Origin of the sequence: Vreelandella zhaodongensis, from assembly GCF_013415115.1 — a bacterium.
In the GTDB taxonomy this organism is placed as follows: domain Bacteria; phylum Pseudomonadota; class Gammaproteobacteria; order Pseudomonadales; family Halomonadaceae; genus Vreelandella; species Vreelandella zhaodongensis.
Genome location: NZ_JACCDD010000002.1, coordinates 575225 through 673724, shown reverse-complemented (window position 1 = coordinate 673724; position 98500 = coordinate 575225). Strand labels below are relative to the sequence as shown.

General features: G+C 51.8%; 97 protein-coding genes and 1 other RNA gene (1 of these 98 only partly in view). 56 read left to right on the top strand and 42 right to left on the bottom strand.

Going from position 1 to position 98500, the window contains the following annotated elements:
* The first annotated feature begins 338 nt into the window (after positions 1-338).
* Positions 339-1364, top strand: coding sequence for an aspartate carbamoyltransferase (gene pyrB / locus HZS79_RS06470; protein WP_162219911.1), 1026 nt, complete (start codon positions 339-341; stop codon positions 1362-1364).
* An 82-nt stretch (positions 1365-1446) separates the two neighbouring features.
* Here the strand turns inward: pyrB and ruvX are convergent, their stop codons facing one another.
* The 7 genes from ruvX to HZS79_RS06435 all read right to left on the bottom strand — a co-directional run bounded on the left by ruvX (position 1447) and on the right by HZS79_RS06435 (position 6317).
* Positions 1447-1902, bottom strand: coding sequence for a Holliday junction resolvase RuvX (ruvX, locus tag HZS79_RS06465; protein WP_162219912.1), 456 nt, complete (start codon positions 1900-1902; stop codon positions 1447-1449).
* 12 nt (positions 1903-1914) lie between these two features.
* Positions 1915-2472 (bottom strand): YqgE/AlgH family protein, encoded by a 558-nt coding sequence (locus HZS79_RS06460; RefSeq protein WP_162219913.1) that lies wholly within the window; start codon positions 2470-2472, stop codon positions 1915-1917.
* A 73-nt stretch (positions 2473-2545) separates the two neighbouring features.
* Positions 2546-3502: a glutathione synthase gene (gshB, locus tag HZS79_RS06455; RefSeq protein ID WP_162219914.1), complete on the bottom strand. Its 957-nt coding sequence runs from the start codon at positions 3500-3502 to the stop codon at positions 2546-2548.
* Positions 3503-3578: 76 nt separating this feature from the next.
* Positions 3579-4283, bottom strand: a complete 705-nt coding sequence (locus HZS79_RS06450; protein ID WP_009723382.1) for a CvfB family protein — start codon at positions 4281-4283, stop codon at positions 3579-3581.
* A 256-nt stretch (positions 4284-4539) separates the two neighbouring features.
* Positions 4540-5307 carry a 16S rRNA (uracil(1498)-N(3))-methyltransferase gene (locus HZS79_RS06445; protein WP_179927354.1) on the bottom strand — a complete coding sequence of 256 codons (768 nt, stop codon included), beginning with the start codon at positions 5305-5307 and terminating at the stop codon, positions 4540-4542.
* A 3-nt stretch (positions 5308-5310) separates the two neighbouring features.
* Positions 5311-5820, bottom strand: coding sequence for a protein-export chaperone SecB (gene secB, locus HZS79_RS06440; protein ID WP_162219916.1), 510 nt, complete (start codon positions 5818-5820; stop codon positions 5311-5313).
* Between the two features lie 74 nt (positions 5821-5894).
* The gene (locus tag HZS79_RS06435) at positions 5895-6317 is read right to left on the bottom strand and encodes a rhodanese-like domain-containing protein (protein ID WP_162219917.1); all 423 of its coding nucleotides are present in this window, start codon (positions 6315-6317) and stop codon (positions 5895-5897) included.
* 253 nt (positions 6318-6570) lie between these two features.
* Between HZS79_RS06435 and gpmI the strand changes: the two genes are divergently transcribed.
* The 3 genes from gpmI (at position 6571) to HZS79_RS06420 (ending at position 10666) form a co-directional block, all read left to right on the top strand.
* Positions 6571-8133: a 2,3-bisphosphoglycerate-independent phosphoglycerate mutase gene (gpmI, locus tag HZS79_RS06430; RefSeq protein ID WP_162219918.1), complete on the top strand. Its 1563-nt coding sequence runs from the start codon at positions 6571-6573 to the stop codon at positions 8131-8133.
* Entirely contained in the window at positions 8133-9275 is a 1143-nt protein-coding gene (locus tag HZS79_RS06425; protein WP_179927353.1) for a murein hydrolase activator EnvC family protein, read from the top strand. Before gpmI ends, HZS79_RS06425 begins: the two co-directional genes overlap by 1 nt.
* An 89-nt stretch (positions 9276-9364) precedes the next feature.
* A complete protein-coding gene (locus HZS79_RS06420) occupies positions 9365-10666 on the top strand; it encodes a S41 family peptidase (protein WP_162219920.1) in 1302 nt (433 codons plus the stop codon).
* Here HZS79_RS06420 and HZS79_RS06415 read toward each other — a convergent pair.
* The 4 genes from HZS79_RS06415 to HZS79_RS06400 all read right to left on the bottom strand — a co-directional run bounded on the left by HZS79_RS06415 (position 10663) and on the right by HZS79_RS06400 (position 15230).
* Positions 10663-11919 carry a UbiH/UbiF/VisC/COQ6 family ubiquinone biosynthesis hydroxylase gene (locus HZS79_RS06415; protein ID WP_179927352.1) on the bottom strand — a complete coding sequence of 419 codons (1257 nt, stop codon included), beginning with the start codon at positions 11917-11919 and terminating at the stop codon, positions 10663-10665. The genes HZS79_RS06420 and HZS79_RS06415 overlap by 4 nt on opposite strands.
* A 45-nt stretch (positions 11920-11964) precedes the next feature.
* Positions 11965-13206: a 2-octaprenyl-6-methoxyphenyl hydroxylase gene (gene ubiH, locus HZS79_RS06410; protein WP_162219922.1), complete on the bottom strand. Its 1242-nt coding sequence runs from the start codon at positions 13204-13206 to the stop codon at positions 11965-11967.
* Positions 13207-13295: 89 nt separating this feature from the next.
* Positions 13296-14636: a Xaa-Pro aminopeptidase gene (pepP, locus tag HZS79_RS06405; RefSeq protein WP_179927351.1), complete on the bottom strand. Its 1341-nt coding sequence runs from the start codon at positions 14634-14636 to the stop codon at positions 13296-13298.
* A gap of 15 nt (positions 14637-14651) precedes the next feature.
* A complete protein-coding gene (locus tag HZS79_RS06400) occupies positions 14652-15230 on the bottom strand; it encodes a UPF0149 family protein (protein ID WP_179927350.1) in 579 nt (192 codons plus the stop codon).
* Positions 15231-15438: 208 nt separating this feature from the next.
* Between HZS79_RS06400 and HZS79_RS06395 the strand changes: the two genes are divergently transcribed.
* From HZS79_RS06395 to HZS79_RS06385, 3 genes are all read left to right on the top strand, one after another.
* Positions 15439-15747, top strand: a complete 309-nt coding sequence (locus HZS79_RS06395; RefSeq protein WP_162219925.1) for a cell division protein ZapA — start codon at positions 15439-15441, stop codon at positions 15745-15747.
* Positions 15748-15798: 51 nt separating this feature from the next.
* Positions 15799-15981: non-coding RNA, 6S RNA (ssrS, locus tag HZS79_RS06390), on the top strand.
* 34 nt (positions 15982-16015) lie between these two features.
* Complete coding sequence (locus tag HZS79_RS06385; RefSeq protein ID WP_162219926.1) at positions 16016-16648, top strand: 5-formyltetrahydrofolate cyclo-ligase; 633 nt, start codon at positions 16016-16018, stop codon at positions 16646-16648.
* Between the two features lie 412 nt (positions 16649-17060).
* On the opposite strand, the gene ilvA is transcribed toward HZS79_RS06385, so the two are convergent.
* Positions 17061-18575 (bottom strand): threonine ammonia-lyase, biosynthetic, encoded by a 1515-nt coding sequence (ilvA, locus tag HZS79_RS06380; protein ID WP_162219927.1) that lies wholly within the window; start codon positions 18573-18575, stop codon positions 17061-17063.
* A gap of 161 nt (positions 18576-18736) precedes the next feature.
* Here ilvA and rpiA point away from each other — a divergent pair, with 161 nt between their 5' ends.
* A complete protein-coding gene (gene rpiA / locus HZS79_RS06375; protein WP_179927349.1) occupies positions 18737-19411 on the top strand; it encodes a ribose-5-phosphate isomerase RpiA in 675 nt (224 codons plus the stop codon).
* On the opposite strand, the gene waaA is transcribed toward rpiA, so the two are convergent.
* The 3 genes from waaA to HZS79_RS06360 are packed head-to-tail and all read right to left on the bottom strand — an operon-like array spanning position 19403 to position 23209.
* Positions 19403-20692 carry a lipid IV(A) 3-deoxy-D-manno-octulosonic acid transferase gene (gene waaA / locus HZS79_RS06370; RefSeq protein ID WP_179927348.1) on the bottom strand — a complete coding sequence of 430 codons (1290 nt, stop codon included), beginning with the start codon at positions 20690-20692 and terminating at the stop codon, positions 19403-19405. The two genes, rpiA and waaA, sit on opposite strands and share 9 nt — an antisense overlap.
* Positions 20692-22122 (bottom strand): bifunctional D-glycero-beta-D-manno-heptose-7-phosphate kinase/D-glycero-beta-D-manno-heptose 1-phosphate adenylyltransferase HldE, encoded by a 1431-nt coding sequence (hldE, locus tag HZS79_RS06365; protein WP_162219930.1) that lies wholly within the window; start codon positions 22120-22122, stop codon positions 20692-20694. Before hldE ends, waaA begins: the two co-directional genes overlap by 1 nt.
* Entirely contained in the window at positions 22112-23209 is a 1098-nt protein-coding gene (locus HZS79_RS06360; protein WP_179927347.1) for a glycosyltransferase family 9 protein, read from the bottom strand. The genes hldE and HZS79_RS06360 overlap by 11 nt, the downstream gene beginning before the upstream one ends.
* Here HZS79_RS06360 and HZS79_RS06355 point away from each other — a divergent pair.
* The 6 genes from HZS79_RS06355 to HZS79_RS06330 all read left to right on the top strand — a co-directional run bounded on the left by HZS79_RS06355 (position 23208) and on the right by HZS79_RS06330 (position 29261).
* Entirely contained in the window at positions 23208-23936 is a 729-nt protein-coding gene (locus HZS79_RS06355) for a 3-deoxy-D-manno-octulosonic acid kinase (RefSeq protein WP_179927346.1), read from the top strand. The genes HZS79_RS06360 and HZS79_RS06355 overlap by 2 nt on opposite strands.
* A 7-nt stretch (positions 23937-23943) precedes the next feature.
* Entirely contained in the window at positions 23944-24702 is a 759-nt protein-coding gene (locus HZS79_RS06350; protein ID WP_179927345.1) for a glycosyltransferase family 2 protein, read from the top strand.
* On the top strand, positions 24699-25529 hold the full coding sequence (locus HZS79_RS06345; protein WP_162219890.1) for a glycosyltransferase family 2 protein: 831 nt from the start codon (positions 24699-24701) through the stop codon (positions 25527-25529). Before HZS79_RS06350 ends, HZS79_RS06345 begins: the two co-directional genes overlap by 4 nt.
* Positions 25516-26517 carry a glycosyl transferase family 90 gene (locus tag HZS79_RS06340; protein ID WP_218927941.1) on the top strand — a complete coding sequence of 334 codons (1002 nt, stop codon included), beginning with the start codon at positions 25516-25518 and terminating at the stop codon, positions 26515-26517. The genes HZS79_RS06345 and HZS79_RS06340 overlap by 14 nt, the downstream gene beginning before the upstream one ends.
* Positions 26518-26522: 5 nt before the next feature.
* Positions 26523-27500 carry a glycosyltransferase family 4 protein gene (locus tag HZS79_RS06335; protein ID WP_179927344.1) on the top strand — a complete coding sequence of 326 codons (978 nt, stop codon included), beginning with the start codon at positions 26523-26525 and terminating at the stop codon, positions 27498-27500.
* Between the two features lie 96 nt (positions 27501-27596).
* Positions 27597-29261 carry a sulfatase-like hydrolase/transferase gene (locus tag HZS79_RS06330; RefSeq protein WP_179927343.1) on the top strand — a complete coding sequence of 555 codons (1665 nt, stop codon included), beginning with the start codon at positions 27597-27599 and terminating at the stop codon, positions 29259-29261.
* Positions 29262-29327: 66 nt separating this feature from the next.
* Here the strand turns inward: HZS79_RS06330 and waaF are convergent, their stop codons facing one another.
* On the bottom strand, positions 29328-30347 hold the full coding sequence (gene waaF, locus HZS79_RS06325) for a lipopolysaccharide heptosyltransferase II (RefSeq protein WP_162219887.1): 1020 nt from the start codon (positions 30345-30347) through the stop codon (positions 29328-29330).
* On the bottom strand, positions 30340-31296 hold the full coding sequence (rfaD, locus tag HZS79_RS06320; protein WP_162219886.1) for an ADP-glyceromanno-heptose 6-epimerase: 957 nt from the start codon (positions 31294-31296) through the stop codon (positions 30340-30342). The genes waaF and rfaD overlap by 8 nt, the downstream gene beginning before the upstream one ends.
* 110 nt (positions 31297-31406) lie before the next feature.
* On the opposite strand from rfaD, the gene glyQ reads away from it, so the two are divergent.
* The 4 genes from glyQ (at position 31407) to gmhB (ending at position 36030) form a co-directional block, all read left to right on the top strand.
* A complete protein-coding gene (gene glyQ / locus HZS79_RS06315) occupies positions 31407-32366 on the top strand; it encodes a glycine--tRNA ligase subunit alpha (protein WP_179927376.1) in 960 nt (319 codons plus the stop codon).
* A complete protein-coding gene (glyS, locus tag HZS79_RS06310) occupies positions 32366-34432 on the top strand; it encodes a glycine--tRNA ligase subunit beta (RefSeq protein ID WP_179927342.1) in 2067 nt (688 codons plus the stop codon). Before glyQ ends, glyS begins: the two co-directional genes overlap by 1 nt.
* A 212-nt stretch (positions 34433-34644) precedes the next feature.
* Positions 34645-35442, top strand: coding sequence for a BUD32 family EKC/KEOPS complex subunit (locus HZS79_RS06305; protein ID WP_179927341.1), 798 nt, complete (start codon positions 34645-34647; stop codon positions 35440-35442).
* Between the two features lie 9 nt (positions 35443-35451).
* Positions 35452-36030, top strand: coding sequence for a D-glycero-beta-D-manno-heptose 1,7-bisphosphate 7-phosphatase (gmhB, locus tag HZS79_RS06300; RefSeq protein ID WP_179927340.1), 579 nt, complete (start codon positions 35452-35454; stop codon positions 36028-36030).
* Between the two features lie 213 nt (positions 36031-36243).
* Here gmhB and gyrB read toward each other — a convergent pair whose 3' ends face one another.
* From gyrB to dnaA, 4 genes are all read right to left on the bottom strand, one after another.
* Positions 36244-38664: a DNA topoisomerase (ATP-hydrolyzing) subunit B gene (gyrB, locus tag HZS79_RS06295; protein WP_162219882.1), complete on the bottom strand. Its 2421-nt coding sequence runs from the start codon at positions 38662-38664 to the stop codon at positions 36244-36246.
* Positions 38665-38703: 39 nt separating this feature from the next.
* A complete protein-coding gene (recF, locus tag HZS79_RS06290) occupies positions 38704-39807 on the bottom strand; it encodes a DNA replication/repair protein RecF (protein ID WP_179927339.1) in 1104 nt (367 codons plus the stop codon).
* 105 nt (positions 39808-39912) lie between these two features.
* A complete protein-coding gene (gene dnaN, locus HZS79_RS06285; RefSeq protein ID WP_162219880.1) occupies positions 39913-41016 on the bottom strand; it encodes a DNA polymerase III subunit beta in 1104 nt (367 codons plus the stop codon).
* 56 nt (positions 41017-41072) lie between these two features.
* Entirely contained in the window at positions 41073-42542 is a 1470-nt protein-coding gene (gene dnaA, locus HZS79_RS06280; protein ID WP_162219879.1) for a chromosomal replication initiator protein DnaA, read from the bottom strand.
* Between the two features lie 534 nt (positions 42543-43076).
* Between dnaA and rpmH the strand changes: the two genes are divergently transcribed.
* The 4 genes from rpmH to mnmE all read left to right on the top strand — a co-directional run bounded on the left by rpmH (position 43077) and on the right by mnmE (position 46898).
* Positions 43077-43211 (top strand): 50S ribosomal protein L34, encoded by a 135-nt coding sequence (gene rpmH, locus HZS79_RS06275; RefSeq protein ID WP_009723348.1) that lies wholly within the window; start codon positions 43077-43079, stop codon positions 43209-43211.
* Between the two features lie 13 nt (positions 43212-43224).
* Entirely contained in the window at positions 43225-43623 is a 399-nt protein-coding gene (gene rnpA, locus HZS79_RS06270; protein ID WP_162219878.1) for a ribonuclease P protein component, read from the top strand.
* A 115-nt stretch (positions 43624-43738) separates the two neighbouring features.
* Positions 43739-45427 carry a membrane protein insertase YidC gene (gene yidC, locus HZS79_RS06265; RefSeq protein ID WP_179927338.1) on the top strand — a complete coding sequence of 563 codons (1689 nt, stop codon included), beginning with the start codon at positions 43739-43741 and terminating at the stop codon, positions 45425-45427.
* Positions 45428-45527: 100 nt separating this feature from the next.
* Positions 45528-46898 (top strand): tRNA uridine-5-carboxymethylaminomethyl(34) synthesis GTPase MnmE, encoded by a 1371-nt coding sequence (gene mnmE / locus HZS79_RS06260; protein WP_162219876.1) that lies wholly within the window; start codon positions 45528-45530, stop codon positions 46896-46898.
* A 19-nt stretch (positions 46899-46917) separates the two neighbouring features.
* Here mnmE and HZS79_RS06255 read toward each other — a convergent pair whose 3' ends face one another.
* From HZS79_RS06255 to rdgB, 4 genes are all read right to left on the bottom strand, one after another.
* Positions 46918-47763 (bottom strand): 23S rRNA (adenine(2030)-N(6))-methyltransferase RlmJ, encoded by an 846-nt coding sequence (locus HZS79_RS06255; protein WP_179927337.1) that lies wholly within the window; start codon positions 47761-47763, stop codon positions 46918-46920.
* 88 nt (positions 47764-47851) lie between these two features.
* Positions 47852-48526 (bottom strand): YiaD family glycine zipper/OmpA-like lipoprotein, encoded by a 675-nt coding sequence (locus tag HZS79_RS06250; RefSeq protein ID WP_162219874.1) that lies wholly within the window; start codon positions 48524-48526, stop codon positions 47852-47854.
* Positions 48527-48565: 39 nt separating this feature from the next.
* On the bottom strand, positions 48566-49738 hold the full coding sequence (hemW, locus tag HZS79_RS06245) for a radical SAM family heme chaperone HemW (protein ID WP_162219873.1): 1173 nt from the start codon (positions 49736-49738) through the stop codon (positions 48566-48568).
* A complete protein-coding gene (gene rdgB / locus HZS79_RS06240) occupies positions 49731-50339 on the bottom strand; it encodes an RdgB/HAM1 family non-canonical purine NTP pyrophosphatase (RefSeq protein ID WP_162219872.1) in 609 nt (202 codons plus the stop codon). Before rdgB ends, hemW begins: the two co-directional genes overlap by 8 nt.
* A 284-nt stretch (positions 50340-50623) precedes the next feature.
* Between rdgB and HZS79_RS06235 the strand changes: the two genes are divergently transcribed.
* From HZS79_RS06235 to HZS79_RS06210, 6 genes are all read left to right on the top strand, one after another.
* Entirely contained in the window at positions 50624-51316 is a 693-nt protein-coding gene (locus HZS79_RS06235; RefSeq protein WP_179927336.1) for a response regulator transcription factor, read from the top strand.
* Positions 51317-51338: 22 nt separating this feature from the next.
* Positions 51339-51845: a CsgE family curli-type amyloid fiber assembly protein gene (locus tag HZS79_RS06230; RefSeq protein WP_179927335.1), complete on the top strand. Its 507-nt coding sequence runs from the start codon at positions 51339-51341 to the stop codon at positions 51843-51845.
* Positions 51845-52261: a curli assembly protein CsgF gene (locus HZS79_RS06225; RefSeq protein WP_179927334.1), complete on the top strand. Its 417-nt coding sequence runs from the start codon at positions 51845-51847 to the stop codon at positions 52259-52261. Before HZS79_RS06230 ends, HZS79_RS06225 begins: the two co-directional genes overlap by 1 nt.
* 71 nt (positions 52262-52332) lie before the next feature.
* The gene (locus tag HZS79_RS06220) at positions 52333-53163 is read left to right on the top strand and encodes a CsgG/HfaB family protein (RefSeq protein WP_179927333.1); all 831 of its coding nucleotides are present in this window, start codon (positions 52333-52335) and stop codon (positions 53161-53163) included.
* 320 nt (positions 53164-53483) lie between these two features.
* Positions 53484-54032: a hypothetical protein gene (locus HZS79_RS06215; RefSeq protein ID WP_179927332.1), complete on the top strand. Its 549-nt coding sequence runs from the start codon at positions 53484-53486 to the stop codon at positions 54030-54032.
* A gap of 60 nt (positions 54033-54092) precedes the next feature.
* Entirely contained in the window at positions 54093-54845 is a 753-nt protein-coding gene (locus HZS79_RS06210) for a hypothetical protein (protein WP_179927331.1), read from the top strand.
* Between the two features lie 86 nt (positions 54846-54931).
* On the opposite strand, the gene HZS79_RS06205 is transcribed toward HZS79_RS06210, so the two are convergent.
* The 5 genes from HZS79_RS06205 to HZS79_RS06185 form a co-directional block, all read right to left on the bottom strand.
* Positions 54932-55309, bottom strand: coding sequence for a hypothetical protein (locus HZS79_RS06205; protein WP_179927330.1), 378 nt, complete (start codon positions 55307-55309; stop codon positions 54932-54934).
* Between the two features lie 76 nt (positions 55310-55385).
* Positions 55386-56666, bottom strand: coding sequence for a glutamate-1-semialdehyde 2,1-aminomutase (gene hemL / locus HZS79_RS06200; protein WP_162218107.1), 1281 nt, complete (start codon positions 56664-56666; stop codon positions 55386-55388).
* A gap of 36 nt (positions 56667-56702) precedes the next feature.
* The gene (thiD, locus tag HZS79_RS06195; protein WP_162218106.1) at positions 56703-57515 is read right to left on the bottom strand and encodes a bifunctional hydroxymethylpyrimidine kinase/phosphomethylpyrimidine kinase; all 813 of its coding nucleotides are present in this window, start codon (positions 57513-57515) and stop codon (positions 56703-56705) included.
* Positions 57515-57946 (bottom strand): protoporphyrinogen oxidase HemJ, encoded by a 432-nt coding sequence (hemJ, locus tag HZS79_RS06190; RefSeq protein WP_162218105.1) that lies wholly within the window; start codon positions 57944-57946, stop codon positions 57515-57517. The genes thiD and hemJ overlap by 1 nt, the downstream gene beginning before the upstream one ends.
* Before the next feature lie 22 nt (positions 57947-57968).
* Entirely contained in the window at positions 57969-59759 is a 1791-nt protein-coding gene (locus tag HZS79_RS06185) for a chloride channel protein (protein WP_162218104.1), read from the bottom strand.
* A gap of 212 nt (positions 59760-59971) precedes the next feature.
* On the opposite strand from HZS79_RS06185, the gene argC reads away from it, so the two are divergent.
* From argC to mgtE, 19 genes are all read left to right on the top strand, one after another.
* Entirely contained in the window at positions 59972-61006 is a 1035-nt protein-coding gene (gene argC / locus HZS79_RS06180; RefSeq protein ID WP_162218103.1) for an N-acetyl-gamma-glutamyl-phosphate reductase, read from the top strand.
* Positions 61007-61185: 179 nt separating this feature from the next.
* On the top strand, positions 61186-61539 hold the full coding sequence (erpA, locus tag HZS79_RS06175; protein ID WP_162218102.1) for an iron-sulfur cluster insertion protein ErpA: 354 nt from the start codon (positions 61186-61188) through the stop codon (positions 61537-61539).
* A gap of 147 nt (positions 61540-61686) precedes the next feature.
* Complete coding sequence (locus HZS79_RS06170) at positions 61687-62460, top strand: transporter substrate-binding domain-containing protein (protein ID WP_162218101.1); 774 nt, start codon at positions 61687-61689, stop codon at positions 62458-62460.
* 110 nt (positions 62461-62570) lie between these two features.
* Positions 62571-63242 (top strand): ABC transporter permease subunit, encoded by a 672-nt coding sequence (locus tag HZS79_RS06165; protein WP_162218100.1) that lies wholly within the window; start codon positions 62571-62573, stop codon positions 63240-63242.
* A gap of 11 nt (positions 63243-63253) precedes the next feature.
* Positions 63254-64012, top strand: coding sequence for an amino acid ABC transporter ATP-binding protein (locus HZS79_RS06160; protein ID WP_162218099.1), 759 nt, complete (start codon positions 63254-63256; stop codon positions 64010-64012).
* 564 nt (positions 64013-64576) lie between these two features.
* Positions 64577-66481 (top strand): tRNA uridine-5-carboxymethylaminomethyl(34) synthesis enzyme MnmG, encoded by a 1905-nt coding sequence (mnmG, locus tag HZS79_RS06155; protein ID WP_179927329.1) that lies wholly within the window; start codon positions 64577-64579, stop codon positions 66479-66481.
* Positions 66478-67143, top strand: coding sequence for a 16S rRNA (guanine(527)-N(7))-methyltransferase RsmG (gene rsmG, locus HZS79_RS06150; RefSeq protein ID WP_179927328.1), 666 nt, complete (start codon positions 66478-66480; stop codon positions 67141-67143). The genes mnmG and rsmG overlap by 4 nt, the downstream gene beginning before the upstream one ends.
* Complete coding sequence (locus HZS79_RS06145) at positions 67143-67910, top strand: AAA family ATPase (RefSeq protein WP_162218096.1); 768 nt, start codon at positions 67143-67145, stop codon at positions 67908-67910. The genes rsmG and HZS79_RS06145 overlap by 1 nt, the downstream gene beginning before the upstream one ends.
* A gap of 22 nt (positions 67911-67932) precedes the next feature.
* Complete coding sequence (locus HZS79_RS06140; protein WP_162218095.1) at positions 67933-68862, top strand: ParB/RepB/Spo0J family partition protein; 930 nt, start codon at positions 67933-67935, stop codon at positions 68860-68862.
* A gap of 203 nt (positions 68863-69065) precedes the next feature.
* Positions 69066-69461 (top strand): ATP synthase subunit I, encoded by a 396-nt coding sequence (locus HZS79_RS06135; protein ID WP_179927327.1) that lies wholly within the window; start codon positions 69066-69068, stop codon positions 69459-69461.
* 15 nt (positions 69462-69476) lie between these two features.
* A complete protein-coding gene (atpB, locus tag HZS79_RS06130; RefSeq protein ID WP_162218093.1) occupies positions 69477-70304 on the top strand; it encodes a F0F1 ATP synthase subunit A in 828 nt (275 codons plus the stop codon).
* 65 nt (positions 70305-70369) lie between these two features.
* On the top strand, positions 70370-70597 hold the full coding sequence (gene atpE, locus HZS79_RS06125; RefSeq protein ID WP_016915582.1) for a F0F1 ATP synthase subunit C: 228 nt from the start codon (positions 70370-70372) through the stop codon (positions 70595-70597).
* Positions 70598-70673: 76 nt separating this feature from the next.
* A complete protein-coding gene (locus HZS79_RS06120) occupies positions 70674-71144 on the top strand; it encodes a F0F1 ATP synthase subunit B (protein ID WP_162218092.1) in 471 nt (156 codons plus the stop codon).
* Positions 71145-71155: 11 nt separating this feature from the next.
* Positions 71156-71692, top strand: a complete 537-nt coding sequence (locus HZS79_RS06115) for a F0F1 ATP synthase subunit delta (RefSeq protein ID WP_162218091.1) — start codon at positions 71156-71158, stop codon at positions 71690-71692.
* Positions 71693-71708: 16 nt separating this feature from the next.
* Positions 71709-73253, top strand: a complete 1545-nt coding sequence (gene atpA, locus HZS79_RS06110; RefSeq protein ID WP_162218090.1) for a F0F1 ATP synthase subunit alpha — start codon at positions 71709-71711, stop codon at positions 73251-73253.
* 65 nt (positions 73254-73318) lie between these two features.
* On the top strand, positions 73319-74209 hold the full coding sequence (atpG, locus tag HZS79_RS06105; RefSeq protein WP_162218089.1) for a F0F1 ATP synthase subunit gamma: 891 nt from the start codon (positions 73319-73321) through the stop codon (positions 74207-74209).
* Positions 74210-74285: 76 nt separating this feature from the next.
* The gene (atpD, locus tag HZS79_RS06100; protein ID WP_162218088.1) at positions 74286-75665 is read left to right on the top strand and encodes a F0F1 ATP synthase subunit beta; all 1380 of its coding nucleotides are present in this window, start codon (positions 74286-74288) and stop codon (positions 75663-75665) included.
* 24 nt (positions 75666-75689) lie between these two features.
* Positions 75690-76118: a F0F1 ATP synthase subunit epsilon gene (locus HZS79_RS06095; protein WP_162218087.1), complete on the top strand. Its 429-nt coding sequence runs from the start codon at positions 75690-75692 to the stop codon at positions 76116-76118.
* A gap of 169 nt (positions 76119-76287) precedes the next feature.
* Positions 76288-77676, top strand: coding sequence for a magnesium transporter (gene mgtE / locus HZS79_RS06090; RefSeq protein WP_162218086.1), 1389 nt, complete (start codon positions 76288-76290; stop codon positions 77674-77676).
* 19 nt (positions 77677-77695) lie between these two features.
* Here mgtE and HZS79_RS06085 read toward each other — a convergent pair whose 3' ends face one another.
* The 7 genes from HZS79_RS06085 to HZS79_RS06055 are packed head-to-tail and all read right to left on the bottom strand — an operon-like array spanning position 77696 to position 84063.
* The gene (locus HZS79_RS06085) at positions 77696-80539 is read right to left on the bottom strand and encodes a proton-conducting transporter transmembrane domain-containing protein (protein WP_246311407.1); all 2844 of its coding nucleotides are present in this window, start codon (positions 80537-80539) and stop codon (positions 77696-77698) included.
* Complete coding sequence (locus HZS79_RS06080; protein WP_162218085.1) at positions 80533-80838, bottom strand: NADH-quinone oxidoreductase subunit K; 306 nt, start codon at positions 80836-80838, stop codon at positions 80533-80535. The genes HZS79_RS06085 and HZS79_RS06080 overlap by 7 nt, the downstream gene beginning before the upstream one ends.
* Positions 80839-80852: 14 nt before the next feature.
* Positions 80853-81782: a hydrogenase subunit MbhD domain-containing protein gene (locus tag HZS79_RS06075; protein ID WP_238401396.1), complete on the bottom strand. Its 930-nt coding sequence runs from the start codon at positions 81780-81782 to the stop codon at positions 80853-80855.
* Positions 81754-82077, bottom strand: coding sequence for a monovalent cation/H(+) antiporter subunit G (mnhG, locus tag HZS79_RS06070; protein WP_162218084.1), 324 nt, complete (start codon positions 82075-82077; stop codon positions 81754-81756). Before mnhG ends, HZS79_RS06075 begins: the two co-directional genes overlap by 29 nt.
* Complete coding sequence (locus HZS79_RS06065) at positions 82067-82366, bottom strand: MrpF/PhaF family protein (protein WP_218927940.1); 300 nt, start codon at positions 82364-82366, stop codon at positions 82067-82069. Before HZS79_RS06065 ends, mnhG begins: the two co-directional genes overlap by 11 nt.
* Positions 82356-82883, bottom strand: a complete 528-nt coding sequence (locus HZS79_RS06060; protein WP_179927326.1) for a Na+/H+ antiporter subunit E — start codon at positions 82881-82883, stop codon at positions 82356-82358. The genes HZS79_RS06065 and HZS79_RS06060 overlap by 11 nt, the downstream gene beginning before the upstream one ends.
* Positions 82873-84063 carry a cation diffusion facilitator family transporter gene (locus HZS79_RS06055; protein ID WP_179927325.1) on the bottom strand — a complete coding sequence of 397 codons (1191 nt, stop codon included), beginning with the start codon at positions 84061-84063 and terminating at the stop codon, positions 82873-82875. The genes HZS79_RS06060 and HZS79_RS06055 overlap by 11 nt, the downstream gene beginning before the upstream one ends.
* Positions 84064-84250: 187 nt before the next feature.
* Between HZS79_RS06055 and HZS79_RS06050 the strand changes: the two genes are divergently transcribed.
* The 5 genes from HZS79_RS06050 (at position 84251) to HZS79_RS06030 (ending at position 90520) form a co-directional block, all read left to right on the top strand.
* Entirely contained in the window at positions 84251-85051 is an 801-nt protein-coding gene (locus HZS79_RS06050; protein ID WP_179927324.1) for an undecaprenyl-diphosphate phosphatase, read from the top strand.
* Between the two features lie 30 nt (positions 85052-85081).
* Complete coding sequence (locus HZS79_RS06045; protein ID WP_179927323.1) at positions 85082-86182, top strand: FAD:protein FMN transferase; 1101 nt, start codon at positions 85082-85084, stop codon at positions 86180-86182.
* Positions 86183-86201: 19 nt separating this feature from the next.
* Entirely contained in the window at positions 86202-87569 is a 1368-nt protein-coding gene (gene glmU / locus HZS79_RS06040; protein ID WP_179927322.1) for a bifunctional UDP-N-acetylglucosamine diphosphorylase/glucosamine-1-phosphate N-acetyltransferase GlmU, read from the top strand.
* Positions 87570-87646: 77 nt separating this feature from the next.
* Positions 87647-89473, top strand: a complete 1827-nt coding sequence (gene glmS, locus HZS79_RS06035) for a glutamine--fructose-6-phosphate transaminase (isomerizing) (protein WP_162218077.1) — start codon at positions 87647-87649, stop codon at positions 89471-89473.
* 180 nt (positions 89474-89653) lie between these two features.
* A complete protein-coding gene (locus HZS79_RS06030; protein ID WP_162218073.1) occupies positions 89654-90520 on the top strand; it encodes a c-type cytochrome in 867 nt (288 codons plus the stop codon).
* Positions 90521-90629: 109 nt separating this feature from the next.
* Here the strand turns inward: HZS79_RS06030 and rep are convergent, their stop codons facing one another.
* Positions 90630-92699, bottom strand: coding sequence for a DNA helicase Rep (gene rep, locus HZS79_RS06025; RefSeq protein ID WP_179927321.1), 2070 nt, complete (start codon positions 92697-92699; stop codon positions 90630-90632).
* A 96-nt stretch (positions 92700-92795) separates the two neighbouring features.
* Here rep and HZS79_RS06020 point away from each other — a divergent pair, with 96 nt between their 5' ends.
* Complete coding sequence (locus HZS79_RS06020) at positions 92796-93269, top strand: tRNA (cytidine(34)-2'-O)-methyltransferase (RefSeq protein ID WP_162218071.1); 474 nt, start codon at positions 92796-92798, stop codon at positions 93267-93269.
* Between the two features lie 9 nt (positions 93270-93278).
* On the opposite strand, the gene pyrE is transcribed toward HZS79_RS06020, so the two are convergent.
* Positions 93279-93944, bottom strand: coding sequence for an orotate phosphoribosyltransferase (gene pyrE, locus HZS79_RS06015; RefSeq protein WP_179927320.1), 666 nt, complete (start codon positions 93942-93944; stop codon positions 93279-93281).
* A 138-nt stretch (positions 93945-94082) separates the two neighbouring features.
* Here pyrE and HZS79_RS06010 point away from each other — a divergent pair, with 138 nt between their 5' ends.
* Positions 94083-94850 carry an exodeoxyribonuclease III gene (locus HZS79_RS06010; protein WP_009098157.1) on the top strand — a complete coding sequence of 256 codons (768 nt, stop codon included), beginning with the start codon at positions 94083-94085 and terminating at the stop codon, positions 94848-94850.
* A gap of 99 nt (positions 94851-94949) precedes the next feature.
* Here the strand turns inward: HZS79_RS06010 and rph are convergent, their stop codons facing one another.
* Positions 94950-95687, bottom strand: a complete 738-nt coding sequence (gene rph, locus HZS79_RS06005) for a ribonuclease PH (RefSeq protein WP_162218069.1) — start codon at positions 95685-95687, stop codon at positions 94950-94952.
* Positions 95688-95829: 142 nt separating this feature from the next.
* Here rph and HZS79_RS06000 point away from each other — a divergent pair, with 142 nt between their 5' ends.
* Entirely contained in the window at positions 95830-96708 is an 879-nt protein-coding gene (locus HZS79_RS06000; protein ID WP_179927319.1) for a YicC/YloC family endoribonuclease, read from the top strand.
* Positions 96709-96737: 29 nt separating this feature from the next.
* Here the strand turns inward: HZS79_RS06000 and HZS79_RS05995 are convergent, their stop codons facing one another.
* Both HZS79_RS05995 and HZS79_RS05990 read right to left on the bottom strand, forming a co-directional pair.
* Positions 96738-97376 (bottom strand): TetR/AcrR family transcriptional regulator, encoded by a 639-nt coding sequence (locus HZS79_RS05995; protein ID WP_179927372.1) that lies wholly within the window; start codon positions 97374-97376, stop codon positions 96738-96740.
* Positions 97373-98248, bottom strand: a complete 876-nt coding sequence (locus HZS79_RS05990) for a dimethylarginine dimethylaminohydrolase family protein (protein WP_179927318.1) — start codon at positions 98246-98248, stop codon at positions 97373-97375. The genes HZS79_RS05995 and HZS79_RS05990 overlap by 4 nt, the downstream gene beginning before the upstream one ends.
* A gap of 146 nt (positions 98249-98394) precedes the next feature.
* Here HZS79_RS05990 and HZS79_RS05985 point away from each other — a divergent pair, with 146 nt between their 5' ends.
* Positions 98395-98500: the start of an ATP-binding cassette domain-containing protein gene (locus HZS79_RS05985; RefSeq protein WP_246311405.1), read on the top strand. 710 nt of this gene lie beyond the right edge of the window; the window shows 106 of its 816 coding nt (coding positions 1-106); it begins with the start codon at positions 98395-98397; its stop codon lies beyond the right edge, outside the window.

Here is a 98500-nt window from a genome sequence, read left to right as displayed (position 1 = left end):
CTACGCATTTCCTGGTGTTTGTCAATCACTGTTTTGAGTGAGTGAAGCGAGTGCGTTAAGAAAGCGAGATAACGTTGCTTTCTTTTAAACTCTCTTAACTTCCTGACAAACCGAAGGTTTTCACCTTCAATCACCACTGGTAACGCTGTGCGTCCCCGGCAGCGGATGCGTACTTTACGGATTCGCTGCCGTCTTGGCAAGGGCTATTTATAGATAAATGCAAAAAAGTTTTAAGGCAAACCGTTTTGCGTTTGAAAGCGCTTCGACGGCACTCCATTGACGGTTACACTTACTCAAGCTTTATAGCACCCAACGCCCACTTCATTTTGAGGTCCGTGATGAGCCAGCATCTATTAACTGTCGATTCATTACAGCGCGAAAGCGTTGACCACCTTCTACGCGTTGCGGCGCGTATGGAACCTATTGCCAGTCGCCGCCAAGTTACCCGGGTGCTGGAAGGTGCTGTGCTTGGTAATTTGTTCTTTGAAGCAAGTACACGCACACGCGTGAGCTTCAATGCCGCGTTTTGCCGCTTAGGAGGAAGCGTGTGTGACACCACCGGTTTTACCTTCTCTTCTATGGCCAAAGGTGAGTCGCTGTACGATACCAGCCGAGTGATGAGTGGTTATTGCGATGCGATTGTCATGCGCCATCCCGATCAAGGATCGGTAGCGGAGTTCGCGGCCGCCACCAATGTGCCGGTAATTAACGGTGGGGATGGCCCAGGTGAACACCCAAGCCAGGCACTGCTTGATCTTTATACGATTGATAAAGAGTTTCAGCGGCTGGGCAAATCACTCAACGGCGCGCATATCCTACTCACCGGCGATTTGAAGTATGGCCGTACGGTACATTCGCTAATCAAGTTACTGTCTCTCTATGATCCACTGCGCATCACCCTGGTATCACCGCCGGGCCTGGAAATGCCAACCGCGCTGATTGACCTAGTGACATCGCGTGGGCACCGCGTCGAGCAACGCGACTCACTCGCCAGCGACTTCTCAGATCTAGACGTGGTGTACACCACGCGTATCCAGAAAGAGCGTTTTACCGATGAAATGAACGAGAGTTTTCAGGGGCTTTCTGATGACTTTATGGTTAATCGTGACTTTCTTGATCAGCGCTGCAGCCAGAGCACCATTGTCATGCACCCACTACCCCGTGATAGCCGCCCAGGCGCTAATGACCTAAACGTGAACCTTAACGGTGACCCACGTTTGGCGATTTTCCGCCAAACCGATAACGGGATACCGATGCGTATGGCTATTTTTGCCACACTATTAAAGGTAGATGAACTGATCGAGAAAGACCTGCGACCAGTGCGCTGGTTTGTGCCTGGGCAAGTCGGAACATTAGACCACTAATGCACATGACGTTTTAGTAGCGCCCAGCTCTTAGTTGAATCTAGCGCTTTAGTTAAGCGTAGCGGCTAGTAGAACGAGCGTCTTAGTGAGCTATCCGCCCGCCGGGAAGCCCTTCCTGGTGGGCAAACCACCCTTCTAGAATCAGCACGGCAGCAATGCCATCGACGCTTTCTTCTCGGTAGTTGCCACGGTGGCCCGCGGCATGGGCGATCTGCTTCGCTTCGCGAGTAGAACCACGCTCGTCAACCATTTCACAGGGCTTGCCATAACGCCCGTGCAGGCGGTTACCGAACTTTCGTGCCCGCGTGCTCATCGCTGATTCAGTACCATCCATATTCAGCGGCAGGCCGACCACAAACAGGTCAGGCTGCCACTCCTCGACTAACCGTGTAACAACGTTCCAGTCAGGAATGCCGTCGCGAGCGGTTAGCGGCGTTAGCTCGCGTGCACTATTCAGCAACTCGTTACCTACCGCGACGCCAATACGCCGAGTACCAAAATCAAACGCGAGTATTAGCCGTTGCCCACTATCAGCCATGCCATTTAACCATCACGCATGCCCCGCGTTGCGAGTCATCAGGTTTAGATCAACGCCAAGTATGCCAGCGGCAGCGGCTAAACGCTCCGCGGGCGGGGTACTGAACAAGACGCTGCCCTGGCCTTCGACGGTCAACCAGGTGTTCTCTTTTAGCTCATCTTCCAGCTGTCCAACATCCCAGCCAGCGCAGCCTAGGCACACCAGAAAATCCTCGGGGCCGGTATCGTCGGCAAGCGCCTGAAGAATATCCATGGAAGTGGTGAGCGCAATACCGTCCTCCACCTGAACACTGGAGTCCCACTCCTGGCTATCACCGATATGCAGAATGAAGCCACGATCCTTATGCATAGGGCCGCCATAATAGACCGGCGCGTTGCGATGCGGGCTGTCATCTCCCCCTAGTGAGAGCTGCTCAAACAACGCGTCCAGCGTGATTTCAAGCGGGCGATTGGCAATGACCCCCATGCAACCATTGTGATCATGGTCGCAAAGATAGATCAAGCTACCCGCGAAGTTGGGGTCTTCCAAGTGCGGCATGGCCATCAAAAAGTGATGCTTAAAACTTTGCATGCGTCTCCTACGGCTCGCTGAACACTCAGCGAGCCTCGCGTTATTTGGCGAATAGAACGTTCAACGGCATCGGTTAGTGAAGGCGACGCTCAATGGCATCCAGCAGCATTCCAGCAATGTTCGTGCCGCGCTGATCATCAATTTCACGTACACAGGTGGGGCTGGTGACGTTAATTTCAGTGATGTAGTCACCAATCACATCTAAACCAACGAACATTAGTCCTTTTTCACGAATCATGGGCTGCACCTGCTGAATCAACCAGTGATCGCGCTCGGTGAGCTCGCGACTAACGCCACGACCGCCCGCTGCGAGGTTACCTCGGGTTTCACCCGCCGAGGGAATCCGCGCCAACCCATAGGGCACGGGTTCACCGTCAACCAGTAAGATGCGCGTATCGCCATCCTTGATCTCGGATAGGTAACGTTGCGCCATGATTTGTCGCTGGCCGCGCAGCGTCAACTGCTCAATCACCGCACCAATATTGCGGCCATCGGGGCCAATATGAAAAATACCGGTGCCACCCATACCATCAAGCGGCTTGAAAATCACATCACCGTGCTCCGCGTGGAAAGCACGCAGAACATCATCACGACTGGCAACAACGGTGGGCGCGCAGCACTGGGGAAACTGTTGGGCAAACAATTTTTCATTACACTGGAGCAAAGCAGCCGTTGGGTTGACCACCAACACGCCTTCGCGTTCAGCAAACCCCAAGAGATGAACCGCATTAGTAAAGTCAGCATCTACCGGCGGATCTTTACGCATTAACACAACATCTAGTTCCACCAGCGGGCGCTGAGCCGCTTCACCAAGGTCGTACCAATGATTTGGGTCGCGATGCACCGTTAGCGGGCGCATACGCGCATACGCCTGCCCCGCGTTCAAGAAAAGATCTTCTTGTTCCATGTAGTGCAGCGTGTAGCCGCGCTCCTGCGCCGCCCACAGCATCGCCATGGTGGTATCTTTCTTGTAAGCGATGTCGCTGATGGGATCCATCACCACACCGAGATGCAACGTTGATTGGCTCATCGGGGTAACATCCATACATAAACAATAGGTAAGCAGTATGCCGCACTGCCTGCACAGCTCCAACCGCCGCTAGTGGCTACTCGCCTTGCCCATCTGTTAACGCACCAGGCACAAGCCGGATAGCGCCAGGTTCCAGCGTGATTAACTGCTGTTTATAAAGCCGCCCTATGGCCTGCTTATAAGCGCTTTTGCTAACACCTAGTCGCGTCTTAATATCATGTGCAGAGCTTTTATCACCCAACGCGAGATACCCCCCACTTTCACGCAACGCCTGCAGCACTTTATCGCCCACTACATCTAGACGTGCCACCCCCGGAGGTAGTAAACAGATATCAACTCGGCCGTCTTCGCGACGCTGCTTTACATAGCCTTTCAGCGACTGCCCGCGGCGCAGCGGTTGGGTAATATCATCTTGATAGATCAACCCCCAATAGCGGTGATTAACCACGACTTTCATCCCAAGGTCGGTGCGGTCGGCCACCACCACGGCCACTTCATCACCTTTTTCCAGCGCCCAGGCGTCGTCTGTTAAAAAACGATCCAGGCGCATGGTAGCCACTGGCCGCCCCTGGTCATCGCTGTACAGCATGACCAGTACTCGCTTACCGGGGTCGGGGCGAAAGCGCTGCTCGCTATAAGGCAGCAGTACATCTTTGGGCTGCCCCCATTGCAGAAACGCCCCCGTGCTATTAACCGCCGTCACGGTTAAATAGGCCACGTCACCCAGTTGGGCAGCGGCGTCGCTAGCTGAGCGGGGAGAAGAGTGTGACTCACGGACCATGGGTACCGTCCTTACAGAAAGTAGATCTTCATTATGGTGCCTTGCGAACGCAAGGCAAAGCGCAGCCATTATCAGTCAATTCGACAGCGCATAAATAGCGGTTGCTGCCGCTTAACAGGGCAGCAACCAGTCAGTAAGCACTTACTTTCGAAAGCCCCTAAAAATAAGTTCTTAAAAAGAAAGTCTTAAATAATGAGCTCTTAAAAGCGAGCACCTACCAGCGAGCACTTAAAAATGAGTGTTTAAAAGTGAGTACTTACACATCACCGAAGTGGTGCTGCAGCAGTGTTAGTGCAACAACAGGCGCCGTTTCGGTGCGCAATACTCTTGGCCCGAGCGTCAGCGGTGTAAAGCCGCCCGCAACGGCAGCATTAATATCCACATCGCTTAAGCCACCCTCTGGGCCAATAAGCAAGGCGACAGAAGCAGGGTTGTCTTGCCGATCAAACGCATTACCGGTAGCCAAATGCAGCATCAAACGTAGCGGTTCGTGTCGCTCGGCTAACCAATTATCAAGCGTTTTTGGAGGATAGACAGGCGGGACAACCGCGCGCCCACTCTGCTCACAAGCGCTAGCCGCAACAGCCTGCCAGTGAGCCAGCTTTTTCTCTTCGCGATCCCCTTTAAGGCGCACATCGCCCCGCTCGGTATAGAGCGGGGTAATCGCTGCAACGCCCAGTTCCACGGCTTTTTGAATGGCGTAATCCATTCGGTCGCCTTTCGAGATCGCTTGGCCAAGGTGCACGGCTAGCGGTGACTCACCGCTGCCTTGCCAGATAGCCTCAATAGCCACGGTGGTGTGCTTGCGCCCCACCTCAGCTAGGCATACTCCTGCCTCTTGGCCATGGCCATCAAACAGCACCAGAGGCGCACCCACCCCCATCCGCAGCACCCGAGTCACGTGTCGCGCAGGGCCTTCGGGCAGCGTTAATATTGCGCCCACTGAAAACTCAGCGGGCACATAAAGGCGGGGCATCTTGCCGTGTAGCGCAAACCAGTCAGCGGCGTGCAACGTTTCCGACATAGCTTAGTGCGTATTCTCAGCGGCTTGCTGAGCTTCTTGCGCTTCACGCTGCTTGCGCTGGGCGTACATGGCTTCAAAGTTCACCGGCGCCAGCATTAACGGCGGGAAACCGCCACGATTGACGAGATTATCAATGCACTCACGGGCATAGGGGAACAGCAAGTTGGGGCAGAACGCACCCAGGGTTTGTTCCAGCTGTGCACCTTCGATACCAGAAATACGGAACAGGCCCGCTTGCTCTACTTCAGCAAGGAACGACGTCGTGCCGGTTTCACTATCGTTGACCTGAGCCGTCACCTTAACAACCACTTCGTACTGATCGTCAGCCACTTTCTGGCTAGTCGTATTCAGGTCCAGGTTTACCTTCGGCTTAAACGCCTGCTTGAATACGGAAGGAGAGTTCGGCGCTTCAAACGAAATGTCTTTTACGTAGATGCGCTGTAAAGAGAATTTCAGCTGAGGTTTTTCGCCTTCTGCGGCAGCTGCCTGCGGGGTGTTGTTATCTTCCGCCATCGGGATACTCCTAATTGTTTATCCAATAAAAAAGATGCGCGCCTGCGCATACAGCTTAATTAATTTCTGCGTAATTACTTTTTCACCACCGGAAGGCCATCCGCCTGCCACTGCACCATACCGCCTTTAAGCTTGTTGGCACGCTCAAAACCTGCTTTAGCAAGCTTTGACTGGGCAGCGCCAGAGCTCTGGCCATGCTTACATACCACGATGATCGGCTGGCTTTTTACTTTCTCCAGTTCACTCATGCGGCTGTCGAGGCTGCTTTGGGGAATATTGCGTGCCCCTGCAATATGCCCGGCTTTGAAGTCTTTGCTTTCACGGATATCCAGTACCACCGCGTCTTCACGGTTGATAAGCTGAGTAGCCTGGGTTGAAGTCACGGCATTAGTGGCGGCACTGCGCGCTTCGTACGCCACCCATGCTATTAATACCAGCAAAAACGCCCCGACAAGTAGGGGGTGGTTCATTACGAATTCGAACAGCTGATCGATCATCGCGAACACAATCTCTTGGTCTATGCAGAAAAAAGCGGCCTAGCCGCCTCCAGAAACGCGACAAGTATACACGTCACACGGCATACCGCGCAGGCCATGACGACCAACGGCTGCCTGCGTTATGATGCCCCATGCGCGCGCGCGTCGCGACCCCGATTATAAGGTGTTGTCTGAAAACGGCTTGAGCAGCCTTCACCCGCGTTTCAAACAGCACCTCACGTCGCTTTAGCTGACCAACATAACGAGGTTTTTCATGGCTACAACTGCACCGCGCCCTGTGGCGCTGATCATTCTAGATGGCTACGGCCACAACCCCGATAGCGCTCACAACGCGGTGGCCGCTGCCAATACGCCCAACATGGACAAGCTGTGGGCCAACCGCCCTCATGCCTTTGTGCACACCGATGGCCGCCATGTGGGCCTCCCTGACGGGCAGATGGGTAATTCCGAAGTAGGCCATATGAACATTGGTGCCGGACGCATTGTGTACCAGGACTTCACCCGCATCACCAAGGCGATCGAAGACGGCGATTTGGATACCAATGAGGTACTGACCAAGCCCATCGACGAAGCCGTTGCCAATGGCCGCGCCGTTCACTTGCTTGGTTTGCTTTCTCCTGGCGGCGTACACAGCCACGAAGATCACTTTATTGCCATGGCTGAACTGGCCGCCCGCCGCGGCGCACAGCGTATTTTTGTACATGCGTTTTTGGATGGCCGCGATATGCCGCCGCAAAGTGCGCTACGTTCGATCGAGCGAGCCAACGCCCGTCTGGCGGAGTTGGTTGGCGCTGATAACGGCTTTGTTGCCTCAGTGATTGGCCGCTTTTATGCAATGGACCGCGATAACCGCTGGGAGCGCGTAGAGAAAGCCTACCGCCTGCTGACCGACGGCCACGCAGATTTTATCGCCTCCAGCGCGGAAACCGCACTACGCGATGCTTACCAGCGCGGCGAAACTGACGAATTCGTGGCCGCCAGCAATGTGCCAGTCAACGACAAAGCGATGACCTTGCAAGATGGCGATGCGGCTATTTTCCTTAACTTCCGCTCTGACCGTGCCCGTGAGCTAACCCGTGCCTTCGCTGAGCCTAACTTCAACGGTTTTGAGCGCCGGGTGTGCCCAACACTGGCTGGCGATGGCTTAGTCATGATGACTCAGTACGCTGCTGACATCCCAGCACCTGCCGCCTTTCCACCATCTGACCTCAACGACACCCTAGGTGAAGTCGTCGCTCAGCGCGGCTTAACGCAGCTGCGCATTGCCGAAACTGAGAAGTACCCACACGTCACCTTTTTCTTTTCGGGAGGTAATGAGTCCGAGTACGAGGGCGAAAAGCGCATTTTAGTGCCCTCACCCCGTGATGTTAAAACTTACGACGAAAAACCTGAGATGAGTGCCTTTGAGATCACCGATCATCTAGTCGAGGCCATCGACAGCGGTCATTTTGATTTGATGGTATGCAACTATGCCAACGGCGACATGGTTGGCCACACTGGTGATTTCAACGCTGCGGTAAAAGCGATTGAGACTGTCGATACCTGCGTGGGTCGCGTGGTGGACGCCATTGAGAGAGTCGGTGGCGCTTGCCTAATTACTGCCGACCACGGTAATGCCGAGCAGATGGTGCACCCAGAAACCGGCGCCCCGCAAACAGCCCACACCACCTTTATGGTGCCGCTGATTTACGTAGGCGAGCGAGCAGGCAGCTTGGAGGACGGACGCTTGTGCGATTTAGCACCGACGCTGTTAACCATGATGAGCCAATCCATTCCCGATGCGATGACGGGGAAACCACTGATTAATTTCGATTAATGCTTATTCGGCGAACGTTAGCTACCGCACTCATGCTGGCACTTGGTTATGCGCCAGCAAGTGTTGCCCAGCAAGATGAACAGGCAGCGCGCCAGCAGCTAGATACGATTGGCCAGGAAATTGACTCCATGGCTCAGCGCCTCCGTGAGACGGAGCAAGCGCGTGACAGCGCCGAACGCGAGCTGCGTAAAGTGGAAACGGAGCTTGCTCAGACTCACCAGCGCCTAGACCAACTGCAATCTGAACGCCGCCAACTGGCCGATGAGATGGATCAACTCCAACAGCACCGCGAGCGTCTACAAGGCGAGCGTGACGCCCAGTATGCTGCGCTAGGCCAACAGTTGGCAGCCCTTTATCGGCTGGGGCCAACGCCTCAGCTTAAATTATTGCTGAACCAAAGCGACCCCGCCGAACTAGACCGCATGCAGGCATACCTGAATAGGCTCGCCCAGGCACGTCAACGGCGCCTTGACGATATTGGCCGTCTGGATACAGCCCTAGCTGACACCGAGCAGGCACTTGGTGAGCGTCAAACACGGCTGGATGCACTAGGTGATGAACTAGATGCGCAGAGTAGACTGTTGGCGCGCCGTACTGAAGAGCGTCGTGGCGTTGTGGATACGCTGGATGACCGCTACGGTAGCGAAGCTGACCGCCTAGCCGATCTTAACCAGAGCCGCGAGCAAGCTGAGCAGCAGCTACGCGCCATTCAGGCGGAGCTAGCACGTTTAGCTGAGCCCACGCCCAGCACGCACATCACCCGCACCCAGGGCGACCTACCCTGGCCAGTACAAGGCTCCATCACGGCAACATTCCAACGTCGAGACGGCGTCCACTATAATGGCATTGTGATTCAAGCAGACTCCGGCAGCTCAGTGACGGCTGTGCATAGTGGTCGCGTGGTATTTGCTGACTGGATACGCGGCTTTGGCAATCTGCTGATCATTGACCACGGCGACCAAATTATGACCCTTTATGCCCACTTACAGCAGTTTAGCGCTCGGCCTGGTCAACAGGTAAATCGTGGTGCTGAAATCGGCCGCGTTGGCAACAGCGGCGGCCAGTCACGCTCTGCTCTTTACTTCGAAGTGAGGCGTGGTGGTCAGCCAATTAACCCGCAACGTTGGATTGCACGCCGCTGACGGGATAAGCTGGCTCATATGAATTTACAATTCAACGTATCAATTAGCGCAGCGCCACCACACGCTGCCCCTCGCATAGCGGAGTCTGCATGACGCTTTCTGTTACCAAGGTATCGGCCCCTGCCAAGCGGTTATTGGCTACCCTGCTTCCGTTTGCGCTACTGTCGGCTCCACTTCCCCTATTGGCTCAGCCAACGAATAGCGTTGCCGATGACCTTCCGCTCGAAGAGATCCAGACGTTTGCCGAGGTGTTTGAGCGTATCAAGCGCGGCTATGTTGAAGAGGTCGACGACCGTACACTACTACGCAACGCCATGCGCGGCATGCTGAGCGAACTAGACCCACACTCTGCCTACTTAGATGAAGAGGAGTATAAGAGCCTAAGAGAGTCCACGCAGGGTGAGTTTGGCGGCATCGGTATCGAAGTTGGCAAAGAAAATGGTCAGTTGATGGTGGTGACGCCTATCGACGACACACCCGCTGCAAGGGCAGGCTTACTGTCGAGGGACATCATTGTTGCCATTGATGGCACGCCTACCGATAGTATGTCGTTACAAGAAGCGGTCAACCTGATGCGCGGAGAGCCCGGCAGCCAAATGCGCCTTTCTATCCTGCGTGCTGGGGAGGACTCGCCACGAGAGTTTACGCTGACCCGAGAGGTGATTCGTAGCGAAAGTGTCCGACACGAATTATTAGAGCCTGGCTACGGCTACCTGCGTGTTAGCCAGTTCCAGTCTCGCACCCCTGAGCAAGCACGCCAGGCATTAAATAGAATGGCGCGTGAGCAGCCGCTTGAAGGGCTGATCCTCGACTTGCGTAATAACCCTGGTGGCGTGTTGCAAGCGGCAGTTGGCATTGCCGACTTATTTTTAGATGAGGGGCTCATCGTCTACACCGAAGGGCGGATTGCCGATACAGAGATGTCGTTTTCAGCATCACCCGATACCGCCGCCGGCGATGTGCCGCTCGTTGTATTGATTAACAGTGGCAGCGCCTCAGCGGCAGAGATCGTCGCCGGTGCCCTGCAGGATCAACGCCGCGGCGTCATCATGGGTACTGAAAGTTTTGGTAAAGGCTCGGTGCAACAGATCATGCCGCTTGGCAACGGTGAAGGCCTAAAGCTAACGACCGCTCTGTACTACACGCCTAACGGTCGCTCTATCCAGGCCCAGGGCATTGAGCCCGATGTAGAAGTCGTGCGTGGCCGCCTGGAGGTTGCCGAGGATCGCCGGGAAGTCCGCGAATCAGATCTCGACGGCCACTTGGGTAATCAAGGCGCAACACCACGAGAGCGAGCTGCCATGTCGCAGCGGCTACGAGACGATTACCAGCTCAGCGAAGCGCTTAATCTCCTCAAGGCTCTCAACGTGGTTGACCGCCGCCGCCGTTAACGACATGTCTGCGGCAGGCGCCCTCGCTCTCCGATCGCCTGCCGCATGACTATTCGCTTTAGCGGCACCAACTGATTCATCCCGCTCATCCCCATATTACGCGCTAGCGTCAGTGCGGGCACTTGGCTACCAAATAACACTTTAAACCCTTTCATCAGCCCCAGCATGGCGCTGTTATCAAAACGCCTACGCCTCTCATAGCGAGTCAGCGTCGTGAGCGCTCCCCAGGGTGCACCTCGCTGCCATGCGTTAATCACCTCCTCAGCTAACACCGCTGCATCCATAAAGCCCAGGTTAACCCCCTGCCCCGCGAGCGGGTGAATGCTATGGGCAGCATCACCCACCAGTGCAAAGTTGGGCTGCACGTAGTGGGCGGCATGGCGCTGTACCAGTGGAAAGCGATAGGCCGAGTCCACCGCGTTCACTTGACCCAGGCGGTGGCCAAGGGCATCACTGAGAGTGTGACCCAACGCATCAGAAGAAAGCGTGGTGAGTTCATTTGCGTGTTCAGGCGTGGTCGACCAGACAACCGAGCAGTAACGGTCATCGCCATTCACCGTTAGCGGTAAAAAAGCCAGTGGGCGCCCGTCGATAAAAGCCTGACGAGCCGTACTTCCATGGGATTTTTCACACCTCACGGTGGTCACGACAGCTTCCTGCTCCATCGATTCTTCAGCCACCGAAATCCCGGCAAGCTCTCGCAAGGTGGAGTGTGCACCATCTGCAGCAATTAATAACGGTGTGTGCAGCTGACGCCCATCCTTCAGCACCAGCCAACGTCCGTTATCCGAGGTTTGCAAGGCATCTACGCCAACACCAAAGTACGTACTAACACTAGGCAGCCCGAGCACCCGCTCATTGAGCGCCGCCAACGTTACATCGTTTTCCACAATATGGCCGAGCACTGGCGCGCCCGCCTCATCAGCGGAAAAATGAATACTACCGCTCCCCTCCGCATCCCATACGTGCATATAGCGGTAGGCGGTTACTCGCACAGCTGCCATCTCGGACCAAGCACCCAGATGAGTAAGCAGTCGCTGTGAAACCGGTGTCAGGGCACTTACCCTGGGAGCAGGCGGGTGGTCACCAAGGGTGTCTAACTTGAGCGGCTCTGATTTGGCTTCTACCAGCGCCACTTCCAGGCCTGCGTTGGCAAGCAACCCTGCCAGCGCAACCCCTACCATGCCCGCTCCAACAATCACTGCGTCGAAACGTTCAACCGGCGCATTTTTCGCCGCTGTTTGCGTTTTCATCACGTTCCCTTAGTTGCTTTGCTGAGTCAGCAGCTACTTTTTTTATCAGCGCTCCAGCCCCATTGCCCGACGCGCCAAACCTCGGCGCAGTGGTCCAACCAGGTTGAGCCCAATTAACCCAGCGGCTCGAGCATGGGGTAATAAAGGCAGCGAATAACCAAATAACCGTACCAGACCATCACTAAACCGAATCACATTGGAGCGGTCTTGGGCACGACGTCGCTCAAAAGCAAGCAGCGTTTCCATATCGCCCAGGGTGTGTTGGTTCTGGGCACCCTGCGCTAACTCCTCGACCAGATCCATCACTGAGCGTAGCGCGAGGTTGAATCCCTGACCCGCTACTGGGTGCAGCGCATGGGCAGCATTACCCAGCACCGCCAACCCTGGCCGAACCGGCTCCTCAGCAGTCACCAGGGAAAGCGGGTAGCTGAAACGCTGACCCACGCGGGTAAAGCGCCCGACTCGATCGCCAAAGGCAGTTTGCAGCTGGCGCAAGAACGCCTGGTCGGAAAGCGCCAAGCGCGCTTGCTCGGTACCGCTGGCATGGGTCCAGACCAGCTCCATGGCTTGCCCTGGCAGCGGCAGCAATGCAATCGGCCCTTCTGCCGTAAAGCGTTCATAGGCAACTCCCTGATGGGGCTGGCTGACCCCCACGTGAGCGATCACCGCAGTTTGCTCATAAGAGCGGCGACGGCTGTTAATCCCTAGCTGCTCTTTCAGTCCGGAGCGTCCACCATCTGCCAGTATGGTGAGCGATGCCATAAGCTCGCTATCATCTGACAGCAAGAGGTGATGGCCACCCTCCTGCGGCGTCATTTTTGCCACCGTCGCAGGGCAGTACCACTCAATAGGCAACTGCTGTAAATGCTGATGCAACACACGGCCCATCCAGGCATTCGGAATCACATGACCCAATGCGGCAACACCTAGCTCTTGGGCACTGAGGCGCGCGGCACCCAAACGCCCACGCTCACTAATATGAATACGCTCAATAGGCGTCGCTTCATGGCGCATCGCATCCCACACACCCAACTGGCGAAAACGTTGAGCAGACCCTTCGGCAATGGCGCTGGCCCGCGCATCAAAGCTTGGTTGCCACGACACATCCTCTGCGTTTTCAGGCAAAGCGGTAGACTCAATAATCGCCACACGCCAGCCGTGCCGCTCAATAAGCGGGGCCAACGCACACCCCAAGCTGGCACCCACCAGGCCGCCACCTACGATCACGATATCGTAGGTAAGTGCCTGTTTCTGTTGGCTCTTTATTGCCTGCTGAGCCCCGTGCATTGGCATCTCCTACTGATTAAGCACAAACCACACAGATCGTAATTTCGTAATGTAAATTACATAATTAATAATCTGGATAATTTTACTGGTTATTTATTAGCCATTAATTGCTCTATATCAGCAATCTGCTTTGGTACTGCCGAGGTAAGCACCTCATGACCATCACAGGTCACAACAACATCGTCCTCAATACGAATACCTATACCGCGATAGGCCTCAGGGATATCATCGTCATTAGGGATATAGAGGCCAGGCTCAACGGTGACCACCATGCCATCTTCAAGCGGGCGCGGCGTCTCTTCATTTATGCGGTAAGCCCCCACATCATGAACATCTAGACCCAGCCAATGTGACGTCGAGTGTAGGTAGAAGCGTCGGTAGCTCTCGTCGTCAATACGCGCCTGTTCATCGCCCTCCAACAACCCAAGAGCGATCAGTCCTGACGTTAAGTCACGTACCACACCTTGATGGATATCCCCCAGCGTGGCTCCAGGCTTAACCGCCTGTACAGCACGCTCTTGGGCGCCCAACACCACTTGGTAAAGCGCCCGCTGAGCGTCATTGAACTGACCACTAACTGGAAACGTGCGGGTAATGTCCCCAGCGTAGAGATCAAACTCCGCGCCAGCGTCAATCAATACCAGCGTATCAGCCTTCAGCTCATCGCTGTTTTCAATATAGTGCAATACGCAAGCGTTAACGCCACTACCAACAATGGTGCTGTAGGCCGGCCCACTGGCGCCTTGCCAAGCGAACTCATGCTCCAACTCCGCTTGCAGCTGATACTCGCTTAATCCTGCCCGGCAGGTACGCATCGCGCGGATATGTGCCTTGGCTGAAATAGCCGCCGCATGCCGGAGCAGTGCGATCTCACCCGCACTTTTGACCACGCGCATCTCATGAATTAGCGGACGGCTATCCAACCATCCTTTTAGCGCTGGCTTACCCCTGCGCAGGCCGGCCTGAGCGTGAGTTAGTGCCTCTTCCGCAATACTAATGGCCTCGGGGTTATCCAGCGGCGCGTAAAGCAACTCGCGCCCCTCAAGTAGACCAGGCAGCAGCTCGTCCCGCTGGGCGTTTTCAAATGCTTGATCAATGCCGTGTTGTGACTCAACGCCCTGAGCGCCTAGGCGCCTACCCGTCCAGGCTTCCATGGTCGCGTCACGGTCTTGGCAAAACACCACGCTTTGCCCTGCCTCACGACCAGGCAACAGAACCAGCAATGCGTCTGGCTCTTGGATACCAGTCAGGTAGTAAAAATCACTCTGCTGGCGAAACGCATACTCGCTATCGTGGGAGCGCGTTACTAGGGTTGCGCCAGGCACGATCAGCGCTGCAGTGGCGGGCAGCTGCGCAATAAGCGCTTCACGTCGCTGAAGATACTCCTCAGGGGTAATAGCAGCAGGCCGAGGTAGTGGCTCAGGCAACATAACAACTCCTAAAAGTTAATGAACGGGGGCGTCAGCTTGCTCGACCTGAGGCTTACCAGGATGCTGCTCAGTGTAGAGCAGCATGGCCGCCATACGGACATGCTCTGTCAGTGCAAACAAGTCATTCTCGTTTTCAGGGCTATCGTCGATGTCCGTTTCGATTTGCCCAAGGCCCGCCAGGTCATCAATGGCTTCTTGCAGGGTCTGAGACCAGCGCTCACGTAGCGACTCGTCGGTCACTTCTTCAACCACTTCCATAAAGCCTAGCGTCCACTCTTTTAGCCCCTGGGCTTGTTCCGCAAGGGAAAAAAGTTCGTCGGGTAGCAGCGGCGCATAATTCAGGTCGCTGGCGCTCAATGCATCAAGGGTTTGACGCCGCCATCCCAGTAAGCGTTCAGCGCTCGGCGAGTCTCGGGGCTGCTCGACCCCCAGACTTAGGCATACCTCTTCCAGCCAGTTTTCAGCCGTTATATCGCGCAGCGCTAATAGGGCGCAGAGGCGGCCATCCAAAAAAGCTGGGGACTGCATACTGCCGTGAAGAAGAAAAACATCCGCGACGTCAGAAAAATCCTGGCGCTCGTTGATAAGGGACATGGTCATTGCTCGCTATACAAATAAGGGAAATGAATGCGTCGAAGCAGAGTGTCAAAAAAGGACGTCGAAACATAGCAGGAATAACACCGTGCTTGCGCCTACGCGTTGACCCCACATAAGGCGCTCTCTTATAGTGAACGCCAACTATCCTTCCTATGCAGTGATGTTAACGCATTGGTCAAGAAAATGACCTGTGCTGGAGTCTTTGATGAGTAACGCGAAGCGGCCAACCAAAGAAATTACCCTACTGGGTCGCAGCTACATGATTGCTTGCGACACCGGCGAAGAAGCCAAGCTGGAACGCGCTGCTCGCTATTTAGACCGCGCTATGCAAGGCATTAATGCCCAAAGTAACACCCTTGGTAGCGAGCGAGTGGCAGTGATGGCAGCTCTGAATATCACGCATGAGCTACTTGAGGTACTGGATGAGCACCGCGCGAGTGAAGCAAACTTAAGCCGTCTCAATGATCGGCTTGAACGAGCACTGGCAGGCACACCTCAGCACAAAGAACCATAAGAACCTGCTGACAGCCCTTTGGCATTAGTACTGGCTCTGTTAGGATAGCCCTGTTCTCTGGGGTGTACGCCAGTCGTTATAGTCCCTCGAGCCTATGCGCAGTACCCAGGGGGCCAAATGCTAGCCAAACCCGTGTGCATGTCCGTGCGTCGGAAAGCCTGACGGTTTGGCTGCGGCCACCCACCTGAACCAGTAGGTTCAGGGCCAGAACGGCAGCGGCATTCTGGGGAACACTTAGTTTTAGTTATCTCGTCACGAGTAGCTCGTTATGAACGACACTGCAGATTGCAGCACACTCGGCGATAAAACTGCGCTGCGCCGAGAACTTAGGCGTAGACGCCGCACACTCTCCCCAAGCCAGCAAAAACAAGCCGCTATCACCCTGTGCCAGCGCTTGAAACAGCTACCTGAAATTCAACGATCCAAACGTATCAGCCTTTACTTGCCGGTTAATGGAGAAATTGATCCCACGCCATTACTACCTTGGCTACGTCAACGCAAAGTAAGTATTTACTTACCTGTATTGCGCCCATTTTCGGCTAATTGCCTTTGGTTTGTTGCCTACCGCGAGTCTACCCCCATGGTGAAAAACCGGTTTGGCATCGCAGAACCCTGCTCACGGTTTGCCGCCGATAGGCGAAATCGCCTGCCTGCCTGGGCGCTAGACACGCTTATTGTTCCGCTTGTGGGGTTTGATCAGCAAGCAAACCGCATGGGCATGGGAGGCGGCTTCTATGATCGAAGCCTTGCTTTTATGCGTTACCAAGGGCCGGCACCAACGTTGATTGGCGTTGCTCACGCCTGCCAACAAGTGGCTACGCTGCCTGTCGAGCCTTGGGATATTCCGCTAGGCATGGTGGTCAGTGACACAATGGTTATTCGACCAACGAAAACGGGCTGATCAGTGTGATCAACCCGTTCAAAAGCTAAGTACAGCGTCCACGCTCAAAAGCGTTACTTATCCACGTGGTAAGTTAACTTCCCGAAAGCGCTTGCGCATATCCAGTGGCCAGTACTCCGAGTAAGAACACCACCGTTAGCGCCATCACCATATCAGGCTTTTTCCGCCGCATGCCTCTTCTCCAACGTCTTTCACAGTTGCCAAACACCTTAGTGCGTCATCTAGGCGCTATTTTTCAAGCGCTACCTTTGACGAGATGACACACCTCCTAAATTCGCTCACGACTATAGGACCATTAGAGGGCATCTGACAACTGCTTTCAGCACTATTTTTAACGCTCCATTAAACGTATCGATTAATTAACATTTCCTAGCTGCTCTGACATTTCAGGTTGGTAAGCACTTACTTTTATCTAGGCCATGAAAAGCCGATACGCTGGGTTATCGCTCTCCCGCCAGTAACGGTAACCAATAGCATCTAAATACTCAGCGACATGAGTGCGATCGCTGCTAGGCACTTGCATACCGACCAGCACTCGGCCGTAAGCAGCACCATGATTTCGGTAGTGGAACAGTGAAATATTCCAGTCATGGGGCAACTTGGTTAAAAAGTTCATTAGTGCACCAGGGCGTTCAGGGAACTCAAAACGGTAGAGCTCTTCTTCAAAACGTTCACTGGGTCGGCCACCGCTTAGATGACGAATATGCAGCTTTGCCAACTCATTATCGGTTAAATCTTCAACCTGATAGCCAGCTTCACGGAGCTTATCAATCACCGCCTGGCGATCTTCCCCGCCGGGTTTGACTTGCACGCCAACAAAAATATGCGCTTCGCTGTTATCTGCATAGCGGTAGCTGAACTCGGTGACCATGCGCTTACCTAATGTGCGGCAAAACTTTTTAAAGCTCCCCGGATTTTCTTCAATGGTCACTGCTAAAATCGCTTCGCGTTGCTCCCCTAACTCGGTGCGTTCCGCAATATGCTGCAAGCGATCAAAATTAGTATTCGCGCCGGAGTTAATGCATAGCAGCGTCTCGCCTTCTGCACCCGTTTGTTGGACGTACTTTTTTAGACCCGCCAATGAAAGCGCGCCGGATGTTTCCGCCACGGCGCGGGTATCCTCAAAAATATCTTTCACTGCGGCGCACATCTCATCGGTATTCACCGTGATAACGTCGTCGATTAAGTCACGCACCAATGAAAATGGGACTTCACCAATTTGTGCGACAGCCACCCCTTCTGCAAAGACACCGACCTGATCCAGCACGACCCGCTCACCCGCTTCTAATGCTGCTTTAAGGCAAGCGCTGTCTTCGGCTTCTACGGCGATGATTTTGATATCCGGGCGCAGATATTTCACATAAGCCGCCACGCCTGCAATTAAACCGCCACCACCGACGGGGATAAAAATAGCGTCCAATCGGCCACCGTGTTGGCGAAGAATCTCCACACCGATGGTGCCCTGACCCGCTACCACATCGATATCATCAAACGGTGGGATATAGGTATAGCCGTGCTCTTTTATCAATTCCTGGGCATGTTCGGCGGCAGCGGCAAATGCATCACCTCTCAAAATAACCTTCGCACCCCGGGCACGCACTGCCTGAACCTTGATATCGGGCGTAATACGCGGCATCACAATGACCGCTTTAACGCCCATGAGCTTGGCGGCCATGGCCAGCCCCTGGGCGTGATTTCCTGCCGATGCCGCAATCACGCCCTTGGCCTTCTGCTCTTCAGATAACTGGGCCATTTTGTTGTAGGCGCCACGAATCTTAAAAGAAAACACTGGCTGAAGGTCTTCGCGCTTAATCAAAATTTGGTTATTGAAACGACGCGACAAAAAGGGAGCGGGGGAAATAGGAGTCTCACAAGCGGCTTCATAAACGCGGGCTTGGAGGATCTTTTTGACGGTTGCTTCGAGCATGCGGGAATCCCAGAAAAATAACGTGACCCTGACGGGGTGCGAGCAAAGCCCTTATTGGTAGCAGATTACGCCTAGCGTCGTCTAGCGGCGTTTCCATCGGCAGTGGGCGCTAAGGCCGTTATACTAGGGAGCACTGCCAACCCCTGATGCTGGAAAATATGATGACCCAAGATGAATTGAAAGCAGCCGTAGCAGACGCTGCGATTAAAGAAATCGAACCCCACCTAGAAAAAAACACCGTGCTAGGCATTGGTACAGGCTCAACAGCCAACCTGTTTATTGACCGCCTAGCGCCGCTGAGCGAGCGTTTTAAAGGCGCCGTTGCCAGTTCAGAAGCCAGTGCCAAGCGCTTACAGGCGCTAGGTATCGAGGTGTTCGAGCTGAACAGTGTTGGCGATGTGCCTTTTTATATCGATGGTGCAGACGAAGTGAACGCTAACTTACAAATGATTAAAGGGGGTGGCGCAGCACTCACCCGAGAAAAAATTGTCGCGGCCTGTGCTAAGCGTTTTATTTGCATTGCCGATGGTTCTAAATACGTTGCTCAATTAGGCAACTTCCCTCTACCGGTAGAAGTAATTCCCATGGCGCGCTCCTACGTCGCTCGGGAATTGGTCAAGCTAGGCGCAGACCCTGTCTATCGCCAAGGTGTCGTCACCGATAATGGAAACCAGATTATCGACTGCTTTGATTTTATGATCGACGATCCAGCGTCCATGGAAGCACGTATTAATGCCATTGTAGGCGTGGTAACAAATGGGTTATTTGCTCAACGCGGTGCTGATGTACTGCTGCTGAGTACAGAGAACGGTGTTGAGCGTACAGCCTTACGTTAGCCACTGGCTGAGCCCATCTAGCGTGCGCGCCAGCGCTCCTCGGTGGGTCTCAACAACATCTCGCCCAGTATGCCCAATGTGCTGAGCATTCTGTGGGTTTGCCAATAACTCGACTAGCGCATCAGCCAAGGCATCAGGTGTTTCCACCACGCTTAATGCGCCTGCCGCCAACAGCGGCTCAGCTACATCGCTAAAATTCTCAAGCGAAGGGCCGCAGAGTACCGGCTTACCCAACGCAGCAGGTTCCAGCACGTTGTGGCCGCCGAACGGCACCAAACTGCCCCCGACATAGGCCACACGGCCTGCTGCATACAGCATTGCCAGCTCCCCTAGCGTGTCCCCCAGGTATATCTGCGTTTGTGGTGTGACGGCCTGCTGCTGGCTGCGGCGGCTAATTGTCCAGTCGTCCTGGGCACACAGGCTGGCCACGTCATCGAAGCGCTGGGGGTGTCGCGGCACCAATACCAGTAATGCTTCTGGAAACCGCTTCAACAGCTGGCGATGAGCCTCTAAGAGCAGCGCCTCTTCTCCTTCACGGGTGGAACCCGCCACCCACACAGGGCGCGCACCCCACTCCTGAAGTAAGTACTCACCCTCCTCCAGACTTCTTTCCTGACAAGGCATCTCAAATTTTAACGAGCCCACGACATGGGTTACTTCTGCGCGACATCCTAAGGCTTGAAAGCGCTCAGCGTCTGCCACAGATTTAGCCGCTAACCAGGTAACGTTAGCCAAAGCACTCGCCATTAGCGGACGCAGGCGCTGGTAACGTGCAAAGGCTCGCGGCGATAGCCGCCCATTCACCACCGCCACAGGCACCGCTTGCTGGTGGCAGGCGTGCAGTAGGTTGGGCCACAGCTCGGTTTCAAACAAAATGGTAAGGGTGGGCTGAACGCGGGCAATAAAGCGTTTGGCCGCCCCAGGAAAATCCAAAGGTAAAAAGCAGTGAGCGAGCCTTACTTGGTCAGGCGCAGCTTGTTCACCGATGAACGCCTGAACTTGCTGGGCTCCAGTCGCGGTCATGGTGGTAAGCAACAGGCTGTGATGAGGGTAGCGCGCCAGCAAACCTTCTATCAGCGGACGCGCAGCGCGCACTTCCCCCACCGAGGCACAGTGCAACCAAATTCGTGGCGCTGGAGGAAGCGCCCCCAGGTGCATACCAAACCGCTGCAAGCGGGGGTAAGTAAGTACTTGCTCTCGCCAAATACGCCATAAAATCAGCGGAGACAACACATAGAGCGCCGCTGAATAGACCAGACGCGGCCAAGTCGGCGACGCCATTAACCCTCACGATCCAAAATCGAGCTGATCATTGCGGTAGTCGATACACCATCTTCAAAGCCCAATACTTTAACGTCACCACCGTTGGCGATAACGGCTTCACCACCGGCAATATCTTCAGGGCGGTAATCGCCACCTTTCACCAAAATATCCGGTAAAACGGCTTCAATTAGCGCTTGGGGAGTATCATCACTAAAGGGTACGACCCAATCGACAGCGCCTAACCCTGCCAGCACCTGCATACGACGGTTAAGCGGGTTTATTGGCCGTTTGGGGCCTTTCAAACGGCCTATCGAGGCATCGTCATTTACCGCAACGATAAGACGGTCGCCCAGGCGTTTGGCCTGCTCTAAATAGGCCACGTGTCCTGCATGGAGAATATCAAAGCAGCCATTGGTCATCACCACGCGCTCGCCGCGCAGCTGGGCAGCGCGCACAGCATCGACCAGCGGAACCTGGTCAATCACCCCAAACTCAGCCAGCTTGTCGCCGTGTAGCGCAGTGTAGAGTTCAGCGATCGAGAGCGTCGCCGTTCCCGGCTTGGCGACCACCAAGCCTGCCCCCAGGTTGGCCAGCATCATTGCTTCAGGCAGCGCATGACCTGAGGCCAGCGCAAGTCCCATCAGGCCAATCACGGTATCGCCAGCGCCGGTTACGTCGAATACTTCCTGGGCTCGGGTGGGTAAATGTAGCGGCGCATGGCCTTCTCGGATCAGGGTCATGCCTTTTTCACTGCGGGTGATCAATAGCGCTTCTAACTCAAGCTCAGCGCGCAGCGTTTCACCACGCTGGGCAAGTACATCATCGTTAATACAGTGGCCAACAACCGCTTCAAATTCGGTTAAATTAGGCGTAATCAAACTCGCCCCATGGTACTTGCGAAAATCCTGGCCTTTCGGGTCAACCAGCACCCGCTTGCCGTGAGCACGGGCCATCTGAATCAGCTTCTCCACCTGATTCAGCGTCCCTTTACCATAGTCGGAAAGAACCATCACATCGCACGCTGGCAGCGCTTTTTCGACCTGTTCCAGCAGAGCTTGAGTGTCGACCCCATCGAGGCGCTGTTCAAAATCAAGGCGCAGCAGCTGTTGATTACGGCTCATCACACGCAGCTTGGTAATCGTTGGTACCTCTGGGCTTCGCTGGAAGTAAGTGCTTACATTCGAGGCCATCAAGCGAGACGTCAGCAGCTCGGCGTTTTCGTCCTCACCGACTACCCCCGCCAAAGCGGCATGACCGCCTAGCGAGGCTACGTTCAGTGCCACGTTTGCCGCGCCACCAGGGCGGTCGTCGGCTTCATCTACCCGTACCACCGGTACCGGTGCTTCTGGTGAAATGCGCGACGTGCCACCATGCCAGTAGCGGTCAAGCATGACATCCCCCACCACCAGTACACGAGCATGCTCTAGGGCGGTTAAATCAACTTTCATCCGAAGGTCCTGTTGTTGGCTGCGCCGCGGTATACGCCAGCAGCGCATCTAGCTTAGCAATCACGTCGTCGGCCTTAATCAAATCCATGGCATCAGCATGGCGCACCCGCTGTCCCCAGCTAACGTCGTCTACTGACTTATTCAAATACATACGCACCGCATCGGGGTAAGCATTTACTGCAAAATCGCGCCAACAATAGGGCGCTGCACGTTGTGGGTTCGTTGTGGCGTAGAGACCAAGCGTCGGTGTCCCCATGGCGTTACCCATATGCGCAGGCCCTGTATCAGGCGCGATAACCGCTCGGGCATTACCGATCAGCGCCAGTACCCCTTTGAGCGACGTACCACCGATAGCATTAATCACGCTACCCGGCTGACATAGCGCGTCAACCTGATCGCCAACTTCACGCTCAAGCGGACTGCCACCACCGGTCAATACGCTCTTCAGACCGTGCTGCACCCAGGCGTGTTCAATCACGCTGGCATAACCTTCCACCGACCAGTTACGGAAATTACGCAGCCGCGCATTACTACACGGATTAATTACCAGATAAGGCGCATCGCCACTAATCACTCGCGCTTCATCATAAGCGACAGGAGGTACCGACAAATTCCACTCTAGATGATCGTCCTCTACTCCCAGCAAGCGAGCGAAATCCATAAATGACTCAAGCACATGGGCATTTGGATGTGGCACGAGCTGCTGCTGAGCAAACCAGTGCTGCTTATCTTTGGCGCGAGCTTTGTCATAACCGACACGTACATTGGCTTTGAGCCCAAGCGAAAGCACGCTTGCACGTATTGCTTGCTGCATATGCAGCAGTACATCAAAGCGAGTGTCCGCAAGCTCCTTCCAGAGCGCGCGCATGCCAGCAAGGCCGGTAGATTTGTCGTAAACAACAAACTCGACCCCAGAAAGCCCCGCCAGTAAACTGTGCTCCCCCTTGCCGATTATCCAGGTAATGCGAGCGTGCGGCCATTGGCGCTGCAACGCCCGCACCGTGGGCACGAGATTGCACACGTCTCCCAACGCGGAGAGGCGCAAAATGGCAATATGGTTAGGTTGAGCAGGCAGAGAGGGCTTCATGCGCTTAGCGGCACTCCGGCAGAAAAATTGGCTGATGTTATATGATGCAGACAGTTTAAGTGACGCTGCCACGTCACACCAACTTCATCCAGATCTATTCCATCAGGCGTATTGGCGTGAACGCAACCTAATCGTTGGCGAAGCGCCTGGACGGGGGAGTAGCTTATTCCTAGAGACAGACAATAAAGAACAGTGGGTACTGCGCCCTTATCGGCGCGGTGGGTTGGTCGCCAAACTAAGCGAAAAACGCTATATCTGGCTGGGTGAAGAGCGTACCCGTGCCTTTCGCGAGCTGCGCTTAACCGCTACTCTTTACGACCAGGGTCTACCGGTTCCGCGCCCTGTCGGCTGCTGTGTCACTCGATATGGAGCTACTTACGAAGCGGCCCTGCTAACGGTCAGGGTTCCTGGTGCCCAGGCACTCGCTTCGTTATTGGCCACTGGCGAAGCAAACGACAGCTTGCTTGAACGCGTCGGTGTAATGATTAAACGCTTTCACCAGGTGGGGCTTGATCATGTGGATCTTAATGCCCGCAATATTTTAGTCGACCCCGCTGGCAAGCCTTGGCTAATCGACCTAGATCGCTGCCGTTTACGCCGAAAAGGAAGTTGGCAAACACGGAATTTAAATCGGTTAGAGAAGTCAGTAGTAAAGTTTACCGGTTCACCAGATACATTTTTTAAAATAAAGAGCAGCTATCACTCAAGCGAAATCATTCCACATTAGGCTTTATATGTTACTTGAAAGCGTAACACCCGTCATTATTTCAAAGAATAGTGAAAATACAATTAAGAGATGTCTAGAGTCTCTTAAAAACTTTAAACATATTATTGTTTATGACAATGGGTCGAATGATGGCACCATCAGCATATGTCGCTCATTCGATAACGTCATTTTGGTTGAGGGCGATTTTTTTGGTTTTGGTCCGACTAAAAATTTAGCTGCTGATAAAGCACCAACAGATTGGGTGCTCTCCCTTGACTCAGATGAAGAGCTTCATCAAAGCACGTTGGATGAACTATCCACCTGGCACTTAAACGAAGTAACATCAGTTGGTTTGATATTAAGAGAAAACTGGTTTTGTGGAAAAAAAATCACCACTAATGGCTGGGGAAACGATTTTATCGTTCGGTTATACAATAAGAAATCGCACAAATTTACCGACAGCCAAGTCCATGAAAAAGTTGAAATAAATAAAAACACCAAAACGATAAAGCTAAAAGGTAAGCTCATACACAATGCTATTTTTGATATAAAGCAAACGCTGGATAAAGCACAGCTTTATTCAGAAATATATGCTTCCTCTGATAAAAAAGTAAAATACAGTTTCTTTTTCATTGTGCTAAAAACATTTTTTGCATTTTTCAGATCCTACCTACTCAAACTAGGTATTCTTTCAGGTTGGCGAGGGTTTGTTATTTCCTTTGGCGATGCCATTGGCGTTTTCTTCAAGTATGCCAAGGTATATCAGAGATCTGAGGTAAAAAAATGAAAGTTAGCCTTATCATTACTACCTATAACTGGCCGGAGGCTTTGGCGCTTGTATTAAAAAGCGCTATTAATCAAGATTACAAAGACTATGAGATTATTATCGCCGACGATGGCTCTGGAAAAGAAACCCAGTTATGCATAGATAACTTCATCCAACACAGTAATGTTACAATAAAACATGCGTGGCATGAAGATGCTGGCTTTAGGGCTGCTCTTATTAGAAACAAAGCTGCTTATTTATCCGAAGGTGACTATATCATCTTTATTGATGGTGACTGCATTATTCCTCCGGCTTTTATTTCTGACCATGTTGCTTTGTCTCAAAAAGGATTTTTCATTGCAGGCTCTAGAGTCAAACTGTCCGAACACTATACCGAAGAGCTCGTTGCCAGAAAAATTGCTCCCAGCTTTAATCGTAAAGAAATCTTTCAGCTTTGGCTAAAGAAAAAATTAAAAAGAGCGCATCCAGCCCTAAAGTTACCCACTGGCTCTTCATTACGATTCAAAAGAGCCAGAAAATGGCAAGGTGCAGTCACATGTAACCTTTCACTATGGAAGCAGGATCTCCTTGCTATCAACGGCTTTGACAATGATTTTATTGGTTGGGGACTCGAGGATAGTGATTTAGTTATTAGATTAATAAATAACAGCATTTACCGAAAAGAAGGCAAGTTTTTTAGCTACGTCGTACACATGCACCACAAAGAAGCCTCACGACTAAACGAAAGTCAAAATACTGCTAGATTCCAGCTTTCTTTAGAAGACAGAAAAACTCTATGTACCTCTGGTATAAACACTTTTTTTGAGAAGAAAAATGAATCTATCTAATACTTTTCAAAAATTCAGTAAAAACTCAGAAAAACTAAAGCGTTACTACAAATACGCAAGAACCAAGACAACGCCAAAAAAATGGCACGAAAGAAGAATGGAACTCCTGTTTAATGAAAGGTATTTACAAGCACCTTCTTGCGAAAAAAACAGCATATTAGAAAGACTCAACTATTACAACAAAGTTAACCACACCTTTTCAATTGATCAAAAACTGCCTATTTACCAAGCCACCGGTCTAAAAAAAGAAGGTAGCTGGTTTTATCATTACGATTTAACTATGCAGCTAGCCGCATTTTCGGGTGATTTATTATTTCATTACTTACCTGGCGATGTTCAATCGATACCGAGTGCGCCAACACTCGTTAAGAGCAGGCCCATCTTAGATGCCAATGAGAACTCTATTTTATTGAAATTAAACACTATTCGGCATTTCAATTTTGTGAAGGATCCTTTCCAGTACGCCGACAAGAAAGATATGTTGGTTTGGCGTGGTGCTTGCCATCAGCCACACCGACGTTTTTTTATTGAAAATTTCTTTTCTCATCCCCGCTGTGATGTAGGGGATACGAGAAAAGATGCAGGTCTTGGAAAGCAATCCTTTATGAGCATACAAGACCAATTGAAATATAAATTCATTTTAAGTATCGAAGGAAACGAAGTCGCAAGTAACTTAAAATGGATTATGGCCTCAAACTCTTTGTGCTTTATGGTTAAACCGAAGTTTGAAACTTGGTTTATGGAAGGCACGTTATCGCCTGGCGTACATTACGTGGAGTTAAAGGAAGACTATTCTGATCTTGACGAAAAGATTACTTTTTACTTAGAAAATAAAGATGATGCTACTGCAATAATAAAAAATGCAAATGATTACGTTAGGCCATTTTTGGACCATGACCGAGAAGCATTGATATCTCACTTAGTTTTAAAAAAATATTTTTCAAATAGCGGACAATCCTCTGAGTTCAACCACCTAACATCGGTTTAAACTTTATGAAAGAAATACATATTTTTAATAGCTTTAAAACCGAATTTGGAGGAAGCGAGCAAGAAGCTCTGCATTTATCTAATATTCTTTCAAAGCATGCTAATGTAACACTATGGGCAAGTACCTCTCGCGCCTGCCCTAAACTGATGAAAAAAAATAATATTAGAAAAGTTTCTTTTTTACAAAAAAATGGATATCCAAAGAAAGGCACCTATATTTTTGTAGGTTGTCATTGGAGAAATAAACTTTGGCCCTACTTAATCGGACGCCCAGATAGGCTAATAAATATTTATAATACATTCCATCCCAAACACGTCAAAATCACTTCTCATCATCCTAAACTACTCAAATGGCCTGATGTTGAATATATTGTAGTATCTAACTATCAGAAAAATTCTGAACGTATAGATGCGACCGTTTTTCCCTCCCCAATTGATATTTCAGAGTTTTCTAGCATCGCCACCCATAGAGGTGATAGCGGAATTACTATTATTGGAAGAATGAGTAGAGATGACCCAGGTAAACATAACCTTCAAGACATTGAGCTTTATAAAAAACTGGCACGAGATAATGTCAAAATAATTCTTCAAGGAGCCTCTTGCTTAATAAACGAACTAGAGAATACAAAAAATATAAAAATATTGGAAACCGGCACTTTAAAAGCCTCAGAATTTTATAGCAGCATAGATATTTTCTATTATCGCACCGGCAAGCATGTAGAAACCTTTGGCAGAGTTATTTTTGAAGCGATGGCAGCAGGATTACCCGTAATAGCTGAAAATAAGGGTGGCTACGTAGACTGGATTGAACACGGAAAAAATGGCTTTCTTTTCAATACGACAGAAGAAGCCCAAGCTTTATTAGAAATGTTAATAGAAGATAAATCCCTTAGGCGCTACATTGGAAAGAATGCTGTTGATACCGTTAACACTATGTATGGTGAAGGCAGTTTGCAAGAACAAGTAAATTTTTACCTTAAGTAACTATAGCCTTACAAACAGTTTATCCGGCCAGAGGTTTATAATACGCATAATAAATACGTTCCCATGGCAAGGTAGCGTGAAAAGTACAGGAGACATATGAGTCACTTAACTTCATTAAAGTTTACCCCCTGGCTGCCGTTCGTTGTCATTGGCGCATGTTTGGGCTATGCCATTACAACGATGACCCGCTTACCATGGTGGACACTATTTATTATCACGGGCTTATGGCTAGCCATCAGCCTAAAGCTTAATTGGGGGACATCACCGATCAATCCCCCCTACCGCAAGACCTTGCCCTGGTCGCTACTACCGCTCTGCTTATGGGGCTTGTATGTCTATCTGGCTGATAGCTTCGGTATTGTCGACTTAGCTGCCGTTTTCTTCCACCTGCAAGCGGGTATCACCGATCATGGTGGTTCAGGACGTATGGTAGCTGCGGTGATTTACACCATCAGTATTTTGGGCTTATTAGCTGCCTTTACTTGGCTTATTCACCATGATCGCCGCTGGAGGCGAGTGGAGCCTTTGGTCGCTATTGCCCTGCTGGTTACCAATCCGCTGATCTTCGGCATAGGCCAGCGTAGCGCTGCGGTTGTTACAGACGACGGTAGTTGGTTAGACCGCCGCTATGTTGAACCTCAGATTACTGCACAGGAGAATCCTCCGAATCTACTGCTGCTTTATCTTGAAAGCATCGAGCGCACTTACGACGACCCACGTTTTGGCGATGCCTACGCAGACTTAAACGCTATTGGCGAAGCAGCAATCGTCTTTGAAGGGGTTCGCCAAGTCGATAATACCGGTTGGACCATGGCAGGAATGATTGCTAGCCAATGCGGAACACCTCTTATGCCAGCGGGATTACTACACGACCGTCAATTTGAGCCACTCTCCACGGTCGTCCCCGGCATTCGCTGCCTAGGCGACCTCTTAGCAGATCAAGGGTACCGACTCAGTTATTTAGGCGGTGCAAGTACTGAATTCGCTGGAAAAGGATTATTCTATAACGACCACGGTTTCAATAATGTTTACGGATTAAAAGAGCTACAACCACGCCTAGACGACCCTGACTACGTAAATAACTGGGGCCTATATGATGACTCACTGTACGACTTCACGGCGGCAGAGATTGAGCGTTTAAGCGCTGAAAGCGAAGGTCCATGGGGTGTTGTTAATCTGACCATTGCAGGACACGCTCCTAATGGTTATCCCGCTCAGCGCTGTATTGATCGGCAAGGAGAATGGGATGGCGTGGATATTCTGTACTCTGTCGAGTGCTCAGCATGGCTTGCGCATGATTTGCTGGAACGCCTTGAAGAGCAAGGACTATTAGATAACACGGTTGTCGCTATTGTGAGTGACCATCTCACCATGCGTGTTTCTGTCTGGGATGAACTTACTACGATGGATCGCGACAACACATTTATGCTGCTGGGAGACGATCTTCAACCTGAACGGATTATTCGTGAAGCGTCAATGGTGGACGTATTTCCGACGCTGTTAGATTCCATGGGCTATATGCCGAAGGACTCCCGCGCTGGTTTGGGAGTTTCACTTCTCGACAGCGAAACACGCACATTACTTGAGCGCCATGGTCTTACGGACATCAATGCACGTCTGAGGGAAGAGAACGCTCTTCAGCAGCGCTTGTGGGATGGCCTTGCTCCTCAGCGTCGTGACGCCGACATAACACCAAATAAAGGGGAACAGGTAGTAGAAAGTCCTGGCGACAATGCTGATGAGCTTATTATTTCGCATTAGTATATTGAAACACTGGGCAGCCCCTTAGCACTGCTGCCTGGTGTGCCGCCCTAACCTTCCCTCCGTCTATGAAATATGCCTCTTCACTGCTTGATACACTTGCTCAACGCTCAGCTCATTCAAGCAATTGGTGTGGCCCAGCGGACACACTCGCTTGAAACAGGGGGAACAGGAAAGCCCCAAATAGTGAATAACCGCATTATCAGTCAATGGCGGCGTATAGACAGGCGTTGAGGAGCCATACAAGGCGTGAATGCGCGCCCCTACTGCCGCTGCTACGTGCATTAAGCCTGAATCATTGGTGACCACTTGGTGGCAGTCTGCCAACAGATCAACCGCATCAGCTAACTGTGTTTTACCGCATAAATTATGCGCGTGGGACAACCCTGCCACAATGCTCTCACCGGCTGCATGATCTTTCGCCCCGCCCATGACGCGCACTTCAAAACCATCCTTAATTAGCCGCGCCGCTAACTCATGGAAGTAGCTTATGGGCCACTGTTTGGCCGGTCCATACTCTGCCCCAGGCATCATACCAATGGCTGGGCGTGACGATAGTGCGTGAGTAAGGCGCAAGTTGACTAAGTTATTTCGGTCGATAGTCAACCGCGGCTGAGGAATAGCGAAATCACCGCGCATGGCCTCATCCAACGGCAGGCCCAGAGACACGAAACGTTTGACGGTTTGATCCAGCACCTGTTTATCTAGCTTGCGACGCTCTTTAAGCAACCCGTAGCGGTGCTCGCCTAAAAAGCCAACTCGCTCGGGAATACGCGCCATAAACGGGACTAAAGCCGCTTTCCAGGAACGCGGCAGCACAATGGCACGATCAAAGCGGCCACGTAGGCGAATAGCCAGCTCACGACGGCTGGCAAGACCGAACTCACCATGACCCACCGCTAGCGGCAACACCTCATCGACCTCAGGCATACGCTCAAGGATAGGCTGTGACCATGCCGGTGCGATCACCCCAAGGATTGCGCCGGGGTGTCGGTCTTTCAAGGTCATAAACAGGCTTTGCGCCATCACCATATCGCCGACCCATGAAGGGCCGACCACCAAGATGCGCTTGGCAGAATTAGCCATTTAGCCACTCCAAATAGGCGTTCACGCCTTGGGCGACGGTTTTGAACTCAACATCGCATCCAGAAGCACGTAGATGACTGATATCTGCACGCGTGTAGCTTTGATAGCGCCCTTTAAGTTCTTCGGGGAACGGTATGTAGTCAATTTTACCCTGGCCATAAAAGCCGATCACCGCCTCACCAATCGCTTTGAATGGCTCTGCACGGCCGGTCCCCAAGTTAAAAATACCGGACGCATGGGGGTTATCCAAAAACCATAGATTAACGTCGACCACGTCACCCACGTACACAAAGTCACGACTCTGCATACCTGCCTCGTAACCGCCGTAAGCGCCAAACAGCTTTAAGGTTTCCCCATTTCGGATTTGTAAATGGTTATGGTAGGCAACACTCGCCATCTTACCCTTATGCTGCTCACGGGGGCCATAGACATTGAAGTAACGAAAACCGACCACTTGCGTCGTTAACTCGCTCCAGCGTGAGCGTACATGTTGATCAAACAGCAGCTTAGAGTAACCGTACACATTTAACGGCTTCTCATGCTCAGGTGCTTCTTTAAAAATATCACTACCACCGTAGGTCGCCGCTGACGATGCATATAAAAACGGAATGCCGAACTTGTCACAGTAGTTGAGCAGTACTTTGGAGTACTCGTAGTTGTTCTCCATCATGTAGTGCCCGTCCCACTCCGTCGTATCGGAGCACGCACCTTCATGGAAAACAGCATCGATCGTTGGTAAGTCTGTTGGTTTGCCCTCCAAGGCGGCTTTTACTCGCGCTAGAAAGTCATCTTTATCCAGGTAATCGGCCAGCGTGCAGTCCGCCAAATTAATAAACTTGGTGCCATCACGCAAATCGTCGACCACCATCACATCATCACGACCGCGAGCGTTAAGCGCTTTGACAATATTCGCGCCGATAAAACCGGCCCCGCCTGTTACAACGATCATCGCGTTCTCCTTACCAAAAGCGGCTCTGTTAGCTAACGTGCCTATAACCCATCTCTCTGTGATTGTATACTTGACGGCTTATGAATTCATGGCCAACGGTGCTTTCCGCGATGAGTGTCTCGACAAACCAATCGACACCTGATGTGTCGACCTTTCAAGGCTTGATCCTTGCTCTGCAACAGTACTGGGCAGAACAGGGCTGTGTCATTCTCCAACCTCTCGATATGGAAGTCGGCGCGGGCACCTTCCACCCTGCCACCTTCCTACGGGCAATTGGCCCAGAAACCTGGAACGCTGCCTATGTACAGCCTTCCCGCCGACCAACAGACGGTCGCTACGGTGAAAACCCCAACCGCTTGCAGCACTACTACCAGTTCCAGGTGGTGATGAAACCCTCACCAAGCAACCTGCAGGACCTATACCTTGGTTCATTAAAGCGCCTGGGGCTCGACCCGCTCATCCATGATGTGCGCTTTGTGGAAGATAACTGGGAATCCCCCACCCTGGGGGCCTGGGGTCTGGGTTGGGAAGTGTGGCTCAACGGCATGGAAGTAACTCAGTTCACCTATTTCCAGCAGGCGGGCGGCATTGAGTGCTACCCCGTTACCGGCGAGCTCACCTACGGGCTTGAGCGTATCGCCATGTACCTGCAAAACGTCGATAGCGTATATGACCTGGTGTGGGCCATCGCGCCTGATGGCAGCAAGGTCAGCTACGGCGACGTCTACCTGCAAAACGAGCGTGAGCAGTCAGCCTATAACTTTGAGCACGCCGATGTTGGTCAGCTATTTGCCGCTTTTGATCACCAGGAAAAAGAGTGCAGCAAACTCCTGGCAGCCAGCCTACCGCTACCTGCCTACGAGCAGGTACTCAAAGCGTCTCATACGTTTAACCTACTGGATGCTCGCCATGCGATTTCAGTGACCGAACGCCAACGTTTTATTCTGCGCGTTCGTACCATGGCACGGGACGTCGCCACCGCCTACTTCGAGTCTCGTAAAGCAGAAGGATTCCCCATGGCACCCGAGGCCCTGCGCCGCGAACTGCTAGCTGACCAGGGAGACGCATAATGGCTGTTGATACTCTTTTATTAGAACTAGGCGCTGAAGAACTTCCACCGACAGCGCTGGATGCGCTGTCTGATGCGTTTGCAGCTGGCATTGAAAAAGGCCTGCAAGAAGCAGAGATTCCCTTCCAAAGCGTTGCCGCTTACGCCACCCCGCGCCGTTTAGCGGTGCAGGTTATGGGGCTTGCAGATAAACAGCCTGACCGTGAAGTGGAGCGTCGTGGCCCTGCCCTAGCAGCCGCGTTCAAGGATGGAGCGCCGACCAAAGCGGCGGAAGGCTTTGCACGTTCTTGCGGCGTCAGCGTTGATGAGCTGATTCACCTGGAAACCGATAAAGGTACCTGGCTTGGCTACCGCGAACAGCAGCAGGGAGAGAGTGTACAAGCGCTGCTGCCAGAGATGCTTCGCAAAACGCTACAGTCGCTCCCAGTTCCTAAAAATATGCGCTGGGGTTCCTCTCGCGTTGAGTTCTCCCGCCCGGTTCACTGGTTAGTCGCCCTTTATGGCAGCGACGTTATTGCCGCAGAAGCGCTTGGCCTGCAAGCTAGCCGTACCACCTACGGTCATCGCTTCCACGCGCCAGATGCCATCCAGCTAGAACATGCCGATAGCTACCTCACTACGCTAGAAAATGCCTATGTACTAGCCGACCGCCAGCGACGCCGCGAGCGCATCCGTGAGCAGGTGTTGGCCGAAGCCGAAGTGCAGGAAGCGAACGCCGTAATCGATAAAGACCTGTTGGTAGAAGTAAGCGGTTTAGTCGAGTGGCCGGTCGCATTGACGGGTAGTTTCGATGAGCGCTTTCTTGAAGTGCCTGCGGAATGCTTAATCTCTTCAATGAAAGCCAACCAAAAGTACTTCCACCTGTTGGACGACCAAGGCAAGCTGAAGCCACTGTTCATTACCATTTCGAACATTGACAGCGCCGATCCTCAGCAAGTAATTTCCGGTAATGAAAAAGTCATTCGTCCGCGCCTCGCGGATGCTGCTTTCTTCTATGACACGGACCGGAAACGCACCCTAGCTTCGCGCATTCCTCAGCTAGAAAGCGTGGTGTTTCAGCAGCAACTTGGCTCCCTGGCTGACAAAGCGCGTCGCAACACAGCGATCGCGACTTATATTGCCGAGCAAATTAACGCAGACGTGGGCCATGCTCAGCGCGCGGTAGCACTCGCCAAGTGCGACTTGGTCACCGAGATGGTGCTCGAATTCCCAGAGCTCCAGGGCATTATGGGCCGCTATTATGCCGAGCAAGATGGCGAACCTGCCGACGTAGCCCAGGCATTAGAAGAGCAGTACCTACCCCGCTTTGCCAGCGACAACATTCCGCAGAGTCTCACTGGCCAAGCGCTAGCGTTGGCTGATCGCCTGGACACGCTTGTCGGTATTTTCGGCATTGGCCAGCGTCCGACCGGCGCAAAGGATCCGTTTGCCCTGCGCCGTGCTTCCATCGGTGTGCTGAACATCCTGGTCAAGGGTGAGCTTAGTCTAGACCTCCGCGAGCTACTTAACGTGGCCGCAGAGCAACATCAAGGGCTGCCCAAAGCGGAAGGCTTGGTGGAAGACGTGCTGACCTATATGCTGGATCGCTTCCGTGCCTGGGGCCAGGAAGAAGGGATTAGCGCAGAAATGTACTTAGCGGTTCGCGCTCGCCCAGTGACCAAACCGCTGGATTTTGCTCGCCGTTTACGGGCCGTTAAGGCCTTTGCTCAGCGTGAAGAAGCCGCCGCACTAGCCGCCGCTAACAAGCGTGTTTCCAACATTTTAAGCAAGCAGGAACACGATGGTAGCACCCAGGTCAATCAAGACCTGCTGCAGGAAGGTGCTGAGCGAACGCTGTTCAGCGCTGTGAGTGCTAGCCAGCAACAGGTGGCACCGCTATTTTCAGCGGGTGATTACCAGCAGGCGCTGGATGCATTGGCAACGTTACGTGAGCCTGTCGATGCTTTCTTCGATCAGGTAATGGTCATGGCCGATGATAATGCCGTTCGCCATAACCGCTTAGCGCTGCTTGCCAGTCTGCAAGCGCTGTTCCTTGAAGTGGCGGATATTTCCCAGCTACCTCAGTAGTACTCAGTATCAGACGAATAGCGTTCTGAGCAAAGCCCGGCTAAAGTGCCGGGCTTTTTTATATAGACCTCCTTCCCTGTACAGATCCTGATAAATGCTGGCAGCGATTTTTTTGTTTCACGTGAAACATCGGGATAGGATTAGTTAAATTTGATAGCGAACACTCTCATCAGGTAGCCAAGCAGCGCATTGCTTGGCCAAGGGAATGCACTATGTACGATTTTTTTCTTTTTGAAACCTTTCCTCATCAGCAAGCTAGCATAGCTTCTTATACCCTTGACGGAAAAAAGGTATGGTTAAAAAAAGCCAGCAAACGTAACTCGCGCCTTGCCTACCTTCCTCTCAGCTTGCTTGCTAAATGGCTCCGTGTTGAGGCGCTTAAGCCCGTGCCGAATATAGGCGGACAGCAAAGCATTACTAATGAATCAGCACGAATAAAAGCGCTTTCTAAGGCAGGCATTGCGGTGCCTACTATATTGGCCGAATCGCCTGATGCGATATTGCTTGCTGATGTGGGTAGTGAGGAATCGCCTTCACAGACGCTGCTTGATAAGTTACTTGCAGCGCAACAGGTTGAAGAAATTGATCATTACTTAACAATGGGTATCCAGGCATTAAACGATGTTCATGCGCGGCAGTGTTATTTAAGTGAAGCCTTTGCCCGCAACATCTTAGTGACTCAAGAAAGCATTGTGTTTATCGACTTTGAAACCGACCCAGGCAAATACCACACGCCTATTAATTGTATGGTGAGAGATTGGTACTGTTTTATTTTCTCTCTTTACGGCAAGCTGAGTAAGCGCGAGCTTCATCGTGAGCAATTGCCCCCTGCCCTATTAGCTGGATTAAACCAAGCACAGCCTCAGGTTCGAGAGGGCTTCCTGACATCGCTGTCACGCCTTAAGCGATTAAGGCGTATTCCTTTTCATCGTTTTGGTAGCGACGGAAAAAAAATCGCCATCACACTCGATGCGTTATCCACATTAGATCAACAATTAAGAACCACATAGAGTAGCGCAATGCCTCTTTCAAACAAGCACAGCCTCAAGATACGTCCTAATAAGCTCGTGATTTTAGACCGCGATGGCGTTATCAATCATGACTCTGATGCCTATATAAAAACATTAGCAGAGTGGATCCCTTACCCTAGCGCTATCAGTGCGATTGCCAAGCTAACCCGCTCAGGGTTTACCGTTGCTGTTGCGACAAACCAGTCGGGGATCGCTCGGGGCTATTATGATGAAGCCACGCTACATGGGATGCATGAGCGCTTAACTGCTCTAGTGGAAGCCGAGGGAGGTAGCATTGCCTGTATTGCTTACTGCCCCCACGGACCTGATGAACAGTGTCAGTGTCGTAAACCTAAACCTGGGCTACTCCTACAGATTCAGCAGTATTTAGGAATGGATAGCCTAACGGGCAGCTGGATGGTAGGTGATAGTCTGCGCGATCTTCAAGCAGGTGAAGCTGTTGGCTGCCACACTGTACTGGTTAAAACAGGTAAGGGAGAAAAGACGCTGACCAACAACGTCGGTCTTGAGAAAGCGGCTATTTATCACGACCTGGCTCAATTTGTAGACTGGCTTTGTCACGATTAACAGCTCCCACTCTCTTCCACAATGGAGCGAACTCTTCCAGAAAATGTACTCTTTATAAAACCAACCTTTTTTAAAAAAACATACCTTCCGATCATGCCCTTCGCTTTGCCTCTCATCTTTTAACAAAAAAGCGCCGCTTCTAAGAAAGAAGCGGCGCTTTAGGTATTTAAGCCATTTTTAGTGTTTCACGTGAAACACTAAAAACACAGACCGTCAGATATCGAGATTAGCGACCAGTGCATTTGTCTCGATGAAATCACGACGCGGCTCAACCTCATCACCCATCAGGGTGTTGAACATCATATCAGCCGCGACCGCATCTTCTATGGTCACGCGCAACATACGGCGACTGTCAGGATCCATGGTAGTTTCCCACAGCTGATCAGGGTTCATTTCACCCAGACCTTTATAACGTTGGAAAGAGAGCCCACGCTGGCCTTCTTGCATTAGCCAAGCTAGCACCTCGGAAAAGTGTGAAACAGGCTTCTTGCGCTCTCCACGGGCGATATAAGCCCCCTCTTCGAGCAAGCCGTTCAACGTTTCACCTAAACTTCCAATAGCGCGATAGTCCGCACTTTCAAAGAAGTCCAGACCCCACACGTACTCGGTAGTAACGCCGTGAGCAATCAACGATACCGCAGGTAAATATAGGCCACGCTCGGTGTCTTCTTGAAGGTAGAAGTGATAACGCGGACCACCTTCATAAGCCACCATATCATCCATAGCTTTCTGCAGTTCGGCAATCCAGTTTTCCATGGTGACGCGATCTTTCAGACTTGGCTCACCTTGAAGTGCTGTCGCATGAACCGCTTGCTTAAGCACTTCGATAGGATATACCCGTGCCAGGCGGTCGATTCGTTTCATCACATTGCGATACTGATTAACTAACGCCTCTAGCTGAGAACCTGCAATACCAGGGGCATCAGCATTCACATACAGCCTTGCCCCATCGAGAGCGGTGGTGGTCAAATAGTCGACCATTGCCTGCTCATCTTTCAGATAGAGCTCTTGCTTGCCCCGCTTGATTTTATAAAGCGGCGGCTGAGCAATAAAGATGTGGCCACGCTCAATCAGTTCGGGCATTTGACGGAAGAAAAACGTCAACAGCAGCGTGCGAATGTGCGAACCGTCGACATCAGCATCGGTCATGATAATGACCGAGTGATAGCGCAGCTTGTCGGGATTAAACTCTTCTCGGCCAATGCCGCAGCCCAGCGCCGTAATCAGCGTACCCACCTCTGCTGACGACAGCATTTTGTCGAAGCGCGCTTTTTCAACGTTTAAAATCTTACCTTTCAGAGGCAGGATCGCTTGAGTGCGACGATCACGGCCCTGTTTAGCACTGCCGCCTGCCGAATCACCCTCGACAAGATAAAGCTCTGATTGACTGGGATCTTTCTCTTGGCAATCAGCCAACTTCCCAGGCAGCCCTGCAATATCTAGCGCGCCTTTACGGCGGGTCATATCTCTAGCTTTACGGGCGGCTTCACGTGCACGTGCCGCTTCCAGCATTTTATTAACGATTGATTTAGCTTCGTTGGGCTTTTCAATCAAGTACTCTGAAAACAACCGTCCCATTTCCTGCTCAACCGCTGTCTTCACTTCGCTAGACACCAACTTATCCTTGGTTTGCGAAGAGAACTTGGGATCAGGAACTTTAACGGAAATAATTGCCGTTAAACCTTCACGGGCATCATCGCCAGAGGTATTGACCTTAGATTTTTTGAGCAGACCTTGCGCTTCAATATAGTGGTTGAGCGTACGGGTTAGCGCCGCACGAAAACCGGCTAAATGAGTACCACCATCGCGCTGGGGAATATTATTGGTGTAGCAGAAGATGTTTTCAGTGAACGTATCGCTCCACTGCATAGCAACTTCGACTTCAACGCCATCTTCACGGACGGCATTGAAATGAAAAACAGGGTTTAGCGCTGTTTTATTCTTATTCAGATGGTCAACAAATGCTCTTAGGCCACCTTCATAATGGAACAGCTCCTCTTTTCCACTACGCTCATCCATTAAACGAATGGCAACGCCAGAATTTAGAAAGGAGAGCTCACGCAGACGCTTAGCGAGAATATCGAAATGGAACTCGATATTAGCGAAGGTGTCTGGCGAAGGACGAAAATGTACGCGGGTACCGCTTTTTTCAGTTTTACCCACGACACCCAGCGGAGCCTGAGGTACACCGTGGTGATAAATCTGCTCGAACACCTCACCTTGGCGCCAAATCGTTAAACGCAGCTCTTCTGAAAGCGCGTTAACGACCGATACGCCTACCCCATGAAGACCGCCAGATACTTTATAGGAGTTGTCGTCGAATTTACCGCCAGCATGCAGCACCGTCATGATAACTTCTGCTGCGGAAACGCCTTCCCCTTCATGCAACTCGGTAGGAACCCCCCGGCCGTTATCGCTTACGGTTACCGACTCGTCCGGATGAATGATTACTCGAATTTCACTGCAGTGGCCTGCCAAAGCTTCATCGATGGAGTTATCCACCAGCTCGAAAACCATATGGTGCAGCCCGGTGCCATCATCAGTGTCACCGATATACATACCTGGACGCTTGCGTACTGCGTCTAGCCCTTTGAGCACCTTGATGCTTGATGAATCGTAAGCCTGCTCGCTCATTGACCACTCCGTCGTGAAGTCTGTCTCGTTCCATGTCGCCTACCCATCCGGCAGTAACTGGCTCAACCCAAGTTCAGTATGTTTCACGTGAAACATGCCGATATCTGTAGAGGGTTTCCATATACCTCGAAGCGCGGTGGGTTCGACGCTAGTAATAAATGCCTGACACTGCATCTCTTCAAGCAAATTGCAAAATTTAAGGCGATGCTGTTCATCTAGCTCCGCAGGCAAGTCGTCAATTAAATAAACACAGTGTCGTTGTGCAATACTTTCCAGAAGCCGACCTTGAGCAAGCTTCAATGCGCTTACCACTAATTTTTGCTGGCCTCTGGAAAGTACTTCAACAGCGGGTTGCTTGTTTAGCCTAATCCGTAAATCCGCTCGCTGGGGGCCTTGCTGGGTAAAACCCATTTGCTGATCAGTTTCACGGCTATCGTGAAGCACGTCAGCAAGAGAGCGCTGCTTATCCCATCCTCTTGCATACCGCAGCGTTAAACCTGGCAAAGGAATCAGCTTGTTGAGCGTTGCATCAAATACCGGCAAGAACTCACTAAACCATGCCTGCCGCAGCATATCCATTTGCTCACCCCATAGCGCTAGCTCGTGCTCCCATACCGCTATTTCACTTGGCACTATTCTACCACGCCTAAGAAGCGCATTCCGATGTTTCACTGCTCGACGTGTCCGCTTCCAAGCTTCGAGGAAATGATGTTTCACGTGAAACACTCCCCAATCCAAAAACTCCCTTCGCCCAGCAGGCGACCCTTCAAGCAGACGAAAAGCATCAGGATTAATAAGCTGCAGCGGCATCGCTTCAACCAGCTCGGCTAAGCGTACACCTTTTTCACCTCGCAAGCGCAGCTCAAGCTCTCGCTGAGCACGCAAACGCCTCACCCCTATGGAAACCTCAGGGTCACCTGACAATCGGCCGTAGAGCGTCATATACGGCGCTTCAGCTTGAATGGCATGCTTAAGCTGTCGGGTGCGAAAAGACCTTCCCATACCAAGAATATGAATGCCTTCCAGCAAGCTAGTTTTACCACTGCCATTCATGCCGTAAATCACATTTATTCGTGATGATGGACACATCTCGACAGGCGCTAGATTGCGCAATCCTTGGAAGTTAAGCCGCTTCACACTCATCAGCCATTGCCATTAAGTAAGACCATTAATCTTGCCACCCGTGCTAAACGCGAAAACGGCGCTTCTACTCTGAGAAGCGCCGCCATCGTTAGTGACTTATAGCAGTTATAGACGCATCGGCATAACAACATAGAGCGCATCGCCGCCGCCCGGCTCTTCTAATAATGCACTGCTATTTGGATCCGCTAGCGTCATCTGAACGCGATCTTCATCAAGTACCGACAGTACATCCACTAGATAACCAACATTAAAGCCAACTTCCATGGCGCCACCATTATACTCAACGGCCACATTCTCTTCGGCTTCTTCCTGTTCAGGGTTATTGGCCATTACCTTCAGGTTGTTTTCCTCAAGATACAGCCGCACACCACGGTATTTCTCGTTAGAGAGAATCGCGGTGCGAGATAAGACCTGTCGCAGCTCAGCGCGCTCGGCGATTAATACCTTATCGCCGTTGCGTGGCACAACGCGTTCATAATCAGGAAACTTGCCGTCAATCAGCTTAGAGGTAAACGTAAAGTCACCTGTGTGGGCACGCACATGGGTTGAACCCAGCGTCAGGCTCACCGGTTCATCGCTGTCATCTAACAGGCGAGAAAGCTCTAAAATGCCTTTACGTGGCACAATGAGCTTCTGAGACTGATCAACCACAACATCAATAGGCCGTGAGCACATCGCCAGACGGTGACCATCGGTAGCCACCGTGCGTAGCAAGTTACTTTGTATTTCGAGCAACATACCATTGAGGTAATAGCGAACATCCTGCTGCGCCATGGCGAATGATGTCGACTCGATCAAGTGCTTCAAAATGCCTCGTGGAACGCTTAACTCTTGGCTTCCATCAGCATCTTCAATATTGGGGAATTCAGCAACCGGCAACGTTGAAAGCGTAAAACGGGAGCGGCCACTGCGCAGCACTGCTCGCCCATCTTCAACACCCAGTTGAATCTCTGATTGATCAGGCAGCGATTTACAGATATCCATCAGCTTACGGGCAGGAACAGTCGCCGCGCCCTCTTGATCTACTTGGCTTGCCACCGTACGCCCGATCAGTTCAACTTCTAGATCTGTGCCCGTTAAAGCAACCTGATCACCCTCTACTTGGATCAGTACATTAGAGAGCACAGGCAGCGTTTGGCGTCGTTCGACTACGCCTGCCACCAGAGTCAGCGGGCGAAGCAGCGCCTCTCGGGAAATGGTAAATTTCATCGATACTCCGGTTTTGTATCATCAAGGGCCCACATGGCAGGCCCAAATAAAATGGGTTAACTAGTTAGCAGGCGAAGAAGATTTTTGTAATCCTCGCGGATATCCGCATTTTCTTCTTGTAACGCTTTTACCTTACGACAGGCATGAAGCACGGTGGTATGGTCGCGCCCCCCAAAAGCATCACCTATTTCAGGCAGGCTGTGGTTAGTCAGTTCCTTGGCTAGCGCCATTGCCACTTGCCGTGGTCTCGCGACGGAGCGAGAACGCCGCTTTGAAAGTAAATCAGCGACTTTGATCTTGTAATATTCAGCAACGGTACGCTGAATATTATCGACCCCCACCTGTTTATCCTGCAGCGCCAATAAATCTTTAAGCGATTCGCGAATAAAGTCCTGGGTGATGGTTTTACCCATGAAGTGCGAGTCAGCAATAACTTTTTTCAGCGCCCCTTCAAGCTCACGCACGTTTGAGCGAATTTTCTGAGCGATAAAGAAGGCAGCGTCATGTGGGAGATCTACTTTCGCCTGGTCTGCTTTTTTCATCAAAATAGCGACACGGGTTTCAAGCTCCGGTGGCTCAATAGCCACGGTCAGACCCCAGCCAAACCTTGACTTCAAACGCTCCTCAACACCACTGATCTCTTTGGGATAACGATCAGATGTCAGGATCATCTGCTGACCGCCCTCTAACAGTGCATTAAAGGTGTGGAAAAACTCCTCCTGGGAGCGCTCTTTACCAGCAAAAAACTGAATATCATCAATCAGTAGAGCATCCACACTGCGGTAAAAGCGCTTGAAGTCGTTAATCGCGTTTAGCTGGAGTGCTTTCACCATGTCTGCGACAAAACGCTCAGAGTGTAGATACACCACACGGGCATTCTCACGGCGGCCAGCCAACGCGTTGCCTACTGCGTGCATCAAGTGGGTTTTACCCAAGCCAACACCACCGTATAAAAACAGTGGGTTATATGCGCCACCAGGGTTTTCAGATACCTGGCGTGATGCCGCACGAGCAAGTTGGTTCGATTTACCTTCAACAAAGGTATCGAAGGTAAAATTAGGATTGAGACCACTGTTGTGTTTCAAGCTACCTTCAACTTGAACTTGGCGTTCATTGCCACGACGGTTTGCAGAATTATCTTCCCGCAGCCTATCTATATCACGCTCGTCGCTATTATCACGACGTGATGATGTATGAACCGCTGGCGCTGACGGTCGAGCCGGAGTCGCTGAAATGGGGTTCCCTAATTCTCTTGGCTGCGGGGCGGGCGCAGCCGTCTGGCGACTCCCCACTGTTAAACTAACTTTAGGAGGTTTAGACGGCGCAAGCTCACGCATTAGTTCACTAATACGCTTTGCATACTTATCACTCACCCAGTCGCGCACAAAGCGGTTCGGCGCCAATAAGCGAAGCTCATTGGTCTCTCCTTCTTCTGCCTGCAGCGGACGTATCCAGGTATTGAACTGCTGTGAATTCAGTTCGTCCTGCAGGTAGTCCAGGCACTGTTGCCAAAGCGCGAGTGACACTCATCTCACCATCAGTTGAAAACGGCCGACCATTGTAGCGCCCAACGAGCCGGTTATCCACACGCACTCAGGCCTCTTTTTACCCTGTGGACAACTGCTCGTAAGGGCTAAGGAAAAATCGCTGGTAGCTTGAGGACAACTCTACTCCGAGCCAAGTTCTTGCCTGTTGATCACACCTAATCAACAGCTTATTTAAGGCTTATTCGTTGCTTATCCACAGATTTTTTATATCTTCAATATCTTGATATTAATCATTTAAAATCGCTTATCCACAATTAGTATCCCCACTATTAATAACAGTTGGTTTTAAATAACTTAATTAGTAATAGTAGTGATATGGTTGGTTAACGTGAAAACGACCCATTGCCCTCCGGCATTGCCTTGATCACGCTTTTTATGCAAGGAAAAATTGCACCTAGCGCCGGAAGTCTCTACAATTTCCGGTCTTGAATTGAAACTCCCCGGCTAGTTCCTCACTGGACCGGGCCTTTTGGAATTCAATTTCCGTCCTAAACCACGTGGGAATAACGAGTTATGAAACGCACTTTTCAACCTAGCGTTCTCAAGCGCAAGCGCGCGCATGGCTTCCGTGCTCGTATGGCAACCAAAAACGGCCGTGCCGTTATCGCACGCCGCCGTGCCAAAGGCCGCAAGCGTCTGAGCGCCTGATCTCGGATTGCGTGTGCTGCATCAAGGCTTTCCCCGGTGCTTACGTTTGTTAAATGCCGGGGACTATAGTCACGTGTTTGAACAGGCAGACCTGAAAGTTCATGGTAAAGGTATGATGGCGCTAGCGCGTCTGACTACCCGCGGGCACCCTCGCGTTGGACTGGTGGTCAGCAAAAAAAATGTGAAGCTTGCTGTTGATCGCAACCGCTTTAAGCGACTTGTTCGGGAATCCGTTCGTCACCGCCAGGATCACCTACCCTCTGTGGATATCGTGATATTGGCTAAACGTGGCGTACAGGATATCGACAACGAAACGCTTTTTCGCCAGTTACACGGCATGTGGAAACGACTTCAGCACGACGCAAAGGCGGTCGCCGTTTCTCCGCCTAATGGCGTAACACGTGACGCTTGACGACACACCTCGCCGCTCGACCTCGGCCTGCCGTTTGGCAGGCTTTCGCGTGTCTTGGGTCGAGTAAATGACACTGCGCCATTAGCATGTTCACCACCCATCGGGCAGAACCCTCATGGACGTAAAACGACTTTTATTACTGATTCCACTAGCATTACTTGCCTACTTATTGGTTGTGCAGTGGAATCAGGATTACGGGCAGACAACCTATGATTCGACGCCTGAGATCACTCAACGTAACAATGGAGCCCCCGTCAGCGATACTAGCAATGACGGCGACTTCGCTGTACCCAGTGCATCAGCACCACAAAATGCCATCAGCGAAGGCATTCCAGATGCGTCCGAGAGTGACACCGCAAGCCGAGATTTTATTGCGGTCACCACGGATGTCCTAGACCTGCGCATTGACCCGCATGGCGGCGATATTGTGTATGCAGCGCTACCACAGCATAAGTTGACTTTGGATTCAGATCGCAACTACGTGTTGCTGTCGGACAACGCGACGCGTAGCTATGTCGCTCGTTCAGGTCTCCAACTGGATGGTCAAGCTAGCCGTATTGTCTTCACACCTGAGCGTACAGAGTACCGTCTGGGTGATAATGACGATCAGCTAAGCGTTGATTTGGTGGCCGAAATCAACGGTGTCGACGTTATCAAGCGACTTACCTTTGCACGCGGAAGCTATGCGGTCGATGTCAGCTATTATTTAGCGAACAATACAGATGCACCGGTTAGTGCGCGTTTCATCGGTCAATTAGCGCGTGATAACAGTCCAGATCCATCCAGTGGCGTCGCTATGGGCATGAGTTCCTACCTGGGAGCTGCCTACTCAACGCCGGATACTCGCTACGACAAAATCGATTTTGACGATATCCAGCGTGGCCGTTTTGAGAACCGCGATGCCCAAGGTGGTTGGGTAGCAATTATCCAGCACTACTTTGTATCTGCCTGGGCTCCCCCGCAAAACCAGCAAAACCTTTACTACGCAACGACTGATTCACGCGATCGTAACGTAGCCGCTTTTGCAGGCCCCACAACAAGTATTGCCGCCAACAGTGAAGCTTCTTTAGGCGCGACTCTCTATATGGGTCCTAAGGTTCAAGACTATCTTGAACAGGTCGCTCCGAATCTACGCTTGACCGTGGATTACGGCTGGCTTTGGTTTATCGCCAATCCGCTGTTCTGGTTACTGGATAAAATCCACGACATCGTCGGTAACTGGGGCTGGTCAATTGTACTGCTGACCGTATTGGTGAAATTGGCCCTCTTCCCGCTTTCCGCCAAGGCCTATAAGTCGATGGCGCGTATGCGTAAGCTCGGCCCGGAAATGCAGCGTCTCAAGGAGATGTATGGCGATGACCGCCAGAAAATGTCTCAGGAGATGATGAAGTTCTACCAGAAGGAAAAAATCAATCCTCTGGGTGGCTGTTTACCCATTCTGGTACAAATGCCGGTGTTTATCGCACTTTACTGGATGTTGTTAGAGTCGGTTGAACTGCGTCACGCACCGTTCATGTTCTGGATTCAGGATCTGTCGGTTAAAGATCCCTACTTCATTTTGCCGATCTTGATGGGTATCTCGATGTATGTTCAGCAGCTGCTGAACCCAACACCGCCAGACCCCATGCAGGCGAAGATTATGAAAATGCTGCCAATCATTTTCACCTTCTTCTTCCTGTGGTTCCCGGCTGGTCTCGTTATCTACTGGGTGGTCAACAACATTATCTCGGTCGCGCAGCAGTATGTTATTACGCGCAACATTGAGAATGACCCAAGCGTGGGTAAAGGGATGCGAACCAAGTAACGCACTCTCCTCACCACACCAGACCCCCGCTCAAGCGGGGGTCTGGCGTTTCAGGCCCAACAACGCCACACTCTTTTAAGATCCGGAAATGGAACTCGCCATGGCTGAACGACTTTATACCCAAGACACTATCGCCGCCTTGGCAACGCCTCCAGGCCGCGGCGGTGTTGGCATTATTCGCGTTTCAGGCCCTGCCTGCCACGATATCGCCACGACGATACTCGGACAGCGCCCCCCTTCTCGTCACGCCCACTATGGCCCGTTTAAGGGCGCTGAGGGCATTATTGATGAAGGGATCGCCCTACTGTTTAACGGCCCGAACTCCTTTACTGGGGAAGATGTACTGGAACTGCAAGGACATGGCGGTCCCATCATTATGGATATGCTGTTGGAGCGTTGCTTACAACTCGGTGCACGCCTAGCACGACCAGGCGAGTTTTCAGAGCGCGCTTTCCTCAATGACAAGCTCGATTTAGCTCAAGCCGAGGCAATTGCCGACCTGATCGATGCAACCTCCCGTTCAGCGGCTGAAAATGCGGTACGCTCGCTGCAAGGCGAATTTTCCCAGCGAGTATCAGCCCTGGTTGAGCGACTGATTGAGCTACGGGTCTACGTAGAAGCCGCCATCGACTTTCCTGAAGAAGAGATCGACTTTCTAGCAGACGGTCACGTCGCAACACATTTAGAAGGCGTCCAGCAGGCGCTCACGGCCGTACGTAAAGCCGCAGGGCAAGGAGCCCTGCTACGCGAGGGAATGAGCGTGGTGATTGCTGGCCGCCCCAATGCGGGCAAGTCTAGTCTGCTCAATGCACTAACCGAGCAGAACACGGCCATTGTTACAGATATTGCCGGCACCACCCGAGATGTGCTGCGAGAATATATTCATATTGACGGTATGCCGCTGCACATTATCGATACGGCAGGACTTCGAGATACCCCCGATGCGGTAGAGAAAATAGGCGTTGCCCGCGCCTGGGAAGAGATCGAAAAAGCCGACCGAGTACTACTTTTGGTAGATGCTTCCACTACTGATGCCACCGACCCCATGACCATTTGGCCAGAATTTGTCGCAAGGCTCCCCGACCAAACGCGCCTAACGCTGGTACGTAATAAAATCGATACCAGCGCCGAACCGGCTGGAATTGAGTTATCCACAAACACACCTATCGTCAGATTATCAGCGAAAACCAATGCGGGTGTGGATAATTTAAAAACCCACCTAAAGGATGTCATGGGGTTCTCTGCCACTACCGAAGGGCGCTTTTCTGCTCGAAGACGCCACTTGGATGCCCTGGATCGTGCAATGGCCGCACTGGAAACAGGGCGTGCCCAACTCGATGGCTATGGTGCAGGCGAGCTACTCGCCGAAGACCTGCGTGACGCCCAGCAAGCATTAGGCGAAATCACCGGTGAATTCAGCGCTGATGACCTGCTTGGCGAGATCTTCGGCAGTTTCTGTATTGGCAAATGACCGCTAAGCAAGTGATCGACTACTCCTCAACCAGCCACTCTGCTCGGTAGCCACATTCCCCGCCTAGTAGCGGCGTGATGTGTGCCATCGCCGCGGCTAGGCGCTCATCTATCCCCCAGGGCGGGTTAATGACTAGCATGCCGCTGCCATACATTCCACGGCCTTGTTCGCTTGGCGCGTGCAGTTGAAGCTCGCTACGCCAAATTTTACGAATGCCGCTCTCCTTCAAACGAGCGAGTAGTGTGCAGTGGTGGCCTGCTGGTAATAATGGGTACCAGATTAACACGATCCCATGGCGAGCTTTTGCCAGGGTGTAAATGGCCGTATCAGCCACCTCCTGATACTCCTCTTTACGCTCATAACTCGGGTCGATTAGCACGCATAAGCGCGGTGTTGCCACCGGAACTAGCCCACACATACCGGCTAAGCCATCCCCATAGACCCGCTGTGCCTGCTGGGGAAGCATTTGCGTACGTAAATGCTCATGCTCACCCGGATGAAGCTCAAACAGTTTAAGTTGATCTTGTTCACGTAACGAATACGCGAGCCACCAGGGCGAGCCAGGGTAATGGGTAAGCTCACTAGCCACCGGTTGGGCGCGTTCCAGCATCGTTAGCCAGTGGCTTAGCAGAGGGTCTGTTAGCCGTTGGCGAGCTTGCCACAGCGGCCAGATCCCTTCGCGGTACTCTTGTAACCGCTGAGTCTCTTTGGTGGCTAACGGATACAGTCCTCTACCCGCATGGGTATCGACATATGTAATAGCCGATTCTTTACGTAATAAATGATTAGTGACTACACACAGCGTTAAGTGCTTTTGTACATCGGCAAAGTTACCGGTGTGGTAAGCATGTTGATAAGACAGCATGGCAGTCTCGCTAGCAATGAATCGAAAAAAAGCCCGCTATGTGAGCATAGCGGGCTTTTTTCGGCAATGCCGAGAGTGAATAATTCGATTAGCCTTGACCGTTACCCGTCGGTGTTAAGGTAATTTCTACGCGGCGGTTTTGTGCACGGCCTTGCTCTGTGTCATTGCTAGCGACAGGCTGATTGGCACCATACCCCATCGTGTTAAGACGCGTGGATGACACCCCATTCTGGCTTAGGTAGCTGCCTACCGACTGAGCACGCCGCTCAGATAAGCGCTGGTTATAGTTAGGGTCGCCAACGCTGTCGGTATGACCGGCAATGTTGACACGCGTATCCGTATATTGAGCTAGCACGTTGGCCACTTCATTAAGTGCACTACGTGCGTCAGCCGTTAATTCTGATGAGTCGAAACCAAAGGTAACGCTGCTAGGCATATTCAATACAATGTCATCGCCGCGGCGATCAATTTCAATCCGCGAGCCCTGCAGGTTATTACGCAGTTGCTGCTCTTGACGATCCATATAAGCGCCTATACCAGCACCTGCTGCTGCACCTACGGCAGCACCAATCAGTGCACGGTCACGACGACTTGTGCTGCCACTACCAGAAAGCGCACCCGCTGCCGCGCCAACCGCCGCGCCAATGCCCGAACCCGTTGCCGTGCTTGAGCGTTGCGTCTGACCGCCGTAGGGATCAGAGGTGGCACAGCCAGCGACCAGAACGGCAACCGCTAACGGTGTCAGTAGTCGAGAAATACGCATCACTCACTCCTAATTTATCTTTTGGGGTAATTGCACTGTTCATCGCTGATCACTGATCAATGCCAGCAACTCGTTCAAGAATAATAGACCTTGTGGCGACGCACGCAGCTTTTCCGGCATTTCCATTAAAAGTCCTTTTTCATAAGCACTTTGTAACCGTGTTAGTAACACAGTCTGGGGCAACCCTGTGTAGGTGGTCCACACATCCATATTTACCCCGTCGGTCAAGCGTAGTGCGTTCATAGCAAACTCAAGAGGCAGCTCTTCCTGCGCAATTGGCTGCTTGCCTGCCACAAAACCTCGTGGATCATTTGCACGGCGTAAATACGCCTCTGGCTGACGTGTTTTCCAGCGCCTTTCAATATGCCGCTGCCCCTGGCTATCGACCGTGGTCAGCTTGCCATGAGCTCCCGCCCCAATACCCAAATAATCGCCAAACTGCCAATAATTGATGTTGTGGCGACTTTGTTGTCCCGTTCGCGCGTAGGCGGAAATTTCATAGCGCCGCAAACCGGCTTGTTCAAGGCGTTGATGGCCAGCTTCTTGAATGTCCCAGAGAGCCTCTTCTTCTGGTAACACAGGCGGATGAGAGAAAAACGCCGTATTAGGTTCAAGCGTTAACTGATACCAGGAGAGATGCTCTGGCTCCAGAGCCAATGCTTGATCAATATCCTCCATCGCTTGAACCGGGGTTTGTTGTGGCAGCCCATGCATAAGATCAATATTGAGATTATCGAATCCTGCCTTACGCGCCTGTTGAACAGCGGTGATCGCTTCTACGCCAGTATGAATGCGTCCAAGTGCACTGAGCTGTTCAGGACGAAAGCTCTGAATGCCCAGCGATAGACGGTTAATGCCCGCTTCTCGATAGCCAATAAAACGTTGCTGCTCAGTCGTTCCTGGATTCGCTTCAAGGGTAATTTCAATCCCAGAAGAGAACGGTAATCGAAAGCTTATCTCTTTGAATAATTGATCATAAAAGTTTGGCGATAGCAGACTTGGCGTGCCACCGCCAATAAATATCGTTTGAATTTCTCTCCCGCTGGCCAGGTGTAAATCACCGTCCAAATCACTCAACAGGGCATTCAGATAAGCGGCTTCAGGCAGCTCGCGAGAGCTTGGCTCGTGAGAATTAAAATCACAATAAGGACACTTACGCACACACCATGGCGTATGAATATAGAGTGATAGGGGTGGCAATACCTCAGCCATGCGCCACCTTCAAAAGCTCGACTAAGCCCTGTAAAGCACGGCCACGGTGGCTAAGACGATTTTTAGTTTCACTCGGTAATTCGGCAACACTCATGCCTTGGTCTGGCAACCAGAATAAGGAATCATAGCCAAACCCACCACTGCCACGTGGATGAGCCAATATTTCTCCCTCCCAGTTACGCTGGACAATAACCGGTACTGGGTCGTCTGGGTGCCGTAGGTATACCAATACGCACCAGTAACGCCCGCCGCGCTGGCCTTCAGCACAGTGACTAAGCGCGCTTACTAGCTTTTCGTTATTTCGTTGATCACTTTTTGGCTCACCCGCATAACGCGCTGAATAAATACCAGGCGCGCCTTGGAGGGCATCAACTTCAAGACCTGAGTCATCTGCCAATGCAGGCAACCCACTAATTCGGCTAGCTTCACGTGCCTTTAACAAGGCATTTTCCACGAATGTCAGGCCTGTCTCTTCTACATCAGCCACACCAAACTCAGATTGTGGGCGAACATCTAGTCCAAGAGGAGATAGCAACTGATTGAATTCTTTCAATTTACCTGTATTGCTACTAGCCAACACAAGCGTATTAGGCGAGGACATCGCGATATCTCCAGATGAAAGAGAATCAGTTTACGCAGATACAATTCTCTTCTAAAGCACTTAAAACGTTACTAAATGTAAGCAACACTTACTAATATATAGATAGCTAATAATAAAAAAATAAACCAATAAAAACATATATTTATTAACATTATTTCCAAAAAGAATAACACTGTCTGAATTGATTTCACCAATTTCATAATAACAAAACTTTACGAACTGTATCTTATAGGCAACAATTTGATGAGTACCCACTCACTATTTCTTTCCACGAGGGCTTACCCATGTCGCAGGAAAAGACCACTGGTTTGGTGTATATCATCACTGAAAAAAGTCCACAATCGCAGCTATTTGCAGACTATTTGCTCGAGCATACTGGCTGTAGAATTAGCATCTACTCACCGGAAGCAGCGCTGCCATCTTCCAACGCTGAAAAGCTACTTATTCTTATAGATAGTGATCATATCAGCGTAGATACATTACCAGAGTGGCAAGAAAAACTACCGGAAGCCCTAACCAAAATACCGTTAGCTGCATTCAATATTCGTGATATGGATCACGCTCTGGAAGCCCTCTCATGCGCTCAACTAAAAGGAGTTTTTTATCGCAATGAGAGTTTAGAGGTCTTTTGCAAAGGTATCCATGCCTTATTAGATGATGAGCTTTGGATGTCTCGTGATTTAATGGCAAAACTCATACTTTTTTATCGTAAGTACCAAAGTAATGCATTCCGGCCTGCCTGTGGGTTAACTAATCGAGAAATGGAAATCATTTCTTTATTAAGTGCAGGATCATCTAATCAACAAATTGCTGAAAAGCTTTTTGTTAGTGAACACACCGTAAAATCCCACCTTTACAATATCTTTCGAAAAATAAATGTACATAATCGGATTCAGGCACTCAACTGGATTCATCAAAACCTGGGCCCCATTCTACCCAATATTGAAACGGCTCGCAGCTTACAGAGAAACCGTTAGCCATTAAGGGGAGGACATAGTTATGTATTTACTTCGCTGTTGTTTAATTTTTTTGGCTATCTACTTTTTACTTACTACTAGCGTATTAGCTAACGAACCCGCCAGTTCATTACCAATAAACGAACAAGCGGAAGTCGATGCCATTAATGAGTTATCAAGCCCTGATGGGCCAGAAGTTCAAGGGCATTCAAATAGAAGCAGCGAGCTTACCGGCATTATGGTCGACCGGACCGTCACCATGGCAGGTAAAACGTTCTATCGCGCGTTTAGTCAGCAGGCAATGGATAACCTAATTATTGGTAATGCCACCATTACTATTCAAGAGCGCCCTGATGCACGTTGGGGTAGCCAAATCGCAGTATTAGAAGGTAATCGATTGTACTTCAGAACACAGCTCTCTCCCAGGATTAGCGAAGCTGACCAAGTAGCAGGAGAAGCTGTACAAGTTGTCGAGGAGGCACTTATCCGGCAGCAGCTGGCATCTGCCCTGACCTCAGACAAAGACCTGGGAAAAGAGGAGTTATTCTAATGAAAGCGAGCAAAAAAATCGGCTGTGCTGCAGTAATTGCTTTAATGGGTGTCGGCACCCAAGTGCACTCGGGAGAATTGATTTATCGACCAATTAATCCTTCATTTGGTGGAGACCCCTTTGTTGGCAGTTACCTCCTAGGTAAAGCTCAGGCACAGGATAAGAATACCGACCCAAGTGCCCGCCGAGCTCAACCAACATCATCAACAGATAGATTATTGCAAAGCTTAGAAAGTCGTTTGATATCGCAATTAATATCGGATGTTAGCCGTGGAGAAGTGAGTGAAGGAAGTTTCGATAGCAACGAGTTTGGTGTTGTAGTGAGCGATAGTAGCGGCCAATTAGTCGTTAGAGTTGTAGACAAGGTAACTGGGGATATAACAGAGATTAGCGTTGGAGGGTTATTTAATCCCTAGTTCTACAGGGAAGGCTAATAACTAACCATCAGAATAACGACTAACGCTATCTGCTTTGTCAGGGGATCACCATGAAAATTATCGCCTCAATTGTCATCGCCAGCCTACTTAGCGGCTGTGCTGGGATGGTGGCAACGTCTGAAAACTTAGAAGGTGCGGAAGCGACGCTTACCCCAAGGGGAGCAACCTACCAAGACCTCATATCATTACCACCGCCATCCGGGAAAATCTTTGTCTCAGTCTATGACTTCCGCGACCAGACTGGACAATACCGACCCGCACCCGCCAGTACTTTTTCGACCGCGGTAACCCAGGGAGCGGCCGCAATGCTCACCGGCGCGCTGTCTGATTCTGGCTGGTTTATTCCACTTGAGCGCGTCGGGCTACAAAACTTGTTAACTGAACGTCGCATCATTCGCGCAGAGTTCGAGCGCTTTGGGCAGCCCGATACGCTGCCATCGTTAAGAGCCGCATCCGTTATGCTCGAAGGTGGCATTATTGCCTACGAGTCGAATATACGTACTGGTGGTGCAGGCGCTGAGTACTTTGGCATTGGGGCATCGGGCCAATATCAGGTGGATCAGGTCACCGTTAATTTACGCGCCGTCGAGATATCAACCGGTGAAATATTAGCCAACGTCACGACGACCAAAACGATCTATTCCAAAGAGCTACGTGCTGGGGTTTACCGCTTTATCGACTTCAGGCGTTTATTAGAAGCTGAGGTGGGTATTACGACCAATGAGCCTGTTCAGCTGGCGGTAATGTCAGCCATTGAATCTGCGGTTATTCATCTTGTCGCTCGGGGTATCGAAAACCGTCTGTGGAATTTAGCACCAGGGGCTAACCTTCAAGACACGATTTTAAATGACTACCTAAATGCACCAATACCTATGCTGTAGCTTTCCAGCGTAAATATGAATTGCAAAACTGCAGTAAAGTCGTTGGCTAGTAACCATTAATCCAAGGGAACATAATAAATTATTTATTATCGACCACTCATTGAGTGGTCTTTTTTTTATCCAACAAAATTCAAAAATTTATAAGTCAAATAACCAGATATCTAATCACTTGATGACTATATTGTTAAAAAAAAATATTTCATATTAATCAAAAAAACTAATCTTAAGATTAATAAATTTTCTTATGGCGTCATTTTTCAAATAGTCCAAACTCAATCCATGAAACAAAAAGACACACAAAGTTTCAAAAGGAAAAACAAATGAAACCCTTAAGCCGCCACTCAGTAACTAGCAAAGCAAGCGCTAAGAACTATGGCGCTTCGCTAGTAATGATTGGCTTGCTAACAAGCAATACGGTTTCAGCAGAAGCAAATAGTAACTTGTTATCCCTAGCAGAGAATGCAAGAGTGGCTCAATATGCACATCAAGTAGATATATCTATGCTGCAAAATAATGTAAGCATTATAGAGCAACAAGGTATCAACAACCACGCAAGTGTTACTCAATCACGTTCAGCAAGCTATCAGTTTGCAAATTTTTCGAAGATATATCAGCGCGGAAATAACAACCAGGCAAGCATTATTCAGAACAACGGCAATAACGTTGGTGTTATATGGCAAGTTGGTCATAACCATACTGCCAATATTTCCCAACACGGAAACAATTTTTCATTTCAAGCTGATATCTACCAATTAGGTGCCAGCGGAGACGTAACGATTTCACAATCGGGCAGTGGCTTACGTGGTGTAAGTGTCCAGCAACAAAATCATTCGGGCAACGCACGACCGGTCACTATCGATACCTACTGAGTAGCCAGCTGCTTCTCAGTAAACAACCAAAGCAAGCCGATCGAAAAAAGGGGAAACACCATGAAAACTCAAATGACTGTTATCGCTGCTGCTGTTGCAATAGCTGTTAGCTTCTCTGCACAGGCACGTGACTATGACGACTCTACAACAACACAGACAGCTAATGATGTTGCAAACCCGGTTTTTGATGCTCAAAATGCTCTACGTGCAAATATGGATGGCTTTTCCCACCCTAGCATTCGTACGTCCTTAATTACTCAAGTAGGCGACGATAACTATGCAGAAACAACACAAGCAGGACCTCGTCAATTCTCTCGGGTAACTCAAACGGGTGATGACAATACGTCAGATGTGCATCAAACTGGCAATAGTCAAGAGTCGATTGTATATCAGACTGGCAACAACAATACTTCCAGTGTAGATCAGCTAGGTGGTCAGCTGAACGACTCCTGGGTCAATCAAACTGGTGATTACAATAGAGCAGACGTCCAGCAGATTAATAACTCATCCTGGAGTGACTCTATTATTGAGCAAACAGGCAATTACAACGAAGCCGATATTCTTCAGACCAATAATAGTGATGAAACATGGAGCTTTGTCTCTCAAACAGGTGACTTAAATAAAGCAGATGTGACTCAAGAGTTTGCTGATTTAAGTGCATCTTGGATTTACCAAAACGGTGTTGGTCATGAAGCCGTTGTATACCAGACAGGACAAAATAACGTATCAACTATCCGCCAAAATAGCGGTGCTGCCTATGCGAACCACTCACAAGTAGGCAACAACAACTCTGCTATCACTACTCAGTGGTAAGAGGCTTACTAGGTACGTTTATAAATACTTTTTTAAGTACTTACTTAGCTCAAGAAACCGCCCCGAACGGGGCGGTTTTTTTATACTTAACGCACGACAACCGACAGTGTGCCACCTTTCCCCTGGGTAGAAGAACGCGAGCGGTTACTACCTTTAACGATATCTACTTCTAAACGCTCGTCATCACTTAGCAGTTTTACCGTGCCTTCTAAGGTGGTGCCTTCAAAGGTAAATTCAGCGGGCACTGTGCCACGCGCTTCGGGGTGCTCAATGCTTTCATCGTTGTGAGTAATGCGCCACTGGGCTGAGAATTCCGCGCCGGGTGTGCCGCCCATGGTGATGTGGATCTGGGTCATCTCCTGCTCCTGTGCGGCCATCCCCGTGAACGGTAGGCCAAGGGTGAGAACAGCGGTTAACAATATGTCGTTAAAACGTGAAGCGTTCCAAGCCGGTTGCCGTTTCATAGTGTGTTTACCTCACTAACCAAAGAGCCGCTCAATAGGAGCGGCTCTTGCAGTGTAGCAGGCGCTTTACTTTATGTTACATAACGGCAAAGGCTTTTTCTGCGGCATCCAACGTTAACTGGATATCTTCCGGCGTATGGGCACTGGACATGAAGCCCGCTTCATAAGCAGAAGGAGCTAGATACACACCATGGTCTAGCATAGCACCAAAGAAACGACGGAAAGCATCAGGGTTGCAGGCAGTCGCCTGGGCAAAGTTATCCACACGGGATTGTGAGGTGAAGAAAATACCAAACATGCCGCCCGCTGACTGGGTCATCATCGGCACACGCGCTGCATTAGCACGCTCTTGCAGGCCAGTGCATAGGGTTTGCACTCGCTGGGAAAGGGCGTCGTGGAAACCTGGCACCTGTAGCTTGGTCAGCAAGGCAACGCCTGCCGCCATGGCCAGTGGGTTACCCGAAAGTGTCCCTGCTTGGTAAACCGGCCCCAGTGGTGAAATGTTCTGCATAATTTCACGCTTGCCACCAAACGCGCCAACGGGCATGCCACCACCGACGATTTTACCCAGACAGGTGAGGTCAGGAACCACGCCGTAATGCGCCTGAGCACCGCCCAGCGCGACACGGAAACCCGTCATCACTTCATCAAAAATCAACACACTGTCGTACTCGTTGCACACCCGACGCAGGGTTTCTAAAAAGCCCGGCTGAGGTGGAATGCAGTTCATATTGCCTGCAACGGGTTCCACAATAATGCAGGCAATTTGCTCTCCAATCTCAGCAAAACACGCTTCGACACCTTCGGGGTCATTAAATGAGAGCGTGATGGTGTGCTCAGCCAATGAAGCGGGGACACCCGGCGAGCTAGGTTCGCCATGAGTGAGTGCGCCAGAGCCAGCTTTCACTAACAGTGAATCCGAATGGCCGTGGTAATTCCCTTCAAACTTCACAATCTTGTCACGCCCCGTCGTGCCACGTGCCAGGCGAATCGCGGACATTGTTGCTTCGGTACCCGAGCTGGTCATGCGCACCATTTCCATGGAAGGAATCATCTCGCAGATGAGATCGGCCATGGTGGTTTCAACAGCTGTCGGTGTACCGAAGGAGAGGCCATTATCTAAACGTGCACGCACGGCGGCCAGTACATCCTGGTCGGCGTGGCCAGTGATCATTGGCCCCCACGAGCCGATATAATCAACGTAGCGGTTGCCTTCCACATCGAATAAATAGGCACCTTGGGCACGCTCCATAAAAACAGGCGGGCGATGCAGACCTTTAAAGGCGCGAACGGGGGAGTTAACCCCCCCCGGAATGTGACGGCTTGCGAGGTCAAACAGTTCAGCAGATGTGGTCATGGCATCCTCAACATTAATGGCTTACTACCAATGAAATCAAAAGCGTACGGGGCGTGGCAAGCGATTCGGTAAACACTGACCACTAGGCGGCTGATAACCATGAGACAAACTCTCCCAGGTGTAGTGCTGAGCTTGTTCACAAGCAGTTGGTAAGCGTTCACCAACGGCTAAACGTGCGGCAAGCGCTGATGCTAACGTACAGCCAGACCCGTGAAATACATCAGGTAACCGCGGCCACTGCCATTGGCGTGTTGTGTCAGGAGAGTGCAACGTATGCACGACCTGCTGAACATTACCCGGCGGCAATGGATCGTCGGTGGCAGTGACTAATACTCCCTGACAGCCCTGGGAAAGTAGCGCAACAGCGCGAGCCGTATCATCATAAGGGTCAGTTATCTCAGGCGTCAGCGCCGCGAGCTCAAACCGGTTTGGCGTTAAAATATCCACAAGCGGTAGTAAACGATCACTATAAAGTTTCTGCAGCTCGGGTGTGGATAACTCAGCACCGCCCCCAGCTTTTAGTACGGGGTCTGCGACCACCGGCACGCCAGGAAAGCGGCGAATAATTTGTTCCGCAGCACGCAAGGTCGCCTCATTGGCCAACAAACCTAATTTAATGGCAGCAATCTGCATGTCGCCTAACGCCTCTGCCGTTTGACGCATGACGGCTGGGTCAGCCGGCCATATACGTATCACGTTATGGCAGTTTTGAACGGTCAGTGCGGTTGGAATGGTAACTGCCCAACCACCACAGGCGGCTATCGCTTCGCTATCAGCCACTAGCCCAGCTCCACCGGTGGGGTCATGGCCTGCTAACACTAAAACAACGGGGGGAAGAGGATGGCGCATCAAAAGGGCTTCACCACCGCCAGAATTATAATCGCGATCAGAGCAATCACGGGCGCTTCATTAAACCAACGGAAAAACACGTGACTTTTGGTACAGCGCGCTTGTTCAAATTGTTTCAAATAAATGAGACAGACATGATGATAGGCGATCAGCAGTGCCACCAGCGTCAGCTTGGCATGCATCCAACCTTGGCTAAACCAGGCAGGCACTAGGTAAAGCAACCAGCCACCAAAGATCAGCACAATAATCATCGACGGCGTCATAATCCCACGGTACAGCTTACGCTCCATGGTTTTAAAGTAAGTCATCGCTTGCTCATCGCCTGTATCCCGCGCCATAGCGTGGTACACGTATAGCCGCGGCAAATAAAACAACGCAGCAAACCAGGTAACAACGGCCATTAAATGAATGGCCTTTACCCATAAATACATGGTCTCTCCTTAGGCATTGGGCTCATTGCTGGGAATCAGCATCACGGGGATCCACATAGTGATAATAACGCTCAATAGATCCACGGGTAATAATACCTGAAATTCGTTGCTGCTTTGGCCGATAACCGTGCACGACATAGAGCGCACCCAACGCATTATTCTGAAGTGATAGAAATGCTTCCGACAGCGTTGCCTGCAATCCTATTGGAGCCATCTCGAGCCGCTGGCCCGGTATTTCAACTAAATCAATTAATTCATCTTCTGGCGGAGCTTCCCCTTGCAGTGCCTCATCATGCTCTAGTAGCCAGCGCGCAAGCTCTGCGGCTTTTAGCGCTAGCACCGGCTTTTCTGCACTGGAACGCTCAATCACCAGCCATATAGGACCGCTCTCCAGCAGCCGTCGTGCTTGGTCGAGCGTAATCATGCGTTCAGTGCGAACTAAACGACGTTCCATGACGGCTGGCACAGAAACACGAGAAAGCGCCTGCATCAAAGGCTGCTGTAACGGATGCAATCCATAGCGCACTGAGCTAATAAAAAAGCCTTCACAGCCGGTAAGCTGACGGGACGTCAAACAGGCAACCACGACGACTAGCATGCCAGGCAGCATGATATGAGGTGAATGCGTTAGTTCTAGCAACGCCATCAAAGCGGCAAGTGGCGCTTGCAGTACAGCCCCCATCATTGCCGCCATCCCTAGCATGGCATAAATCCCAGGGTCTGCGGCTTTGTCAGGCCATAACCAACCGCCTAATATTCCTCCTAACGCGCCAGTGGCAGCACCTACGACTAATACAGGGCCAATAATGCCAATCGGTACGCCGCCGGCCACAGTAATCGCCGTTATCAGTAACTTCGCAATCACCAGTGCCAGCAATACATTAACGCCAAGCTGGTTATTCAACATGGCGGCGACGCTGTCATAGCCAATGCCTTGTACTTCGGGAAACCACCAAGCGACGGCTCCTGTTGCTACACCGACCACGCCTAACCTCAGCCATAGCGGCCATTGTTGGAGGTACTGGCTGCGAGAAATATGAATAAACAAGCCTGCCAACAGACCGATGACCAAACCAATAATGACAACCCAAGGAATGTTCATCAACGAACCAAGGGCAACTTCAGGAATGCGGAATGCTGGTTCATTGCCGTACACCAGTTGTGCGACTAACGCCCCCATCGTAGAGGCAAGAATCACCGGCATAAAGCTCATCAGGGTGTATTCCATCATGACCACTTCCATGGCAAAGATAACACCCGCGATTGGCGTATTAAACGACGCCGAGATACCTGCTGCCGTTCCGCAAGCAACAAGAACTCTTAAGCTGTTATTGGGTAAGCGAAGCTTTACCCCCAGACCACTCGAGGCCGCCGCTCCTAAATGAATAGCAGGGCCTTCACGACCCGCTGAAAGCCCACCCAACACAGAAACAACGCCCACCCACCATTGATTTAACCAATTTCGTAATGGAAAGCGCCCCTGATGATAGGTGAGGCGCTCTATCACGTGACCAACACCTAATTTACGAGCTGTGGCTTTTTGGCGATAGAGTAGCGTGCCAATTAACGTCACAGCGATAATCGGCAGTAGCGAGCGCAGCCAGGGTGAGAGTCCTTCAAATGCCTCTGGGTTACCGTCGGGCATATAGAGCGCAGCGCCTGCTTCTAGCAACAGGCGAAAAGCAACCATCACCGCGCCTGTCATCACCCCGGATACCAGACCCAGCACACAAAGCTGGGGCAAAGCATCCACGTTTGCTAATTGGCGGCGAAAACTCTCCAGCGTAAAGTCTGATCGCGAAAAACGTGCCACAACGTCCGTCCTTGCACTAATTGTTCGTTTTTGAGCGGCATCATGCCTTGCCACTGAATGTATTGCCCTACATGGGCTTCTTCTGCGTAGCGCTCTTAAGCAACTACTCTCTTGTGTATCATAGCTAGATACCGTTCGACAGCCTGTCGCCATCTCTCTAGGCTGTTAATCATTGATATGTTTTAACACGCAAAATGCGCAAGGAGTCGTTTGTGATCAAGGTTGGCATTGTGGGTGGAACCGGCTATACCGGCGTTGAGCTGTTGCGGTTACTCGCCCAGCATCATCAAGTAAGCGTTGAAGCGATTACCTCGCGCTCGGAAGCCGGCGTGAAGGTATGCGACATGTATCCCAACCTGCGCGGCCACTATGATGCGCTCACGTTCAGCGAGCCAGATGCCAAGGCACTGGGTTCAATGGACGCGGTGTTCTTTGCGACCCCCCATGGTGTGGCCCACGCGCTAGCAGGCGAATTGCTCGACAATGGCACTCGGGTAATCGACTTGTCTGCTGACTTTCGGCTACGCGATGCCGACGAGTGGAGTCGTTGGTACGACCAGCCCCACGGCGCGCCGGAATTACTAAATGAGGCCGTATATGGCCTGCCAGAAATGCATCGGGAACAGATCAAAAAGGCCCGTTTAATTGCTGTTCCAGGCTGCTACCCTACAGCGGTTCAGCTGGGCTACCTGCCGCTTTTAGAAGCCGGTTTGATCGATCCAGGCCATTTAATTGCTGACTGTAAATCAGGCGTTACCGGCGCAGGCCGCGGTGCCAAAGTCGCCTCGCTACTAGCCGAAGCCAGCGAATCGATGAAAGCCTACGGTGCGTCCGGCCATCGCCATTTGCCTGAAATCCGTCAAGGTTTGGGTGATATGCAGCCAAGTGCAGTGGGCCTTACCTTTGTGCCTCACCTGACGCCGATGATTCGTGGCATTCATGCCACCCTATATAGCACGCTGACGAGTGAGTCGGGCGATTTACAGGCGCTATTTGAGCAGCGCTATGCCAACGAGCCGTTTGTTGACGTCATGCCTGCAGGCAGCCACCCAGAAACCCGCAGCGTCAAGGGGAATAACACCTGCCGTATTGCCGTTCATCGTCCTGGCAACGGCAATACCGTGGTAGTGCTTTCGGTCATTGATAACCTGGTCAAAGGTGCCTCGGGCCAAGCCATTCAAAACCTCAACCTTATGTTTGACCTTGAAGAAAATATGGGCCTTAACGCCCCAGCCCTAATGCCTTGAACCACACAAAGCACTAGCATGCAGAGGGCAACTCAGAGAGGAGGTCATTTGCCAACGCCTCCTCAGCGAGCTGTCCTTTGCTTGATGATCCAACACAATAGTTGACCATTTTGCTAGGAATTACCCATAATCACACTCCAATGCCGATTATTCGTTCTTAAAGCTCGCGGGAGGTACCCATGAGCGGTGCAGAAGCTTTTGTTCCAACCCCACTACTGTTATCCGACAGCGCTCGACAACGTATCCAAGCACTCATGGCCGAAGAGGATAACGCGGCGCTAAAGCTCCGCGTATATGTCACCGGCGGTGGTTGCTCGGGTTTCCAATATGGCTTTGATTTTGCTGAAAATGTTGCCGAGGATGACACACTTATTGAGTTCGGCGATGCGACACTGGTCGTCGACCCTCTCTCCTACCAATACTTGGTAGGCTCAACGGTTGACTATGAAGAAGGGCTAGCAGGCGCCCGTTTTCGTGTTCAAAACCCTAACGCCACGACGACCTGCGGCTGTGGTGCTTCGTTCATGGTCTAACTAACGTTGGCGGTAACCTCTCCCCGTGACTTGACGCCTTGGCGGTTTCTCGCCAAGGTTAAAAGGTCAATAACGGTTGCTGATACTGTTGATTAGAAAATTCTTCTTTGAATGGTGTCGCTAACCAAATAAAACACGGGGAAACTAATGAAACTTACCTTTACCAAGACAGCCATTGCCACCGCCATCACCGTTGGCTTTGCCAGCTTGGCAACCTCCGCAACGGCTGATACGCCTACCGTAAATGTGGTAACAGACCCAAGTTTCGTACCCTTTGAAATGATGGATCCAGAAACCGGTGAAATGATCGGTTTCGATATGGATATCATCAACGAAGTGGCTGAACGTGCTGGGTTTGAAGTAAACCTCACAACGATGGAGTTCGCAGGTATTATTCCCGCGGTGCAAACCGGCAGCCAAGAAATCGCCATTGCAGGCGTTACCATCACAGAAGAACGTGCTGAAATTGTTGATTTCTCTGACCCCTACTACGACTCAGGCTTACAAATCATTGTTCGTGCTGATAACGACGATGTTGAAACCCTTGAAGACCTAGCCGGCCTCTCTATTGCCACCCGCATTGGCTCCACTAGCTATGATTTTCTTCAAGAACAGCTAGGTGATGACGCCGACATCACTCCTTACCCTGGCAACAGCGACATGTACATGGCTCTATTAGGCCGTAATGTTGATGCGGCTTTCTATGACGCACCGAATGTTGCCTACTTCTCCCAAACACGTGGAGAAGGCCGTACTAAAGTGGTTGGCCCGCTGTATGAAGGTCAGCAATACGGTATCGTTTTCCATAAAGGTAGCCAGTGGGTAGAGCCCGCCAACGAAGCGCTCGCTGCAATGCGCGAAGACGGCACCTACGATGAGATTTACGAAAAATGGTTCGGTGAATCTCCTAGCGACGATTAATACATCGCACAATGCACTGAACCTCTAACACAGGGTCGGGCGGCCTAGCCCCCGGCCCTGTGTTCTTTTTGCGTTATTTTTTCGAGTCGTGCTTTTAAGGAGAACCCCACGTGGAAGTCACTTTTCAGTTTGATTGGGCGGCTGCGTTTCGCTCAATCCCCTATTTGCTACCAGGGATACCCTGGACATTAATGATCTCTTTTGGCGGCCTCGCCATTGGTTTCTTTATTGGTATCTTTTTTGGCTTGCTGCGCATTAGCCGCGTGCGCTGGTTACGCTGGCCAGCCATTTTCTATATCGAAGTGTTTCGCGGCACCCCGATACTTGTGCAAGTACTGTTTATTTTTTATGGCCTTCCGCAATTACTGGGCGGCCCTATTAATGCGTTAGTTGCCGGTATCGCTGCCATCGCGATTAATTCAGGAGCGTATATTTCCGAGATTGTTCGCGGTGGAGTTCAGTCCATAGAGCGTGGTCAACGGGAAGCCTCACTCTCGCTAGGCCTATCGCGAACTCAGGCATTTCATTACGTCATTTGGCCTCAAGCATTCCGCCGCATGATCCCTTCCCTAGGCAACCAAGGTATTATCAGTATCAAAGATACATCTCTCTTTTCCGTCATCGGGGTGGGTGAGTTAGTGCGCCAGGGGCAGATTTATATTGCCACCACGTTTACAGCCCTAGAGGTCTATTTCATGGTAGCGCTGATGTACCTTGCGATCACCTGGACCCTCTCTCTCCTACTGCGCCAACTAGAGCGCAGAGGCCTCGTTGGACAATAAGGACAAGTGCAATGAACAATGTCACACAACCCATTGTGCGTATGCAGCAGCTCAATAAGCACTTTGGTAGCCTGCACGTGCTGAATAATATTGACCTTGAAATTGTCCCTGGCGAAGTGGTGGTGGTGATTGGTGCCAGTGGCTCCGGTAAGTCGACCCTTATCCGTTGCATTAACGGCCTGGAAGAGTTCCAGTCAGGCACGTTAGATGTCGATGGCAACGAGCTATTGCCTAATGGTAAAAGCAGCAAAGCACTGCAAACTATTCGGACAGAAGTGGGCATGGTGTTTCAGCAGTTCAACCTGTTTCCCCACTTAAGCGTGCTCGACAACATCACACTTGCCCCAATGAAAGTGCGTGGATGGAACCGTCAGGATGCTGAAGAAACTGCCAAGCGCCTATTAAAGCGTGTTGGGATTTCCGACCAGGCGGATAAGTACCCAAGCCAACTCTCAGGTGGACAACAACAGCGCGTAGCGCTGGCGCGCGCACTGGCGATGGAACCCCGCCTTATGCTGTTCGACGAGCCTACGTCAGCACTTGATCCCGAAATGATCGGCGAAGTGCTAGATGCTATGCGTGAACTCGTCAAAGAAGGTATGACCATGGTGATTGTCACCCACGAAATGGGCTTTGCCAGAGAAGTGGCTGACCGCGTTATCTTTATCCATAAAGGTGAAATTACCGAACAAGGACCACCTGAGCAGCTGTTTGATACGCCTCAACATGAGCGAACCCAATCCTTCCTAGCGCGTGTTTTAAAGCACTGATGTAGGTTATCCAGCCTCTTTTTCTTCATTTTTTAGCCCATAAAATGGCCTGTCGTAGTGACAGGTCATTTTTTTTGCCTGTGGATACTATTTTTTTCTGTCACCAGGTACTCCTCTGTGATCCCTGCTATGAGCACTGTTAATGGCTTTTATACTAAGTCAGCAGAAATGTTCACAGGTGCGGTAACAAACTCGGTATGAGCCGGTGGATAAGACGTCAATAGCTGCGCCTGTGGATAAAGACCACTTTCATCCACAGGCTCAACACGACTTCTACGCAGGCACTCCGCCGTTTAATCATGTAAAAGCTAACAATTTAACATCATGAAGAATTTGAGTTTTTTTCAGTTATCAACAGAATTTGTCCACACTAGTAGTAACAACATCAATAGAACTTCTCTTATATATTTTTATTTTGTTATTAATAATAAGTGACGAGGTTATTTTGGGTGTGGAAAAACCTGACGGTTACCCACAGGAGGTTTATACTGGCTCGCTTACGAAATCAGCGCCGATACGCTGACTCACATCATCCGTGCCAAAAGGCGCAAGACGAGGTGTCTCTTGAACTATCCCGACCGCTTTGACGTTATTGTCATCGGCGGTGGCCATGCGGGAACCGAAGCCGCATTGGCCTCTGCTCGTATGGGCTGTCAAACCCTGTTATTGACCCACAACATCGAAACACTCGGCCAAATGTCGTGTAATCCAGCGATTGGTGGGATCGGCAAAAGCCACTTGGTGAAAGAAATCGATGCACTCGGTGGTGCAATGGGGCTAGCCACGGACTTAGGCGGCATCCAGTTTCGTGTACTCAATGCACGCAAAGGCCCAGCAGTTCGTGCCACACGTGCTCAGGCTGACCGCATTCGTTACAAAGCCGCCATTCGCGGAATGTTGGAAAATCAACCTAACCTGACCATTTTTCAGCAGGCGGCGGGTGACCTGATTGTGGATAACGACACTGTTCGCGGTGTTGTAACGGAAACTGGTATTCGCTTTCATGCGGACTCTGTGGTCTTGTCCACAGGCACATTTTTAGGTGGGGTTATCCATATTGGGCTGGATCAGAGCCGCGGTGGCCGTGCCGGTGATCCGCCATCCAATGCGCTAGCAGATCGGCTTCGTGCACTGCCGTTTCGCGTGGATCGATTAAAAACGGGGACTCCACCACGCATTGATGCCAAAACGGTTGATTTTGCACCGTTGGAAGAACAGCCTGGCGATACGCCGACTCCAGTCATGTCGTATCTTGGTTCACGGAATATGCATCCTCAGCAGGTGAGCTGTCATATTGCTCACACCAATGAGCGCACCCATGAAATTATCATGGCGAACCTTGACCGTTCACCCATGTATTCTGGTGTTATCGAAGGGGTTGGCCCGCGCTATTGCCCATCGATTGAAGATAAAGTCCACCGCTTTGCCGATAAAGCCAGCCATCAAGTGTTTATCGAACCCGAAGGGCTAGATACCCATGAGCTGTATCCCAACGGGATTTCAACCTCACTGCCTTTTGATATACAACTGCAGGTAGTTCGCTCAATTAAAGGGCTTGAAAATGCGCATATCACTCGCCCTGGTTATGCCATTGAGTACGATTTTTTCGATCCGCGGGATTTAAAACACTCCCTGGAAACAAAATTTATCCACAACCTGTTTTTCGCTGGGCAAATTAACGGTACCACCGGCTATGAAGAAGCCGGTGCCCAAGGGCTTCTGGCAGGCTTGAATGCCGCTCGTCGCGCTAAGCAGTTAGAGGCTTGGTATCCTCGTCGTGATGAAGCCTATCTTGGCGTGTTAGTAGACGACTTAATCACTATGGGTACCAAAGAGCCCTACCGCATGTTTACTTCACGGGCTGAATATCGGCTGCTGTTACGTGAAGATAACGCCGATCTTCGCCTAACTGAAAAAGGTCGTGAGCTTGGGCTGGTAGATGACAAGCGCTGGTCGGCTTTTAGTCAAAAACGTGAAGCTATTGAGCGTGAGACAGCGCGTTTGGCAACGGTGTGGGTGCAACCCAACACGCCCGCAGCCGCTAAGATTGCTGAAAAAACCGGTAGACCGCTTCCCCGAGAGTATTGCTTAAGTGACTTGTTGAAACGTCCAGAGCTGACCTACGCAGATATCACTGGGTTACCAGGTATTGAAAGCGGTGATGTTGATGACGACGCCGTCGCCGAACAAGTGCAAATTCAAGCAAAATATCAGGGGTATATTGATCGCCAGCAAGACGAGATTGATAAACTCAAGCGTCATGAAGCCACACCGCTACCTGCCGAGTTGGATTATCAGCGGGTTGAAGGGTTGTCCAATGAGATTCGTCAGAAACTTAGTGAAACCCGCCCAGAAACCCTGGCTCAAGCCGCTAGGATTTCCGGTGTGACGCCTGCTGCGGTTTCAATTTTATTGATTCATTTAAAAAAGCGTCGACTCATTAGCAATACTGAGGTGGTTAACGGATGAGTCAATTACAGACGCTGATTAACACGCTACCCAGCGTTGTTGCCACCCGTTTAGATGAAGGACTCAAGGCGCTGGAGTTAACAGTTAACTCCGTTCAACGTGAACAGCTGCTAGGGTTACTTGCTCTGTTGCACAAGTGGAACCGGGCTTATAACCTCACTGCAGTGCGTAATGTTGAAGATATGGTGTCTCGACATGTACTTGATAGCGCCGCAGTCGCGCCCTATGTATATGGCCCTCGGCTACTAGACGTAGGGGCTGGACCAGGCTTGCCTGGCCTAGTTCTCGCCATTTTAAAGCCTGAGTTACACGTGACGTTGCTTGATAGCAATGGTAAGAAAGTTCGTTTTCAGCGCCAAGCAGTGATGGAGTTAGCGCTGACCAACGTCACGCCAACCCAAGCACGCGTCGAGCAGTTCAATGATCAGGCATTTGATCAAGTTATTTCCCGAGCGTTTGCCAGCTTGGTAGACTTCGTTACATTGACCCAAACATTACCGGCAGCTCACGGGCAGTGGCTTGCCATGAAAGGGCCAAGTGCTGATGATGAGTTGCGAGAGTTGCCTGCCTACGTTGAACTCCAGACGCGACTTTTATTAAACGTCCCCTTTGAGACGGCCGAGCGGCAGCTGTTGATCCTGACCCCAAAAGGAGTTGAGTAGTGAGCCAGATCATTGCCCTGACCAACCAAAAAGGCGGTGTGGGCAAATCCACTTCAGCCGTTAATCTTGCCGCTAGTTTGGCAGCACTGGATCGCCGCGTACTATTGGTAGATTTAGATCCTCAAGGCCACGCCAGTATGGGCAGTGGTATCGATAAGTACGAGCTTGAGAAAAGCGTGCTGGACGTTTTACTTGGAGAAACAACAGCAAGTGATGCCATCATTCGTGGGCTTCCTGTGAATTATGACGTCTTACCGGGGAATGGTGATCTCACTGCTGCTGAAGTAGAGCTGCTTGATAGTGACCAGCGGCAAAGCCGTTTGTCGTTAGCGCTACAAACCGTTGCTGATGATTATGATGTGGTGTTAATTGACTGCCCGCCATCACTTAACATGCTGACAGTTAACGCGTTAACCGCTGCTCATGGTGTGCTCATTCCGTTGCAGTGTGAATTCTACGCGCTGGAAGGGCTCTCAGCGCTGCTGGACACCGTTGAACAGATTAAGCAGAGCATCAACCCAGAGCTGGCCGTTTCTGGCATTCTGCGTACCATGTACGATAAACGCACCAGCTTGACGCGAGAAGTCGACAAGCAGCTAAGGGACTTCTTTGGGGATGCGCTGCTGAACACAACCATTCCGCGCAACGTTAAAGTTGCTGAAGCACCAAGTCATGGTGTACCAGTGACTCAATACGCTCGTTTTTCGCGGGGGAGCCAAGCCTATCGTGTGCTGGCAAAAGAGATGATTCGGCGGCTATCGCTATAACGTACAGTACGAGGGGAAGCGAATGACGCGTAAACGCGCGCTAGGACGTGGCCTGGATGCCCTGATTGGTGCGGGCGCCCGTCGTCGTGACAGTTTAGATATTACCGGTGGTGTAACGCTTGATAGTGCAGAAGCCTTACCGTCGTCTGTTGCATCAACAGAAATGGGGGCTGATCGGCTTGAAAGATTACCGTTAGGCCAGCTCACTCGTGGTAAATACCAGCCTCGCCGAGACATCCAACCAGAAGCGTTGGAAGAGCTTGCTGACTCCATTCGTGCTCAAGGGGTAATGCAGCCCATTGTGGTTCGCCCTGTGGGGGAAAACCGCTATGAAATCATAGCGGGTGAACGACGTTGGCGTGCTGCACAGTTAGCAGAGTTAGATGTCATTCCTGCGGTTATTCGCGATGTTAGCGACGAAGTTGCGCTTGCATTAGCACTGATTGAAAACATTCAGCGTGAAAACCTTAATGCCATCGAAGAAGCGCTGGCTTTAAAACGCTTAGGCGATGAATTTGAGCTGACTCAACAGCAAATTGCTGACGCCGTAGGTAAATCGCGTACTCAAGTCGCTAATTTATTACGTTTGCTGGCGCTAGACCCTGAAGTACAAACATTGCTAGAACGTGGCGATTTGGATATGGGGCATGCACGCGCTCTACTATCGCTTACCAGTGCCCAACAGCGCCAAGTTGCCCATGAAGTGGTCAATAATGATCTGACCGTGCGTGATACTGAAGCGCTGGTGAAAAAGGTACAAACAAACCAAGCGCCTACCCAAGCACAACCGCGTTCTGCCAAAACACCGGATGTTGCACGACTTGAGACGCAGCTGGGTGAGCTATTAGGTGCGCCTGTTTCAATAGACCATGGACAAAAAGGCAAAGGAAAAGTGACGATTCGCTATACCAGTCTCGAAGAGCTGGATGGAATCTTGGCACATATTAAATAGCAGGCTTACGAAAGATGCGGTGTTTTCTTAACCCTTTGGTCGCAAGTTGATGCCTAAACAAGCGAAATCCGTGCAACTTCGGTTGAAGGTGTGGTAGCGCTTCCCTATAATCCGCCGGTGTTTGTCGAAAGATGAGACAAAACGATAAACCAAAGGCAATGTTGCCTGAGACAGCTTTACGCCGGTAGGGAGTAGTGACGAAGATGCAACGCGTATCTACTGCTCGACGCCGATCGTTAAATTTTAAAAGACTATTTCAAGCGCAGTTGGCAGCAACAGCTGCCATCGTGGTGCTTGCTAGTGGGGTGTCCGGAGCGTCGGCAGCACTATCAGCATTGCTAGGGGGGGCTGTCAGTATTTTGCCCACGATGTACTTTGTCTGGAGAGGGTTGCGTCGCACTGGGAAACATCCTCGACATAACGTGTTGAACTTTTACCAAGCAGCGGCAGGCAAGTTTGGTTTGACGGTGGCGTTATTTGCCATTGTGCTGATATCAGCGCCCCCTTCAAACCCAGCTTTTTTCTTTGTCGCCTATGTGGTGGCCCAACTCGTGCACTGGCTAGCACCTTGGCTCGTGCGAGAGCGGTCAACCCTTTAAACCTGAGGAAGCAGTATGGCAGCAGATAACGAAATATCGGCCATCTATTACATACAGCATCACCTCCAGAATCTTACATTCGGGAAGCATCCAGAGAACGGTTGGTCGCTTGCGTCCACCTCTGCGGAAGCGACTGAAATGGGCTTCTGGGCTATTCACCTTGACACCATGGGCTGGTCAATTGGAATGGGGGCGTTGTTCCTGTGGCTATTCCATAAAGCTGGCAAAGTGGCAACAACGGGGGTGCCTGGCGGCCTGCAAAATGCCGTAGAAATGGTCATTGAGTTCATTGAAAACCTGACACGCTCAACGTTTCACGGCAAAAATAAGCACATCGGCCCTATCGCTCTCACGCTGTTCATGTGGATTTTGCTAATGAATAGTTTGAAGCTACTGCCGGTTGACTATTTCCCCGAAATGTTTGGCAAGCTTGGTTTTGAGTACATGAAAATAGTACCCACAACCGATATCAACGCCACTCTAGGAATGGCGATTGGTGTATTTTTGATGATTATTTACTACAGCTGCAAAGTAAAAGGTGTGGCTGGGTTTGGTAAAGAGCTTGCTTTAACCCCTTTCAACACATGGTTGCTGGCGCCATTCAATCTGATTTTGGAAATTGTTGGTCTGCTGGTTAAGCCCATCAGCCTCGGCTTCCGTCTGTTCGGTGCCATGTTTGCCGGTGAAGTGATTTTCATCCTTATTGCCTTGCTGCCGTTTTGGGCAATCTGGATGCTGGATGTGCCATGGGCCATCTTCCACATTTTAGTGATTTCGTTGCAGGCTTTTATTTTTACGACGCTATCCGTCGTTTATTTAAGCGCCGCTCACGAGCATCATTAATCTAGAGCAACGTTTTGCATAATACCCTAAACCCTTGAAACTAACGCACTACCAGGAGTTTTATCATGGAAATCGTCTACATTGCTGCCGCCATCATTATCAGTGTTAGCGCCCTGACCACTGGCTTTGGCTTTGCTATGCTGGGTGGCAAGTTATTGGACAACACCGCACGTCAGCCTGAGCTGAGCGACCAGCTTCAAACTCGTACCTTTATCATGGCCGGTCTGCTTGATGCCGTTCCGATGATCGGTGTTGGTATTGCGATGTACCTGATCTTCGTTGTTGCCGGTTAATGCAGCTTGACCGAGCGGACAACCGCTCGGTTTTGTTTCACTCCGGTCGCCACGAATTTGTCAGAGGTACATCCCTGTGAATATCAACATGACGCTTATCGGGCAGACGATCGCCTTCGCGATCTTTGTCTGGTTTTGCATAAAGTATGTGTGGCCTCCGATCAGCAACGCGCTTCACGAGCGTCAAAAGAAGATTGCTGATGGCTTGGACGCTGCTAGCCGTGCTACTCGCGACCTTGAGCTGGCTCAAGAGCGTGCAGAGCAAACGCTGCGTGAGAGCAAAGAGCAGGCATCTCAGATTCTCGAGCAAGCCAACAAACGCTCTGCCCAAATGATTGAAGAAGCACGTGAACAAGCGCGTGCCGAGGGCGAACGTCTGGTAGCAAGTGCTCGGGCTGAAATTGAGCAAGAAATTAATCGCGCGAAAGACGATTTGCGTGCGCAGGTTTCTCACCTTGCGATCGTAGGCGCTGAGCGTGTTCTTGAAGCCTCTGTTGACGAGAAAGCGCACCGCGACTTGCTTGATAAGCTTGCCGCTGAACTGTAAGGAGGTGACCCATGGCGGAACAATCTACCGTCGCTCGTCCTTACGCCAAAGCGGCGTTTGAATACGCGCGCGATCAACAGGTGCTTGACGCTTGGTCACAGTCGCTAGCAATGGCTGGAGCGATTGTTAAAGATCGCCAAGTTGCTGGTCTGTTGGGTAGTCCTAAACTTAGCAGCGAACAGAAAACGAGTCTGTTAGCAGATATGCTGTCAGACAACGCAAATGAAGCGTTCAAACGTTTTCTGACCACGTTAGCCGATCAACGTCGTTTGACGGCATTAGACGCTATCGCTGATCAGTTTGAACACCTTCGCGCAGAGTACGAGCAGCGTATCGACGTCACTGTGGTGTCAGCCTACAAGCTGACTGCCGCACAGCGAACCAAGCTAGCAAACGCGCTCAAGAAACGTCTGAATCGCGAAATCTCCATTACTACTCGGGTAGACAAGTCGCTTATTGGCGGTGTCATCCTGCGTGCCGGCGATACCGTCATTGACGGTTCGGTACGTGGTCGATTGAATCGCCTTTCCGAAGCGCTGACCGCTTGAGTCTGAGGGACATGGCATGCAGCAACTGAATCCTTCCGAGATCAGCGACATCATCAAGCAGCGAATTGAGAAGCTTGACGTCGCATCTGAAGCCCGTAATCAGGGCACCATCGTCAGCGTATCCGACGGTATCGTGAAAATTCACGGCCTCGAAGACGCGATGTTTGGTGAGATGATTGAATTTCCCAACAGCATCTTTGGCATGGTACTGAACCTGGAGCGTGACTCCGTCGGTGCTGTTGTCCTGGGTGACTACCTGCAACTTCAAGAAGGTATGACCGCGCAATGTACCGGTCGTATCCTTGAAGTACCGGTAGGTCCTGAACTGGTAGGCCGTGTTGTCGATGCGCTGGGTAACCCCATCGACGGTAAAGGCGATATCAACGCTAAAATGACTGACGCGGTAGAAAAAGTAGCGCCTGGCGTTATTACCCGTCAGTCCGTTGACGAGCCAATCCAAACTGGTTTGAAGTCCATCGACGCCATGGTGCCGATCGGTCGTGGTCAGCGTGAGCTAATCATCGGTGACCGCCAGATCGGTAAATCCGCCATTGCTATTGATGCGATTATCAACCAGAAGGGCAAAGGCGTTACCTGTGTTTACGTTGCTATTGGTCAGAAACAGTCAACCATTGCCAACGTAGTACGCAAGTTAGAAGAGCATGGCGCGATGGATCACACCATCGTTGTCGCTGCTGGCGCTGCCGACCCGGCACCCATGCAGTTCTTGGCCGCTTACTCTGGCTGCACCATGGGTGAGTACTTCCGTGACCGTGGTGAAGACGCGCTGATCGTTTATGACGATCTGTCCAAGCAAGCCGTTGCATACCGTCAGGTATCCCTGCTGCTGCGTCGCCCGCCGGGTCGTGAAGCCTATCCCGGTGACGTTTTCTACCTCCACTCGCGTCTGCTTGAGCGTGCTGCTCGTGTTAACGTTGACTATGTAGAGAAGTTCACCAACGGTGAAGTGAAAGGCAAAACCGGTTCCTTAACCGCGCTGCCGATCATCGAAACTCAGGGTGGTGACGTGTCTGCGTTCGTACCGACCAACGTGATCTCGATCACTGATGGTCAGATCTTCCTGGAAACTAACCTGTTTAACTCCGGTATCCGTCCGGCGATTAACGCAGGCCTGTCGGTTTCTCGTGTAGGTGGTGCAGCGCAGACGAAAATCATCAAGAAACTGGGTGGTAGCGTGCGTCTGGCGCTGGCTCAGTACCGTGAACTGGCGGCGTTCTCGCAGTTTGCCTCTGACCTTGATGAAGCCACGCGTAAGCAACTTGAGCATGGTCAGCGCGTTACCGAGCTGATGAAGCAGAACCAGTACTCGCCGATGTCTGTGGCGCAAATGGCGCTGTCTCTGTACGCCGCTAACGAAGGTCACCTGGATGATGTGAGCGTCGATAAAGTGTTGGACTTCGAGCGTGCTCTGCACGACTACATGAAGTCTGAACACGGCGACCTGCTCGACAAGATCAACCAGACCGGCGACTACAACGGCGAGATTCAGGACGGCTTGAAGTCGGGTCTCGAGAAGTTCAAGGCGACTCAGAGCTGGTAATGTCCAGCCCGCCTGCGGGCGGGCTTGCATGCTTTCTGAGAGCCACGAACGAAGGGTAGATCGCTATGGCAGCTGCAAAAGAGATACGCACCCAGATCGGGAGCATTAAAAATACGCAGAAGATTACCAGCGCCATGGAAATGGTAGCTGCGTCTAAAATGCGTAAAGCACAAGATCTGATGAAGTCCAGTCAGCCCTATGCAAATCAGATCCGCAATGTGGTTGCTCACATTGCAGACGCTGACGTGGAACAGGAAGACCAGCACCGCTATATGGTGGAACGCCCCGTCAGCCGCGTTGGCTACATTGTGGTATCTACCGACCGTGGTTTGTGTGGCGGTTTGAACGTCAACTTGTTTAAGGCGGTGTTGAAAGACGCTATGGCCTGGAAACAGGAAGGCGCTGAGCTGGATTTCTGTGCCCTCGGTTCTAAAGCTGGTGCTTTTTTCCGCAACTACGGGGGTAACTTAGTTGCCGCCAAGAGTGGTTTAGGGGAATCGCCAAGTGTTGAGGGGCTGATCGGTAGTGTTAAGGTCATGCTGGAAGCCTATGACGATGAACGTCTAGACCGTCTGTACGTGGTATATAACGAATTTGTTAATACCATGACGCAACGGCCCGTTGTACGCCAAATTCTTCCGCTGTCGTCAGATATGGGCGCAGACGAGAAGCATGACGAAGAAAACGCCCGTCCCGGAAGCTGGGACTACCTGTATGAACCGGATGCCAAGGCGTTGCTAGACAGCCTGTTGGTTCGATTCATCGAATCGCAGGTGTATCAGGCGGTAGTCGAAAACGGTGCGTGCGAACAGGCCGCCCGAATGATCGCTATGAAGAGTGCCACTGATAACGCGGGCAACCTGATCGACGATCTGGAGATGGTATACAACAAGGCCCGTCAGGCCGCCATCACCCAGGAAATTTCCGAGATCGTCGGCGGCGCTTCTGCCGTATAACGCCTAGGGAGCTAGCCATCGCTTAGGTGGCTCCCGGCAGACAGGTTTCATTTGCAGGTTTTTGAGAGGAACCAAGATGAGCGGACGTATCGTACAAATCATCGGCGCGGTGATTGACGTAGAGTTTCCGCGGGACACTGTGCCCAAGGTCTACGACGCGCTGAAGGTCTCCAATGCTGAGACTATCCTCGAAGTCCAGCAGCAGCTGGGCGACGGCGTGGTGCGCACCATTGCCATGGGCTCTACTGAGGGCTTGAAACGTGGCTTGGACGTGACCAACACAGGTGCCGCGATTTCCGTACCGGTAGGTAAGGAAACGTTGGGTCGCATCATGAACGTACTCGGCGAGCCGATTGACGAAGCTGGTGATATCGGTGAGCAAGAGCGTATGCCGATTCACCGCAAAGCGCCGAGTTATGCCGACCAAGCAGCTTCTAACGAGCTGCTGGAAACCGGTATCAAAGTTATCGACTTGGTCTGCCCGTTTGCTAAGGGTGGTAAAGTTGGTCTGTTTGGCGGTGCCGGTGTTGGTAAAACCGTTAACATGATGGAGCTTATCCGCAACATCGCCACCGAGCACAGCGGCTACTCTGTATTCGCCGGTGTGGGTGAGCGTACGCGTGAGGGTAACGACTTCTATCATGAAATGACTGAATCCAACGTTATCGACAAGGTAGCGCTGGTTTATGGTCAGATGAACGAGCCGCCCGGCAACCGTCTGCGCGTAGCGCTGACTGGCCTGACCATTGCTGAGAAATTCCGTGATGAAGGCCGCGACGTACTGTTGTTCGTCGATAACATTTACCGCTACACCCTGGCCGGTACGGAAGTATCTGCTCTGCTGGGTCGTATGCCGTCTGCGGTAGGTTATCAGCCGACACTGGCGGAAGAGATGGGCGTTCTGCAGGAACGTATCACCTCGACCAAAACCGGTTCTATTACGTCTGTGCAGGCCGTTTACGTCCCTGCGGATGACTTGACCGATCCGTCGCCGGCGACCACTTTCTCACACCTTGACGCCACCGTTGTACTTGCGCGTTCGATTGCTGAGCTAGGTATCTATCCGGCCATCGACCCGCTGGACTCTACCTCACGTCAGTTGGATCCGTTAGTCGTCGGTGAAGAGCACTACAACACTGCTCGTGGCGTGCAGAACGTTCTGCAGCGCTACAAGGAGCTGAAGGATATTATCGCGATTCTGGGTATGGACGAGCTGTCTGACGAAGACAAGCTGGCCGTATCCCGTGCGCGTAAAATCCAGCGCTTCCTGTCGCAGCCGTTCTTCGTTGCTGAGGTATTCACTGGTTCGCCCGGTAAGTATGTTTCTCTGAAAGATACTATCGCTGGTTTCCAGGGCATCCTCGCGGGTGAGTATGACGATCTGCCGGAACAGGCCTTCTACATGGTCGGCTCCATCGACGAAGCTGTCGACAAAGCCAACCAGATGAAGAAGTAATCCCGTCCATTAGGGGGATTCGCTATGGCGAATAGCTTCACTTGCAATATCGTCAGCGCTGAAGCATCTATCTTCTCAGGTAAGATTGAGCAGGTAGTTGCTTCTGGGATTATGGGTGATCTCGGCATTTTGCCGGGGCACGCCCCGCTGCTGACCGAGCTTAAGCCGGGCCCGATCCGCGTGATCCACGATGGTGGCAAGGAAGAAAACTTCTTTGTCTCGGGTGGCTTCATGGAAGTCCAGCCGGATGTTGTGACGATCCTGGCAGATGCTGCGGCGCGTGCCGGTGACCTCGATGAGGCCGCCGCCGAAGAAGCACGTCAGCAAGCGCTGAAAGCCTTTAACGAGAAGTCAGCAGAGCTGGATTATACTCGCGCTGCTGCTGAACTTGCCGAAGCTGTTGCCCAGTTGCGAACGATTCAGCAACTGCGCAAGAAGGCGGGTAAAGGCTAAAAACACGCATTAGCGTGAATAAAACGCTCCTTGAACCCGCTAGGGTTTAAGGGGCGTTTTTTTTGTCTGCTAATATGGGGAAACTTTTTTCGCGTAGAGAAGCTCGTCGGTAATACCCGTTCGTAACACGTTAGCTGCACAATACGCGTCTGCATACAGGGAGATAGCAATGTCATTGAACGATGAAACCTTGCAGGAACTGAAAACAGAGCTGCTTGACGAGCTGGTTAAAGAGGATCCAAACAAAACGCTATTAGCTGAGCGTTTAGCCGAGATTCGCTCGGCGGATATTGGCGAAGTACTAGAAGAGTTTATCGAAGAGGACGAACAGCTTCCTGCAGCACTGTCTATACTCGATATTCTCTCTACCGAGCGTGCTGCCAACGTACTGGGTTATTTGCCTGGTGAAAGTCAGCTTGAAGTGGTGGGAGAGCTGTCGGATACCCAGGTGCTCAAGCTGCTCGAAGAGATGGGCTCTGATGAACGGGCGGATTTGTTTAATCTGCTTGGAGAAGACCGCCGCGAAGCTTTACTGCGGCGTATGGCGCACCAGGAGAGGGAAGACTTAAAGCGTCTATCGAGTTATGAAGAGGGTACCGCAGGCGCCATCATGACCTCTGACTATGTGGCAATAGCCAGTGGCATGACGGTGTCGCAAGCCATGATGCGGGTACGCCAAACCGCCCCTGATGCTGAAACGGTTTATCAGCTCTATGTGCTCGATAGCGACGGGCAACTGATAGGTACCATGTCATTGCGCCAGCTAATGGTGGCCCGCCCGGGGGCATTAGTTGACGACATCATGATTAAAGATGTCATCAGCACACCTGTTGATGAAGAGCAGGAAGAAGTTGCACGTATTGTTGCTCGCTACGACTTACTTGCGCTTCCCGTGCTAGATGCCGATGGCCGAATGGTCGGTATCGTCACCCACGATGACGCCATGGATGTTGCCGAATCGGAAGCCACCGAAGATATCCACAAGGGTATGTCTATCGGCCAATTGGAAGATGGCGTTAGCCGAGTGACGTTGTGGACCCTTTACCGCAAGCGTGTCACTTGGTTGGTACTATTGGTGTTTGCCAATCTTTTTTCAGGGGCAGGCATTGCCTACTTTGAAGATACGATTGCCGCCCAAGTCGCGTTGGTATTTTTTCTACCACTACTCATTGGTAGTGGCGGTAACGCAGGGGCTCAGGCTGCCACACTGATGGTACGTGGTATGGCAACTGGTGATATCGGTGTGAAAGATTGGAGTAAGATGCTTGGCCGTGAACTGCTGGTGGCAGGCTCATTAGGGCTTACGATGGCCATTGCGGTCGCGCCTATCGGTGTTATCAGGGGCGGCGAGGCCGTGGCGATGGTGGTTGCCTTTAGCATGGTCACCATTGTGTTATTTGGCAGCATGATCGGCATGTGCCTGCCATTCGTACTAGAGCGTTTCAAGGTCGATCCTGCAACCGCGTCAGCTCCGTTGGTAACCACGCTTATTGATGCCTCGGGGGTATTGATCTATTTCAGCATTGCCACCGTTATTCTATCGGATGTGGCTATGTAAGCGGTTGCGTAAATGGCCGTCAAAGGTAAATGATTAAAAACAGGCTAGAAACGCTAACCAGCATGACGCCTATCACCGGCCAGTGACGCAGCTGGCGTTCTACCCTCCAGGCGAACCGACTACGGGTCGCCTGGCGCCAGGGGAACTGAGTCAGAGGTGATAACGTGATTGGTTTAACCTGGAAGGTAGCGCACCGGTAAAGAGTAGCCACTGCCACGCTCCCACTAACGGTGATGACGCCGAGTGCTTTTATGTTCGCGGCCATCCAGCTACCCGGATAGGGTAACCACCACTGCCATATGAGTGGTACCAGCCACGCACTGGCACATAGTAGCCACCAGCCTGCCCACAGCCAACGGCTTACCAAGGGGGCAGTATTCAAAGGGGCATCGGCGGCGGGTTGTTTCAGTAACAGCCAACCATAACGCAGCATTGCACCTGCGGTCGCGATACTGGCAAACGTCAGCAGCTCACCGGCGAAACCTTGAGTGCTGATGGCATAAGTTAGCCAACTTTTAATATAGAGCCCGCCACTGAACGGAACGCCTACCAGTGTGAGCGCAGCGATTGTCATGCCAGCACCGATGATCCGGCGTTGTCTGCCAGAAAGTGCCCCCCACTGCCCGGCACCTATAAAGAGAGCTGATTTCGCCAAGCCGTGGCTGATCACCAGCAGCATGATGAGCGTGCGCAGTGTGTCATTGCCAGGTACTAGTAGCAGGATGCCCACCCCTGCAGAGAGCAGGCCTATTTGGCCGACGCTAGACCACGCCAACACAGTTTTAGGCGTTCCCGAAAAAGTGCCTTGCACACCGCCATAAAGGGCCGCTAAAACACCCCAGTAAAACAGCATCTCGCCAGCGGTTACAGCGGAAGCATTGTCAGGTGTTAAGCGCAGCGCACCTAGAACCCCTAGTTTGATCATCACACCAGAAAGTAACGCACTGGCCAGCGCCGGTGCCGCAGGATGAGCGATAGGTAGCCAGCCATGGACACCCAATACACCTGACTTAATGGCCAAACCGCCTCCCACAAGTAGCGCAGTGGCTACTGATAGGGACGCAAAGGTGGCCTTTTCAAAGGCCAGCGACCCCTGGAGCGCCATGCTGGCGGTGGCCGCAAATAGAAGTACTTCAGCCACTAGCATCATGGCTAAATACGTTCGGCCTGCCTGTGGCGTTGTACTGGCCTTACCATGAAGTATGAGTAGCCAACCCAATATTCCCAACCATGCTAGCGCGGTATAAAACGTTAGCCAGTCTTGAGAAGTGAGAGCAATGACATGGAATAGTGCGGTTAGCCACAGTATGACAGCGAAAAAACGCGAGGGAGGTGACGGGTGCCGATACTGCCAAAGGAGTATCAATGGCCAAATCAACAGCGCAGGGAGCGCAAAATAACGGGTGGTGCGATCAATGCTAGGCAATGCAAGATAACCATTCTGAATCACCAATGTCATACCGACCCCCCACGCCAGACAGCCGAGTAGCAACGGAAGTAGCCCTGCATAAGAACATGCTGTGGCTAACGGAAGGGGCGCTGGACGTAACGCAATGGCGATCACTCGGGTTAAGTAGCCAGCGGTAAGCAGAGTGCCTAGCAAAAAAACCGTGGCGCTTAGCCAGCGCTGCTGCTCCCACAACCCCATAAATAACCACCACTTACCAACAAAGCCACCACTGGGAGGCAGCCCTACAAGGCTTGCTGCGCAAAGGGCAAACCCTGCCCAAAGCCAGGGGAGCCGATAGGTGCTGCCAGTGAATTGCTGGAGTTGATCCCCTTGATGATAAAAAACCAAGTAGCCGGCGGCTAGAAAAAGCCCTGCTTTTGCTAAACCATGGGCTACCAGTAGCGTCGTGGCACCCTGTTGCGCTAACGCGTGGGAGCTGGCATCCGTAGATAGGCTCAGGAGAAGCAGCGCGTAACCCATCTGGGAAATTGTGGAATAGGCAATCAAACGCTTCAGCTGTGTTTGTTGAAGTGCATTAACGCCTCCCCATAACAGCGAAAGTCCGCCTAAAAAGGCAAACAACGGCTGCATGGAAAGCATCTTGAATGGCCCCAGCCACAGCTGCCACAGCCAATAGAGTGCAACGGCGACGACCACAGCTGACAGCATCGCACTCACTGCAGGAGACGCACGCGAGTGCGCTTGGGGCAGCCAGCTGTGCAACGGCACGAGCGCCGCTTTCATCATCAGTCCGAGCGTCATGCACAGTGCTGCAATAGCATGCAACGTATCAGAAGTTGCCCGCTCGTTGAGTAAGTCGATATCCAGCGTGGCATGGGTGCCATACATCAGCCCCACCCCAAGGAGATACAGTAACGATGCAATCAGTGCCACCAGCACATAGCGAAGAGCGGAAAACCCATAAGGATCTTTGGGTGACAGTGCCACCAAACCCGCTGCACTCAAGGACAACAGTTCAAGTGCGACGTACACATTAAACAGGTCTCGCGAAAGCCATAGCGTGTTAAGTGCTGCCCACATTAACCACCATAGCGTCCAGTATTCATGCCGTTTAATTCGATCACCTGCGCTAGACAGGCTTGCGGCAATAGCCACTACCGTGGTTAACGTCAGCAGGACCAATGACGTTGGTTCCAGAGCCCAACGGATACCGATTGGTAGTGCCCAGCCTCCTAATAGCCAGCCATCTAGAACCAAGGCAAGGTTATGGTCGACCAACCACGCCCCTGTCGCATTGCCTAGCGCAATCAATGGTATGCCAATCACCAGTTGATGACGGATGCTTAAAAGGCGAGTGAATGCCGCAATTGACAGTAATAGCGGCACGATGACCAAAAGCACAGGGAGGGTATTAAAAGCTAAAGAGGCATTGATAGAGGGGAGCATTAGCATGGTGGCTCCCGACGATAGCGACGTAAATAGAGGGCTAATACAACCGCGGTGGTGCTAACCGCGACCACGATCCCCGTCAGTACCAACGCATGAGGAACCGGGTCGATACCATTAGCGGTGCGAGCGGTTAACACCAGGAGCAAAAAGACAGCACTGGATAGAATATTAAGGGCTAGTAGACGACGAATGAGGTGGCGAGCCGTGAAAAGGCTCACTAGTGCCATTGCCGCAAGTATAGAAGCAAGCAGGGCGAAAAGTGCGTCTGTTGTGCCAGTAACGTGGATGAGCGACTGCGTCATAGTTGTTATCACGGCTAACTTCTCGGTCGCCCAAATAGGTAAAAAGTCATCAGCATAAGGGCGATCGACAGCGCAGCGGCGACTTCAATGGCAATAATAAAATAGCCTGCCAGTTGCGGCGGTAGGCCGTAAAGTGAACCTGTCATCAGTAAGCCAGCGAGCGCCGTGGCAAGAAAGAGTAATAATCCGGCGGCTAATAACCAGCGTAAGAGTTGGTTGTAATAATGACGATACATCCACCCAATACTCCCAGTGAGTAACAATAGTACGCCGCCAGCTCCCAATACGGCGCCTGCTGGAAAAGCACCGCCCGGTGCATGGGTACCCTGCCAGAGAAAGTAGCTAAAGGTTAATAAAAACAGGGGGTGTAGCCAGCGTGCCAGCGTTGTAAGTCCAGGGTAGTTGAGCTCTAATGCGGGCGGAGGAATAGCTCTCTGAAGAGACCAAATCGCCGCAACAGCGCATAGCATGACGGCAATTTCCAATAAGGTATCGATACCACGCAAGTTAAGTAATATCGCCGTTACTGCGTGCTCAGCACCGCTCTCAGGGAGTACAGCCGCTATTTCCTTAACTAGCCCTACTTTAGGGAGAGCGAGCATTGTCGCCCACAGCACACCTCCAACGAACACCACGATAATCGTCATTGGAATAAATCGCCGTGGCACACGGTAGTGCTCATGGTGCAGCTGTCGCTGAGAAGCGGGAAGTTGCCCCACGGCGGTGAGTAACAGTGCGCCCGTAATGCCAGCGCCAATCGCAGCTTCCGCAAGGGCCACATCAGGGGCATCTAAACGGACCCAAATAAGCGCCATCACCAGACCAAAGGCCATTAAATTGGCAACCGCACGAAATAATCCAGGAAGTAATAGACACTGCCCAGCGGTCGCAAGCGCTGCCAACGTAAGTAGAAGGTCAACGGCCAGCATGTTTATCCACGTCATTACGTTGTCTGGGCGGGTGGCCGTGACGTAAGGCTGAAGTGGAAATAAGAGTGGCTCCCGTGCTGGAGGCTAAAAGCAATAGCCCCCAAATCAACACTATTTTAAGTCCAACGGCGACACTGTCGGCCTGCACGGCAAGGCCTAAGCAAATGAGTCCTAAGCCAACGTTATCCGCTTTAGTAAGTGCATGAAGCCGCGCATAAACATCGGGAAAGCGCAGCAAGCCAACCGTACTGGCAATAAAAAAGGGCAGGCTTAATAGAATAAGGGCTATACCTAGCAGATCACCCATCATCATTAGGCTCCTTCCGTTGAGATGAATGATGGCGAACAACAAAATTAGCCGTGCCCAGCGCGGCCAATAGAGCAAAGAGCAGAGCAATATCGATCAGTGCCGGTAACGTAAAGTAGGCGCTAAACAGCAATACAATGGCCAACGTCGAGGTCGTGAAAAACTCCACTGCCAGCATACGGTCAGCGTTGGTAGGCCCAAGATAGAGTCGCCAAAGCGATACCACCGCATTTGCAAGCAGCACAGCGCTGGCAATGATATAAACAAGCCGAATCCACTCTTCAACGCCCATGCTTTAAACCATAAAGTTCAGCGATACGGCTTTCAAGTTCGCGAAGCTGAGCCGCTATCTGAGGGTGGTGGAGAATGTGAATATAAAGCGTGTCGTCACTAATGCGTAGGGTGAGCGTACCAGGCGTTAGATTAACCAAATTAGCCATTAATAATTGATGAGATGGACAGGTAAGCAAGCGGAAATAATAGACACGTGTATGCGTATTGGCATCACAACGTCGGCTTAACGCCAACTTAGCAACTTCTACTGCACCGCTTACGCTTAGTTTCACCATAAAGCCGATAAAGGCAGGAAGTTTCCACCAGCGTAAATGAGCTGACCATGTGTTGGTATTAAGTGGCGCACAAAGCGCAATAGCAAGTGCCAGAGGAACACCTATCCAAACACTGCCGGTACCTTCTGTCAGTACCCACCATAAGCCGCTGTAGAGGGTGGTGCGCCATAGTAGAGTGCGCCAGGGTGGCACTTTCCAGCGTTGTAGAACAGCGTGTAACCCATGGATATTAAGGTGCATTACTTGCTGCGCGAGTAATAAACAGAATTTCTACGTGGCCTAACCACTCGATATCGCTAGCCAATCCCTTCAGTTGGCTGGCCAAGCACTGTGGCGGTTGATTAACGGCATCACCAATCACCAGGGAAACCGAGACTTTGCCGTCAAGGTAGTGCAGCTGAAGTTCACTCAGCGTGCGCCACACAGGATGCATATACCATCTCTCATTCAGTGCCGCTTCCACTTCAGGACGCAGCGGCAGTCCCGGTAAGCGGCTGGGGTCACCTTCTCCGGCGTCATCTTCTGGGTCAACGTGAAAAATAACATCGGTGAGAAGCGGAAACTCATGGCGTAGACGGCGGCTCACTTCGTTACCGATCTCGTGTGCCTCCGATACGGTAATTTTTGGTCCAACCACAACATGCAGGTCAACCATTACCCAGCCAGCTGACTGGCGGGTACGTAAGTCGTGAACGCTATCGACGCCCGGCACGCTACAGGCAACGTCATGCATCTGTTGCTGAACGTTTTCAGGCAACGCAGTGTCCACAAGCTCTCTGGCAGACTCCCACAACAAATCCCAGCCGACTTTACCCACTAGCAAACCGACGATAATCGCAGCAACGGCATCTAACCAGCCAAAACCAAACTGTGCGCCAATCAGCGCTATTAGCACCACTAGTGTGGAGAGTGCATCGCTGCGCGAATGCCAGGCATTGGCTTCAAGAAGCTTTGAGTTCACGCGTTTGGCAACGCGCATGGTATAACGAAAAATCCACTCTTTGCTAAGCAGGGCCGCGATGGTGATCACAATAGCAATAATCCCAGGCGCGCCTACCGCAGTGCCGCTAAACAGACGATCTAAGCTAGACCACGCAATCCCCCCAGCAACAAAGATAAGCACACTGCCCAGCAGCAGCGTCGTCAGTGTCTCAATTCGTCCATGACCGTAGTGGTGATCGTCGTCAGGCTCCTGGCGCCCATAATGGATAGCAGCCAGCACGAAGCCGTCAGTTACAAGATCCGACAGAGAGTGGATACCATCAGCAATCAAGGCGGCTGAACCAACCAGAAAGCCTACGACTACTTTGACAACGCTAAGAATGCCATCCAGCCACGCCCCAATGTAGGTGACGCGCTTGGCTTCTCGGCTATCTAGCTCACGTTTGGGAACCACTGGTGATTCTACGGTCTGAGTCATGAGGTACCTTGTCGGGACGCGCACTTCTAATAGATGCCTATTGTAGCTTACGACGGCCCTGGCTCTATACCTTCTTACGAATTTGCGTGTATCCCGAGTACGGACAACGAATAAAGGGATGTGTATCCTTAGCGCCACTGCACGTGGGTAAGCTTCATTTAACGACGTAACATTAACAGGACGACCTATGGATTGGCTCCAGGTAGTGGTGTTAGCGGTAGTACAAGGACTAACAGAGTTTTTGCCTATTTCGAGTTCAGCGCATTTGATTTTGGTGCCCGTTCTCACTGCTTGGGAAGATCAAGGCCTTGCTTTCGACGTTGCGCTGCATATTGGCAGTTTAGCGGCAGTTATCCTCTACTTTCGCCATGAAATTTTCCGCATGGTCTCAAGCAGCCTAAGTGCCATACAAGGTAAAGGTGTTGATGAAGACGCCAAGTTGGCGCTATGGGTGGTACTCGCGACGCTTCCCGTTTGTGTTATTGGTTTTCTTGGGCGCGACCTTATCGCCGACCATATGCGCTCGACGCTGATTATAGGCATTAGCCTTATCGTTTTCGGTTTGCTGCTAGGCTACGCGGATTGGAAAAAACGCGGAAGTCGCAGCGAGTACCATATGCGCGTAAAGGATGTGCTCATCATTGGCTTCGCGCAGGCGTTGGCACTGATACCGGGCACCTCTCGCTCGGGGATTACGATCACGGCCGCGCTGCTGGTGGGTATGAGCCGCGAAGGTGCGGCACGCTTCTCTTTTCTTCTCTCAATTCCTGTCATCGTTCTGGCAGGGGGATTAGAAGTAGTTGGGTTGATAGGCACCCCAGAGCCGATAGATTGGCCTGCCATGATTGTTGGTACGCTTCTTTCGGGAATTAGCGCGTACCTCTGTATACACTACTTCTTGGTTGTCATTAAAAAGCTAGGTATGCAACCTTTCGTGGTGTACCGAGTGCTGTTTGGTGCTTGGCTGTTGTGGTTTTTCCACTTCTAATAACAGCGAATATTGCTCAAGGGAAATACGATGAAAAGCAATCACCGGTTATTGCGTGTTAGCAGCCTAGTGCTGGTGACCACCTTTATACTAACTGGATGCTCAGAGAATGACCGACCACTCGATACGCCTGTTCGCTTTGAAGGCGGGATCTTTGGCTCTTTCTATCAAGTAACGTTAGCGGAGCCTCTCACCCAGGGTGAAGCAAACGCGCTGGAAGAGGGCTTTCTTGCCGAGCTTGAGAGTGTTGATCAAGCGATGTCAACATATCGTGATGATGCGGAGCTTATCGCCTTTAACGAGGCCCCACTTAACGAATGGCAGCCGCTTTCCAATGAGTTGATCGAAGTGTTGGCGATTAGTCGTTCAGTGGCAGAAGCAAGCCATGGTGCATTCGATATCACCGTGGGCAGTGTCGTTAACCTATGGAGTTTTGGCCCTGAAGCACGCCCCGAAGAAGTGCCTTCAGAGGATGAGTTAAATGAACGCTTGGCAACCATTGGCTATGACGCTGTGGATGTTGACGTCGAGCGAATGCAGGCTCGGCGTACTCGCGATGTGTTCGCTGACCTTTCCGGTGTTGCTAAAGGGCATGGAACAGATCGCGTCGCTGCATATCTTGATCAACAAGGGATCGAAAACTACCTCGTCAACCTGGGAGGCGATATCGTTGCCCGTGGTTACCGTGATGTCGAAGATCAGACCCCATGGCGCATTGGTATTGAAGTGCCGGAAGATGGTGAGCAAACGGCCCAGCACATTCTACCCCTGAGCGATATCTCAGTTGCCACCTCGGGTGATTACCGAAACTACTTTGAAGTCGATGGTGAGCGTTTTTCCCACACCATTGACCCGCGTACTGGTCTGCCAGTGAAACATGATGTTGCCTCAGTATCTGTTTTCCACCCGTCGAATGCTTGGGCAGATGCTTGGGCTACAGCGATTATGGCGACGGGCAAAGAAGAGGGATTACAAATGGTGCTCGAGAACAATCTTAGCGCGCTCATTCTAATTAAAGATGGCGAGCACTGGCGCAGCTTAGCAAGCCCAGCATTTGTCGATGACTTCGGTGAAGCGCTAATGGATGAGCTGGGAATTAACGCTTGGGAAACGCTCGCTGACAACCGCTAAATTGCTAAGGTAAAAAACCATGCAGGATCTTGATATTGTCATACTTGCCGCGGGAAAAGGCACCCGTATGCGCTCACAAATACCCAAAGTGCTGCATACCTTGGCCGGTAAATCCATGGTGCAACATGTGTTAGACACGGCCAGTGAGCTTAACCCTACTCGAACTCATGTTGTGATTGGACATGGTGCTGACCAACTTCGCGCAGCGTTGGCAGAGAGCGCAGTATCGTTTGCTGTGCAGGAAGAGCAAAAGGGAACCGGCCATGCGGTTGCTCAAGCGCAACCTCAGCTAGGAAACGGAAACGTGCTGGTTTTGTATGGCGATGTCCCGATGATTCGCCGTGAATCACTGACGGCGCTGCTTAGCCACGTTGATGAACAGCACATGGGCTTGCTGACCGTTACGTTGGAAGATCCTTCTGGCTACGGGCGTATTGTTCGCAATGATGAAGGTGAGGCCGTGGCTATCATTGAACAAAAAGACGCCAGTGCTGACCAGCTTGCCATTACCGAATGCAACACCGGCATTATGGCCATGACCAGTGCTCAGTTGAAACGGTGGTTGCCTCAACTTTCTGCTGAAAATGCCCAGGGCGAGTACTATTTAACCGACGTAATCGAGATGGCTGCAAACGAAGGCATCAAGGTGTGTACTGCCCAGCCAGCTAGTGCGGTAGAAGTTGAAGGGGTGAATAACCGTGCGCAAATGGCTCGTTTGGAACGCGCTTACCAACAGCAGCAAGCCGACAAATTAATGGAACAGGGCGTTGCACTAGCTGACCCGGCAAGAATTGATATACGCGGTAAGCTCACCTGTGGTCATGATGTGTTTATTGACGTTGGCTGCGTGTTTGAAGGCGACGTAGAGCTGGGTGAAGGGGTACATGTTGGGCCTTACTGTGTTATTAAAAACAGCACGATTGGCGCTGAAAGCGCTATCGACGGCCATAGTGTGATTGATAGCACGGTAGCTGCTGGCCTGAATCAAATAGGCCCCTTTGCACGGCTACGCCCCGGCACACGCTTGGCAGTTAAAGCAAAGGTGGGTAACTTTGTTGAAACTAAAAATGCTGATGTTGGTGAAGGAAGTAAAATCAATCATTTGAGTTACATTGGGGATGCCCGCTTAGGTCGCGATGTGAATGTTGGCGCGGGCACCATTACGTGTAACTATGACGGTGCGAATAAACACCGCACAGATATTGGTGACAATGCGTTTATTGGCTCGAATAGTGCGCTGGTAGCACCGGTGACGGTGGGCAAAGGAGCCACGATAGGCGCAGGTTCAACAATTGCGAAAGACGTAGCAGAGCATGCGCTAGCGGTAACCCGTGGGCGTCATTTAGAGAAATCAGACTGGCCTCGCCCAGTTAAAAAAATCAAGTAAATCAACTGGTGACGTCGACAGTTTATAGGTCGACAGTTTGTTATTAACGCCTCTAAACGCCCAAGGGAGAAATGGCTATGTGTGGCATCGTCGCGGCGGTAGCACAACGTAATGTGCAAGAAATACTACTGGAAGGACTCAGGCGCTTAGAGTATCGCGGCTATGACTCCTCTGGCATGACGGTGCTGAACAGTGGCGCATTAACGCGCCACCGCGCCTTGGGCAAAGTAGCCTCGCTAGCAGCGCAGTTGGCTACCTCTGCTTTGCCTGGCACCTGTGGTATCGCTCATACCCGCTGGGCTACCCACGGTAAACCTTCTGAAGCGAACGCGCATCCGCATCACAGCAGCAACCAAGTCGCAGTCGTACATAACGGCATTATTGAGAACTATGAGCGCATAAAAGATACCTTGCAGGCCAGTGGCTACTCCTTTACTTCCGAAACCGATACCGAGGTAATTGCCCACTTACTTGCTGAAAAGCTAGCAACCGGATTGAATTTATTCGAAGCGACTCAGCAAATCGTTAACGGCTTAGGTGGGGCCTATGCACTGGGCGTAATGAGTGCTGCAGAACCAAGTGTGGTGGTCGGTGCTCGTCAGGGCAGCCCTCTGGTCGTGGGTGTTGGGATCGATGAAGCCTTTTTAGCCTCTGACCCGCTCGCACTGCTTCAGGTGACCGACCGCTTCATTTATTTGGAAGAGGGCGATTTAGTCGAGCTTCGTGAACACGGAGACATCCGCATCGTTGACCGTCAGGGCAACGCGGTGGAGCGACCAATTCAAACTTTTGAACACGGTGATGGAGCAGCCAGTAAAGGCAACTACCGCCACTATATGCTCAAAGAGATCTTTGAGCAGCCTGACGTAATAAGCGCTGCACTTGAAGGGCGCTTAAGCGACAGCAGTGTGCTGGTTGAAAGCTTTGGCCCTGATGCCCAGGCACTGTTTCAGAGCACCCGCCAGGTTCATATTATTGCTTGTGGAACTAGCTATCATGCCGGCCTAGTGGCGCGTTACTGGTTAGAGCGCTATGCCGGTGTGCCCGTGCAGGTAGAAGTAGCATCTGAGTACCGCTATCGTCATCCCGTAGTACCAGAGGGCACGCTCTTTGTAACGTTATCCCAATCCGGCGAAACAGCGGATACGCTGGCGGCATTGCGTTTTGCAAAAACGCTCAGTTACATAGGGTCGCTGGCTATTTGCAACGTACCAGGCAGTTCGCTGGTGCGTGAATCAGATATGTCACTGATGACACGGGCAGGCCCAGAAATCGGTGTGGCGTCGACGAAAGCGTTTACCACCCAGTTGGTTGCTCTGATGCTGCTAACACTGTCAGTGAGCAAAGCTAAAGGTCAGCCAGAGCAGCAAGATATTGTTACCGCCCTGGGCGCGCTCCCTGCACTTTGCCAGCAGGTATTGGTGCTGGATAGCCAAATTGAAACGCTTTCCCAAGCGTTTGCGGAAAAACATCATGCGCTATTTTTAGGCCGTGGTGCTCACTACCCTATTGCGCTGGAAGGCGCGCTAAAGCTTAAGGAAATTTCCTATATCCATGCTGAGGCTTACCCCGCAGGTGAGTTAAAGCACGGCCCGCTGGCGCTGGTAGATAGCGAAATGCCGGTGATTTCAGTCGCACCTAACGACGACCTGCTCGAAAAGCTTAAGTCGAACCTGCAAGAAGTCCGCGCTCGTGGTGGACAGCTGTTTGTCTTTGCCGATGAGCGAGTGGGTATTAGCGAACAGGATGATGTTCGCGTGCTAACGCTTCCCCATGTCCATGAAGCACTGGCGCCGCTGTTATACACGCTGCCACTGCAGCTTCTGAGTTACCATGTGGCGGTTTTGAAGGGCACTGATGTGGACCAGCCACGTAACTTAGCCAAGAGTGTTACGGTCGAGTAGGCAAATGATAGCGCGGGTTGAATTGCCGCGCTTAGTAGCATTTTCTTACGCTTGGTGTTCTCGGTATACTAGCGTGAAACGTATGTCTTGGCGTCTCGGCTGCGAAAGATGCGTGATGGTGCTGTCGCGCGCAGGGGTTGAGCACAAACGATTTATGACAAAACTCAAGAGGTGGTGAGAGTGAAATCTAAGCTGATCATGAGCGGGCTGGCGGCCCTAGGCGTCATGGCAGGCACATCGGGTGCTTATGCCGATGACGCAGCACGTGACGCAATGGCCGAGCGTCTGGCACCGGTAGGGCAACTCTGTTTGCAAGGGCAGGACTGCGGTTCTGCTGCAGCGCCGGCAGCCAGTGCCAGTAGTGGTGACGAAATAGACGGTGCGGGTATCTACAACCGTATCTGTATGGCGTGCCACGAAACAGGCGCTGCGGGCGCGCCGGTTCGCGGTGATGAAGCGGCTTGGGCTGAACGTACAGAACAAGGCTTCGCCACGCTACTTGAACACTCGATCAACGGTATTGGCGCTATGCCTGCCCGTGGTGGTAACCCCAACCTTTCTGATGCTGAAGTTGAAGCCTCAACGGCTTACTTGTTAGAGCCAGTGATGGATGTTCCAGAACTAGGTGCTGGTGATGAGCAAGCCAGTGCTGAAGCAGTAGAAGAGAGCGCCAGCGATGATGTTGCCGCAGCGGATGATAGTGCTGCGGATGAGGCGGTGAGCGAAGACGTGGCTGCCGCTGATGCAGACGCCGCCACTGATGAAGAAGCGGTTGCTAGCGAAGACGCCAGCAATGGTGGCAACGGTTTAGATGGTGAAGCGCTTTACGGCAGCCTGGGCTGTGTCGCTTGCCACGCTAACGGTGTCGCTGGTTCGCCACTGATTGGTGATGTTGACGACTGGGCTCCACGTCTTGAACGGGGCGTTGATGCGCTGTATCAAAGCGTTTTCGATGGCATGGGTGCCATGCCGCCTCGCGGTGCAAGCTCCGGTTCTGATGAGGAAATCATCGCTGTTGTTGACTATATGGTGTCAGAAGTACAGTAGTACAGTAAGTCATGACCCTTATTGGTTGACGACAAATCTATCCACAGGTGGGTTTTTATCACCCCCTGTGGATATTTTTTTGCGTTGCGGTTGGCCCAATAAAAAGCGCTCAGCCCAAAAGTGAGCGCAAACCGGCAATGGCATCTTTACCACGTGCCTGCTTTTTTTCGGGGTCTTCTTTATCGGCACGGCCTTCCCACTCCAAATCATCGCCGGGCAGTTCGTCTAAAAAACGGCTGGGCTGGCAGTCCATCAGCTCACCATATGCTTTGCGCTGGCGGGCTAGCGTCAGCGTCAGCGTGCGCCTTGCCCGCGTAATGCCGACGTAAGCCAAGCGGCGTTCCTCTTCCACAGTGCCCATTTCAATGGCGTTGCGGTGGGGAAGCAGATCTTCCTCTAAGCCCATCAAGTATACATGGGGAAACTCCAGCCCTTTCGAGGCGTGCATCGTGAGTAGCTGCACACGATCGGAGTCGTCTTCTTCAGCCTGCTGCTCAAGAATATCTCGTAACACCAAACGGGAAATGGCGGCTTCTACGCCATCGGTTTCCGTCGCGGTGGAATCATCGGTATCTTCCGGGTCTCGGTTAAGCGACTTTTCTAGCTGATCAATCAAAACCCATACGTTGGCCATACGCCGTTCAGCGACGGTTGGTGCGCTGGCATTCTGATAGAGCCATGCCTCGTAATCCATATCACGCAGCATGTCACGAATGGCCGCGATGGCATCGTCTTGATCCATGCGCTTGCGCACGCCATCAATAAAGTGGGTAAAGCGTGAAAGCCGCTCTACGGCTCGAGTCGGCAGCGTTTGCTCTAACCCCAGCTCGTAGCAGGCAGCAAATAGCGAAATAGAGCGTTCTGTTGCATAGTTGGCCAGCTTTTCCAGGGTGCCGGGGCCTATTTCCCGACGGGGTACGTTCACAATGCGTAGAAAGGCGTTATCGTCGGCAGGGTTAATCAACAGCCGCAGGTAGGCCATGGTGTCCTTGATCTCGTTGCGGGAGAAAAACGACGTACCACCGGAAAGCTTGTAGGGGATTTGGTAGTGCTGCAGCTTGAGTTCCAACAAGCGTGCCTGGAAGTTACCCCGATAGAGCACCGCAAAGTCTCGCCATTCCGCCTTCTCTTTGATACGCCGAGTCAGCATTTCACTGGCTACTCGCTCCGATTCTGCCTCTTCATGACGGTTAACGATGACCCGAATGGGTGCGCCATCGCCCATATCCGACCACAAGGTTTTATCGTAAACGTGGGGGTTGTTGGCAATTAACGTGTTGGCTGCGCGCAAAATAGTGCCGGTCGAACGGTAGTTCTGCTCTAGTTTGATGACGTTCAGGCGTGGGAAATCTTCACCAAGTGTCACCAGGTTTTCAGGCCGTGCGCCACGCCACGCGTAGATCGACTGATCGTCGTCGCCGACCACGGTAAAGGTCGCCCGCTCGGCCATCAGCAGTTTCACCAGCAGGTACTGGGAAACGTTCGTGTCCTGGTACTCATCCACTAGCATGTAGTGGATTTTGTTCCGCCAGCGGGCCAGTGCTTCTGGGTCACGCTGGAGCAGAACCACCGGCAGTAGAATCAGGTCGTCGAAATCTACCGCGTTATAGGCTTTCAAGTGGCGCACGTAAGCTTCATAGACCCGTGCGGCAAAGTGCTCGTCATCATCCGCGGCAAACGAGAGCGCATCGCTGGGTAGCACTAAATCGTTCTTCCACGTGGATATTTTGCTCTGCACTGCGTTGATCTGCTCGGCGTCTACCTGAGCGTCTTTGTTCATCAGATCGCGCAGCAGCGCCTTGGCATCTTCCGGGTCGAACAATGAAAAGCCCGGTTTGTAGCCCAGGGTTTTTAGCTCGCCACGAATAATATTCAGGCCTAGGTTGTGAAACGTTGACACCGTTAGCCCATGGCCCTCTTTGCCCTTCAGCATTTGCCCAACGCGCTCTTTCATTTCCCGAGCGGCTTTATTGGTAAAGGTCACCGCAGCAATTTTGCGCGCGCTCATGCCGCACTCTTGCACCAGATAGGCGATTTTAGTGGTAATAACACTGGTTTTACCGGAACCCGCGCCCGCCAGGACCAAACAGGGGCCATCGATATAACGCACCGCTTCCTGCTGGCGCGGGTTTAGCCCTTTAATGCGACTAAGAATGCTCTTTGGCGGTTGGGGCGTCATGGTTAAGGGTGACCTCTACAAGTGTTTCTTGGCAAATTCCATTACAATCAGCGGCGCTGGGCGAACGCACAATGAGTTAATAATAGGCAGGTGGTAATGTTTGAAGTAGCGCTATTTGAACCGCGTATGGCACCCAACACGGGTAACATTATGCGCCTGGTGGCTAACAATGGCTGCCGATTACATTTAATTGAACCGCTGGGCTTTGATCTCGAAGAGAAAAAGCTGCGCCGCGCCGGGCTAGATTATCGTGACCTAGCCAATGTTACCCGCCATGCTGATTTTACGGCGTTTCAAGCGGCAATGCAGGGGCGCACGATATGGGCGATTACCACCAAAGGCACCCGTGCTCACAGTGACGCGGCTTTCGCGCTGGGCGATGTGCTGCTGTTCGGTTCGGAAACCGCAGGCCTTTCGCCCCAGGTGCACGCAGCGTTGCCTGCCGAGCAGAAGTTGCGCATCCCCATGCAGCCCAATAACCGTAGCCTGAACCTTTCCAACGCCGTTGCCATCGTCAGCTATGAGGCGTGGCGCCAGCAAGGCTATGCTGGCGCACTAGGCTGCGAGTGATCGTAGCACTTAGCCCGCGATGCCGTAGCGATCGCGGTAAGCGCGAACGGCCTCGGCGTAAGCAAGCATTTCGCCTCCGGCATGCTCTTCAAGGTAAGTAAGCACTTGCTCTAGGGTGACAATACTCACTACTGGCATGCCATACTGAGCCTGCACTTCCTGGATGGCACTTTGTTCGCCTTGGCCGCGTTCTTGACGATCTAGTGCAATAATCACGCCGCCTGCGCGGGCACTGTTTTGTTCAATCAGGCCCATGACTTCACGGATAGCAGTCCCGGCAGTAATCACGTCATCAATGATTAAAATATCGCCAGCCAAGGGAGCGCCGACAATATCGCCGCCTTCGCCGTGGGTTTTGGCCTCTTTGCGGTTAAACGCGTAGGGCATATCGCGGTCGTGATGGTCAGCCAGCGCTGCTGCGGTTACTGCCGCCAGGGGAATGCCTTTATAGGCAGGGCCAAACAGCACATCCGCCTTCAGGCCGCTATCGACAATCGCTTGGGCGTAGAATCGGCCCAGCTTGGCCAAGGCGCGGCCGGTCTGAAACAGGCCCGCATTAAAGAAGTAAGGGCTTACTCGCCCCGACTTAAGCGTGAACTCGCCAAACTTGAGCACGCCCTGTTCAATAGCGAAGGCAATGAAATCGCGTTGGTAGGGTTGTAGAGTGGTAGCCACAGCGGTCTTCTCTTGTCGATAGGAATGTAAGTCAAACGCAATAATAAAACGGGGTTAAATAGCAAGATTTTGTTTGTCTATTTACCCAAACGTCTAAACGTCGGGTATCATACAGCAGCGACGCAAAAGGGACGATTTATGAAAATTGCCAGCATCAATGTCAATGGTATACGTGATGCCGTCGACCGTGGCTTCCTGGACTGGCTGGCTCAGCAGGACGCCGACGTGGTCTGCGTGCAGAACATCAAGGCAAAAAGTTTTGAACTGGGTGACCATATTCTCTATCCGGAAGGCTACGAAGGCTACTTCCTGGATGCCGAAGAAGATGGTTTCTCCGGTGTGGCACTCTATTGCCGCAAAATCCCCAAGGCCATTATGTACGGCTTGGGGTTTCCTCAGTGCGACCATGAAGGGCGTTTTCTGCAGGCGGATTATGACCGCTTCAGTATTGCTACCTTCCTGATGCCTGATGGGAGTGATCAAAAAGCCAAACAAGCGTTTATGGAACAGTACCAAGAGTATCTGACGAAGATGTCACGCAAACGTCGTGAATACATCATCTGTGGTACTTGGCATATTGCCCACAAAACGGTCGATTTGGCTAACTGGTCGGACAACCAGCTGACCTCTGGTTTCCGTCCGGAAGAGCGCGCCTGGATGGATCAAGTGCTTGGCCCAACGGGCTTTATTGACACCTTCCGCGAAATTAATCGCGATGCGGGTGAATACACCTGGTGGCCCAAGCTCAATCAAGACGTGCCCCGTGAGCGCCAAGAAGGCTGGCGGATTGACTACCAACTGGTCGGCCCCAACTTCCGTCGCCATGTGGTAGACGCGTGGATTGATTACGATGCGACCTTCTCTGAGTTCGCACCGCTGATCGTTGAGTATGACTTAGCGCTGTAAGCGCTCACTTTCCCGCGTCGCGTTACCCGTCTCAGCAACAGGCCAGCTTAAAAGCTGGCCTGTTTGCGTAAGCGCGTAGGGTACTTGCTAAGTAACGCCTTAGCCGCGAATACCCAGTGCTTCACGCTGTGTTTCGCGCAGCTCGTTGCCCGCTTTCTCCGCCAGATCAAGCATCGCATTCAGCTCGGCACGGTTAAACGCACCTGCTTCCGCGGTGCCCTGCACCTCAATCAGCTCGCCACTTTCAGTCATCACCACGTTCAGATCGGTGTCGGCTTTGCTATCTTCCGGGTAGTCCAGATCTAGTACCGGTACACCTTTATAGATACCCACCGAAATCGCGCTGACCAGCTGTTTAAAGGGGTCACCTTTGATCTTCTTCTCACGCTGCAAATAGCGAATAGCATCCACCAGCGCCACACAGCCACCGGTAATTGACGCGGTACGGGTTCCGCCGTCGGCCTGGATTACATCGCAATCCACGGTAATGGTGAACTCGCCCAGTTTCTTCAAGTTCACTGCCGCGCGCAGACTACGGCCAATCAAACGCTGAATTTCCAGCGTACGACCACCCTGTTTGCCACGCGTCGCTTCACGGCCACTGCGAGTGTGCGTGGCACGGGGCAGCATGCCGTACTCAGCGGTGATCCAACCCTGATTTTTGCCACGCAGCCAGCGTGGTACGCCCGCTTCCACGCTCGCGTTACACAGCACCTTGGTATCGCCAAACTCCACCAGTACCGAACCTTCTGCATGACGGGTGTAATCGCGAGTTATACGAATCTCACGGAGCTGGTTGGCTTCGCGGCCGCTAGGGCGAACAACATCAGGACGCATAGCACCTCACATTATCTTGGGGTAGGAAAGTCCTCCATTGTACACGTCAACGCCGTCACTGATGGGCCTATTCAAGGCAGGCGTATCAACCAGCACAAGATCGGGTAGACTGACCTAAATGCGCGATGAACAGGAATCTTTAATGGCCAGCCCACGCCACGTACACAGCATGACCGCCTTTGCCCGCACCGAGCAGGCCGCTCCGTTTGGCACCCTCCAGGTGGAAATACGTTCGGTGAACCAGCGTTACCTGGAACCGCACTTTCGCCTGCCTGACGCCCTGCGCGAGCTAGAACCGCTGCTGCGCGACGCTCTACGCACGCGTCTAGCACGAGGCAAAGTAGAGTGCAGCCTGCGTTTTGAAGCTGCCGAAGCCAACCAAGCCCCCGCAGTTAATGCCCAGCGTCTGAAAGAAATTGCCGATGCCCTAGCCGCTATTCAGCAACAAGTGCCCAGTGCCGTACCGCCCACCACGCTGGCATTGCTTAACCAACCCGGCGTTATGGAAACCCAGCACCTCGATCAAGATGCCATTAAAGCCGCCGCCAAAACGCTATTTGATCAAGCACTGAACGAGTTGATCGACGCCCGCGCCCGGGAAGGCGAAAAACTCGCTGAGATGATCACGACTCGCCTGACCGCCGTGAGTGAGCAGGTGGCCACCGTGCGCAGCCTGCTGCCGCAAATTTTAGAGCGCCAGCGCGCCCAACTACTGGAGCGCTTAGACGTCGCCAAAACCGAACTCGACCCCCAACGTCTGGAAGCCGAACTGGTACTGGTGGCACAAAAAGCCGACGTAGATGAAGAACTGGATCGCCTCACCGCACATATAGAAGAAGTGAGCCACCAGCTGGCTCAAAAAGGCCCTAAAGGCCGCCGTTTGGACTTTCTAATGCAGGAACTCAACCGCGAAGCTAACACGCTGTCGTCAAAATCCGTGGTGGCTGAAACAACCCGCTGCGCGGTAGAGCTAAAGGTGCTGATCGAGCAGATGCGGGAGCAGATTCAGAATATTGAGTAGGCATCAGGCCGCAGAAAAATCGCTGAGCGTTATGACCTCTCAACGGATAAGCTTTCTAACCCAAGGATCTTCGCCGCTGTATTCAGCCCTACCTCACGCAGCTCCTGGGTGACCAGCTTATCCGTCGACAGGGCTCCCTCGATCCAGAGCCCATCGATCATGCCATTGATCGCCATCGACAGGTGGCGCAGCTCCCGATCAGAGACCACTCGCTGCTCGGCGGCCAGCGCCTCTCGGATCAACTCCCTCAACGACCGAGTGGTCATGTTGTACCACTGCTCGCGGATTTCGGTCATTCGAGCATCTTGGTAGGTAAGAGGCAGAAAGTTGGCCCATAACAACACCATCTCCGGGGTCACGATCGGCGGCGAGAGGTTGGCCCCAAGAAAGGTACGCAGGCGCTCTACTGGCTCGCCTTCCCGTTCCTCCATGGCTTCATAGGCCGCATTGAAGATACGCTCGAGAAAGCGCTGGTAGGCAGCCTGAATGATTCCGTCCTTAGTCTTGAAGTAAAAGCGAATCAAACCGTTGGAGACACCCGCATAGTTGGCGATCTTGCGCACCGTCGCGTTTGATATGCCCTCTTCGGCGATACAAGTCAACGTCGCCTCAATTAGCCCATTACCACGTTCATTGCGGTCGGATAGTGTTATCTCGGCCAAGCTCATGCCTCTCGCAGAATCGGATTGGTTAGACAGGTGGGGCCCCCTTCGCACGCCATGCACAGGGCGTCACCCTCGAAAGTACGCACCCGAACGCCATGCGCTTCCATCACGGCACGGGTACCAGGAAACCCATCTATCATGACACAGTCCCGAGGGCTGAAGGGCATGACGTTGAGGTTCAAACCAAGCGAATCATGAAACTCCGCTTCCGGAGCGGCTATGAGCTCGATGCCACGTTGCTTCATCAGTATCCAAAGCGCAGCTGGAATCAGCTTGGGGTGCACCAAGTAAAGATCATCAGCCAGAGGAGAAATGACCGACATCAAGTGCAAGCATGCCGTCTCTCCTGACCAGACTGGCAGATCGAAGCCTAGCACCTCAATGCCATGAGGGTTCAGTAGCTCATTTAATTGGCGTACCCCTTCTCGGTTGGAACGGAAGCCCAACCCCACCACCAGCGTGTGCTCATCCAGCCAGAGGGTATCTCCTCCTTCCACCAAGGCCTCACCGGTCAATCGCCCGAGAACTGGAATATTTGCCATCGCGTAGGCACGCCCATGGCTCTCGGGCTCGGGGGCACGCAGTGCCTTTCCCATCTTCAGCAGAACCGCCCCAGCCTTGGTGATCAAAGAAGCATCACGCGTAAACATGCCGTCCGACAACCCATCGTTGCCGTCTTCGAGCCAGAGGATCTCGGCACCCGTTGCCTCGACCATTTCCACTAGCGCCTGATACTGAGCTATTGCCTTCTCTGGATCGAAATATCCATTGTAGTTCCAGAGATGTGGATCCGCTTGGCGCAAGCTATCCCCGGGGCGGCGCATCAGTACGCGGCTCATGGGGGCAGCCATTGATTGGCAACCGTAGTTTTTCATGGGGTCTCGCTCCGTGGCATCCAAGTTAGTTGACGCGGGTGTTATACAGATGCATAGTTTTATACAGATGCATAGTTTTATACAGTTGCATAGTTTTATGCAACAGCATAACGACGACAGCAATGCCTGTCAGGAGGATACCTGCCTTGTCCAGCGCACCGAGCAAAAGGGGGTCAGGCGTTACTCCCGTCATTGAAGTAAACGACGTGCACAAATCCTTCGGACAGGATGAGGTCTTGAAGGGCGTCAGCA

Coding starts and splice junctions, on each gene's coding strand:
- pyrB (WP_162219911.1), top strand. CDS start 339: ATGAGCCAGCATCTATTAACTGTCGATTCATTACAGCGCGAAAGCGTT.
- ruvX (WP_162219912.1), bottom strand. CDS start 1,902: ATGGCTGATAGTGGGCAACGGCTAATACTCGCGTTTGATTTTGGTACT.
- HZS79_RS06460 (WP_162219913.1), bottom strand. CDS start 2,472: ATGCAAAGTTTTAAGCATCACTTTTTGATGGCCATGCCGCACTTGGAA.
- gshB (WP_162219914.1), bottom strand. CDS start 3,502: ATGAGCCAATCAACGTTGCATCTCGGTGTGGTGATGGATCCCATCAGC.
- HZS79_RS06450 (WP_009723382.1), bottom strand. CDS start 4,283: ATGGTCCGTGAGTCACACTCTTCTCCCCGCTCAGCTAGCGACGCCGCT.
- HZS79_RS06445 (WP_179927354.1), bottom strand. CDS start 5,307: ATGTCGGAAACGTTGCACGCCGCTGACTGGTTTGCGCTACACGGCAAG.
- secB (WP_162219916.1), bottom strand. CDS start 5,820: ATGGCGGAAGATAACAACACCCCGCAGGCAGCTGCCGCAGAAGGCGAA.
- HZS79_RS06435 (WP_162219917.1), bottom strand. CDS start 6,317: ATGATCGATCAGCTGTTCGAATTCGTAATGAACCACCCCCTACTTGTC.
- gpmI (WP_162219918.1), top strand. CDS start 6,571: ATGGCTACAACTGCACCGCGCCCTGTGGCGCTGATCATTCTAGATGGC.
- HZS79_RS06425 (WP_179927353.1), top strand. CDS start 8,133: ATGCTTATTCGGCGAACGTTAGCTACCGCACTCATGCTGGCACTTGGT.
- HZS79_RS06420 (WP_162219920.1), top strand. CDS start 9,365: ATGACGCTTTCTGTTACCAAGGTATCGGCCCCTGCCAAGCGGTTATTG.
- HZS79_RS06415 (WP_179927352.1), bottom strand. CDS start 11,919: ATGAAAACGCAAACAGCGGCGAAAAATGCGCCGGTTGAACGTTTCGAC.
- ubiH (WP_162219922.1), bottom strand. CDS start 13,206: ATGCACGGGGCTCAGCAGGCAATAAAGAGCCAACAGAAACAGGCACTT.
- pepP (WP_179927351.1), bottom strand. CDS start 14,636: ATGTTGCCTGAGCCACTACCTCGGCCTGCTGCTATTACCCCTGAGGAG.
- HZS79_RS06400 (WP_179927350.1), bottom strand. CDS start 15,230: ATGTCCCTTATCAACGAGCGCCAGGATTTTTCTGACGTCGCGGATGTT.
- HZS79_RS06395 (WP_162219925.1), top strand. CDS start 15,439: ATGAGTAACGCGAAGCGGCCAACCAAAGAAATTACCCTACTGGGTCGC.
- HZS79_RS06385 (WP_162219926.1), top strand. CDS start 16,016: ATGAACGACACTGCAGATTGCAGCACACTCGGCGATAAAACTGCGCTG.
- ilvA (WP_162219927.1), bottom strand. CDS start 18,575: ATGCTCGAAGCAACCGTCAAAAAGATCCTCCAAGCCCGCGTTTATGAA.
- rpiA (WP_179927349.1), top strand. CDS start 18,737: ATGACCCAAGATGAATTGAAAGCAGCCGTAGCAGACGCTGCGATTAAA.
- waaA (WP_179927348.1), bottom strand. CDS start 20,692: ATGGCGTCGCCGACTTGGCCGCGTCTGGTCTATTCAGCGGCGCTCTAT.
- hldE (WP_162219930.1), bottom strand. CDS start 22,122: ATGAAAGTTGATTTAACCGCCCTAGAGCATGCTCGTGTACTGGTGGTG.
- HZS79_RS06355 (WP_179927346.1), top strand. CDS start 23,208: ATGCGCTTAGCGGCACTCCGGCAGAAAAATTGGCTGATGTTATATGAT.
- HZS79_RS06360 (WP_179927347.1), bottom strand. CDS start 23,209: ATGAAGCCCTCTCTGCCTGCTCAACCTAACCATATTGCCATTTTGCGC.
- HZS79_RS06350 (WP_179927345.1), top strand. CDS start 23,944: ATGTTACTTGAAAGCGTAACACCCGTCATTATTTCAAAGAATAGTGAA.
- HZS79_RS06345 (WP_162219890.1), top strand. CDS start 24,699: ATGAAAGTTAGCCTTATCATTACTACCTATAACTGGCCGGAGGCTTTG.
- HZS79_RS06340 (WP_218927941.1), top strand. CDS start 25,516: ATGAATCTATCTAATACTTTTCAAAAATTCAGTAAAAACTCAGAAAAA.
- HZS79_RS06335 (WP_179927344.1), top strand. CDS start 26,523: ATGAAAGAAATACATATTTTTAATAGCTTTAAAACCGAATTTGGAGGA.
- HZS79_RS06330 (WP_179927343.1), top strand. CDS start 27,597: ATGAGTCACTTAACTTCATTAAAGTTTACCCCCTGGCTGCCGTTCGTT.
- waaF (WP_162219887.1), bottom strand. CDS start 30,347: ATGGCTAATTCTGCCAAGCGCATCTTGGTGGTCGGCCCTTCATGGGTC.
- rfaD (WP_162219886.1), bottom strand. CDS start 31,296: ATGATCGTTGTAACAGGCGGGGCCGGTTTTATCGGCGCGAATATTGTC.
- glyQ (WP_179927376.1), top strand. CDS start 31,407: ATGAGTGTCTCGACAAACCAATCGACACCTGATGTGTCGACCTTTCAA.
- glyS (WP_179927342.1), top strand. CDS start 32,366: ATGGCTGTTGATACTCTTTTATTAGAACTAGGCGCTGAAGAACTTCCA.
- HZS79_RS06305 (WP_179927341.1), top strand. CDS start 34,645: ATGTACGATTTTTTTCTTTTTGAAACCTTTCCTCATCAGCAAGCTAGC.
- gmhB (WP_179927340.1), top strand. CDS start 35,452: ATGCCTCTTTCAAACAAGCACAGCCTCAAGATACGTCCTAATAAGCTC.
- gyrB (WP_162219882.1), bottom strand. CDS start 38,664: ATGAGCGAGCAGGCTTACGATTCATCAAGCATCAAGGTGCTCAAAGGG.
- recF (WP_179927339.1), bottom strand. CDS start 39,807: ATGAGTGTGAAGCGGCTTAACTTCCAAGGATTGCGCAATCTAGCGCCT.
- dnaN (WP_162219880.1), bottom strand. CDS start 41,016: ATGAAATTTACCATTTCCCGAGAGGCGCTGCTTCGCCCGCTGACTCTG.
- rpmH (WP_009723348.1), top strand. CDS start 43,077: ATGAAACGCACTTTTCAACCTAGCGTTCTCAAGCGCAAGCGCGCGCAT.
- yidC (WP_179927338.1), top strand. CDS start 43,739: ATGGACGTAAAACGACTTTTATTACTGATTCCACTAGCATTACTTGCC.
- mnmE (WP_162219876.1), top strand. CDS start 45,528: ATGGCTGAACGACTTTATACCCAAGACACTATCGCCGCCTTGGCAACG.
- HZS79_RS06255 (WP_179927337.1), bottom strand. CDS start 47,763: ATGCTGTCTTATCAACATGCTTACCACACCGGTAACTTTGCCGATGTA.
- HZS79_RS06250 (WP_162219874.1), bottom strand. CDS start 48,526: ATGCGTATTTCTCGACTACTGACACCGTTAGCGGTTGCCGTTCTGGTC.
- hemW (WP_162219873.1), bottom strand. CDS start 49,738: ATGGCTGAGGTATTGCCACCCCTATCACTCTATATTCATACGCCATGG.
- rdgB (WP_162219872.1), bottom strand. CDS start 50,339: ATGTCCTCGCCTAATACGCTTGTGTTGGCTAGTAGCAATACAGGTAAA.
- HZS79_RS06235 (WP_179927336.1), top strand. CDS start 50,624: ATGTCGCAGGAAAAGACCACTGGTTTGGTGTATATCATCACTGAAAAA.
- HZS79_RS06230 (WP_179927335.1), top strand. CDS start 51,339: ATGTATTTACTTCGCTGTTGTTTAATTTTTTTGGCTATCTACTTTTTA.
- HZS79_RS06225 (WP_179927334.1), top strand. CDS start 51,845: ATGAAAGCGAGCAAAAAAATCGGCTGTGCTGCAGTAATTGCTTTAATG.
- HZS79_RS06220 (WP_179927333.1), top strand. CDS start 52,333: ATGAAAATTATCGCCTCAATTGTCATCGCCAGCCTACTTAGCGGCTGT.
- HZS79_RS06215 (WP_179927332.1), top strand. CDS start 53,484: ATGAAACCCTTAAGCCGCCACTCAGTAACTAGCAAAGCAAGCGCTAAG.
- HZS79_RS06210 (WP_179927331.1), top strand. CDS start 54,093: ATGAAAACTCAAATGACTGTTATCGCTGCTGCTGTTGCAATAGCTGTT.
- HZS79_RS06205 (WP_179927330.1), bottom strand. CDS start 55,309: ATGAAACGGCAACCGGCTTGGAACGCTTCACGTTTTAACGACATATTG.
- hemL (WP_162218107.1), bottom strand. CDS start 56,666: ATGACCACATCTGCTGAACTGTTTGACCTCGCAAGCCGTCACATTCCG.
- thiD (WP_162218106.1), bottom strand. CDS start 57,515: ATGCGCCATCCTCTTCCCCCCGTTGTTTTAGTGTTAGCAGGCCATGAC.
- hemJ (WP_162218105.1), bottom strand. CDS start 57,946: ATGTATTTATGGGTAAAGGCCATTCATTTAATGGCCGTTGTTACCTGG.
- erpA (WP_162218102.1), top strand. CDS start 61,186: ATGAGCGGTGCAGAAGCTTTTGTTCCAACCCCACTACTGTTATCCGAC.
- HZS79_RS06170 (WP_162218101.1), top strand. CDS start 61,687: ATGAAACTTACCTTTACCAAGACAGCCATTGCCACCGCCATCACCGTT.
- HZS79_RS06160 (WP_162218099.1), top strand. CDS start 63,254: ATGAACAATGTCACACAACCCATTGTGCGTATGCAGCAGCTCAATAAG.
- rsmG (WP_179927328.1), top strand. CDS start 66,478: ATGAGTCAATTACAGACGCTGATTAACACGCTACCCAGCGTTGTTGCC.
- HZS79_RS06140 (WP_162218095.1), top strand. CDS start 67,933: ATGACGCGTAAACGCGCGCTAGGACGTGGCCTGGATGCCCTGATTGGT.
- HZS79_RS06135 (WP_179927327.1), top strand. CDS start 69,066: ATGCAACGCGTATCTACTGCTCGACGCCGATCGTTAAATTTTAAAAGA.
- atpB (WP_162218093.1), top strand. CDS start 69,477: ATGGCAGCAGATAACGAAATATCGGCCATCTATTACATACAGCATCAC.
- atpE (WP_016915582.1), top strand. CDS start 70,370: ATGGAAATCGTCTACATTGCTGCCGCCATCATTATCAGTGTTAGCGCC.
- HZS79_RS06115 (WP_162218091.1), top strand. CDS start 71,156: ATGGCGGAACAATCTACCGTCGCTCGTCCTTACGCCAAAGCGGCGTTT.
- atpA (WP_162218090.1), top strand. CDS start 71,709: ATGCAGCAACTGAATCCTTCCGAGATCAGCGACATCATCAAGCAGCGA.
- atpG (WP_162218089.1), top strand. CDS start 73,319: ATGGCAGCTGCAAAAGAGATACGCACCCAGATCGGGAGCATTAAAAAT.
- atpD (WP_162218088.1), top strand. CDS start 74,286: ATGAGCGGACGTATCGTACAAATCATCGGCGCGGTGATTGACGTAGAG.
- HZS79_RS06095 (WP_162218087.1), top strand. CDS start 75,690: ATGGCGAATAGCTTCACTTGCAATATCGTCAGCGCTGAAGCATCTATC.
- mgtE (WP_162218086.1), top strand. CDS start 76,288: ATGTCATTGAACGATGAAACCTTGCAGGAACTGAAAACAGAGCTGCTT.
- HZS79_RS06085 (WP_246311407.1), bottom strand. CDS start 80,539: ATGCTAATGCTCCCCTCTATCAATGCCTCTTTAGCTTTTAATACCCTC.
- HZS79_RS06080 (WP_162218085.1), bottom strand. CDS start 80,838: ATGACGCAGTCGCTCATCCACGTTACTGGCACAACAGACGCACTTTTC.
- HZS79_RS06075 (WP_238401396.1), bottom strand. CDS start 81,782: ATGACGTGGATAAACATGCTGGCCGTTGACCTTCTACTTACGTTGGCA.
- mnhG (WP_162218084.1), bottom strand. CDS start 82,077: ATGATGGGTGATCTGCTAGGTATAGCCCTTATTCTATTAAGCCTGCCC.
- HZS79_RS06065 (WP_218927940.1), bottom strand. CDS start 82,366: ATGGGCGTTGAAGAGTGGATTCGGCTTGTTTATATCATTGCCAGCGCT.
- HZS79_RS06060 (WP_179927326.1), bottom strand. CDS start 82,883: ATGCACCTTAATATCCATGGGTTACACGCTGTTCTACAACGCTGGAAA.
- HZS79_RS06055 (WP_179927325.1), bottom strand. CDS start 84,063: ATGACTCAGACCGTAGAATCACCAGTGGTTCCCAAACGTGAGCTAGAT.
- HZS79_RS06050 (WP_179927324.1), top strand. CDS start 84,251: ATGGATTGGCTCCAGGTAGTGGTGTTAGCGGTAGTACAAGGACTAACA.
- HZS79_RS06045 (WP_179927323.1), top strand. CDS start 85,082: ATGAAAAGCAATCACCGGTTATTGCGTGTTAGCAGCCTAGTGCTGGTG.
- glmU (WP_179927322.1), top strand. CDS start 86,202: ATGCAGGATCTTGATATTGTCATACTTGCCGCGGGAAAAGGCACCCGT.
- glmS (WP_162218077.1), top strand. CDS start 87,647: ATGTGTGGCATCGTCGCGGCGGTAGCACAACGTAATGTGCAAGAAATA.
- rep (WP_179927321.1), bottom strand. CDS start 92,699: ATGACGCCCCAACCGCCAAAGAGCATTCTTAGTCGCATTAAAGGGCTA.
- HZS79_RS06020 (WP_162218071.1), top strand. CDS start 92,796: ATGTTTGAAGTAGCGCTATTTGAACCGCGTATGGCACCCAACACGGGT.
- HZS79_RS06010 (WP_009098157.1), top strand. CDS start 94,083: ATGAAAATTGCCAGCATCAATGTCAATGGTATACGTGATGCCGTCGAC.
- rph (WP_162218069.1), bottom strand. CDS start 95,687: ATGCGTCCTGATGTTGTTCGCCCTAGCGGCCGCGAAGCCAACCAGCTC.
- HZS79_RS06000 (WP_179927319.1), top strand. CDS start 95,830: ATGGCCAGCCCACGCCACGTACACAGCATGACCGCCTTTGCCCGCACC.
- HZS79_RS05995 (WP_179927372.1), bottom strand. CDS start 97,376: ATGAGCTTGGCCGAGATAACACTATCCGACCGCAATGAACGTGGTAAT.
- HZS79_RS05990 (WP_179927318.1), bottom strand. CDS start 98,248: ATGAAAAACTACGGTTGCCAATCAATGGCTGCCCCCATGAGCCGCGTA.